At 39.8% G+C, this 115,343-nt stretch carries 109 protein-coding genes and 10 pseudogenes (2 of these 119 cut by a window edge); 80 read left to right on the forward strand and 39 right to left on the reverse strand.

From position 1 onward, the window contains the following. Both PluTT01m_RS24485 and metB read right to left on the reverse strand, forming a co-directional pair. On the reverse strand, positions 1-999 hold the beginning of the coding sequence (locus tag PluTT01m_RS24485) for a bifunctional aspartate kinase/homoserine dehydrogenase II (protein WP_011148820.1). Its footprint begins 1,437 nt before the window's first position; 999 of the gene's 2,436 nt are visible here — the first part of the coding sequence; the start codon lies at positions 997-999; the stop codon falls past the left edge of the window. Between the two features lie 2 nt (positions 1,000-1,001). Beyond that, positions 1,002-2,162 (reverse strand): cystathionine gamma-synthase, encoded by a 1,161-nt coding sequence (gene metB / locus PluTT01m_RS24490; protein ID WP_041380429.1) that lies wholly within the window; start codon positions 2,160-2,162, stop codon positions 1,002-1,004. Between the two features lie 287 nt (positions 2,163-2,449). Here metB and metJ point away from each other — a divergent pair, with 287 nt between their 5' ends. Further along, the gene (metJ, locus tag PluTT01m_RS24495) at positions 2,450-2,767 is read left to right on the forward strand and encodes a met regulon transcriptional regulator MetJ (RefSeq protein ID WP_011148822.1); all 318 of its coding nucleotides are present in this window, start codon (positions 2,450-2,452) and stop codon (positions 2,765-2,767) included. A 127-nt stretch (positions 2,768-2,894) separates the two neighbouring features. Here the strand turns inward: metJ and rpmE are convergent, their stop codons facing one another. Further along, positions 2,895-3,110, reverse strand: a complete 216-nt coding sequence (rpmE, locus tag PluTT01m_RS24500; RefSeq protein WP_011148823.1) for a 50S ribosomal protein L31 — start codon at positions 3,108-3,110, stop codon at positions 2,895-2,897. A gap of 209 nt (positions 3,111-3,319) precedes the next feature. On the opposite strand from rpmE, the gene priA reads away from it, so the two are divergent. From priA to rraA, 7 genes are all read left to right on the forward strand, one after another. Next, on the forward strand, positions 3,320-5,518 hold the full coding sequence (gene priA / locus PluTT01m_RS24505) for a primosomal protein N' (RefSeq protein ID WP_041380430.1): 2,199 nt from the start codon (positions 3,320-3,322) through the stop codon (positions 5,516-5,518). Positions 5,519-5,844: 326 nt separating this feature from the next. Then, entirely contained in the window at positions 5,845-6,873 is a 1,029-nt protein-coding gene (cytR, locus tag PluTT01m_RS24510; protein ID WP_011148825.1) for a DNA-binding transcriptional regulator CytR, read from the forward strand. A 69-nt stretch (positions 6,874-6,942) separates the two neighbouring features. After that, positions 6,943-7,770: a cell division protein FtsN gene (ftsN, locus tag PluTT01m_RS24515; RefSeq protein ID WP_011148826.1), complete on the forward strand. Its 828-nt coding sequence runs from the start codon at positions 6,943-6,945 to the stop codon at positions 7,768-7,770. A 123-nt stretch (positions 7,771-7,893) separates the two neighbouring features. After that, entirely contained in the window at positions 7,894-8,424 is a 531-nt protein-coding gene (gene hslV / locus PluTT01m_RS24520) for an ATP-dependent protease subunit HslV (protein WP_011148827.1), read from the forward strand. A gap of 11 nt (positions 8,425-8,435) precedes the next feature. Continuing rightward, complete coding sequence (gene hslU, locus PluTT01m_RS24525) at positions 8,436-9,767, forward strand: ATP-dependent protease ATPase subunit HslU (RefSeq protein ID WP_011148828.1); 1,332 nt, start codon at positions 8,436-8,438, stop codon at positions 9,765-9,767. Positions 9,768-9,862: 95 nt separating this feature from the next. Then, positions 9,863-10,780, forward strand: a complete 918-nt coding sequence (locus PluTT01m_RS24530; protein ID WP_011148829.1) for a 1,4-dihydroxy-2-naphthoate polyprenyltransferase — start codon at positions 9,863-9,865, stop codon at positions 10,778-10,780. Positions 10,781-10,929: 149 nt separating this feature from the next. Next, positions 10,930-11,439 (forward strand): ribonuclease E activity regulator RraA, encoded by a 510-nt coding sequence (gene rraA, locus PluTT01m_RS24535; RefSeq protein ID WP_011148830.1) that lies wholly within the window; start codon positions 10,930-10,932, stop codon positions 11,437-11,439. Positions 11,440-11,499: 60 nt separating this feature from the next. On the opposite strand, the gene zapB is transcribed toward rraA, so the two are convergent. Continuing rightward, positions 11,500-11,742, reverse strand: coding sequence for a septal ring assembly protein ZapB (gene zapB / locus PluTT01m_RS24540; RefSeq protein ID WP_011148831.1), 243 nt, complete (start codon positions 11,740-11,742; stop codon positions 11,500-11,502). A gap of 305 nt (positions 11,743-12,047) precedes the next feature. On the opposite strand from zapB, the gene PluTT01m_RS24545 reads away from it, so the two are divergent. The 3 genes from PluTT01m_RS24545 (at position 12,048) to fpr (ending at position 15,587) form a co-directional block, all read left to right on the forward strand. Continuing rightward, positions 12,048-12,878, forward strand: a complete 831-nt coding sequence (locus tag PluTT01m_RS24545) for an MIP/aquaporin family protein (protein ID WP_011148832.1) — start codon at positions 12,048-12,050, stop codon at positions 12,876-12,878. A gap of 30 nt (positions 12,879-12,908) precedes the next feature. Beyond that, positions 12,909-14,432: a glycerol kinase GlpK gene (gene glpK / locus PluTT01m_RS24550; RefSeq protein WP_011148833.1), complete on the forward strand. Its 1,524-nt coding sequence runs from the start codon at positions 12,909-12,911 to the stop codon at positions 14,430-14,432. A gap of 408 nt (positions 14,433-14,840) precedes the next feature. Continuing rightward, on the forward strand, positions 14,841-15,587 hold the full coding sequence (gene fpr, locus PluTT01m_RS24555) for a ferredoxin--NADP(+) reductase (protein ID WP_011148834.1): 747 nt from the start codon (positions 14,841-14,843) through the stop codon (positions 15,585-15,587). A 2-nt stretch (positions 15,588-15,589) separates the two neighbouring features. Here the strand turns inward: fpr and PluTT01m_RS24560 are convergent, their stop codons facing one another. Further along, positions 15,590-16,024, reverse strand: a complete 435-nt coding sequence (locus PluTT01m_RS24560; protein ID WP_011148835.1) for a DUF805 domain-containing protein — start codon at positions 16,022-16,024, stop codon at positions 15,590-15,592. A gap of 67 nt (positions 16,025-16,091) precedes the next feature. On the opposite strand from PluTT01m_RS24560, the gene PluTT01m_RS24565 reads away from it, so the two are divergent. Beyond that, positions 16,092-16,694, forward strand: a complete 603-nt coding sequence (locus tag PluTT01m_RS24565) for a YiiQ family protein (RefSeq protein ID WP_011148836.1) — start codon at positions 16,092-16,094, stop codon at positions 16,692-16,694. A 134-nt stretch (positions 16,695-16,828) separates the two neighbouring features. Continuing rightward, positions 16,829-17,596, forward strand: coding sequence for a triose-phosphate isomerase (gene tpiA / locus PluTT01m_RS24570; protein ID WP_011148837.1), 768 nt, complete (start codon positions 16,829-16,831; stop codon positions 17,594-17,596). A gap of 52 nt (positions 17,597-17,648) precedes the next feature. On the opposite strand, the gene PluTT01m_RS24575 is transcribed toward tpiA, so the two are convergent. The 5 genes from PluTT01m_RS24575 to PluTT01m_RS24600 all read right to left on the reverse strand — a co-directional run bounded on the left by PluTT01m_RS24575 (position 17,649) and on the right by PluTT01m_RS24600 (position 22,418). Next, a complete protein-coding gene (locus tag PluTT01m_RS24575) occupies positions 17,649-18,644 on the reverse strand; it encodes a sulfate ABC transporter substrate-binding protein (protein ID WP_011148838.1) in 996 nt (331 codons plus the stop codon). Positions 18,645-18,815: 171 nt separating this feature from the next. Then, on the reverse strand, positions 18,816-19,787 hold the full coding sequence (pfkA, locus tag PluTT01m_RS24580; protein WP_011148839.1) for a 6-phosphofructokinase: 972 nt from the start codon (positions 19,785-19,787) through the stop codon (positions 18,816-18,818). A gap of 381 nt (positions 19,788-20,168) precedes the next feature. Next, the gene (locus PluTT01m_RS24590) at positions 20,169-21,113 is read right to left on the reverse strand and encodes a phosphatidate cytidylyltransferase (protein ID WP_011148840.1); all 945 of its coding nucleotides are present in this window, start codon (positions 21,111-21,113) and stop codon (positions 20,169-20,171) included. Continuing rightward, on the reverse strand, positions 21,110-21,751 hold the full coding sequence (locus PluTT01m_RS24595) for a lysophospholipid acyltransferase family protein (protein ID WP_011148841.1): 642 nt from the start codon (positions 21,749-21,751) through the stop codon (positions 21,110-21,112). Before PluTT01m_RS24595 ends, PluTT01m_RS24590 begins: the two co-directional genes overlap by 4 nt. Further along, positions 21,744-22,418, reverse strand: a complete 675-nt coding sequence (locus tag PluTT01m_RS24600) for a CDP-alcohol phosphatidyltransferase family protein (RefSeq protein ID WP_011148842.1) — start codon at positions 22,416-22,418, stop codon at positions 21,744-21,746. Before PluTT01m_RS24600 ends, PluTT01m_RS24595 begins: the two co-directional genes overlap by 8 nt. Positions 22,419-22,902: 484 nt before the next feature. Here PluTT01m_RS24600 and PluTT01m_RS24605 point away from each other — a divergent pair, with 484 nt between their 5' ends. The 3 genes and pseudogenes from PluTT01m_RS24605 to PluTT01m_RS27300 all read left to right on the forward strand — a co-directional run. Then, positions 22,903-23,253 carry a type II toxin-antitoxin system RelE/ParE family toxin gene (locus tag PluTT01m_RS24605; RefSeq protein ID WP_011148843.1) on the forward strand — a complete coding sequence of 117 codons (351 nt, stop codon included), beginning with the start codon at positions 22,903-22,905 and terminating at the stop codon, positions 23,251-23,253. Positions 23,254-23,261: 8 nt separating this feature from the next. Next, positions 23,262-23,555 carry a helix-turn-helix domain-containing protein gene (locus PluTT01m_RS24610; protein ID WP_011148844.1) on the forward strand — a complete coding sequence of 98 codons (294 nt, stop codon included), beginning with the start codon at positions 23,262-23,264 and terminating at the stop codon, positions 23,553-23,555. Between the two features lie 52 nt (positions 23,556-23,607). Further along, a pseudogene (locus PluTT01m_RS27300) lies at positions 23,608-23,739 on the forward strand (type II toxin-antitoxin system ParD family antitoxin); the annotation flags it as partial. 33 nt (positions 23,740-23,772) lie between these two features. Here PluTT01m_RS27300 and PluTT01m_RS27305 read toward each other — a convergent pair. Continuing rightward, positions 23,773-24,162 (reverse strand): annotated as a pseudogene (locus PluTT01m_RS27305) (phage tail sheath protein); the annotation flags it as partial. A 270-nt stretch (positions 24,163-24,432) separates the two neighbouring features. On the opposite strand from PluTT01m_RS27305, the gene PluTT01m_RS24620 reads away from it, so the two are divergent. The 7 genes and pseudogenes from PluTT01m_RS24620 to PluTT01m_RS24655 form a co-directional block, all read left to right on the forward strand. Further along, complete coding sequence (locus PluTT01m_RS24620) at positions 24,433-24,759, forward strand: type II toxin-antitoxin system RelE/ParE family toxin (RefSeq protein WP_011148846.1); 327 nt, start codon at positions 24,433-24,435, stop codon at positions 24,757-24,759. After that, positions 24,756-25,094, forward strand: coding sequence for a helix-turn-helix domain-containing protein (locus tag PluTT01m_RS24625; protein ID WP_011148847.1), 339 nt, complete (start codon positions 24,756-24,758; stop codon positions 25,092-25,094). The genes PluTT01m_RS24620 and PluTT01m_RS24625 overlap by 4 nt, the downstream gene beginning before the upstream one ends. Positions 25,095-25,619: 525 nt before the next feature. Then, positions 25,620-25,862 carry a type II toxin-antitoxin system ParD family antitoxin gene (locus PluTT01m_RS24630; protein ID WP_011148849.1) on the forward strand — a complete coding sequence of 81 codons (243 nt, stop codon included), beginning with the start codon at positions 25,620-25,622 and terminating at the stop codon, positions 25,860-25,862. Then, positions 25,855-26,157: a type II toxin-antitoxin system RelE/ParE family toxin gene (locus tag PluTT01m_RS24635; protein WP_011148850.1), complete on the forward strand. Its 303-nt coding sequence runs from the start codon at positions 25,855-25,857 to the stop codon at positions 26,155-26,157. Before PluTT01m_RS24630 ends, PluTT01m_RS24635 begins: the two co-directional genes overlap by 8 nt. Positions 26,158-26,941: 784 nt before the next feature. Further along, a pseudogene (locus PluTT01m_RS24640) lies at positions 26,942-27,221 on the forward strand (type II toxin-antitoxin system RelE/ParE family toxin). Then, positions 27,221-27,535 carry a HigA family addiction module antitoxin gene (locus PluTT01m_RS24645; RefSeq protein ID WP_011148851.1) on the forward strand — a complete coding sequence of 105 codons (315 nt, stop codon included), beginning with the start codon at positions 27,221-27,223 and terminating at the stop codon, positions 27,533-27,535. Before PluTT01m_RS24640 ends, PluTT01m_RS24645 begins: the two are co-directional and overlap by 1 nt. 234 nt (positions 27,536-27,769) lie before the next feature. Further along, positions 27,770-28,192, forward strand: a pseudogene (locus tag PluTT01m_RS24655) (tyrosine-type recombinase/integrase); the annotation flags it as partial. Positions 28,193-28,679: 487 nt separating this feature from the next. Here PluTT01m_RS24655 and PluTT01m_RS24660 read toward each other — a convergent pair. Both PluTT01m_RS24660 and PluTT01m_RS27805 read right to left on the reverse strand, forming a co-directional pair. Next, complete coding sequence (locus PluTT01m_RS24660) at positions 28,680-29,027, reverse strand: type II toxin-antitoxin system HicB family antitoxin (RefSeq protein ID WP_011148854.1); 348 nt, start codon at positions 29,025-29,027, stop codon at positions 28,680-28,682. Beyond that, positions 29,020-29,196, reverse strand: coding sequence for a type II toxin-antitoxin system HicA family toxin (locus PluTT01m_RS27805; RefSeq protein WP_109791912.1), 177 nt, complete (start codon positions 29,194-29,196; stop codon positions 29,020-29,022). Before PluTT01m_RS27805 ends, PluTT01m_RS24660 begins: the two co-directional genes overlap by 8 nt. Before the next feature lie 81 nt (positions 29,197-29,277). Between PluTT01m_RS27805 and PluTT01m_RS24670 the strand changes: the two are divergent. Further along, a pseudogene (locus PluTT01m_RS24670) lies at positions 29,278-29,643 on the forward strand (tyrosine-type recombinase/integrase); the annotation flags it as partial. A 242-nt stretch (positions 29,644-29,885) separates the two neighbouring features. On the opposite strand, the gene cpxP reads toward PluTT01m_RS24670, so the two are convergent. Further along, on the reverse strand, positions 29,886-30,380 hold the full coding sequence (cpxP, locus tag PluTT01m_RS24675) for a cell-envelope stress modulator CpxP (RefSeq protein ID WP_011148856.1): 495 nt from the start codon (positions 30,378-30,380) through the stop codon (positions 29,886-29,888). 157 nt (positions 30,381-30,537) lie between these two features. Between cpxP and cpxR the strand changes: the two genes are divergently transcribed. The 39 genes and pseudogenes from cpxR to PluTT01m_RS24890 all read left to right on the forward strand — a co-directional run bounded on the left by cpxR (position 30,538) and on the right by PluTT01m_RS24890 (position 73,542). Then, positions 30,538-31,233 carry an envelope stress response regulator transcription factor CpxR gene (cpxR, locus tag PluTT01m_RS24680; RefSeq protein ID WP_011148857.1) on the forward strand — a complete coding sequence of 232 codons (696 nt, stop codon included), beginning with the start codon at positions 30,538-30,540 and terminating at the stop codon, positions 31,231-31,233. Continuing rightward, positions 31,230-32,600 (forward strand): envelope stress sensor histidine kinase CpxA, encoded by a 1,371-nt coding sequence (gene cpxA / locus PluTT01m_RS24685; RefSeq protein WP_011148858.1) that lies wholly within the window; start codon positions 31,230-31,232, stop codon positions 32,598-32,600. Before cpxR ends, cpxA begins: the two co-directional genes overlap by 4 nt. 401 nt (positions 32,601-33,001) lie before the next feature. Then, positions 33,002-34,312 carry a nucleotide sugar dehydrogenase gene (locus PluTT01m_RS24690; protein WP_011148859.1) on the forward strand — a complete coding sequence of 437 codons (1,311 nt, stop codon included), beginning with the start codon at positions 33,002-33,004 and terminating at the stop codon, positions 34,310-34,312. A 14-nt stretch (positions 34,313-34,326) separates the two neighbouring features. Further along, positions 34,327-35,376: a Gfo/Idh/MocA family protein gene (locus tag PluTT01m_RS24695; RefSeq protein ID WP_011148860.1), complete on the forward strand. Its 1,050-nt coding sequence runs from the start codon at positions 34,327-34,329 to the stop codon at positions 35,374-35,376. 18 nt (positions 35,377-35,394) lie between these two features. Further along, positions 35,395-35,982 carry an acyltransferase gene (locus PluTT01m_RS24700; RefSeq protein ID WP_011148861.1) on the forward strand — a complete coding sequence of 196 codons (588 nt, stop codon included), beginning with the start codon at positions 35,395-35,397 and terminating at the stop codon, positions 35,980-35,982. Positions 35,983-35,996: 14 nt separating this feature from the next. Then, positions 35,997-37,067 (forward strand): DegT/DnrJ/EryC1/StrS family aminotransferase, encoded by a 1,071-nt coding sequence (locus PluTT01m_RS24705; RefSeq protein ID WP_011148862.1) that lies wholly within the window; start codon positions 35,997-35,999, stop codon positions 37,065-37,067. A gap of 5 nt (positions 37,068-37,072) precedes the next feature. Then, complete coding sequence (locus PluTT01m_RS24710) at positions 37,073-38,290, forward strand: lipopolysaccharide biosynthesis protein (protein WP_011148863.1); 1,218 nt, start codon at positions 37,073-37,075, stop codon at positions 38,288-38,290. A 7-nt stretch (positions 38,291-38,297) separates the two neighbouring features. Then, positions 38,298-39,404, forward strand: a complete 1,107-nt coding sequence (locus PluTT01m_RS24715) for a D-glucuronyl C5-epimerase family protein (protein WP_011148864.1) — start codon at positions 38,298-38,300, stop codon at positions 39,402-39,404. Positions 39,405-40,140: 736 nt separating this feature from the next. Next, complete coding sequence (locus PluTT01m_RS27810) at positions 40,141-40,623, forward strand: hypothetical protein (RefSeq protein ID WP_228985241.1); 483 nt, start codon at positions 40,141-40,143, stop codon at positions 40,621-40,623. Then, positions 40,620-41,723, forward strand: coding sequence for a glycosyltransferase family 4 protein (locus PluTT01m_RS24725; protein WP_011148866.1), 1,104 nt, complete (start codon positions 40,620-40,622; stop codon positions 41,721-41,723). The genes PluTT01m_RS27810 and PluTT01m_RS24725 overlap by 4 nt, the downstream gene beginning before the upstream one ends. Before the next feature lie 5 nt (positions 41,724-41,728). Beyond that, positions 41,729-42,799 carry a non-hydrolyzing UDP-N-acetylglucosamine 2-epimerase gene (gene wecB / locus PluTT01m_RS24730; protein ID WP_011148867.1) on the forward strand — a complete coding sequence of 357 codons (1,071 nt, stop codon included), beginning with the start codon at positions 41,729-41,731 and terminating at the stop codon, positions 42,797-42,799. Positions 42,800-42,843: 44 nt separating this feature from the next. Beyond that, positions 42,844-44,034, forward strand: a complete 1,191-nt coding sequence (locus tag PluTT01m_RS24735) for a glycosyltransferase family 4 protein (RefSeq protein ID WP_228957091.1) — start codon at positions 42,844-42,846, stop codon at positions 44,032-44,034. Between the two features lie 169 nt (positions 44,035-44,203). Then, a complete protein-coding gene (locus PluTT01m_RS24745) occupies positions 44,204-45,214 on the forward strand; it encodes a glycosyltransferase family 2 protein (RefSeq protein ID WP_011148869.1) in 1,011 nt (336 codons plus the stop codon). Positions 45,215-45,224: 10 nt separating this feature from the next. Beyond that, positions 45,225-46,382, forward strand: a complete 1,158-nt coding sequence (locus tag PluTT01m_RS24750) for a DegT/DnrJ/EryC1/StrS family aminotransferase (protein ID WP_011148870.1) — start codon at positions 45,225-45,227, stop codon at positions 46,380-46,382. Beyond that, positions 46,383-46,994 carry a sugar transferase gene (locus tag PluTT01m_RS24755; RefSeq protein ID WP_011148871.1) on the forward strand — a complete coding sequence of 204 codons (612 nt, stop codon included), beginning with the start codon at positions 46,383-46,385 and terminating at the stop codon, positions 46,992-46,994. Positions 46,995-47,003: 9 nt separating this feature from the next. Continuing rightward, positions 47,004-48,878 (forward strand): polysaccharide biosynthesis protein, encoded by a 1,875-nt coding sequence (locus PluTT01m_RS24760; protein WP_011148872.1) that lies wholly within the window; start codon positions 47,004-47,006, stop codon positions 48,876-48,878. Positions 48,879-49,287: 409 nt separating this feature from the next. Next, positions 49,288-50,247 carry a DMT family transporter gene (locus PluTT01m_RS24765; protein ID WP_011148873.1) on the forward strand — a complete coding sequence of 320 codons (960 nt, stop codon included), beginning with the start codon at positions 49,288-49,290 and terminating at the stop codon, positions 50,245-50,247. 775 nt (positions 50,248-51,022) lie between these two features. Beyond that, positions 51,023-51,895: a glucose-1-phosphate thymidylyltransferase RfbA gene (gene rfbA, locus PluTT01m_RS24770; protein WP_011148874.1), complete on the forward strand. Its 873-nt coding sequence runs from the start codon at positions 51,023-51,025 to the stop codon at positions 51,893-51,895. Further along, positions 51,892-52,299, forward strand: a complete 408-nt coding sequence (locus PluTT01m_RS24775; protein WP_011148875.1) for a sugar 3,4-ketoisomerase — start codon at positions 51,892-51,894, stop codon at positions 52,297-52,299. The genes rfbA and PluTT01m_RS24775 overlap by 4 nt, the downstream gene beginning before the upstream one ends. Positions 52,300-52,359: 60 nt before the next feature. Next, positions 52,360-53,478 carry a DegT/DnrJ/EryC1/StrS family aminotransferase gene (locus tag PluTT01m_RS24780; protein WP_041380434.1) on the forward strand — a complete coding sequence of 373 codons (1,119 nt, stop codon included), beginning with the start codon at positions 52,360-52,362 and terminating at the stop codon, positions 53,476-53,478. A 23-nt stretch (positions 53,479-53,501) separates the two neighbouring features. Next, positions 53,502-54,728: an O-antigen translocase gene (locus tag PluTT01m_RS24785; protein WP_324251485.1), complete on the forward strand. Its 1,227-nt coding sequence runs from the start codon at positions 53,502-53,504 to the stop codon at positions 54,726-54,728. Positions 54,729-55,041: 313 nt separating this feature from the next. Further along, on the forward strand, positions 55,042-56,067 hold the full coding sequence (locus PluTT01m_RS24790; protein WP_011148878.1) for an IS630 family transposase: 1,026 nt from the start codon (positions 55,042-55,044) through the stop codon (positions 56,065-56,067). A 141-nt stretch (positions 56,068-56,208) separates the two neighbouring features. After that, complete coding sequence (locus PluTT01m_RS24795; RefSeq protein ID WP_011148879.1) at positions 56,209-57,489, forward strand: hypothetical protein; 1,281 nt, start codon at positions 56,209-56,211, stop codon at positions 57,487-57,489. Continuing rightward, positions 57,467-58,495 carry a Wzy protein gene (locus PluTT01m_RS24800; protein WP_011148880.1) on the forward strand — a complete coding sequence of 343 codons (1,029 nt, stop codon included), beginning with the start codon at positions 57,467-57,469 and terminating at the stop codon, positions 58,493-58,495. Before PluTT01m_RS24795 ends, PluTT01m_RS24800 begins: the two co-directional genes overlap by 23 nt. Further along, positions 58,492-59,493, forward strand: a complete 1,002-nt coding sequence (locus PluTT01m_RS24805; protein ID WP_011148881.1) for a WblS protein — start codon at positions 58,492-58,494, stop codon at positions 59,491-59,493. Before PluTT01m_RS24800 ends, PluTT01m_RS24805 begins: the two co-directional genes overlap by 4 nt. A 453-nt stretch (positions 59,494-59,946) precedes the next feature. Beyond that, positions 59,947-60,795, forward strand: coding sequence for a glycosyltransferase (locus PluTT01m_RS24810; protein WP_229008971.1), 849 nt, complete (start codon positions 59,947-59,949; stop codon positions 60,793-60,795). A gap of 9 nt (positions 60,796-60,804) precedes the next feature. Further along, entirely contained in the window at positions 60,805-61,914 is a 1,110-nt protein-coding gene (locus tag PluTT01m_RS24815) for a glycosyltransferase (protein ID WP_011148883.1), read from the forward strand. A gap of 7 nt (positions 61,915-61,921) precedes the next feature. Continuing rightward, positions 61,922-62,548, forward strand: a pseudogene (locus tag PluTT01m_RS24825) (IS30 family transposase). A gap of 242 nt (positions 62,549-62,790) precedes the next feature. Beyond that, complete coding sequence (locus PluTT01m_RS24830; protein WP_011148885.1) at positions 62,791-63,819, forward strand: GHMP family kinase ATP-binding protein; 1,029 nt, start codon at positions 62,791-62,793, stop codon at positions 63,817-63,819. Beyond that, a complete protein-coding gene (locus tag PluTT01m_RS24835) occupies positions 63,807-64,397 on the forward strand; it encodes a D-sedoheptulose-7-phosphate isomerase (protein WP_011148886.1) in 591 nt (196 codons plus the stop codon). The genes PluTT01m_RS24830 and PluTT01m_RS24835 overlap by 13 nt, the downstream gene beginning before the upstream one ends. 3 nt (positions 64,398-64,400) lie before the next feature. Beyond that, entirely contained in the window at positions 64,401-65,078 is a 678-nt protein-coding gene (locus PluTT01m_RS24840; protein WP_011148887.1) for a nucleotidyltransferase family protein, read from the forward strand. Further along, the gene (locus tag PluTT01m_RS24845; protein ID WP_011148888.1) at positions 65,060-65,611 is read left to right on the forward strand and encodes a D-glycero-alpha-D-manno-heptose-1,7-bisphosphate 7-phosphatase; all 552 of its coding nucleotides are present in this window, start codon (positions 65,060-65,062) and stop codon (positions 65,609-65,611) included. Before PluTT01m_RS24840 ends, PluTT01m_RS24845 begins: the two co-directional genes overlap by 19 nt. Before the next feature lie 51 nt (positions 65,612-65,662). Continuing rightward, positions 65,663-66,603, forward strand: a pseudogene (locus tag PluTT01m_RS24850) (IS110 family RNA-guided transposase). A 281-nt stretch (positions 66,604-66,884) separates the two neighbouring features. After that, positions 66,885-67,845 (forward strand): annotated as a pseudogene (locus PluTT01m_RS24860) (IS30 family transposase). A gap of 37 nt (positions 67,846-67,882) precedes the next feature. After that, positions 67,883-69,055 carry a formyltransferase family protein gene (locus PluTT01m_RS24865; protein ID WP_011148889.1) on the forward strand — a complete coding sequence of 391 codons (1,173 nt, stop codon included), beginning with the start codon at positions 67,883-67,885 and terminating at the stop codon, positions 69,053-69,055. A gap of 200 nt (positions 69,056-69,255) precedes the next feature. Next, positions 69,256-70,278: a UDP-glucose 4-epimerase GalE gene (gene galE / locus PluTT01m_RS24870; protein ID WP_011148890.1), complete on the forward strand. Its 1,023-nt coding sequence runs from the start codon at positions 69,256-69,258 to the stop codon at positions 70,276-70,278. 612 nt (positions 70,279-70,890) lie between these two features. Then, the gene (locus tag PluTT01m_RS24880) at positions 70,891-71,589 is read left to right on the forward strand and encodes a class I SAM-dependent methyltransferase (protein ID WP_011148892.1); all 699 of its coding nucleotides are present in this window, start codon (positions 70,891-70,893) and stop codon (positions 71,587-71,589) included. A gap of 198 nt (positions 71,590-71,787) precedes the next feature. Beyond that, entirely contained in the window at positions 71,788-72,276 is a 489-nt protein-coding gene (trmL, locus tag PluTT01m_RS24885; RefSeq protein WP_011148893.1) for a tRNA (uridine(34)/cytosine(34)/5-carboxymethylaminomethyluridine(34)-2'-O)-methyltransferase TrmL, read from the forward strand. 567 nt (positions 72,277-72,843) lie between these two features. Beyond that, entirely contained in the window at positions 72,844-73,542 is a 699-nt protein-coding gene (locus tag PluTT01m_RS24890) for a class I SAM-dependent methyltransferase (protein WP_041380442.1), read from the forward strand. A gap of 224 nt (positions 73,543-73,766) precedes the next feature. Here the strand turns inward: PluTT01m_RS24890 and cysE are convergent, their stop codons facing one another. From cysE to PluTT01m_RS24910, 4 genes are all read right to left on the reverse strand, one after another. Next, complete coding sequence (cysE, locus tag PluTT01m_RS24895; protein ID WP_011148896.1) at positions 73,767-74,588, reverse strand: serine O-acetyltransferase; 822 nt, start codon at positions 74,586-74,588, stop codon at positions 73,767-73,769. Between the two features lie 43 nt (positions 74,589-74,631). After that, entirely contained in the window at positions 74,632-75,654 is a 1,023-nt protein-coding gene (gene gpsA, locus PluTT01m_RS24900) for an NAD(P)H-dependent glycerol-3-phosphate dehydrogenase (RefSeq protein ID WP_011148897.1), read from the reverse strand. Then, on the reverse strand, positions 75,654-76,130 hold the full coding sequence (gene secB, locus PluTT01m_RS24905; protein ID WP_011148898.1) for a protein-export chaperone SecB: 477 nt from the start codon (positions 76,128-76,130) through the stop codon (positions 75,654-75,656). Before secB ends, gpsA begins: the two co-directional genes overlap by 1 nt. Positions 76,131-76,199: 69 nt before the next feature. Then, a complete protein-coding gene (locus PluTT01m_RS24910; protein ID WP_011148899.1) occupies positions 76,200-76,637 on the reverse strand; it encodes a rhodanese-like domain-containing protein in 438 nt (145 codons plus the stop codon). A 548-nt stretch (positions 76,638-77,185) separates the two neighbouring features. Between PluTT01m_RS24910 and envC the strand changes: the two genes are divergently transcribed. Further along, entirely contained in the window at positions 77,186-78,493 is a 1,308-nt protein-coding gene (gene envC, locus PluTT01m_RS24915; RefSeq protein WP_011148900.1) for a murein hydrolase activator EnvC, read from the forward strand. Positions 78,494-78,524: 31 nt separating this feature from the next. Next, positions 78,525-79,238, forward strand: a pseudogene (locus PluTT01m_RS24920) (divergent polysaccharide deacetylase family protein); the annotation flags it as partial. A 106-nt stretch (positions 79,239-79,344) separates the two neighbouring features. Here PluTT01m_RS24920 and tnpA read toward each other — a convergent pair. Further along, positions 79,345-79,773 carry an IS200/IS605-like element ISPlu2 family transposase gene (gene tnpA, locus PluTT01m_RS24925; RefSeq protein ID WP_011145659.1) on the reverse strand — a complete coding sequence of 143 codons (429 nt, stop codon included), beginning with the start codon at positions 79,771-79,773 and terminating at the stop codon, positions 79,345-79,347. Positions 79,774-80,660: 887 nt separating this feature from the next. Here tnpA and PluTT01m_RS24930 point away from each other — a divergent pair. Beyond that, on the forward strand, positions 80,661-81,707 hold the full coding sequence (locus PluTT01m_RS24930; protein ID WP_041380444.1) for a 3-oxoacyl-[acyl-carrier-protein] synthase III C-terminal domain-containing protein: 1,047 nt from the start codon (positions 80,661-80,663) through the stop codon (positions 81,705-81,707). Between the two features lie 288 nt (positions 81,708-81,995). Here the strand turns inward: PluTT01m_RS24930 and tdh are convergent, their stop codons facing one another. Then, the gene (gene tdh / locus PluTT01m_RS24935; RefSeq protein ID WP_011148903.1) at positions 81,996-83,021 is read right to left on the reverse strand and encodes an L-threonine 3-dehydrogenase; all 1,026 of its coding nucleotides are present in this window, start codon (positions 83,019-83,021) and stop codon (positions 81,996-81,998) included. A 9-nt stretch (positions 83,022-83,030) separates the two neighbouring features. Next, positions 83,031-84,227: a glycine C-acetyltransferase gene (gene kbl / locus PluTT01m_RS24940; protein ID WP_011148904.1), complete on the reverse strand. Its 1,197-nt coding sequence runs from the start codon at positions 84,225-84,227 to the stop codon at positions 83,031-83,033. A 234-nt stretch (positions 84,228-84,461) separates the two neighbouring features. On the opposite strand from kbl, the gene rfaD reads away from it, so the two are divergent. Genes rfaD through rfaC form a run of 3 tightly spaced genes read left to right on the forward strand, consistent with a single transcriptional unit; the run spans position 84,462 to position 87,425 of the window. Next, on the forward strand, positions 84,462-85,400 hold the full coding sequence (gene rfaD / locus PluTT01m_RS24945) for an ADP-glyceromanno-heptose 6-epimerase (protein ID WP_011148905.1): 939 nt from the start codon (positions 84,462-84,464) through the stop codon (positions 85,398-85,400). Positions 85,401-85,410: 10 nt separating this feature from the next. Beyond that, complete coding sequence (gene rfaF, locus PluTT01m_RS24950; RefSeq protein ID WP_011148906.1) at positions 85,411-86,460, forward strand: ADP-heptose--LPS heptosyltransferase RfaF; 1,050 nt, start codon at positions 85,411-85,413, stop codon at positions 86,458-86,460. Further along, a complete protein-coding gene (gene rfaC, locus PluTT01m_RS24955; protein WP_011148907.1) occupies positions 86,460-87,425 on the forward strand; it encodes a lipopolysaccharide heptosyltransferase RfaC in 966 nt (321 codons plus the stop codon). The genes rfaF and rfaC overlap by 1 nt, the downstream gene beginning before the upstream one ends. A 124-nt stretch (positions 87,426-87,549) precedes the next feature. Here rfaC and PluTT01m_RS24960 read toward each other — a convergent pair whose 3' ends face one another. The 4 genes from PluTT01m_RS24960 to rfaQ all read right to left on the reverse strand — a co-directional run bounded on the left by PluTT01m_RS24960 (position 87,550) and on the right by rfaQ (position 92,068). Beyond that, positions 87,550-88,509: a polysaccharide deacetylase family protein gene (locus PluTT01m_RS24960; protein WP_011148908.1), complete on the reverse strand. Its 960-nt coding sequence runs from the start codon at positions 88,507-88,509 to the stop codon at positions 87,550-87,552. Between the two features lie 267 nt (positions 88,510-88,776). Further along, a complete protein-coding gene (locus tag PluTT01m_RS24965) occupies positions 88,777-89,880 on the reverse strand; it encodes a glycosyltransferase (protein ID WP_011148909.1) in 1,104 nt (367 codons plus the stop codon). Further along, positions 89,877-91,007 carry a glycosyltransferase family 4 protein gene (locus PluTT01m_RS24970; RefSeq protein WP_011148910.1) on the reverse strand — a complete coding sequence of 377 codons (1,131 nt, stop codon included), beginning with the start codon at positions 91,005-91,007 and terminating at the stop codon, positions 89,877-89,879. Before PluTT01m_RS24970 ends, PluTT01m_RS24965 begins: the two co-directional genes overlap by 4 nt. After that, positions 91,004-92,068 carry a putative lipopolysaccharide heptosyltransferase III gene (gene rfaQ / locus PluTT01m_RS24975; protein ID WP_011148911.1) on the reverse strand — a complete coding sequence of 355 codons (1,065 nt, stop codon included), beginning with the start codon at positions 92,066-92,068 and terminating at the stop codon, positions 91,004-91,006. Before rfaQ ends, PluTT01m_RS24970 begins: the two co-directional genes overlap by 4 nt. A 228-nt stretch (positions 92,069-92,296) precedes the next feature. On the opposite strand from rfaQ, the gene waaA reads away from it, so the two are divergent. From waaA to coaD, 3 genes are read left to right on the forward strand one after another with little or no spacing between them, the layout of a single operon-like run. After that, complete coding sequence (gene waaA / locus PluTT01m_RS24980; RefSeq protein ID WP_011148912.1) at positions 92,297-93,574, forward strand: lipid IV(A) 3-deoxy-D-manno-octulosonic acid transferase; 1,278 nt, start codon at positions 92,297-92,299, stop codon at positions 93,572-93,574. Then, positions 93,575-94,348 carry a glycosyltransferase family 2 protein gene (locus PluTT01m_RS24985; protein WP_011148913.1) on the forward strand — a complete coding sequence of 258 codons (774 nt, stop codon included), beginning with the start codon at positions 93,575-93,577 and terminating at the stop codon, positions 94,346-94,348. Continuing rightward, entirely contained in the window at positions 94,348-94,830 is a 483-nt protein-coding gene (coaD, locus tag PluTT01m_RS24990; RefSeq protein WP_041380446.1) for a pantetheine-phosphate adenylyltransferase, read from the forward strand. Before PluTT01m_RS24985 ends, coaD begins: the two co-directional genes overlap by 1 nt. Before the next feature lie 78 nt (positions 94,831-94,908). Here coaD and mutM read toward each other — a convergent pair whose 3' ends face one another. Further along, positions 94,909-95,718: a bifunctional DNA-formamidopyrimidine glycosylase/DNA-(apurinic or apyrimidinic site) lyase gene (gene mutM / locus PluTT01m_RS24995; protein ID WP_011148915.1), complete on the reverse strand. Its 810-nt coding sequence runs from the start codon at positions 95,716-95,718 to the stop codon at positions 94,909-94,911. Positions 95,719-95,837: 119 nt separating this feature from the next. Between mutM and rfaL the strand changes: the two genes are divergently transcribed. Continuing rightward, positions 95,838-97,055 carry an O-antigen ligase RfaL gene (gene rfaL / locus PluTT01m_RS25000; protein ID WP_041381251.1) on the forward strand — a complete coding sequence of 406 codons (1,218 nt, stop codon included), beginning with the start codon at positions 95,838-95,840 and terminating at the stop codon, positions 97,053-97,055. 33 nt (positions 97,056-97,088) lie between these two features. Here the strand turns inward: rfaL and PluTT01m_RS25005 are convergent, their stop codons facing one another. The 7 genes from PluTT01m_RS25005 to radC all read right to left on the reverse strand — a co-directional run bounded on the left by PluTT01m_RS25005 (position 97,089) and on the right by radC (position 103,193). Next, on the reverse strand, positions 97,089-98,264 hold the full coding sequence (locus PluTT01m_RS25005) for a glycosyltransferase family 4 protein (RefSeq protein ID WP_011148917.1): 1,176 nt from the start codon (positions 98,262-98,264) through the stop codon (positions 97,089-97,091). Next, positions 98,245-99,363 carry a glycosyltransferase family 4 protein gene (locus tag PluTT01m_RS25010; RefSeq protein WP_011148918.1) on the reverse strand — a complete coding sequence of 373 codons (1,119 nt, stop codon included), beginning with the start codon at positions 99,361-99,363 and terminating at the stop codon, positions 98,245-98,247. The genes PluTT01m_RS25005 and PluTT01m_RS25010 overlap by 20 nt, the downstream gene beginning before the upstream one ends. After that, positions 99,344-100,366, reverse strand: a complete 1,023-nt coding sequence (locus tag PluTT01m_RS25015) for a glycosyltransferase family 9 protein (protein WP_011148919.1) — start codon at positions 100,364-100,366, stop codon at positions 99,344-99,346. Before PluTT01m_RS25015 ends, PluTT01m_RS25010 begins: the two co-directional genes overlap by 20 nt. Positions 100,367-100,553: 187 nt before the next feature. Further along, complete coding sequence (locus PluTT01m_RS25020; protein WP_011148920.1) at positions 100,554-101,675, reverse strand: glycosyltransferase family 4 protein; 1,122 nt, start codon at positions 101,673-101,675, stop codon at positions 100,554-100,556. 170 nt (positions 101,676-101,845) lie between these two features. Beyond that, the gene (rpmG, locus tag PluTT01m_RS25025; protein WP_010847629.1) at positions 101,846-102,013 is read right to left on the reverse strand and encodes a 50S ribosomal protein L33; all 168 of its coding nucleotides are present in this window, start codon (positions 102,011-102,013) and stop codon (positions 101,846-101,848) included. Between the two features lie 11 nt (positions 102,014-102,024). Then, positions 102,025-102,261 (reverse strand): 50S ribosomal protein L28, encoded by a 237-nt coding sequence (gene rpmB, locus PluTT01m_RS25030; protein WP_011148921.1) that lies wholly within the window; start codon positions 102,259-102,261, stop codon positions 102,025-102,027. A gap of 239 nt (positions 102,262-102,500) precedes the next feature. Further along, on the reverse strand, positions 102,501-103,193 hold the full coding sequence (radC, locus tag PluTT01m_RS25040; RefSeq protein WP_011148922.1) for a RadC family protein: 693 nt from the start codon (positions 103,191-103,193) through the stop codon (positions 102,501-102,503). A 198-nt stretch (positions 103,194-103,391) separates the two neighbouring features. Here radC and coaBC point away from each other — a divergent pair, with 198 nt between their 5' ends. The 3 genes from coaBC (at position 103,392) to slmA (ending at position 105,885) form a co-directional block, all read left to right on the forward strand. Continuing rightward, positions 103,392-104,609: a bifunctional phosphopantothenoylcysteine decarboxylase/phosphopantothenate--cysteine ligase CoaBC gene (gene coaBC, locus PluTT01m_RS25045; RefSeq protein ID WP_041380449.1), complete on the forward strand. Its 1,218-nt coding sequence runs from the start codon at positions 103,392-103,394 to the stop codon at positions 104,607-104,609. Then, the gene (dut, locus tag PluTT01m_RS25050; RefSeq protein ID WP_011148924.1) at positions 104,587-105,045 is read left to right on the forward strand and encodes a dUTP diphosphatase; all 459 of its coding nucleotides are present in this window, start codon (positions 104,587-104,589) and stop codon (positions 105,043-105,045) included. Before coaBC ends, dut begins: the two co-directional genes overlap by 23 nt. 240 nt (positions 105,046-105,285) lie before the next feature. Continuing rightward, positions 105,286-105,885: a nucleoid occlusion factor SlmA gene (slmA, locus tag PluTT01m_RS25055; RefSeq protein ID WP_011148925.1), complete on the forward strand. Its 600-nt coding sequence runs from the start codon at positions 105,286-105,288 to the stop codon at positions 105,883-105,885. 59 nt (positions 105,886-105,944) lie between these two features. Here slmA and pyrE read toward each other — a convergent pair whose 3' ends face one another. After that, entirely contained in the window at positions 105,945-106,586 is a 642-nt protein-coding gene (pyrE, locus tag PluTT01m_RS25060) for an orotate phosphoribosyltransferase (RefSeq protein WP_011148926.1), read from the reverse strand. A gap of 84 nt (positions 106,587-106,670) precedes the next feature. Next, positions 106,671-107,399, reverse strand: a complete 729-nt coding sequence (gene rph, locus PluTT01m_RS25065; protein WP_011148927.1) for a ribonuclease PH — start codon at positions 107,397-107,399, stop codon at positions 106,671-106,673. Positions 107,400-107,525: 126 nt separating this feature from the next. On the opposite strand from rph, the gene PluTT01m_RS25070 reads away from it, so the two are divergent. Continuing rightward, complete coding sequence (locus PluTT01m_RS25070) at positions 107,526-108,389, forward strand: YicC/YloC family endoribonuclease (protein ID WP_011148928.1); 864 nt, start codon at positions 107,526-107,528, stop codon at positions 108,387-108,389. Between the two features lie 701 nt (positions 108,390-109,090). Here the strand turns inward: PluTT01m_RS25070 and tenpIN are convergent. Both tenpIN and PluTT01m_RS25080 read right to left on the reverse strand, forming a co-directional pair. Next, positions 109,091-109,522: a type III toxin-antitoxin system TenpIN family toxin gene (tenpIN, locus tag PluTT01m_RS25075; RefSeq protein WP_011148929.1), complete on the reverse strand. Its 432-nt coding sequence runs from the start codon at positions 109,520-109,522 to the stop codon at positions 109,091-109,093. Positions 109,523-109,749: 227 nt separating this feature from the next. Then, complete coding sequence (locus PluTT01m_RS25080; protein WP_011148930.1) at positions 109,750-109,944, reverse strand: hypothetical protein; 195 nt, start codon at positions 109,942-109,944, stop codon at positions 109,750-109,752. 488 nt (positions 109,945-110,432) lie between these two features. Here PluTT01m_RS25080 and PluTT01m_RS25085 point away from each other — a divergent pair, with 488 nt between their 5' ends. After that, complete coding sequence (locus tag PluTT01m_RS25085; protein ID WP_011148932.1) at positions 110,433-111,614, forward strand: reverse transcriptase family protein; 1,182 nt, start codon at positions 110,433-110,435, stop codon at positions 111,612-111,614. A gap of 64 nt (positions 111,615-111,678) precedes the next feature. After that, positions 111,679-112,131 carry a retron Ec48 family effector membrane protein gene (locus PluTT01m_RS25090; RefSeq protein ID WP_228956865.1) on the forward strand — a complete coding sequence of 151 codons (453 nt, stop codon included), beginning with the start codon at positions 111,679-111,681 and terminating at the stop codon, positions 112,129-112,131. Positions 112,132-112,842: 711 nt separating this feature from the next. Here PluTT01m_RS25090 and PluTT01m_RS25105 read toward each other — a convergent pair. Then, positions 112,843-113,793: a hypothetical protein gene (locus PluTT01m_RS25105; protein WP_011148935.1), complete on the reverse strand. Its 951-nt coding sequence runs from the start codon at positions 113,791-113,793 to the stop codon at positions 112,843-112,845. A 252-nt stretch (positions 113,794-114,045) separates the two neighbouring features. On the opposite strand from PluTT01m_RS25105, the pseudogene PluTT01m_RS28370 reads away from it, so the two are divergent. Beyond that, a pseudogene (locus tag PluTT01m_RS28370) lies at positions 114,046-114,153 on the forward strand (DNA translocase FtsK); the annotation flags it as partial. Positions 114,154-114,319: 166 nt separating this feature from the next. Here PluTT01m_RS28370 and fic read toward each other — a convergent pair. Next, a protein-coding gene (fic, locus tag PluTT01m_RS25115; protein WP_011148936.1) for a protein adenylyltransferase Fic crosses the window boundary here: on the reverse strand, positions 114,320-115,343 show its 3' portion. 86 nt of this gene lie beyond the right edge of the window; the window shows 1,024 of its 1,110 coding nt (coding positions 87-1,110); its start codon lies beyond the right edge, outside the window; it ends in the stop codon at positions 114,320-114,322.

Consider the following 115,343-nt stretch of genomic DNA (forward strand, 5'->3'; position numbering starts at 1 on the left):
CTGTTTAAAATTATGATGAGCGGCCACATGCAACTCAATCAGGCAAACATCATCGTGACTAGTAACAATTTTTGCGCCAGTTCCAGAAGCCAAAACTCTTTCAATACGCGTTGATCCTTGCTCCGGCTGGTAACTGCAACGTAATAGCAAATCAATATCACTAAAGGAAACAGGCTGTAAGGTACGAGCATGCAACACGGGTGCGGCAAGACGAGCAAGCTCGCTGGCTTCATCCAAACGTAATAGTGGTAACAAACAGGCATCTTTGACTTTTCTCGGATCAGCACTGTAAACACCAGCAACATCACTCCAGATGGTTACCCGCCTCGCCCCTGCCAAAGCCCCAACCTGAGTTGCAGAGTAGTCACTGCCATTTCGCCCCAATAACACTGTTTCTCCATCATGATTACTGGAGATAAAACCGGTCACCACCAGTCGTTTATTTAGATTTTGTGTTAGCAACTGATTTAGCAATGGTTGGGAAAGGGTAACATCAATTTGCGGCTGAGCCGCCCGTTCCGCGCGTAAAAACTGGCGGGCATCCACCCAAGCGCTAGGAATACCCTGAGCTTCAAGCACAGCCGACATCAAACGCGCAGACCAGATCTCTCCGTGCCCCACCACTTCTGCATAAGTCACATCACTAACTGGTTTATCCAGTAATGCACTTAGCTTTTCAAGATCGGCAATAAAACGCTTCACCAACTCTTCAGCAACAGTCTCAGGTAGCAAACCTCTAATCAGATCCTGCTGATAACGGCGCAGAACCTGCTGTACCTGATGAGCAGAAATACGGTCGCTCTGGCTAAGTTTAAGCCAATTAATTAACTGGTTAGTCGTGCTGCCTGCCGCGGATACCACCATTAAATCACCGGGTTGGCTGTAATTAGCCATAATCTTGGCTACCCGTTGATAACATTTCACATCCGCGAGACTACTTCCACCAAACTTATGTAATTGGCGGTCATTTTCCGCCGTTGCAACTACCAGTGCACCCATGGTCACTCCTTTACTACTGCCTGAAATGCATTTTCCAAATCAGCGATTAAATCCTGACTATCTTCAATACCCACAGAAACACGCAATAGTGAATCCGTAATCCCCGCTTCCGCCCTTGCCTGTGCTGACATTCCAGCGTGAGTCATGGTAGCCGTATGAGAAATTAAGGTTTCCACACCGCCCAGTGATTCCGCCAAAGTAAATAACTTCAACTCAGACAGAAAACGGCGTATCGCCTGTTCACCACCATCGAACTCAAAGCTTATCATTGCGCCAAAACCAAATTGTTGCTTACAAGCAATTTCATGCCCAGGATGATCTTTCAAAGCAGGATAAAAAAGTTTTTTCACTAACGGTTGCTGTTGAAGATAATTGACGAGTTCCAATGCATTCTTTTGCTGTAACAGGACCCGTGGCGATAAAGTGCGCATGCCACGCAACAGCAGGTAGCTATCAAACGCCGCACCGGTTACACCAATATTATTCGCCCACCAAGCGAGCTCCGTTGCAACCTCTTCATCCTTTGCAATAATAGCTCCGGCAATCACATCAGAATGTCCATTAAGATATTTAGTACAGGAATGCACAACCAGATCTGCCCCCAACGCCAAAGGCTTCTGTAGTACAGGACTCAGGAAAGTGTTATCAACAATGACTGTCGCACCTACCTCATGGGAAAGCTGGCATATATGAGCAATATCGACAATACGCAATAAAGGATTACTGGGTGTTTCAATCAATACCAACTTTGGTTTTTTGGACAAGACTTGCTTTAATGCCTGTTCATCACTCTGATCGACAAAGGCCACTTCATAAGCACCGCGTTTAGTCTGGCTGTCAAATAAACGGTAACTGCCACCATAACAGTCATGAGGCGCAACCAACAGATCGCCAGGTTGAAGGAAAACCATGCATAACAGGTGAATAGCTGACATTCCACTGCTGGTCATGATAGCACCCGCTCCCCCCTCCAGCTCAGCTAATGCCTGTTGCACCATATCGCGGCCCGGATTACTCCTGCGGGAATAATCATGTGTCCTTGGCTGATTAAAATCAGTAAAGTTATATGTGCTGGAAAGATATATAGGCGGAACAACACAACCATACTGTTCATCATTATTCAGCCCATTGCGAACTGCTATTGTTGCCGGCTTGCGTGTCATATCAGCTACCACTATCTGTCATAAATTAAGTCAGAGAAGAATATCCGCTACCAAAGTAGACGTCAACACATCTAGACATCTAAACCTCTTTACGGTTAGATTAGACAATGGGATAATTATTCATCATAACTAATGCTGCTTTATTTATTAGTAGCCATTAGTTTATCGCATATACTATAACTGTATAATTGATAAGGAAATCACGATAAAATGGCAATATGTCACAACGAAAGCTGGTGCTGTTATCTGGCTTAATTTTATGATTTTACGACTATTTAAGGTACCCCATGGCTGAGTGGAACGGTGAATATGTCAGCCCTTATGCTGAACATGGCAAAAAAAGCGAACAAGTGAAGAAAATCACAGTCTCAATTCCGTTGAAAGTGTTGAGAATCCTCACTGATGAACGCACTCGTCGCCAGGTCAATAACCTGCGTCATGCAACTAATAGTGAATTGTTGTGTGAAGCATTCCTGCATGCATTTACTGGGCAGCCGCTGCCCGATGATGCTGATTTACGTAAAGAGCGTAATGATGAAATCCCAGAGGAAGCCAAAAAAATCATGCGGGAATTAGGTATTGATCCTGATACTTGGGAATATTGATAGTAGCGAAAAAACTCCTGTAAAAATTCAGGGGTTTTTTATATGGCTACAATGCAAAACGCCCGATGTAAAACACCGGGCGTTAGTATCAGTTGGCCTGTTATTACAGACAGGCGCAATTCTGCAATTACTTGCTGACACCTGGAACGTTGAAACGTTTCTTGAAGCGATCAACACGACCACCAGTAGCAACATCACGTTGTTTACCCGTATAGAATGGGTGGCATTGGCCGCATACGTCCAGGTTCAGAGCGTGACCAGCGGTAGATCTGACTTGTATTACACTACCGCAAGAGCAGGTTGCAGTAATTTCTTCATATTTAGGATGAATACCTTTTTTCATGGGATAACCTCTGTTAAGGCCGTGTCGCTATCCAGCCCTGTTGCCGCCAGACACCACACGTCGTGTTGATAAAATGAGTTTGGTATCTTCCGTACCAAAGGCGGCGGATCATACAGAATATCTACCTATCTCGCAATGAAATCCGTATATTGTCTATGATACCCTATAGCCAATTTTTACTTTATTTATTGATCGTTCGGAATAATTTTATGGCTGTTGTTCAGGTTGCTTTACCTGTCCCTCTTACCCGCTCTTTTGACTATCTGCTACCCGCAGAGAGTCAATTACCCGTTGTAGGAGTGCGGGTAATCGTCCCTTTTGGCAAACGTAAAGCGATTGGTATCGTCACTGGGATAACTGACCACAGTGATATTCCGATAGAACAACTGAAAACCATAGAATCCATTCTCGATACTCACTCCTTATTTCCAGAAAATCTTTGGCAATTATTGCTCTGGGCATCCGACTATTACCATTACCCCATCGGTGAAGTCCTGTTCCATGCATTACCGGTGCTGCTTCGTCAGGGAAAACCCGCGGAATCAACTCCACTATGGCAATGGCAAGTCACGCCAACAGGCGCTGAATTACCGCTGGCGCAACTGAAACGCTCGCCAAAACAGCAGCAAGTACTGGCAACCCTGCGCCGTAAAGCAATATATCGCCATCAGATTACAGAACTGGAACTGAGCGAAAGTGCTTTCCAATCGCTCAAAAAGAAGTCACTTATCGGTTTATACCCTGTGCAACCTGAATCTGAGAACTGGCAAAATCACTTCCAAATCACCGGCGAACGCCTGAAATTGAATACCGAACAAGCCACAGCAGTTGGTGCTATCCGTGCAGAAGACCAGCAATTCTCTCCCTGGTTACTGGCGGGCATCACCGGATCAGGTAAAACAGAAGTTTATCTCAGTGTGTTGGAAAATATTCTGGAACAAGGTAAACAAGCGCTGATACTTGTACCGGAAATTGGCCTGACACCACAGACCATCCGTCGCTTCCGTGAACGTTTCAACGCACCGGTTGATGTTCTTCATTCAGCCCTGAATGACAGTGAACGTCTCGCTGTATGGCTACGAGCGCGACAAGGTGAGAACGCAATTGTCATCGGTACACGCTCAGCCCTATTTACCCCTTTCGCCTGCCTTGGCATTATCATTATTGATGAAGAACATGACAGCTCTTATAAGCAACAGGAGGGCTGGCGTTATCATGCCCGCGATTTAGCGGTATTCAGAGCAAAAAAAGAGAATATCCCAGTGATAATGGGCTCTGCGACTCCAGCACTGGAAACACTTTACAATGTGCAACAAGGCAAATACCGCCCGCTAACATTGTCCAAACGGGCAGGTTATGCTCAGCCAGCGACTCAGCATCTGTTGGACTTAAAAGGCTTACCACTCAAAATCGGGTTATCTCAACCACTAATAAAACGTATTGAAGAACATCTACAAGCCAATAATCAGGTCATACTTTTCCTTAACCGCCGCGGTTACTCACCTGCCCTACTCTGCCATGAATGTGGCTGGATTGCAGAATGCCAACGCTGTGACCATTATTACACGCTGCATCAATACCATCGCCAGTTACGTTGCCATCATTGTGATAGCCTGCGCCCCGTTCCCCGTCAGTGCCCGCAATGCGGTTCTACTCATCTTCAACCTGTTGGCCTTGGCACAGAACAGCTTGAAGACGGTATTTCAGCCCTATTCCCTAATGTACCCGTTACCCGCATTGACAGGGATACCACCAGCCGCAAAGGAACACTAGAACAACAACTGGCTGACATTCATGCCGGAAATGCCCGTATACTGATTGGCACCCAAATGCTGGCAAAAGGTCACCATTTTCCTGATGTCACACTGGTCGCGTTACTCGATGTTGATGGTGCCTTGTTTTCAGCAGATTTTCGGGCAGCAGAACGTTTCGCACAACTTTATACACAGGTTTCTGGTCGGGCTGGTCGGGCTGGTAAACGAGGAGAAGTGGTTCTTCAGACTCATCATCCTGACCATCCATTACTGCAAATTTTGCTCAATAAAGGCTACGATGCTTTCGCTATTCAAGCTATGGATGAACGCAAAAGTGTATTTTTGCCGCCATTTACCAGCCATATTATCTTGCGGTCAGAAGATCACGATAATCAGCAAGCACCTGCTTTTTTACAACAACTACGCCTACTTTTTGAACACCACCCTTTGCGAGATGATAACTTATGGATCATGGGCCCGGTTCCTGCATTACAGTCAAAAAGAAGTGGTCGTTATCGTTGGCAACTATTAATTCAACATCCATCCAGAACTGTTTTACAAAAAATCATGGCACTGGTTTATCCACAGATAACAGCCTTACCGCAAACCCGAAAAGTGAAATGGAATATCGATGTTGATCCAACAGACAGTTAGTAATTAATCGCCTCTATTTTAAAACACATAACCTGAGCAGATTAAACATACTCTTATTTACTATTTAAAAAATCACACCCGACAATCCGTAATCAATGAAAAATTACTCACTAATTTGCGAGCCATATCGAATAAATGATTTATATCACACTTTTTTACAAACTAAGGAATAAATGAATTTGCCAAACTGTTTAGAATGATCTCTTAATAACATTGTCATAACCTTAAACCGCATGTCGTTACTTTCCTTAAAGTCACTGACGGTTTCCCGGCAACCAGAAAATGACAATCATTTAACTAATCAGTCAGGAAATGAGGAGTGAGTTTTGGAGCAGAAAAAGAATGGCACCTCCGCAACAATGAAAGATGTCGCTGAAGTGGCTGGCGTTTCTACCGCAACAGTATCGAGAACACTCATGAATCCAGAAAAGGTTTCTTCCCAGACCCGACAAAAAGTGGAACAAGCTGTACTGGCTGTGGGTTATTATCCAAATAATTTATCCCGTAATCTTAAACGCGGTGAGTCAAAAACTATTTTAGTGATAGTGCCAAATATCAGCGATCCCTTTTTCACTGATGTGATTTGCGGCATTGAGGAGACAGCGGAACAACATGGCTATCTGGTTTTAATCGGTGATTGCCAACATCAGCAAAAACAGGAACACGCGTTTCTCAACCTGATTGCCACCAAACAAATTGATGGTCTGTTACTACTGGGTTCGAATATCCCGTTTGATGCCAGCAAAGAAGAACAAAAAAACCTGCCACCAATGGTAATGGCAAACGAATTTTCACCAGAGCTAGAGCTGCCGACTATTCACATTGATAACCTGACCGCGGCATTCAATGCGACTCATTATCTACAAACATTGGGGCATAAACGCATTGCCTGCCTCTCCGGCCCGGAAAATATACCGATTTGCCGCTATCGCCGTCAGGGATATATCCAAGCATTGCGTCGCTCTGGTGGGACAATTCGTGAAGATTATATTGTCCAAGGTAACTTTACCCATGAAAGCGGGGCAAAGCTGACTGAACAGTTGCTCTCTCTGCTGGATCCTCCTACAGCCATCTTCTGCCACAGCGATGTCATGGCGATTGGCGTAATGTGGCAGGCTAAAAGAATGGGCTTAAAAATACCGGAAGATTTATCAATCATTGGTTTTGATAACTTAAGTCTCGCCATGTACAGCGATCCGCCGTTGACAACCGTTGGACAGCCCAGTTATCAAATTGGTCACAAGGCCATGTTACTGTTGCTAGATCAAATCCAGGGTCACACAACTTCTGGCGGGTCTCAGTTACTGGAATCGGAATTAATTATTCGGCAAAGCACCTGTTCGCCTAAAAGCTAGTCAAATAACCGCAGGTTAAGTAACATATCGTTTATTTTCTTTTACTTAAATTACTCAGCGAATTAGACAGTGGCACAACGAGATTATGTGAGTCGCGGGCGTTCAAACACCCGCCGTAAAAATACCGATAAGAAAAAATACCAAGCCCAAGGGCTGCCAAAAGCAACGCTGGCCGTCGCGGTAGCCTTAGTCGCTATCTTTATTGGTGGCCTTTACTTTATTACCCACAATAAACAGAAAAGCGAACCAGAAATACTGCCAAAACATTCTCAACAAAACAATGGGTTACCGCCAAAACCAGAAGAACGCTGGCGCTATATCAAAGAATTGGAAAATCGCCCCGTTGGCGTTGAGACACCACGTGATCCCTCATCCGGGGGGCAAATCAATTCACAAACCCAGTTGACCGCCGAGCAACGGCAGTTACTTGAACAAATGCAGGCGGATATGCGCCAACCGACGACTTCGCTGCCAGAAGTGCCATACAATGGCGTTCAAGTGCCGCGTTCACAAGTAATCATCAAGCCATCAGCGGAGACACAAAAACCGCTGGAAGCAAGACCACAACCCCAGCCTCAACAAACGTTACCACAACAACCAATGCAGACTCAGCCAGTTCAGCCACAAACTCTACCACCGGCTGAAACCAGTAAACCTAAGCCCGTAGAAAAGGCACAGCGTATGATTTTACAATGTGGTTCATTCCGCAATATGGATCAAGCTGAATCAGTACGTGCCAATCTGGCATTTGCGGGTATTGAAAGCCAGATCACAACGGGAGACGGCTGGCATCGTGTTGTTCTTGGTCCCTACAGTAAAAACACCGCAGAAAAAATGCGGGAACGTCTGAAAGGCGCTGGCGTATCAGGTTGCATTCTCCGTGTTACAGGGGGTTGAAAAATGATAATTCTCCCCCATCTATACTGCTAACACCGTGCACACGGTATTTTCGATAGCCGTATACCCTGTCGAAAGTACCGTGCGTCACATTTATCTATTTTTGTAACCAAGGGCTTACTCGTGACTACAATCGTAAGTGTTCGCCGTAATGGCCAAGTCGTAATCGGTGGTGATGGACAGGCAACGATGGGTAATACCGTCATGAAAGGCAATGTCCGTAAAGTTCGCCGCCTCTATAATGACAAAGTAATCGCGGGTTTTGCCGGCGGTACAGCAGACGCTTTTACTCTGTTTGAACTGTTTGAACGTAAACTTGAAATGCACCAAGGGCATCTGACCAAAGCAGCGGTTGAACTTGCTAAAGACTGGCGCACTGATCGCATGTTACGCAAACTGGAAGCTCTGCTGGCAGTCGCAGATGAAAATACCTCCCTAATCATTACAGGTAACGGCGATGTCATTCAGCCAGAAAATGACCTAATTGCCATTGGTTCCGGTGGCCCATTCGCCCAATCTGCCGCACGGGCAATGCTGGAGAATACCGATCTCGGCGCCAGACAAATTGCAGAGAAAGCGTTAACCATTGCCGGTGATATCTGCATTTATACCAACCATAATCACAACTTCGAAGAACTTCCTTCAAAAGCGTAAGGGTAGATAGTATGTCTGAAATGACTCCACGCGAAATTGTCAGCGAACTTGACAAACACATTATTGGTCAGGATAAAGCGAAACGCGCTGTAGCTATCGCACTCCGTAACCGCTGGCGTCGTATGCAGCTAGATGAAACGCTGCGCTACGAAGTAACGCCTAAAAATATCCTAATGATTGGCCCGACTGGGGTAGGTAAAACCGAAATCGCCCGTCGCCTGGCAAAACTGGCAAATGCGCCGTTTATCAAAGTCGAAGCGACCAAATTCACCGAAGTTGGCTATGTTGGTAAAGAAGTCGACTCTATCATCCGTGATCTGACCGATGCCGCGGTTAAAATGGTCCGCCTGCAATCCATCGAACAAAACCGTTATCGAGCAGAAGAACTGGCAGAAGAGCGTATTCTGGATGTCTTGATCCCACCAGCAAAAAATAACTGGGGACAAACGGAGACACAAGTTGAGCCATCAGCCGCACGCCAGGCATTCCGTAAGAAACTACGTGAAGGTCAACTTGATGATAAAGAAATCGAAATTGATGTTGCTACCACACCTGTGGGCGTCGAGATCATGGCACCTCCGGGTATGGAAGAGATGACAAATCAGTTGCAATCTATGTTCCAGAACCTTGCCGGTCAGAAACACAAATCTCGTAAGCTAAAAATCAAAGATGCTTTCAAGCTACTGATCGAAGAAGAAGCCTCTAAACTGGTTAACCCGGAAGAATTAAAACAACAGGCTATTGATTCCGTTGAACAACACGGCATTGTCTTCATTGATGAAATCGACAAAATCTGCAAACGAGGTCAGACTTCAGGCCCTGATGTTTCCCGTGAAGGTGTTCAGCGTGACCTGTTACCATTGGTGGAAGGTTGTACGGTATCCACTAAACACGGCATGGTAAAAACAGACCACATCCTGTTTATCGCCTCAGGTGCATTCCAGGTTGCCAGTCCTTCCGATCTGATCCCTGAATTACAAGGGCGTCTGCCGATCCGAGTGGAGTTACAGGCACTCACTACAAAAGATTTTGAGCGTATTCTGACTGAACCGAGTGCATCCCTGACGGAACAGTACAAAGCATTGATGGAAACGGAAGGTATGATCATCAGTTTCACGGATGATGGCATTAGCAAAATTGCAGAATCCGCATGGCAGGTAAATGAATCAACCGAAAATATCGGGGCCCGTCGCCTACATACTGTGCTTGAGCGGCTGATAGAAGATATCTCTTTCGAAGCCAGCGAACGTCGTGGTCAATCAGTTGATATTGATGCCGACTATGTTAAAAAGCATCTAGATGAATTGGTTGCAGATGAAGATCTGAGCCGCTTTATCCTATAATCGGTATATACGATTTCTGATCCGCTATAATTAATGATGGGAGGCTTGCCTCCCATTCGTTTTTTATAAGCCTACAGGAGTAAGTGAACGCAGAAATGAACTCATCAACTTCTATCAGTCAAACTCAAGCATGGCTGGAAAGTTTGCGTCCTAAAACGCTACCACTCGCCCTTGCTGCCATTATTACTGGCTCAGCCCTTGCTGCCTGGACAGGGCATTTCAAGCTACCGGTTGCCTTACTGGCTCTATTAACAGCAGCCATATTGCAAATCCTGTCCAATCTCGCCAATGATTACGGTGATGTTATCAAAGGCAGTGATACTGAAAAGCGTATCGGGCCACTACGTGGTATGCAAAAAGGCATTATTACCCCCTCACAGATGAAAAAAGCGCTGAAGATTATTGTCCTGCTAACTTGCCTGTCTGGTAGCGCCTTGATTGCTGTTGCCTGTGAAGAACCTAGCGATATATTCGGTTTTTTGGCACTTGGCCTGCTAGCAATTATTGCCGCAATTACCTATACAGTCGGTGCAAAACCTTATGGCTATATGGGACTTGGCGATATTTCAGTACTGATTTTCTTTGGCTGGTTAAGTGTTGCCGGTACTTATTATCTTCAAGCAGGTTTTTTTGACTCAGTTGTCATACTCCCGGCGACAGCCTGTGGTCTTCTCTCTGCTGCTGTTTTAAATATCAATAACCTGCGTGATATTGAAGATGACAGACGGCATGGCAAAAACACCCTAGCTGTCCGTCTCGGCCCTAAAAAAGCCCGTTATTATCACGGATGTTTAATAATTACAGCAATACTCTGCTTGGTATTATTCACCATACAAAACCCGTCTGGCTGGTCAAGCTGGTTGTTCCTGCTCGCTCTGCCTTGGTTGTTCAAACATATGTGGTATGTACTTAATGAACCCACACCAGAGGGAATGCGGCCAATGCTGGGACAGATGGTTAAGGCGGCATTATTGACTAATATTCTATTTTCAGTTGGTCTTATTTTTAATTAGACAGTATTTGCGCTGTTTTTCCGAAGGTGTTGTAACTTAATCATTCTGGGTACCTGTTAACAATATCAATTTAATAATTGATGATTTTGCTAACATTGGCCTGAAAGGGATATACTTACCGTTCCATACCTTAACCAGACGTAAATCCTATGAAATATGATACTTCCGAGCTTTGTGACATCTATCAAGAAGAAGTAAATGTGGTAGAGCCTATGTTCTCCAATTTTGGCGGGCGTACTTCATTTGGTGGTCAAATCATCACGGTTAAATGCTTTGAAGACAACGGGCTACTTTACGACCTGCTTGAAGACAACGGTCATGGACGCATTTTACTGGTAGATGGTGGTGGTTCTGTACGCCAAGCATTAATTAACGCTGAGCTGGCACAACTCGCTGTGCAAAATGGATGGGAGGGCATTGTTGTTTACGGTGCTGTACGTCAGGTTGACCAATTAGCAGAGTTCGACCTCGGCATTCAAGCTATAGCCGCTATTCCGGCTGGCTGTCGTGATGAAGGAACCGGCGCAAGCGATATCCGGGTGAATTTTGGTGGTGTCACCTTCTTCTCTGGCGATTATTTGTATGCCGATAACACCGGTATCATTTTGTCTGAAGAACCGTTGGAACTTGATGACAACGAAGAAGATGAGATCATCTGATGATATAAAACTAAGGGCGATTTTTCAGATCGCCCTTCTTTTGTCTGCTGGAAATTTCAATTACTGAACATCTTCCATTTTGCCTAACAAGGCACGCAAACGTTCTTGCCATACTTGTTGCTCTTGTTTTAATTGCTCATTTTCATGAGCCAGAGACTCACGGCCGCTGGTTGCATTCTGAATTTCCTGAGACAAAGATCGATTTTTTTCTTTTAATTCTTCAATTTCCATTTGTAGCAGGGTAATAGTATCAATCGCCTGCTGAACCTTGGCTTCCAGCTTTTCAAAAACTTCAAATGACATTCTCGGTTCCCCCTTGTAAGCAATTGTCTGATTGTATGTAGCCAAAGCGCCCCTGTCTAGCAACATCCCCAACACATGAAAAATAACTACCAAATAAAAAGCTCAATAGTGTCTCACACTTTAATTTTTAGCAAAATAGCGGATAAATGCGGATTCGCTCATTTTGTTGACACAACACACACATTTCAATTTCGCTATTTCTCGTTTCCGCGCATTAACGATAAATTTACATAATCCCCTTTTCAATTTCTGAAAGGTGACAATAATAATTACGCCTCTAAAATCTTCTTTGTAGGATAGAACATATGAGCCAAACCACTAGCACGACATTAACCGGACAATGTATCTCTGAGTTTCTTGGTACCGCACTATTGGTTTTCCTTGGAGTAGGCTGTGTTGCCGCAGCACGTATTGCCGGCGCACAATTAGGCTTATGGGAAATCAGTATTATTTGGGGTATGAGCGTTGCGTTGGCTGTTTATCTCACCGCAGGTGTTTCCGGTGCTCACCTTAACCCGGCAGTGACGATTGCCCTATGGTTGTTTGCCCGCTTTGATGGCAAAAAGGTTATCCCTTTCATTATTGCCCAAATGATTGGTGGCTTCATCGCTGCCGCTCTCATTTACATGATGTACTACAGCGTATTCCTTGATTACGAACAGGTACACAATATCGTTCGTGGTACGCCAGAAAGCCTGTTTACCGCAGGTGTATTCTCTACTTACCCAATGGCGTCACTGTCCATTTCTCAGGCTTTTATGATAGAAGTTATCATTGCCGCCATTCTGCTCTGTTTGATTCTGTCGCTGACTGACGATGGCAATGGTATTCCCCGCGGTCCTCTGGCCCCGTTACTGATTGGTATTGTGATTGCCGTTATCGGCGGTGCATTTGGCCCATTAACCGGTTTCGCGCTGAACCCAGCCCGTGACTTTGGTCCCAAATTAATTGCTTATCTGGCCGGTTGGGGAGATATTGCCCTGACGGGTGGGCGTGAAATCCCTTACTGTCTGGTTACTCTGACCGCCCCCATTATCGGCGGTATTGTGGGAGCATTTGGCTACCGCAAACTTATTGGTCGCAATTTACCATCTGATGTTCACAAGACTGAAGATCAGAAGAAAAAGAAAGCCTAAAGTAGAGCATTACCAGAACAGGTTATTATCATGACAACAGAAAATATGATTGAGAAAAAGTATATTGTCGCCCTTGATCAGGGAACCACCAGTTCCCGAGCAATAATTCTTGATCACGACGCCAATATTATCTCAATTTCCCAAAGAGAGTTTACGCAAATTTATCCTAAACCGGGTTGGGTAGAACACGATCCAATGGAAATCTGGGCAACCCAAAGCTCAACGCTGGTAGAAGTATTGGCGAAAGCGGATATTAGTTCTGATCAGATTGCCGGTATTGGTATTACCAACCAACGTGAAACAACGATTATTTGGGAAAAAGAGACCGGTAAACCTATCTACAATGCCATCGTTTGGCAATGTCGCCGTACCGCGGACGCGTGTACTAAACTAAAACAAAAAGAGGGATTGGAAGAATATATTCGCCAGAATACAGGGCTGGTAGTAGACCCTTATTTCTCCGGCACCAAAGTAAAATGGATCTTAGATAACGTCGCAGGTGCCCGTGAACGGGCTGAAAAAGGTGAGCTCCTATTCGGTACTGTGGATACTTGGCTGGTATGGAAAATGACTCAAGGCCGAGTCCACGTTACCGATTTCACAAACGCCTCCCGAACGATGCTGTTCAATATTCACAATCTGGAGTGGGATCAGCATATTCTTGATGAATTACAAATCCCTCGTTCCCTACTGCCTAGCGTTCATTCATCTTCTGAGATTTATGGTCAGACCAACATCGGCGGTAAAGGCGGCACTCGGATCCCTATCTCAGGTATCGCAGGTGATCAACAAGCTGCTCTATATGGTCAACTTTGTGTCCAACCGGGTATGGCGAAAAACACCTACGGGACAGGCTGTTTCCTGCTGATGAACACGGGTACAGATGCCGTACGCTCCAATCACGGCCTACTGACAACCATTGCCTGTGGTCCTCGCGGCGAAGTGAACTATGCGCTTGAAGGTGCGGTTTTCGTTGGTGGTGCCTCTATTCAGTGGTTGCGTGATGAACTGAAACTTATTGCAGATGCGGCTGACTCCGAATATTTTGCCACTAAAGTTAAAAATAGTAACGGCGTGTATGTGGTCCCTGCTTTTACCGGCCTTGGTGCCCCCTATTGGGACCCCTACGCCCGAGGGTCAATTTTCGGCCTAACCCGCGGTACCAACAGTAATCACATCATTCGTGCGACGCTGGAATCTATCGCCTATCAGACCCGTGATGTACTGGATGCTATGCAAGCTGATGCAGGCACCCGGCTGCAAGCACTACGGGTAGATGGCGGAGCCGTTGCCAATAACTTCCTGATGCAATTCCAATCAGATATTCTTGGCACCCGGGTAGAACGCCCTGTGGTGCGTGAAAGCACAGCATTGGGCGCAGCATTCCTCGCAGGATTGGCAGTTGGCTACTGGAAAGACCTGGATGAAGTGAAAAGTAAAGCCACCATTGAGAAAGAATTCCGTCCGGGTATTGAAACCACCGAGCGTAATTACAAATACAATGGCTGGAAAAAAGCAGTTGCCCGTGCGCAGGATTGGGAAGATAAAGGCTAACGCATTCTAATATAAAGAAAGGGTGAAATTACCACCCTTTCTTTACTATACCCAATGGATTTCAAGATGCATCGCGACGGCAAGGGAGCGAATCTCCGGGAGCATAGATAATGATGTGACCGGGGTGAGTGAGTGCAGCCAACAAAGCAAGATCAAAACTGACGTAAAGAACATCAGCATTCCTGTACCAAAGAAAAAAATAGTGCACAATTTTATTTTTAGAAAAAATTACAGTCAATTACGCCATATCTGGCAACAAATATGTACATATAAACCAAGCATTAATAAACTAATGGTTAATTTTTCTATGACACAGAATCGATAATGGTATTTATCTCTATAGGACTAAAATAGCGACGTAAAAACGAACTGTTCGGAGATTTCTTTCGGGATAGGAGATAAGTTCCAATGGCAAACTGGGTTACAGGAAAAGTTACACAAGTTATTCACTGGACGAATACCTTATTCAGCATCAGGATACATGCACCGGTTGAAAAATTTACTGCGGGCCAGTTTGCAAAACTGGCGATGGAAATAGATGATGAACGGGTACAACGGGCCTACTCTTATGTTAATGCCCCGATAGATAATAATCTTGAATTCTACTTAGTGACGGTTCCTGAAGGCAAACTCAGCCCACAATTAGCAGCTCTGCAACCGGGTGATGATCTCTTAGTAACAGAACAAGCCGCAGGCTTTTTTATTCTTGATGAAATACCTGATTGTGAAACATTATGGATGCTTTCAACAGGGACCGCCATTGGCCCTTATCTGTCAATCCTCCAGCAAGGAGATCATCTGGATAGATTCAAAAACATCGTATTGGTGCATGCCGTCAGACTAACACAAGATTTAAGCTATCTGCCCTTAATGCAGCAATTAGTTGAACGTCTCAATGGCAAGTTACGAATTCAGACTATCGTCAGCCGTGAACAAAACCTCGGCTCATTGACTGGCCGTATCCCGACATTGATCGAGAATGGCGAACTTGAGTCCGCTGTCGGACTTACGATGAGCAGTGACAACAGCCATATTATGTTATGTGGTAACCCTCAAATGGTGAAAGATACCCAGCAACTGCTAAAAGAGCAGCGTGGAATGGCAAAACACTTACGCCGCAAACCGGGGCATATCACCAGTGAACAATATTGGTAATTTCAATCATCTTTGACAGAAATAAAATCCACTTTCTCTGTCGCCTCACCAAATCGGTTTGGCCCATCCGTACCACGGAATACACCGCAATCAAGCACCATCATTACAATGATCAATGTGGGGATAAAACGGCCGATCCCCCATTGCCAGAACGGAGCCAGGCCACCCCAGTCAACAGCAACCAACAACCCTGCCAGTAATAAAAGCAGCGACCAACCTCCCCGCTTATTTCGATCATGCAGACGCTTAACCATCATTGCCGCTACGGGATACATCACCAAGACAAGTGCAAAAACAGCATAGTGCATGGTCAAAGAACTCATACCCTGAATAGTCAAGATAACAAACATCAAGGCCAGGCAAACACCAATGCCAATCCAGAATTCACGCCGCCCAATTCGTCCTTTGAATGAAAAACCCCATTGTTGTAATGTCATCTATTCTTTTCCAATCGTGTATTCTGTTTTCCAGCGCAGTTTAACCTAAGCGAGCGGCAACATGAAAATGGACGTTAATAAATTTCTAGCCATAATATTAGCGGCAAGCAGTGTCGGTTTGCCATTGGTAGCCAATGCTGATAAATCCACAACCACAGAACCCACAGTACAAGCGACCTATCTTCTGCCTAATGCCCCCTCTTTCGATGAAACTATCCCGCGATTTCGCGAAAAATATAATCGCTGCAACCCGACATTGCCACTACGCGAATATCGGGTAATCATAAGTAAAAACATTTATCCGCCACTGACACGAGCTGCCAGCAAAATCAATGAAAAACTCTATTCTTCCGCCGTACTTGAGCGAGGAAGCGAAAAAATCAAAAGCCTGCAACTGACATTACTACCATCAGAAAATACCGCTGAAACTCAGCAAAACCAAATGCTGGCAGAGCAGTACATGACCGCCCTAATGCGCCACTTTAACCCAACGCTTTCACAGGAACAAAGCAAAGAGAATATTGATAACTTACTCATAAACAGCAAAAAATCGCCATTTTACAGCCACAACATCGGCGCTATTCGCTATATTGTAGTAAATAGTAGTGAAAAAACGCTTACTTTCGCTATTGAACCGATTAAGCTATGGTTATTTGAACCCGATAACTAATCAAACTTAGCAATAAAAAAAAGCTATTGTTGGCAATGATCACTATACTGTGGAGCGCCGAACTACCGAATCAATCTTAAGAATGAATTTCATTCAACTCACTACTTAAACATTCTCTGATTGGAGGAAAAAACATGCGACATCCATTAGTTATGGGTAACTGGAAATTGAATGGCAGCACCCATATGGTTAACGAACTCATCACTGGCCTGCGTCAAGAATTAAGCAGTGTTACCGGCTGTGACGTCGCTATCGCGCCACCAGCGCTTTATCTCTCTCAGGCTAAACAAGCACTGGCTGGCAGCCGCATTGCTCTAGGTGCACAGGACGTTGACGTTAACCTGTCTGGTGCATTTACCGGTGAAACTTCCGCCACAATGTTGAAAGACATTGGCGCAGAATACATTATTATCGGCCACTCTGAACGCCGTACTTACCACCAAGAAAGTGACGAATTCATTGCGAAAAAATTTGCCATTCTTAAACAACAAGGTCTAATCCCTGTTTTGTGCATCGGCGAAACTGAACAGGAAAATGAAGCCGGCCAAACTGAAAGTGTATGTGCAAGGCAAATTGATGCAGTTCTGAACACATTGGGAGTAGCAGCCTTCCAAGGTGCGGTCATCGCTTACGAACCTGTTTGGGCAATTGGTACAGGCAAATCAGCAACACCGGCACAAGCTCAAGCTGTGCATAAATTCATCCGTGATCATATTGCGCAGAAAGATGCAGCAATCGCACAACAAATCATTATCCAGTACGGTGGCTCTGTGAACGCAGATAATGCCGCTGAGCTATTCTCTCAGCCAGACATTGACGGTGCATTAGTCGGCGGTGCATCTCTAAAAGCTAACGCTTTCGCTGTTATCGTAAAAGCCGCAGCCGCTGCGAAAAAAGCCTAATTCATATTTCAACGATAATTGACCGCCGTACATCTACGGCGGTTACTCATTTTTATCGCTGAATAATCTCATCGAACACACCGCCAGTCGCAAAATGCACTTTTTGAGCTTCACCCCAACCGCCGAATATCTTATCGACAGTAAATAATTCCAACGCAGGAAAAGAAGAGCGGTACTTATCGGCAACCACTTTATCACGTGGTCGATAATAGTTTTTAGCCGCTATCTCCTGCCCAACGGGTGAGTAAAGGTATTGCAGATATTCTGTTGCTAACTCACGGCTATGACGTTTATCAACAACCTTATCAACAACAGAAACCGTCGGCTCAGCCAGAATTGAAAGACTAGGTGTCACAATTTCAAATTTATCTTTATCAAGCGCATTAATCGCTAATAATGCCTCATTCTCCCAGGCAATTAATACATCACCGATGCCACGCTCGACAAAAGTGCTGGTCGCTCCTCTTGCGCCAGAATCGAGCACTTCAACATTCTGGTAAAGGGCTTTAACAAATGCTTTCGCTTTGTCCTGTTCCTGATTGTTATGAATCAACCCATAACCCCATGCAGCCAGATAATTCCAGCGTGCACCGCCCGATGTTTTTGGATTAGGTGTCACAACAGATACTCCTGGACGAACTAAATCTGACCAGTCTTTAATTTGCTTTGGATTACCTTTCCGCACTAAAAAAACAATAGTTGAAGTATAGGGAGCAGAATTCTCTGGCAAACGCTTAATCCATGCTTTCGCTATCCGGCCACGTTCCGCAATGGCATCCACATCATAGGCCAAAGCCAGTGTCACCACATCCGCCTCAAGGCCGTTGATAACAGAAGTTGCCTGTTTACCCGAACCACCATGAGATTGCCGGATTATCACTTTATCCCCTGTCTTCTGCTGCCAATAATCGCTAAAAGCCCGATTATACTGCTGATATAACTCACGGGTTGGATCATAGGAAACATTAAGAAGTTGAAGATCTTTTGCCCAGACGCTGCTATTGGTAATCAATAGTAACGCCAATGCCACACGCCATCTGACTTTCATTTGAATCTCTCCACAAGCTGTTTTAACTGTTATGAAATTCAAGGCTGACAGAAAGCGTTATCACTCAGAAATAATTAAAAGCATTTATTTATATGTGAAAGGAATATCTAAAGATAAATTACAGCCTCCAACGAGGCTGCAACAGATTTAGATTTGCCAGTATTGACGTGATCAATACAACTTTTTCGCGGTTTCCAACCAATCCTGTTTAAACACACGTTTCATATTTTGCACTGCATCAATGATGTCATGATGAACAAGTTTCTCGTTCTGAATACCAACACAACGACCACCATAACCTTCCAACAGTAATTGAATGGAATATGCCCCCATACGGGAAGCCAGAATACGATCATAGGCAACTGGGGAACCACCACGCTGAACATGGCCTAAGACTGTGGCACGGGTTTCATGATGCGTCTCTTTTTCGATATGTTTCGCAAGTTCATAAACATCACAAACATGTTCGGTAATTGCAACGATGGCGTGGCGTTTGCCTTTATCGATACCCGCTTTAATTTCAGCTACGAGCTCATCACAACTAAATGAGACTTCCGGTAAAACAATAAACTCACAACCGCCTGCAATAGCGGCTGACAAAGTGAGATCACCACAATAACGTCCCATTACTTCAACAATGGAAATACGTTTGTGGGAAGTCGAGGTATCACGCAGACGGTCAATCGCTTCAACCACAGTTTCCAGCGCAGTGAAATAGCCGATGGTATAGTCGGTACCCGCCACATCATTATCAATAGTGCCCGGCAGGCCAATGCAGGGGAAACCCGCTTCTGTCAGTTTTTTCGCGCCAAGATAGGAACCGTCACCGCCGATAACGACCAGAGCATCAAGACCATTTTTTCTCATGTTCTCAATAGCGACAGTACGAACCTTCTCATCCCTGAACTCAGGGAAACGGGCTGAACCTAGAAAAGTACCACCACGGTTAATCATGTCGGATACACTAAAACGGTCAAGTTTCTTCATACGGTTTTCATACAAGCCAAGATAGCCATCATAAATACCGAAAACTTCCAACCCTTCGGTTAATCCCGCACGAACCACACCACGAATAGCTGCATTCATACCCGGCGCATCACCGCCACTCGTTAAGACACCGATTCTTTTGATCTCATTGCTCATGATGACCTCTGACTTGTAGATGTAATTAATTGCAAACCCGCTAACGGCGGACTCCGTATGCGATCACTTTGCCTGAGAAATCTGCCTTTTTAACCTGTTACCATCCGACGTACTGAAACAATCAAGCTGAATTGATTCAACTTTTCATATAATACGGTAAAAACCAAGTCTGTATTAACAATAAGTCCCTTTTTTGAGATCAAGTTAGCTAAAAAACCATTTAATATCCCCGCTCACACTGGACAAGGGGTTACGTTTTAGATCGGTAATACTCGCCACTGTATTTGTTAAGATTTGATATGCCATACACCACCTCATACAATTATATAATTCAACATTAGATCATTTAAGAGCACCCTTAAATGATCTTTTATTTAATCTTTATGTATAAAAATAACGTGTCAGATGGAAAAAGACTGGGGCGGCAAAACATAACGAATCGATCCTATCTAACATGCCACCATGACCTTCAATCATTTCACCGAAATCTTTAATGCCACTATCACGTTTTATCGCCGACATACACAAGCCACCAATAAAGCCCATCAGCGTAATCGCTAATGACATCAAACCTGCCTCCCACGGAGAAAATGGCGTTACCCAATAAAGTGACATTCCTAATAACACTGAAACCAAAATGCCACCAACAAAACCTTCAACTGTTTTATTCGGACTCAATTTAGGCACAATAGGATGTTTACCAAATAATTTACCAAACACATATTGCAAGACATCTGACATCTGCACCACAATCATTAAAAACAACAATAATTCGACATTCTCCCCTTCATAACCAGGAATATCTAACATCAATAAAGCGGGGGCATGGCTAATACAGAATACAGCAACTAACATTCCCCACTGTATTTTAGCTGTCCGTTCCAGAAAGTTCGTTGTATCCCCTGCTAATGCAATACGAGCAGGTAAAAACAGGAACACATAAACAGGAATGAAAATAGAAAACACGCCATACCACTCAATACCAACGGCAATGTATTGCAATGGCATGAAAATAAAGAAACACCAGAACATCGCCTCATGGTCACTTCGTCGTGTTGGTGTCAAAGTGAAAAATTCCCGTAAAGCGAAAAATGACATACTCGCAAATAATAACACTGAACCAATTGGCCCAATAATCACCGACAACACACAAATAATACACATCCCCCACCAGCCACGGATGCGGGCATTCAGATTATCGATTGTCGCATTACTGTTATCCATTGAATATTTGGAGGAGAGTATTGCACCAACAATACTGGCAATAATTAACGGCACGAACATTCCCCCCAACAACAGGATTAGTTTATTATTAAGCATAGTCATAATATTAACGCCTCCAATGCCTGACGAGCTCTCTGTAAAAAGTCAGCTTTTTCCTCTTTTGCACCTAACTTTTCCAAAGGTTGCCCAAATGTTGCCGAGCAAATAACAGGAACAACAAGTGCCGAGCCTTTTGGCAAAACCTTGTTTAAATTTTCCAGATAAACTGGAATAAGCTCAATATCAGGATATTTCTTCGCTAAATAATATAGCCCCCCTTTAAACTTATTAATTTGCTCCCCACTCCCTCGCGTTCCTTCCGGGAACAAAATTAAAGATTCGCCTCGTTTTAATACATCCTCCATTGGTGTCAGGGTATTTCCCTTTAAACAATCTTCTCCTTTACGATCAATAAGCACAGCCCGAAAAACTTTATTAATAAAATATCTGCGCAGATAAGTTTTACTCCAATAATCACGCGCAGCAACTGGATGCACCCGAGAACGTAACACCCGAGGAAACCCAGCCCAAATAACTAACCCATCCAGATGACTGCTATGATTAGCATAATAAATTCGGGAAACTACCGATGGCTTACACCCAATCCAACGAATTCTCACTCCTGTTAACAAACGGCAAAGCCCAGACAGAAACGAACCCATACCTTTACTTACCAGTGTCACTTCTTGTGGTTTATTCATTACAAGCATCCTTCTCCTGTAATTCATTCAATATGACTCTGGTTCGCCGAATACATGTCCAGAGACAACCCAACGTGATAACGACTAATACCGCCAATAAAAGATACTGGCTCCATAACTGAGGTAAAAAAGCGGCAACAATTGAACTAACGGTAATTAATGCCATCCGATGCTGTTTCGCCATCGGCCCCAGGAAACGCTGAGGTAAACCACAAGTCCCACCTAACAAGCGAATATAAGCAGTCAAAACAGCGAATAATGCAGCAATACAGCCAAGAGAAATCGCAAATGGAAAAAGTGTTAAACCATACCCCACCCCAATCAGAATAAAAGAATCAGCAATACGATCAGGAAGATCATTAAAAACAGTACCGGCAGCCGTCTTCAATCCCCCTTCAACAGCAACCATGCCATCCAATAAATTACACATTAGTCGGCCTTGAATAAGCAAGGCACCAATAATCAATAAAATTGAAGTCAACCAAAAAGACTCGACTAAAAAACACACGGCAAAACACACGCCAGCGAATACAGCAAAAACAACGCTGGCAACAGATATGCCATTTGGTGTCGCCCCTTTATATTGCAACCACTTAGCCATCTTACTGGCCCACACGGCATTGCGTGTTTTGATCGGACGCCGATCTTTTACCTCGTTACCAGACATACCTTTTCCCTTTTTGAGCACAAATGAACAATCAAATCTACTTAAGTTAAATGAAATAAGATAAACAGGATTGGTTAGAATAACAACAATAAAAAAACCTGCCGATAGGAGGAGCGAGAAACGGAGGTGACATCAATCTCTCCTTGTTGATTAATTTGAAATAACAGAATTTATTTCAACAAGTGCCCACTCATTGACCACTAGAAGGCAGAGGGAAAGACAGAGATAGCGTTCGTTTTCACAACACAACACTATGTAATAAAAGGATTTATTTAAAGGAATGCTCAACTTTTTGGGTATAGTTCAATTGGGACTTATCAATTCAGAGCGTCATAAAAAATCTTAATCAAAATTAACTATCACTACAACAAGTACACTAATCTCCCGATCTTACAACTGCCTTTAAATTGCATTACATACAAAATTACCTCTTGATCTATATTACCCTAAAGGCTAATATTTGCTGTGAAATGGGAGATTAACCATGATAGAAATTTTTTTCCATCCATCCGCAAACTCTGAAATAGATGGATTATCAGAAGAATTACAAGGTAAGTTTTATGCGTTGATAGACACTTTATCTGATAAACCGCATGATTTACGAGAACCACACTGCAAACTACTTGAAAAAAGAAACAAAATTTTTGAATTAAGAACAAGTAACGGAGACAACATAGCACGGGGTACATGGTGCTACGGGGAAGAAAAGAACACTATTTACATGCTTAGTTTCTTTATTAAAAAATCACAAAAAACAGACGTAAGAGACAAACAAACAGCTATAAATAGAAAAAAAGACATGATTAAAATGCATAAAAGAGAGGATCTAAGATGAGTAAAGTAATGACTTTCCGCGAAAAATTGGAAGCAAAGAAAAGAGAGAAAAACCCTGAATTTATCAAAGCATTTGAAGAAACAAAACAGACTTTAGACCTACATATTCAACTGCAAGAGGAAATGAGATCATGGAGAGAACAGGCGGGGTTAACAAGTGCACAAGTAGCCGAAAGAATGGGAGTTAAGCCTCCCACAATTTCAAGACTTGAAAAAAACGCAGATAGGGCAAGCATTGAGAGAATTTTAAAATATGCTAGCGTTTGTGGAATAAAAGAAATCAAACTTACTATTGCATCGTAAAAAGCCACCTCTAAATGAGGTAATGCTGCTCAGTTAAGGTTTGAACTACTACATGGGTGAACAGCTTGACCGGTTCGTACAGCACATGATTGAAAGTGGCCGTTATGGAAATGCCAGTGAAGTTATACGTTCGGCGCTGCGTTTGCTGGAGCAACAAGAAGCTTACGCCCTTTGCGGGAGAAATTTTTTAACAAAGCCCTCATGGGGAATAATCATACAAAATACGCGGTCTGATGCCGAGCTGACCTTGTGCCGCAAGCAGCGCCTGCATTCCCGTTTTTTTGCCCTCGTCGGTAACGCCGCCAATGATATTCGACGTGGTTTCTGCTTCAGTTTTCCCCTGAGCCACACGCACAACAACAGTCACGGGTTTGGACTGGTCGGCAATCGCTCGCAGAGCATGGAACAATGTGCCCGTTTTACCGGCCTTACTACTGGCAGTCAGAACATCGGTTAACAAGACTGGCATGTTTAAGGAAAAAGGTTTGGTGTCAGCATCATCCGCTGTGCAGACTAGCCCGACAATAGCGGTGCTGACAGTGGTAATAGTGCGCGTGCCCTCGTTGATTTCCTGCACGCAGACACCATGATGATAATCTTGTGCCATAGCGAAAGACTCCCGTAATGATGATTTCGCCATGGTGATCACTGTGACAATAAAATTCAGTTGATTGGGTAAGTATCAGGGATAGCACAAAGTGGAGGATATAAAAAGAGTATTAGAGATGTTCATCCTTGAGTAATCAAAAGACTCATGCCGCGCACGATAAATGAAGCGACAATTCTTGTAACTTTGCACAGAATTGTATAAAATTTTATACAATCAGGTAAGGAAGGAAAACTATGACGAAAATCAGGAGCGGTACAGGGAAAGAAATTGCCTGGATTGGCTCTTCTTATTGAAGATTTGTTAGCCTTCCCTACAGATGCACGTAAAGACGCAGGCTATCAGCTTCATAGAATACAGCATGGAATAGATCCTGAAGATTGGAAACCCTTTTCTGACATCGGTTCTGGCGTAAAAGAAATACGGCTAAGAGACAATACAGGTATTTATCGTATTATGTATGTTGCTAAATTCGATGAAGCTATTTATGTATTGCATAGTTTTCAGAAAAAAACTCAACAAACGAGTAAACATGATAAGGATATCGCTAAAGTACGATACAACGCAGTTATCCAGCAACGGAGAAATATCAAATGACCACTAAAATTGACACTGAAATTCGTAGGGTAACTCCAGCCGGACATAATATATTTTCTGAGTTAGGTTTTACTGAGCAAGAGGCTCAGCAACTTCATGCAACCTCTTTACGAGAAATAGAAAATACATTGCAAATCAAAGAACAGCTAATGGAAGAAATTACTTTATGGATTGCAGATAAAAAAATGAAACAAACTGAAGTAGCAACGGTGTTGCACATTTCTCGTCCAAGAGTATCTGACGTTGTGAATAAAAAGGTAAATAAATTCACCATTGACGCATTAGTTAATATGTTAACCCGTATAGGAAAACCTGTTCAAATTACGGTAGGCTAAGACCCACATATAAAGGTGTTAGAGCAATTCAAAACAAGAGGCACCTAGAATGGGTGCCTCTTGGCATTTCACAAGATTCAACCTTTCGGTTCAATACCTCGTTCCCGTAGTTCTTTACGCAAAATCCGCTTGATCCATGTTACAAGAGAAAAATCACCGTCTCTACACGCTTGTTCTTCTAATTGCTCGCGAAATTTTTCTGGAAGGCGCATCTGATATTGTGGCGAGCATCCACACTCAAAAACTTTCGTATACTTTCTAACCCCTTCATACTTTTTTATGTTTTTGTTTTACAAAGAAATACGTTGTAAATGACTGAAAAAAAGTTCTAAAAAGGGCCTGAAAGACAGGATGGTGTTTGCTTTTAAAGCATAACATATTGTAATAAAAGGATTTATTAAAATAAGTGTCCAGACCTTGACCACATCGACATAAGCCCCGATTTTTTCGGGGCTTCAGAACGTTGGTAATGCGGCCTGATTTACTGCATACTTGATGTATTAACTATTAATACATTGGTGAGATATGAGAAAAATTACTACTGTCAGTATGGGTGAACAGCTTGACCGGTTCGTACAGCACATGATTGAAAGTGGCCGTTATGGAAATGCCAGTGAAGTTATACGTTCGGCGCTGCGTTTGCTGGAGCAACAAGAAGCTTACGATGAGATTGTACGCAAGGCGGTTATTACTGGCTTGGAAAGTGGGGAAAGCTCGCTGACCCTACGGGATATAGCGGAACAACGGAAACACAGACATCATGTATAAGCTCACGGATCAGGCTGCTGAAGATTTTGCTGGGATTTATGATTATACATTTTTGCAGTTCGGTGAAACTCAGGCTGACCATTATACGGAGGCACTGGAAGCATTTTTTGACACACTAGCTGAGATGCCACATATAGGGAGGGAATACCCATCTGTCCCAGGTGTCATGCTGGTTGAGTTTCACCGTCACACGGTTTTCTATACTATCCGGGATACCGATATTCTGATTGCGAGTATCCTTCATCAACAGATGAATCACCCCCGTTATTTTCAACGAAGTTTGTCAGCGATCTGAAATCCCCTCATACTATGTATGAGGGGTTATAAGCCCTTTGCGGGAGAAATTTTTAACAAAGCCCTCACGGGGAATAATCATACTCTAGTTGATAAAATCCAAAAGTCAACTTTCAGATTTACCGATAAGATTTGATGCGCCGATGATTTTGATTGTTGCACGTTGTATCTTTTCAATATCTTCACACGTCAAATATTGCTGAAATCGTTCATAGCTAAAATAACGTGCTCAAGCACCAAAAATATTCGTTTTTAGTAACTGATATTCATGTCACTTCACCTTGCCAAAAAATTTATACCCGTCATCTTTCAAGCTGCCTCTTTGTTGGCTGCACTCACTCACCCCGGTCACATAGTTATCTATGCTCCCGGGGATTCGCTCCCTTGCCGTCGCGATGCAACTTGAAATCCATAGGGTATATACACAAGCCATCTTTGTATAAATCAACCAGATCAAATAAAACATATAGCAACTAAATCTTTAATTATCATTAAAATAGGTAGCTGCCGGGTAGTTACGATAACTGCCAACTTTTCTCTACACCAACCATAAGAACAAAAACATTCGTTTGTACAATTCCATTCTTCTAACCGTATAGATCCGTGGTTTATCCATTGCAAAAAGCTATTGCCAAATCTCCTCAAATGGCAATGAGTTAAACAACCATTGCCTGCAAAATTTTTTGAGATTTGGGGTTAAGGCCCTTGGTTATTTATTGTTGGCGTTGCATGGCGTGTAACAACGGCGTATAGTGTTACGCATGGTGTAACAAGGACGGGAGCAAATGATTAAGTCATTTAAACACAAAGAGCTGAAACAACTTTTTGAAAAAGGAGTTATTTCAGGCATCCCGGCGCAGGATGCTGTCCGAATCAATGACCGCTTACAGGCCATCGACACGGCTAGCATGATTAGAAGATTTAAATATTCATGCCTACAAGTTACACCCCTTGAAAGGGGATCGGGCTGACATATGGTCAATTACTGTCAGAGCTAACTGGCGCATCACATTCGAATTTAAAAATGGTGATGCTTACATTTTAAACCTAGAGGATTATCACTAATGATACAGGCTATTGTTTCTCATCCGGGCGTTATGGTATCCAACATGCTGGAGGATTTAGGGGTTGGCGTTCGCCAGTTTGCTAAAAACATCGGCGTAACTCCAGCGACGGTTTCCCGCTTTCTTTCGGGCAAAACGGCGTTAACCCCGGCACTTGCCATCCGACTGTCTGCTGCGCTGGGGAGTAATCCGGCGTTTTGGATGCGCTTACAGACGAACTACGACTTGCGCCAACTGGAAGATGAGATCGACACGTCAGGGATCATTCTATACGGCGACAATGACAAAACGCCGCAGCTCACTTCAAAGCATTAAGCAATAGTAATAAAGCTAACAAATGTGGAGGCCAGTGTAGCCCGCATTTGTTGGCAGTTATCGCAGCTACCCGATAACCCCAAATTTGAAAAATACACACTCTGGCTAATGACGGGAAAGATTGCCCCAGAATCTGGGCAAATTAGCCCAACTCTCTCCCCTGATGGTGTAGACATCAAAACGTCACACCACTCAGACCGGAAAACTGGCTAACGCTACATGAGGAATTAAAAGCTGCTATGTCTCAGCACGGGTGCCAGATGGGGAGAAGCATCAACCTTAAAAAGCGCCCAAGTAAAGAGTTACCGAGTGACATTTTTAAAAACCAAAAATGGCAAGCAAAGGGCTATTCCGATATCAAAAGAGTTAGAAAAGGAAATCAAACAGAAGTCAGGGGAATTATTTGACGTTGATTACGAAAGCTTTCGTACAAAGTTAAAATCAATAAAACCTGATTTACCAGAAGGACAAGCAACGCACGTTCTACGCCACACATTCGCGAGTCATTTTGTGATGAAAGGTGGAAACATTGTTGCACTGCAACAAATACTCGGTCATGCCAATATACAACAAACTATGGCGTATGCTCATCTGGCACCCGACTATTTGCAATTTGCAATCATGTTAAACCCACTGAATGGCGGCATGGAAATTTAGCAATCATAAGCAACCGTAGCACTCAAAAGTGTCCACACTTGAAAATTTCCACGCTACTTACAGTTGCTTGTAAAAATTTTATCTGGTTGATTTTAAAGTGAATTAATCTTAGCCAGATAAAAAAATCCCGCCATAAGGCGGGGGAAAAGACAAGGATGGTGTCTACATACAACTCATAACATATTGAAAATAAATATACTTTTTCTATCATCGTCCACCCAATGTCCATATTGACGACAAAGCCCCTTAAACGGGGCTTTCACCACAAATTACTTTCATAAGAAATACTTAATTAAAAGTTAACCATCACCTTAACAGATCTATCAATCCCACATACTGTAGGCTTTTTCATTTATCAAGGCCGAACAGGAAAGTATCCTCGATAAGTCACTATTGCAGTATCTGTTATCGCTGGGGTGGTTGAGTAGACCTCAAAACCCCAAACAGCAATAAAAACAAGTTTTGTCACTGTCCGACGTTATCTATTTTATTGAAGTTCTCGCTCAAGCAGCTGAACTATGAATTGGTTCTTTGAGACTGCGTGTGATATTGCCGCCGCAGTCAAGCGAGCTTCCAGCCAGCCAGGATAACGAAGAGTAAAAGATTTTAGCTTGTCCTCTTCTTTGAATGGGTTAATTCCCTCTTCCTCGCACGTTTCTATATATTCAGCCAGTGAGATTTGTCCCTCTTTTTCAAGCCCGTCAATACTGTTTGATACGAAATCACAATATCCGGTGACATCCAGAAACTTGCCGCGAAAGGCCCCAATTTCTGCTTCGTAGGTAACAGAAGCGGGATGGCCGTCGATAGTCATAATGTTGTTGCTTTTAATCATGTTCGACCCCTATTACATTTTCGAACCACTCACGAAGGCCATTTACTGCGCCTTTATCCATTACGTTACCAGGATGAGGTTGATGAGTCTGATAGACTGAGCCCATGAGGATAAACTTCCGGCGTGATCCGTTGCCGTTCTTGATCTTCCCCCCTAGTTTGTTAATCAGGGTTTGGCGAGAGTGTCACAGTATGAAAATGGAACTCATCAGCCAACCTTTGAAACAATGTGTGCGTTCTCCAAGATATTAAAAGGCCGTGTAATTTTTCTAAATACCAAAAATGGAGATCAACGCATTGTTCCCATTTCTGACAAATTAGAGAAAGAAATTCGTGGTAAAAAGAAAATGGGCAAGCTGTTCAATGTTGACTACATAAATTTCTGTAAGATCTTACATGTAGTAAAGCCCGACTTACCTAAAGGACAAGCAACTCATGTCCTCAGGCACACTTTTGCCAGCCACTTCATGATGAATGGAGGGAATATAATTGCATTACAACAGATATTAGGGCACGCCAGCATAATCCAAACAATGGTCTATGCACACCTTGCCCCGGACTATCTGCAACATGCCATTACATTAAACCCTCTTAAGGGTGGGATAGAAGTAGAATAAAGCTAGAGAGTGTGGCGAGCGTCCACCAAGCGTCCACACTCAAAAACTTTCGTATACTTTCTAACCCCTTCATACTTTTTTATGTTGTTGTTTTACAAAGAAATGTGTTGTAAGTGACTGAAAAAAAAGGCCCTAAAAAGGGCCTGAAAGACAGGGATGGTGTCTATGGCAAGGAAAAATTCTCGTTTGCTACTACTTTGCTACTACTTTGCTACTACATTTGCTGCTATGGGTATTACAAATCAGTTCGGTAACTGAGACATACGCTGCCGATAATGTTGTTCCAATTGTGCTTGTTGCTCAGGCGTCAACAGTTGGTACATCTGGTGATGGATACGTGCCATTTCTACCTGATGCTCCACATTACATCTGATCATCCTTTCAATCAGAGCCTTTACTGCCACGCCATCAAAATCCTTCGCAGTGACCAGCTTACGCATCTCTTCTCGCTCTGTGGGACTCATTGACATCGATGAACGCGGTTGATGTTTCTGCCCTACCAAATCACGCATCTGTTGACGCTGCTGCTCAGTTAAAGTGATACCGTTAAACATATGGTCATTATCACCAATATCGTTATTATTACGATAATGATAACTTCCTACATTTTTATATTCACAAGGTGCACAATTACCAGGTACCGTAGCAGCGTGCATTGTACTTGCTGTTCCAGCTAAAGATGCCGTCGAGCTAAGAACAAACATTGACGCTAAAACTAACGCTGCTATGTTACGCATTAAACAACTCCTCGTTTCCCCGAACGATGCTATTAGGTTCAATGTGGACAACTATACTTACTCGGCTGCAAACTAGCGTCAGAGGCTTGTAAAAGAACGTAAAGTCGTGGAATAGCAAAGTTTGTTATCGTATTTTTGCTCTTGGAGGAAGTAATCAATGCATAAAATCCTATTAGTTGATGATGACCGTGAACTGACATCACTATTAAAAGAATTACTTGAAATGGAAGGATTTAACGTTGTTATCGCTCATGACGGAGAGCAGGCATTAAAATTCCTTGACGATTCGATCGACTTATTACTACTTGATATTATGATGCCGCGTAAAAATGGCATTACGACGTTAAAGGAGCTTCGTCTACACCATCAAACGCCAGTTATTATGCTGACAGCGCGAGGAAGTGATTTGGATCGTGTTCTGGGGCTAGAATTAGGGGCAGATGACTATCTTGCCAAACCATTTAATGATCGTGAGCTAGTGGCACGTATACGTGCTATTCTTCGCCGCTCAAACTGGAGTGAACAACAGCAAACAGACAATGGCCCACCCACGCTTCAGGTCGATAACCTACAATTGAACCCTGGCCGACAGGAAGCCAACTTTGCTAATCAAATTCTCGATTTAACCGGTACCGAATTTACTTTGCTCTATCTATTAGCTCAACATTTAGGTCAAGTTGTCTCCCGTGAACATTTGAGCCAAGAAGTATTAGGTAAGCGACTCACGCCATTTGACCGCGCAATTGATATGCATATTTCTAACCTACGCCGTAAATTACCTGAGCGGGAAGATGGGCTCCCTTGGTTTAAGACCTTACGTGGCCGAGGATATTTAATGGTTTCTGCGACATGATAAACAGTTTGACGGCACGCATCTTCGCAATTTTCTGGTTTACTCTGGCATTAGTCCTAATGTTGGTATTAATGGTGCCGAAACTGGATTCCAGACAATTGACCTCTCTGCTGGAAAATGAATACCGGCAGGGAGTCATGCTGGAACAACATATCGAAGCTGAATTAGCTCAAGATCCCGCTAACGATTTACTTTGGTGGCGTCGTTTATTTCGCGCGGTTGAAAAATGGGCCCCTCCGGGTCAGCGCCTAATACTGGTCACCAGCGAAGGGCGCGTTATTGGCGCACAAAGAAGTGAAATGCAAGTTGTCCGTAACTTTATTGGACAATCAGATAACGCAGATCATCCTAAAAAGAAAAAATATGGCCGCTCTGAAATGCTAGGGCCCTTTTCCATTCGAGATGGAGAAGATCATTATCAACTTTATTTAGTTCGTCCCGCGAATAGCCCACAATCGGATTTTATTAATCTGATGTTTGACCGGCCACTATTATTATTAACTGCTACCATGTTAATCAGTGCGCCACTCCTATTATGGCTGGCATGGAGTTTGGCTAAGCCTGCCCGTAAATTAAAAAATGCCGCAGACGATGTTGCTAAAGGTAACTTACGCCAACATCCAGAACTGGAAGCCGGCCCACAAGAATTTCTGGCCGCCGGTAACAGCTTCAACCAGATGATCAGTGTATTGGAAAGAATGGTTATCGCACAACAACGGTTAATTTCCGATATCTCCCATGAACTACGCACGCCTCTCACCCGCTTACAGCTTGCAACAGCATTACTTCGCCGCCGTCATGGTGAAAATAAAGAGCTAGAAAGAATAGAGACAGAAGCCCAACGGCTAGACAGCATGATTAACGATCTGTTAGTACTCTCCCGCAGTCAGCATAAAAATGAACTGTTGAGAGAAAACATTAAAATGACAGATTTATGGAACGATATTCTTGACAATGCTCGCTTCGAAGCTGAACAGATGGATAAAACCCTTGAAGCAACCTTACCACCGAGTTCTTGGGCAATTTACTGCAACCCATTAGCACTTGGCAGTGCTTTTGAAAATATCGTGCGTAATGCCTTACGCTACTCCCACCACCATATTGCGGTCGCATTTCACGCCGATAATCAAGGGATCACTATTACCGTTGATGATGACGGCCCGGGCGTCAACCCGGAAGACCGTGAACACATATTCCGCCCTTTCTACCGTACAGACGAAGCCCGCGATCGGGAATCCGGCGGCACTGGCCTTGGCTTAGCCATTGTTGAAACCGCGATTAACCAACACCGCGGTTGGGTTCGTGCTGAAGACAGCCCACTCGGCGGCTTACGCTTGGTTATTTGGCTACCACTTCATGGCCGGTAATACAGATTTCTGCTAAGCTTATTCTACAAATTCATTAAACAAATAAATTTTATTTATACTTGACCCGGCGAGTCTGACGGTTTAACCTCCCCTGTTATTCATTAAAAAACCTTATATTTTATTGCTTTTTTATTACAGCAGACAAAAGCATTGAAAAATCAAAACAGTAGATAAAATTATAACATTCTATGGAGTTCTGGGAGCCAATAACCTAGTGCGGTAGCTTTGTTATTACCTTATTTATTATTTCAGCAATATATCTTACACAACCTATTTAAAAAGCTTGTTAAATTTTCACCTGCCAAATAAAACTTATGGAAATAGATAGCACCCTATTAAAAACCAAATGTAATTTATTTTCATAAGTTTTATTTTTAAGTCATCATCTTAAAAGGCAAAATATGTCCTCACTCAACATTCTCACCGAGAAATTTGATAATAAAACCGCCACCATTGCCATTGTTGGCCTGGGTTATGTTGGCTTACCGCTCATGCTCAGATATAACGATATTGGTTTTAAAGTGATGGGTTTCGATATCGATAAAGAAAAAACAGATAAACTCAATCAAGGTCAAAGTTACATTGAACATATTCCCTCCGCCAAAATCAGTCACGCGATAAAGACCGGTTTTGAAGCCACGACGGATTTCACCAACATCGCGCAATGCGATGCCATTATTCTTTGCGTCCCAACGCCGTTAAATAAATACCGTGAACCTGATATTAGTTTCGTGATTAACACCACCGACAGGGTAAAACCGTATTTAAGGGCCGGGCAAGTCCTCTCCTTAGAAAGTACAACTTATCCGGGCACCACCGAAGAAGAGTTACTCCCCCGGGTTGAAGAAAGCGGGTTAACCGTCGGTGAAGATATCTTTCTGGTCTATTCACCTGAACGAGAAGACCCGGGTAACCCCGATTTCGAAACCCGCACCATTCCTAAAGTCATAGGCGGCCACACAGAAAACTGCTTAAAAGCGGGGATCGCCGTTTATCAACACGCGATTGATCAGGTTGTTCCGGTCAGCTCAACCAAAGCGGCAGAGATGACAAAACTGCTGGAGAATATCCATCGGGCGGTCAATATCGGCTTAGTCAACGAAATGAAACTGGTTGCCGATAAAATGGGCATTGATATTCACGAAGTGATTAGAGCCGCAGCAACCAAACCTTTCGGCTTTGTTCCCTATTATCCCGGCCCCGGATTAGGCGGGCACTGTATTCCCATTGATCCTTTCTATTTAACCTGGAAAGCCCGAGAATATGGTATCAATACCCGCTTTATTGAACTCTCCGGTGAAGTCAATTCCTCCATGCCCGATTATGTGGTCACTAAAACCGTATTAGCCCTGAACAAAGCGAATAAATCCATTAATGGCAGCCACATATTAATCCTCGGCATCGCCTATAAAAAGAATGTGGATGATATGCGAGAAAGCCCCTCAGTACATATTATGGAAAAATTAAGCGAATTAGGGGCCAATATTGAATATGCCGATCCGCATGTCCCGGTCTTTCCGAAGATGCGGGAACATCATTTTAATTTAATCAGCCAGCCCATCACGGAAAATAGTCTCAAAACCTTCGACTGCGTTATTTTAGCCACCGATCACGACAAATTTGATTATGAATTAATTATCAATCACGCCAAATTAGTTGTCGATACTCGTGGCAAATACTCTCCCAATCACAAAAACATTATCAAAGCTTAACTTAGGATAAGATTATGCTGAGCACTATCAACGACAGAAAGATAAAATTTGCTTTAGTCGGTTGTGGACGGATCGCTAAAAATCATTTCAATTCTCTGGAAGTACATCAAGAAGCAGCCGAATTAGTCGCCGTCTGTGATAACGATCAAGAAGCATTAAACGCAGCAGTAGAAAAAACCGGCGTCCCGGGTTTCAGCGACTTCAATACAATGTTGGATAACATCACCGCGGATATCATTATCCTGACCACTCCCTCTGGCCTTCATCCAGCACAGGCGATGACCTGCTTTGATAAAGGCTTTCACGTCGTCACCGAAAAGCCAATGGCAACCCGGCTGGCTGAGGGGGAAAACATGGTCAAAGCGGCAGATAAAGCCGGAAAACACCTGTTTGTCGTCAAACAAAACCGCTTAAATGCCACCTTACAATTGCTGAAACGGGCGGTCAGTGAAAAACGGTTTGGCAAAATCCACCTGGTCCACCTGAATGTTTTCTGGACCCGTCCCCAGGCTTATTACGATCAAGCCGCCTGGCGGGGCACCTGGGAATTTGATGGCGGTGCCTTCATGAATCAGGCGAGCCACTATGTTGATTTAATTGAATGGCTAATCGGCCCGGTCAAAGATGTTCAGGCCATGACATCAACCCACTTAGATATCGAAACAGAAGATACCGGGGTACTCAATATCCGCTGGCGGGATGGCACATTAGGCTCAATGGCTGTCACCATGTGCACTTATCCGCAAAATCTCGAAGGTTCCATCACCATCTTGGGGGAAAAAGGCACGGTCAGAGTGGGGGGTTTAGCCGTCAATGAAATCCAGGAATGGCATTTCGCTGACGAAAAAGAGTATGACCAACAAGTCAAAACCGCCAATTACGAAACCACTTCTGTTTATGGCTTTGGCCATCCGCTTTATTACAAAAATGTCATTGAGGTGATGAAAGGCGAAGCCCAACCCATCACTGATGGCCGGGAAGGCTTAAAATCCTTAGAGCTGCTTATCGCCGCCTACCTGTCAGCCAGAGATAACAAAACCATTTCTTTGCCTTTAACCTATTAAATCAATGGAACCGGTCTCATGTCAGCAGAACACATAATGATACATCCCAGTGCCATCGTTGATGAAGGGGCTCAAATCGGCAAAAACAGCCGTATCTGGCATTTCACCCACGTCTGCTCAGGTGCTCAAATTGGCGAAGGCTGTTCTCTGGGCCAAAATGTCTTTATTGGCAATCAAGTCACTATCGGCAATCACTGCAAAATACAAAATAATGTTTCTGTTTATGACAATGTTCATCTGGAAGATGGGGTATTTTGTGGCCCAAGCATGGTGTTCACCAATGTTTATAATCCGCGTTCATTGATTGAAAGAAAAAGTGAATATCAAAACACCTGGGTAAAAAAAGGCGCCACCTTAGGTGCCAACTGTACCATTGTTTGTGGCACCACCATTGGCGCTTATGCTTTTATTGGTGCCGGCGCGGTGGTGAATAAAGATGTTCCTGATTATGCCCTGATGGTGGGTGTGCCGGCTAAACACATTGGCTGGATGAGTGAATTTGGTGAACAATTAGATTTACCGCTACACGGACAAGCCACCGCCACCTGTCCTCACACTCAGCATATTTATCAACTCAATAACCATATTGTCGTGCGAATTAAATAATCAAGGATAAAGGCATGCAATTTACCGATCTGGCAGCACAGCAACTTAAAATTAAAGATAAAATTGACGCGAATATCCAGAAAGTCCTCGCACATGGAAAATATATTTTAGGGCCTGAAGTCGACGAATTAGAAGCAAAGCTGATTGCCTACACCGGCGCGCCATATTGCATTACCTGCGCCAATGGCACCGATGCCTTGCAAATTGCCTTAATGGCGATTGGCATTAAACCCGGCGACGAAGTGATTACCGCCGGCTTTACCTACATTGCCACCGCTGAAACCGTTGCGCTACTGGGCGGGGTTCCAGTTTATGTTGACGTCAAACCCACCACGTATAACTTAGATCCAACGCAACTCGAAGCGGCGATTACCCCAAAAACCAAAGCGATCATTCCGGTTTCCTTATTTGGTCAATGTGCCGATTTTGACGAAATTAATGCCATCGCAGCAAAACATAACCTGATCGTAATAGAAGACGCGGCCCAAAGTTTTGGCGCGACTTATAAAGGCAAACGTTCCTGTAACTTAACGACCATCTCATGTACCAGTTTCTTCCCTAGCAAACCGTTGGGATGTTACGGCGATGGCGGCGCTATTTTCACCCGTGATGAAGAACTGGCGAAAATTATTCGTCAAATTGCCCGTCATGGACAAGACCGACGATACCACCATATCCGGATCGGAATTAATAGCCGCTTAGATACCCTGCAAGCAGCTATCCTGTTACCCAAACTGGAGATATTCGATGAAGAAATGGCATTACGTCAGCAGGTGGCAGAAAACTACAATAACGCATTGAACGGCATCGGTATCACGACCACGCCCTATATTGAGCCACACAATCTTTCGGCCTATGCGCAATATACTCTCCGCATTAAAAACCGTGATGAATTACAACGCAGATTAAAAGAACAGGGTATTCCCACCGCCATTCATTACCCGATCCCGCTAAATAAACAACCCGCGGTGGCCAGCAATATTGCTCTGCCTATAGGAGACGAAATCGCACAAGAAGTCATTAGCTTGCCGATGCATCCTTATTTATCCATAGATATAATTAATAAAATTGCCAGTTCAATTTAAAATCCATGAATCATAAATTATTGAGGAATATATCTGGCTTATTACTCTCATCATTATTCAGCCAGATATTATTATTACTATCAACACCCGTATTAACAAGACTATTTTCACCGGAAGAATTAGGTATTTACGCTTCATTTTCATCGCTTTTAAGTGTTTTTGCCGTAGGTGCTTGTCTTCGATATGAATTTTCAATAAGTTCATCAGGGAAAAGTCGTGAAATTAACTCATTAGTCACATTATCTTGCATTATTCCAATAACCATTAGCCTAATCGTTATCACTGTTTTTGCAATATCTAACACACCAGAAAAAATAATTATAGGAAACTATATATACTATATCCCGCTAGGTATTATCACTTATGGATTTTATCGAGCAGTGAGTTTCAATAGTATAAGAGAAAAACAATACCATGCACTCTCTATCACTAAAATAACGCAAACCGTTGCCATGATTAGCACCCAAATCATTGGCGGCATTGCCCATTTAGGCGCAAGCAGTCTCATCTTAGGCCAAATATTAGGCCAATCATTAGGTGTTCTATTTTTAAGTAAAAGATCCAAATATCGTTTAATTATCAGCAAACATGAACTTAGAAAAATAAGACTACTGGCTAAGAAATATTATCGATTTCCCGTTTATGATTTTCCTGCGGCTTCAATTAACACATTGAGTAATGAACTGCCCCAATTATTTATCATGTCCACCTATGGGCTAAAATCGGCAGGATTTTATTTAATTGCATCCAGAATATCAGGAGCCCCAATTACACTATTATCCCAAACCGTTTCATCTATATTACAAGGATATTTAAAAGACACGCTTATATCACCTTTCTTAAAGATAAAAAAAACATTTTATTGCCTAACACTGATTGCTATTTTATTTGCTATAGTGACATACTTCACGGGCATACCCATCATAACCTTTATCTTCGGTGAAGAGTGGCGAGAATCAGGTAAATATCTATTATGCTTAATACCACACTTATGCGGGCAAATAATATACTCATCGTTATCGGTATATTTATCAATTTATGAACATCAGAAAAGCAATTTATTTATTCAGACAACATCGATTATATTAAGATTAATCGCCCTCCTTACTGGATATCTATTAGGCGATATTTACCTTACCCTATTATTATTTTCACTCACAAGTTTTGTTCTCTATATGACAAGTACGGCTTATATTTTAAAATTATCTTTCATGCGTCAATAAGGTTAACATGAAGAAAATCATAATAAAAATAATTCCCTATATCATTATCGTGATGATTGTCAGCTATACATTCAATAAATATGCTTATGAGCTAGATGAATTCAATGGCAATGTGAGAAACTTAGTCATGAAAGGGAAATTCACGCAACGCGAATTTAATAGCAATGGCTTTCCTTTATCTCACTCACCTCATATTCCAGAGCCATTCTTATCCCCATTTTATGTTGTTCACTATGGCCTGATATACTCTTCTTTAGGCTTAAATCAAGATAACGCCAATATATTATGGCGAACCGATTCATCCTTACCCGGATGGAATGTACCGCCACCTCAATTCAATCAAAACGAATTGATTGCTAATTTTAAATTTTCAGCCGATTGGTTATTAAATAATATAAAATCATTTCATGGTGAAAGTCATTACTTATATGATTTTGATTGGTCATATAAAGGCTACAAAAATAATAAACTCTCTGCCCCCTGGTGGTCTGGACTAACCGATGCCTATGCCATTATTCTCTTATTAAGAGCTTATGACCATTTTGACGATGATAAATATCTACTCACGTCGAAACGACTATACCAATCATCACTCGCACCTATCCATAAAGGCGGCAGTTTAACAACATTAGATAATATGCCTTGGATTGAAGAGTACGTTGATCCTCAAGCCAATTCAGACCAATTGGCTTTTGTATTAAACGGCATGATCTATTCTACTTATGGTATTGAGTCATTTGAAACTTATTTAAATACAGATGAAAACACCAGAATATCCGATAAATTATATCAATCAATCAGCCATAATATATTTAAGTTCGACATAAAAAATGAATGGTCCAGCTATGATTTAATTGGCAACCCAAGCAATATTAAATATCACAAAATACATACTCTTCTTTTAAAAGATCTGATAGCTAGAAATCAAAATTTTAAAAATAAAGAAATAATAGATTTATATAATAATTGGAATAAATCCGCCGCTAATAGCGGATATTATTACATAAAACATGGCCCTACGAGTTGGGCATACTATCAATTTATCACTATGTATTTCCTGTCTATCTTAGTATTATCATTCATTTACTTCTTTATCCGCAAAAATGCAAAATAATATTAAAATAATCCTGAAAATATTTATCTATCAGGTTATTATCTACCTGAATTCAATACTTATATTAGATACATTCCATGAGGTAAGAGGCTATAATATTACCCCACAAGGTTACTTAAGTATTATTTTCTGTTGGATATCATTTTTACCACTCATTTTACTCAACAACCAAAAAAATCCCGTGATGGTTTTTTTATGGTTAATCTATATCACTTACATTATACCGGTATCAATTATATTCCCACTGATTAATTCAGCTTCTGTCTATTCAATCATTTTCGTCTGCACAATAAACATATTATTTTTCTCATCTATATTATTCTTTCGGATAATAGATAGAATAACAATACCGAAACTAAAAATCCCGTGGGATTTATATAAAATACTGATAATAGGATGTGGTATTATTGTCCTCTTATTCGTCATTAGCAATCCTGGATTAAGTTTAATACCCCCTAATATATTTAAAGTTTATTCCGTGAGACAGCACTTTAAAGACAACACACCGCTACTCACGATGTACATCATCACCAATGGGGGATATGTTATCTCGCCATTGCTATTACTAGCTTCACTCTATATTAGAGGTCCGATAAAATATCTGCTCATTACAATAAGTATTTTGATTTCCTATTTAATCTACAGCTCCTCAGGATTAAAAAGCATCGCATTCATGAATCTCGCGGTTATCATTCTATACTTCTATATAAAAGGAACAAAATCGATAAGTAACTCGGTGATAAATATCATCCTCTATTTATTCCTGACCGCCGGGATATTATATTTAATTTTCGATTTTTATGACCCACTGATCCATTGGCTACGCAGAGTATTCTTCACACCGACATTAAATACCTATTATTTTTATGATTATATCTACAACAACAATAGTGAATTTACGACAGAAGCGCCGCAAATAGTTTCTCAAATCTATTATGGCACCTCAGGTTCGGCTAATACTGGCTTTATTGGAGACGGTATCGCCAGATACGGTACACTGGGTTTAATAATAAACTTTTTTATATTTAATATATTAATCTTTGCAATGAACCTGAGCTCAAAAAAGGTTCCATTTGAACTTTCAACGACACTCTATTTACCCTTCGTATACACAATATCAAACTCAGCGATTACAGCACTACTACTGACCTATGGGCTGCTGGCATTAAGCATATTATTATTTTTATTCCCAACGAAAACTAACAAAATACCCTTATGAAAATCACACATATGACCTCGGTACATCCACGTTTCGACACCCGTATTTTCCTAAAAGAATGTTCTGCCTTACAAAAAGAACATGAGGTCTCACTTATTGTTGCAGATGGTAAAGGTAATGAAGTCAAGAATAACATTGCTATCATTGATGTCGGTATATTGCCCGGTCGATTAAATAGAATTTTTAAAACAACCGATAAAGTTTATAAAAAAGCATTAGAATTAGACGCCGACTTATATCATTTTCATGATCCAGAACTCATCCCTATCGGGCTAAAACTGAAAAGGAAAGGTAAAATAGTCATTTTTGATTCCCATGAAGATGTCCCTAAACAAATTTTTAGCAAACCTTACTTAAATAAATTTACCCGGGTTATTATCTCTAAACTATTCGCCCTCTACGAGAAGTATTCTACACCTAAATTTGATGGCATTATTACAGCCACACCCTCAATAAGAGACAAATTCTTAAAACTCAATAACAACACCATAGATATTAATAACTATCCTATATTAGGTGAGTTGCATAATAAACATGCCAACTGGCATGAAAAAGAAAAACAAGTCTGCTATGTCGGCGGTATTTCCGACATTAGAGGTATAGCCGAAATGGTTGAGTCCCTCTCTCACCTCACAACAAATACAACAATGAAACTCGCGGGCAATTTTTCAGATACAGAACTCGAGAACAAAATAAAAAATATGAAAAATTGGCACAAAATAGATGCACTGGGATTTTTAAATCGCATAGAAACCAAAGAGCTTTTATCTAAATCTATTGCAGGTATTGTTCTATATCACCCACTTCCCAATCATATCGATGCCCAACCCAATAAAATATTCGAATATATGAGTGCGGGTATCCCGGTCATCGCTTCAAATTTCACATTATGGAAAGATATAGTTGTAAAAAACCATTGTGGCATTTGTGTTGACCCATTAAACCCTAAGCAAATAGCTGATGCAATAGATTACCTATCAAATAACCCTGATATAGCAGAAGAAATGGGTAACAATGGGCTTCTGGCAGTCAATGAAAAATACAATTGGGATATTGAACAAAATAAACTAACCAAATTTTATCAACACATTGGACGTTAATCGATATGAAAAAAATCATCACCGTATTAGGTGCCAGACCACAATTCATTAAAGCAAGCCCAGTCTCTCGCGCTTTAAAAAATAATAACAAATTTAAAGAAATTATCATTCATACCGGTCAACATTTTGATACTAATATGTCTGATGTCTTCTTCAATGATTTAGCCATTCCCAAACCGGATTACACACTCAATATTCACGGTGGTTCACACGGTGACATGACAGGTAGAATGCTCATCGAAATTGAAAAAGTACTCATCACAGAAAAACCGGATGCCGTCATGGTATATGGCGACACAAACTCGACTTTAGCTGGTGCATTAGCCGCATCTAAATTACATATTCCGATTATCCATGTTGAAGCCGGTTTACGTAGCTTTAATATGCAGATGCCAGAAGAGATAAACAGAATATTAACCGATAATGTGAGTTCAATTCTTTTCTGTCCAACAGACACTGCCATCAATAACCTACAAAAAGAAGGCTTCGGTTCAAAGCCCGTTAATATCAAACAAGTCGGTGATGTGATGGAAGACGCCGCTTTATATTTTAGCCAAATGGCGAAAAAACCTGATGGGCTGGATGCGATACCAAACTTTATATTAACCACGCTCCATCGTGCTGAAAATACCGATAATCAGGAACGTCTAACTGAAATAGTAAACGCCTTAAATAATATACATAAAAGAACTGCTATTGTTGTTATGCCAATTCACCCAAGAACTAAAAAAATGTTAGCACAATACGACTTACATTTAGATGTTCATTTAATTGAGCCAGTAGGATATTTAGAGATGATCTGGCTACTCAAAAACACCGCCCTGATTATTACCGATAGCGGTGGACTGCAAAAAGAGGCTTTTTTCTTCAAGAAACCTTGTGTGACTGTGAGGGATCAAACTGAATGGGTAGAATTAATTGCCGCGGGCGTAAACAAACTCTCGGAGGCTGACAGTAACAAAATAACCCAAGCCGTTCATGACATGATTGGAATTGACATGGACTCGATTCAATCCATGTATGGTGGTGGTATCGCTGCGACAAGAATTGCTGACGAACTAGAAAAATCACTATGAATATCGTCTATATAAACCACTATGCCGGCTCACCGGATCTTGGGATGGAATTTCGTCCATATCATTTAGGACAAGAATGGATTAAATCGGGACATAATATTACCCTACTTGCAGCCTCTTATTCTCATGTACGGACCAAACAACCCAAACTGATAGAGAATAAAAAAACCACCGAAAATATTAACGGATTAGAATATATCTGGTATCCAACCCCGAGTTATAATGGAAATGGATTATCCAGAGTCAAAAATATTTTCTCTTTTTTACGGCAAATTTGGCTTGATAGCCATAACTTAGTCAAAAAATATCGACCTGATGTTGTTATTGCTTCAAGTACATATCCAATGGATATCTGGATTGCCAAACGTCTTGCCAAAAAAGCCAATGCCAAACTGGTTTTTGAACTGCATGATTTATGGCCGCTTTCACCCATAGAATTAGGTGGAATGTCACCTAAACATCCATTTATTCAATTATGCCAACTTGCTGAAAACACAGCTTATAAACATGCTGATGTGGTTATTTCCATGCTTCCTAAAGTACAAGAACATACGAAAGCACATGGATTAGATCTCAATAAACTACATATTATCCCTAATGGCGTGGTTATAAAGGATTGGATAAATCAACTTACTCCATTAAACCGTTCACTAGAAAAACTTATTATAACTGAAAAAAATAAAGGGCATAAAATTGTATGCTATAGCGGTGCCCATGGCCGCCCAAATGCGCTAGAAAAACTACTCAAAACGGCTTCACTGCTTCATGATAAACCGATAACCTTCTTATTAGTCGGCACGGGCCTTGAAAAAGATAACTTAATAAAGGAGTCTCAATCACTGAGAACAAATAACGTTATATTCTTTGATCCGATCCCCAAAACTCAAATCCCAACACTACTCAATAAAATTGACATTGCCTATATAGGGTTACAAAAGCAATCATTATTCAGATTTGGCATCAGCCCCAATAAACTCATTGATTACATGATGGCGGGCAAACCCATTTTATGTGCGATTGATGCCGGTAATGATCCTGTTTCTGACGTGAATTGCGGTATCACCGTTAAATCAGGCAAGCCAGAAGAGATTGCTCGGGCCTTATTAAAACTCAGTGAATTATCAACTGACGAATTAAACCAAATGGGGAAAAAAGGTAAAATTTACGCTTTAGAAAATCACGCTTATTCCGTATTAGCAGACAATTTCATCAAGGCCATCATCAATCATGAATAATAAATTCCTTCCTTTTGCATTACCTGAAATTGGACAATCCGAAATTGATGAAATCATTGACTTACTTAAAACAGTGATGGATAACCACCCGACCTAAAACCAGAAGATTTAAATAAAACATAGGAATTAATAACTATCATTACACTCTAAATAAAGTGACTATTCAACCATGATAAATATATCAGTTATTTGCCCTATATTAAATGAAGAAAAATATATAAAAGGGTGTATTGAATCACTGCTAAAACAAGATTACCCTACCGGGCAATTAGAGATTATTTTTATAGATGGTTGTAGTTCAGATAGTACTTTAAAAGTAATTCAGAGTTATACTGAAAAATATGAGTTCATAAAATTACTATATAACCCTGCAAAACATGTTCCTACTGCTCTGAATATTGGTATAAAAAACTCATTAGGGGAATATATAGCCAGAATCGATGCTCACTCCAGCTATCCCAGTAGCTACTTATCCAAACTATATAACTTATCAAAAAAACTTGATGCTGATAATATAGGTGGGATTGTTAATACAAAACCATGTAATTCTACAACCATTTCCCACAATATTGCATATGCCTTAAGTAGTCGCTTTGGAATGGGTAATTCCTATTTTCGAATTGGCATTAATAATATAAAAAAAGTTGATACAGTACCTTTCGGCTTTTTCAAAAGAACACTATTCGATAAAATAGGGCTATTTGATGAAGATTTAATTAGAAACCAAGATGATGAGTTTAACAACAGAATTATAAAGCATGGAGGTAATATATACCTTTCCCCAGATATTATTATTGATTATTACCCCAGAGATTCAATTAAAAAAATCTGTTCTATGTTCTACCAATACGGTTTATTTAAACCATTAGTCAATGCCAAATTGAAAAAAATAACATCATTCTGGCAATTAATACCACCAATTTTTGTCTTAGGGTTAATCCTAGGATTAATCCTCTCATTCACTAGCTCAATATTTTTATATCTATATATAGGTTGTATTTTTATCTATTTCTTCTTAACTTTACTGGTATCAATAAGAGCCCATTTAAAAAATAAAAAAAACTATATTTTCTTACCATTAATATTTCTGTACATACATTTATCTTATGGATCAGGGTATCTCATTGGAATAATGAAAATTATATTCAATAAGAAATTCCACGTAAAAAACAAAAGATAAGGATTATATCATGAACTCTTCTTTTCTCCCTTTCGCACTCCCAGAAATCAGCCAAGAAGAAATTGATGAAGTCATTGACTCACTTAAAACAGGCTGGATAACCACCGGACCTAAAACCAGAAGATTTGAACAAGATTTTGCGCAATATTTAGGTTCCGATGTTGAAGCCATAGCGGTAAATTCAGCCACGGCAGGGTTGCATTTAGCATTAGAAGCCATTGGTATTCAGCCGGGTGATGAAGTCATCGTTCCGACCTATACCTTTACGGCAACCGCAGAAGTTGTCCGTTATTTGGGAGCTCACCCTATTTTTGTTGATTCTTTACCTGACAGCCTGAATATTGACCCAATAGCAATAGAAAAAGCCATAACCGCCAAAACTAAAGCAATTATGCCGGTACACTTTGCAGGTTTATCCTGTGATATGGATGCCATTATTGCAATAGCTAAAAAATTCAATCTACGAATCATTGAAGATGCCGCCCATTCATTTCCGACTTTATATAAGGGAAAGAAAATTGGCACGCTAGATACCGATGTCACCGTATTCAGCTTTTACGCGAATAAAACCATGACGACAGCGGAAGGTGGCATGCTAGTCTCCAGACATCCAGATATCATAAAAAGAGCAAAAATAATGCGCCTCCACGGCATTAGCAAAGACGCCTTTGATCGATATCAATCTAAAATACCTGCCTGGTATTATGAAGTGATTGAACCAGGCTATAAATATAACATGCCCGATATTTGTGCATCTATCGGCATCCATCAATTACAGAAAATAGACACTTTCCACAAGAAAAGAGAGGCAATGGCTAAACTCTATGATGATGAATTAAAAGATCTACCGATTATCTTACCCACTAAACCTCAAGAATCTAATAGCCAACACGCCTGGCATCTATATACCATTAGATTAAATGATCAAGTCAAAATATCCAGAGATGACTTTATTATAAAAATGGCAGAAAAAAATATCGGCTGCTCTGTCCATTTTATTCCACTACACAAACAACCCATCTGGAAAAATACCTATTCTCTTAACGAAAACAACTTCCCAGTCGCAGAAGAAAACTTTAAAAGAATTGTATCCATCCCTTTATATACAAAAATGACCAAAGAAGACCAAATATACGTTATCAAAACAATTAAAGAGATCTTGGCATAAATGATGACATATTATTTAGCTATAAAAAGGCTTTTTGATTTTACTTCTTCTCTCATTGGAATCATCCTACTATTCCCTATTTTAATCACGATTGCTATCTGGATAAAAATCGATTCGAAAGGACCTATTTTTTTCCGACAAAAACGAGTAGGCCAATATAATCAAGATTTTTATATTCATAAATTTAGGAGCATGACGACGGGATCAGAGCAAAAAGGACAACTCACTATTGGTCATGATCTCCGTATTACCCACTCTGGAAAATTTATACGCAAATATAAAATTGATGAATTAGCTCAACTGATTGACGTTGTCCGAGGAAAAATGAGCTTAGTCGGGCCAAGACCGGAAGTACCACAATTTATGGACAAATACCCGGATGATGTCAGAAACAAAATATTATCGGTAAAACCCGGCATCACAGATTTGGCTTCTATAGAAATGATCGATGAAAACCAGATATTAAGCCAATATCAAGATCCTCATCAAGCCTATATCGATATTATTATGCCGATAAAAGCCAAGTACTACTTAGAATACATAGATAAAAAGTCATTTTTCTATGACCTGAAGATTATTTTCAAAACAATTTACAAAGTAGTTTTTAGGTAATTAACCATTATGAACAAGAGAATATTTTTCAACCAAGACAGATTAATTAAAACCATCGTCCTTCTGATTGTAGATATATTTATCATTATTATTTCATACTGGCTGAGCATGTGGCTACGCCTTGATAGAGAAGTGCCCATTTACAGTTTACAGCATTGGTTAACCATTATATTCACCATACCTTTCACGCTATTTATTTTCTTAAGAATTGGCTTTTATAGATCGATATTAAAATATGTCAACATGAGTATATTGAAATGGGCCATTATTGGTTCATTTCTATCTACTCTACTATTGACTGCAATTTCCTTATACCAACAAGCCTTTTTACCCAGAACTGTACCGATTATCTACTTCTCTTTTCTGGTTATCTCACTCTGCGGTACAAGATTTATCTATAGAACGCTACGTAATTTACTAAAATATAAAGGTGCTCCGGTTATCATATACGGAGCAGGAGAATCTGGCCGGCAACTGTTACCCATATTAAGAGAACATAGAGAATTCAACCCGATTGCTTTTGTTGATGACAATGCTAAATTACACAATTTATCTATTCATGGAGTTTATGTCTTCTCTTCAGAGAAGATAACCATCTTAGTAGAAAAATATAATATAAAGAAAATATTATTAGCCATACCCAGTGCATCAATATCTAATAGAAAAAAAATACTAGAAAGACTCCAAAAAGAACATTGTGAAATCCTCACCATTCCAAGTTTCAATGATCTGGTTGAAGGCAAAGCGCAAATAAACTCACTGAAGCGCGTTTCCATTAACGATCTGTTAGGAAGAGAACAAGTTGATCCACTACAAAGTCTACTCAGTAAAAACATCAAAAACAAAAATGTGCTTATTACCGGTGCCGGTGGTTCAATCGGATCAGAATTATGCAGGCAAATCATTACTCAATCTCCCTCTCAGATAGTCCTATTTGAATTAACCGAATATTGTCTCTATTCAATAGAAAAAGAGTTACAAAAGATAAACTCAGATAGAGATTTGAATATAACGATTACTGCAATTTTAGGAGATATAAAAGATTCAGAAAAGATAGCTAGAATAATCAATAAATTTAACATTAACACCATATACCACGCAGCGGCATATAAACATGTTCCACTGGTAGAAATGAATACCATAGAGGGCATTAATAACAATATCTTTGGCACCCTCTCACTGGCTCAAGCAGCAATTAACCAAAAAGTTGAAAAATTTGTATTAATCTCTACCGACAAAGCCGTCCGCCCGACGAATACCATGGGCGCAACAAAAAGATTTGCCGAGCTTATACTACAAGCTTTTGCTAAAGAGCACAGTTATACAAAATTCTCAATGGTTCGCTTTGGCAACGTCCTTGGCTCATCCGGTTCCGTTGTCCCCCTATTCGAAAAACAGATAAAAAGTGGTGGACCGATAACCCTCACTCACAAAGACATTACCCGTTACTTCATGACAATCCCAGAAGCGGCTCAATTAGTCATCCAGGCAGGAGCACTGGGCAATAATGGCGACGTCTTTGTTCTGGATATGGGAGAATCAGTAAAAATTTATGATCTCGCCCGGAAAATGATCCATCTTTCCGGCCTGACAGTGAAAGATGAAACCAATCCTCATGGTGATATCGAAATCAAAATTACCGGATTAAGACCCGGTGAAAAACTTTATGAAGAACTCTTAATTGGTGATAACGTCTCTGGCACTAATCACCCAAGAATCATGACAGCCAATGAAGTTTTTCTGACCTGGGATAAATTAAACCCATTATTAAATGACTTAAAAACATCTTGTGAAAATTACGATTTTGAAAATATTAGGCAGATCCTGATTAATGCTCCTATTGATTTTCATCCTAAAGATTATATTTACGATCTTTTAAAATAATACTTACAAATACACTCATGTCATGAAACTGGCTGAAAATCATATTACCGACATTAGCCTTCTAGACAAATAATAATCCTATGAAATTTTTAACACACGAGAAATTAAAAATCAAATAATTCGAAAATTAAAATAACAAGCTAACAAAAACCTCATTATTAGATATACCCTATGGATTTCAAGATGGATCGCGGCGGCAAGGGAGCGAATCCCCGGGAGCATAGGTAACTATGTGACCGGGGTGAGCGAATGCAGCCAACAAAGAGGCAACTTGAAAGATGACGGGTATATATCATATGCATTATACTTCCTTCATTTCCTCCTTAAACAAAGGAGAATGATTAAACATCTGGAAATTATAAAGCTAGCCTCTTAGCACGAGTCTATAAATTTATGAAACAGTACCCAAATGGCTATATTCATCAACCGTAAAGTAACAGCCAATGCCTACGGACTCTCCTCTGGTGTCTTCTGGGGGCTAAGTGGCGTACTTTTCGCATTATTACTAAAAAACACCGCACTTTCCTGTTGTTTCTTCATTCCCATCATACTCGCATTCCTAAATGATACGATTTCATGCGGATATATGTTTATATATCTTGTAGTGAAAGGAAAATACCGAGCGATACGCCTTATCCCCAAAAACAAGAAAAATGGCATAATTGTATTGGCGGCTATATTTGGTGGCCCAATGGGCATGTCTTGTTATATCTTAGCTATTCAATACATTGGCATTAGCTACACAGCAACTATTTCAGCAACCTACCCGGCTATTGGCGCACTCATTTCTTTTTTCCTACTTAAAGATCGCATTCACCTTATCGGCATATTGGGATTAATATTGGCCGTTGTATGTACTATGATACTCGGTTATTCAGCATCAACTCAGACAACATCTGGCTGGATAGGCTTTTTCTTTGCTTTTATATGCGCACTAGGCTGGAGTTCCGAAGTTGTTATCAGCTCTTACGGCATGAACAAAGATATACCTGCTGATATTGCTTATTTCATCAGGCAATTATCATCCTCTGTGGGCTATTTAATCATGATCATATTATTCATTCACTCCTTTCCTGGAGTTACACATATTTTTTCAAATATAGAATTATACTCCTTATTATTTTTCACCTCTCTGGTCGCCACACTATCGTACCTCTTCTACTACAAAGCAATCTGCATGCTTCAACCTATCCGTGCGATGAGTTTAAACATCACCTATGCTATCTGGGCAGTCATCTTTGCTTATTTGCTGGTAGATGAACCCATTTCTATAAAACTAATACTCCTATGCGTAGGCGTCTCTGCCGGTTCATTGCTAACTGCCGTAAATCCACTTAATATCAAAAAATTGATTCTGACGCTTAAATGAGTGTGATTCTATTCACAACAAGTTTAAATTCGTTTTACGGCTATAGTTAAAGAAAACTACTAAAACTCTACTGAGCATCAATAATATATTACCAAATATCCCCGAACCTACGCTAACCACTCTCCCCCTCTTCTCTGACCTTTTAGATAACCATCACTACTGAATTTACCTATACCGCTAAAGATTACAGATTGCAGAATTAGGAATATCGTTACCTCACCAATCACAATGCTAAATAAACATAAAGTCACAATTAAGCTTTACTACCAGATGGATATCACGGCAATACTGCCACATCCTGAGGCGAATGGAACATAAGGAAACCTGTTGAAAAACAAAGCACATAGTACGTTGTTGGTAAGAGCTAACCGCCATTCCGTGAGCAGCAATACAGATTTCAGCTAACTCTATTCTACCAATTAGTTAAACAAGTAGTTTGTTAAACTTGACCCAGAAGAGTTTACAGTCTAATCTCCCCCCAACTAGTTACAAAATCTTATCCCCCATTACTTTTTGTTAAGACAGACAAAAGTATTGGAAAATCAGTGCAATAGATAAGATTTCCGAATATTACAGGCACTCTGGGAGCCAAAAACCTAGTGCGGTAGCTTTATCTAATGACTCTTAAATATGTTGATTTAGATTTTTCATCTCTATAAATACGTATGCAAGAAAATTTCCACGTGTTAGGCAAAAGCTATTAAATAATTTCATTTAGTGGTTCTCGTGAAATTACCCCAGACTTAAAAACAATATATTATTTGGTCAAATTCATATGAAAGGCATCATCTTAGCCGGTGGTTCCGGCACCAGATTATACCCTATAACAATAGGTGTATCTAAACAGCTCCTCCCGGTATACGATAAGCCAATGATCTATTATCCATTATCAGTACTGATGCTAGCAGGGATAAAAGACATTCTTATTATTACAACCCCTGAAGATCAAATAAACTTCAAACGCCTTTTGAACGACGGAAATAGCTTAGGAATAAAGATTAGTTACGCAACTCAGGATAAACCTGAAGGACTGGCCCAAGCATTCATTATCGGTGAAGATTTCATTGGTGATGACTCAGTTTGTTTAGTTCTAGGAGATAATATCTTTTGGGGACAAGCTTTCTCACCAAAACTACAAAAAGCATCTTCCCAAAAAACTGGAGCTACCATCTTTGGTTATCAAGTAAAAGATCCTGAACGTTTTGGAATTGTTGAATTCGATGACCAGATGAAAGCGATTTCTATTGAAGAAAAACCTAAAAAACCCAAGTCTGACTATGCTGTCACAGGTCTTTACTTCTATGACAATCGGGTTATTAATTTCGCTAAGAAAGTCACTCCATCAGATCGTGGTGAATTAGAAATCACATCAATTAACCAGATGTATCTTAATGATAATTCTTTAAATGTAGAACTCCTTGGCCGCGGTTTTGCATGGCTAGATACAGGCACCCATGACAGCTTACTAGAAGCCGCCACCTTTGTTGAAACTATTGAAAAGCGCCAAGGCTTTAAAATTGCTTGCTTAGAAGAGATTGCATGGCGTAACGGCTGGCTGAATGAAAATGATATAGCCAAAGCTGCTAACTCTATGTCAAAAAACGGATATGGAAAGTATTTACAATCTCTTATTCAGAGGAAGATATGAGTTTAATAAAACTAATTGATTTTAAAATTCTTGGTGATGAGAGAGGACAGCTAATTTCATTAGAAGGAAACAAAAATATCCCTTTTGAAATAAAGAGAGTTTATTACATATTTAATACTAAATCCGGTGTATCAAGAGGTTTCCATGCACATAAGGAGCTCAAACAAATTTTATTTGCTGTAAAAGGAAGTTGCAGAATACGACTCGACAATGGAAAAATAACAGAAGATATCATCCTAAATCAACCTCAAAAAGGTATATTGATAGACTCATTTATATGGAGAGAAATGCATGATTTTTCAGAAGATTGTGTTTTAATAGTTTTAGCAAGCCAGCATTATGATGAATCCGATTATATAAGAGATTACAAAGTTTTTTCTGATATATATAAAAACACTCATTAGAATAGAATCTCGATTTTTAATTAATTATATTTAATAACATATTATTTTTGGCTGATAAAGATGATCAATTTTCTTGATTTAAAAGCAATAAATAAAAAATACGAAAACGAATTAAAAGAAGCTAGTTCAAGAGTAATAGATTCAGGCTGGTACATAATGGGGAAAGAGTTAGAATCTTTTGAAAAAGAATTTGCAGAGTATTGTGGCACAAAACATTCGATCGGTGTCGCTAATGGCTTAGATGCTTTAATACTAGTCCTCAGAGCATGGAAAGAATTAGGTAAAATAAAAGATGGTGATGAAGTTATTGTACCTGCAAATACTTATATCGCATCAGTATTAGCGATTACAGCAAATAATTTGAAGCCCGTTCTCATTGAGCCAGATCAAAATACATATAACTTAAGCCCTAATAATATAATATCCGCAATCACAGAAAAAACAAAAGTTATTTTGCCCATACATTTGTATGGTCAAATCTCACCAATGCCTGAAATCATGAAGATTGCCAATGAATACAATCTATTAGTACTAGAAGATAGCGCACAAGCGCATGGAGCTGAAATAGTGGGTAAAAAAGCCGGTAGCTGGGGTAATGCATCAGGATTTAGTTTTTATCCAGGAAAAAACCTTGGTGCTTTGGGTGATGCAGGTGCAATTACAACAAACGATGAAGAATTAACAACCACTATAAAAGCATTACGTAATTATGGCTCACATGAAAAATATAAAAATATTTATCAAGGCATTAACAGTCGATTAGATGAGCTTCAAGCTGCATTTCTCTCTGTAAAATTAAAATACCTAAATATCGAAACAGAATATCGACGTAGCATTGCAAAGCATTATTTAGAGAATATTAATAATCCATACATAAAATTACCTATCACCATTGAACAAAATGCACTCCATCCAGAAAACCATGTTTGGCATTTGTTTGTAATTAATTGTTCACATAGGGAAAAACTCCAACAATATCTTTTTGAAAAAGGTATCCAAACGTTGATTCATTATCCTATCCCTCCTCATAAACAAACAGCGTATTCAGAATGGAATACATTAAATTTCCCTATTACTGAAAAAATTCATCAGCAGGTACTTTCACTCCCCCTTGACCCTACTATGAACATTGAAGCAATCGAATATGTTATCGATATAGTTAATGGTTTCAAGCCATGAAACGGCTCTTAAAAGTTTCTGTAATGACAGGACTTCAAACTCTATTGCGTATGGCGATGGGGTTTGTTATTGCAAAAGTTGTAGCTATTTATACTGGACCTACAGGAATGGCGATGTTGGGTCAAGTACAAAGTATGGTCGGCAGCCTAAATGGTGTGATTAACGCTCCGGTGAATAGTGGTATTGTACGCTTTACTGCGGAGTACCACACAAAAGGATTTAAAGCCTGCTCTCCATGGTGGAAAGCCTCACTTTACTGGGTTATTGTTATTACCGCTTTTACGATACCCATAGGATTGATATTCTCATCATATATTGCAAGCTGGCTTTTACATGACTCTTCACTGGCTTGGGTAGTTATTGTAACTGTATTTGTGCTACCTTTTTCGGCATTAGGCACGTTATGCAATTCAGTTATTAATGGTCAGCAACACTATCGCCGTTTTGTCGGTTTAGGGATGCTATCAACTCTGATTTCTTCTGCTGTTATGATTGGTTTAATTATTGCTGCAAATATTCAAGGTGCATTACTTGCAGCTACAATACAGTCAGCGCTAATAGGTATAGTAATGCTACTAGCAAATTTACGTCAACCTTGGATGAAACTTCGCTATTGGTGGGGAAAACAAGATACTCAGGCACGTAAAGATATAGCTAGTTACATGCTGATGGCTTTAACAAGTGCTTTGACCATTCCTATTTCCTTGATATTAGTAAGGAATATTCTAATATCCCATGTTGGTTGGAATGTCACCGGTTACTGGCAAGCTGTATGGAAAATTTCTGAAGTATATTTATCGGTGATTACATTATCTCTAAGCACATATTACCTACCCAAATTATCATCATTAAATACATATGTCGAAATTAGGAAAGAAATAAACCATACCGCTAAATTTATCATGCCCATTGTTATGATATTGGCATTTGGAGTCTACTTTTTTCGAGATACTGCTATAAGAATTTTATTTACTCCAGAGTTCATTGAAGCCAGAAATTTATTTGCTGTTCAATTATGTGGTGATGTTATCAAAATTTTATCTTGGTTATATGCTTACCCTATGTTATCCCGTGGTTCAACCAAGTGGTTTATTTCAACAGAAATCATCTTTTCAGTATCACTTGTATTATTAAGCTATTTATTCATACAACAGTTTGGAGTTAAAGGCGCTAATATTGCCTATTTAGTAAGTTACTTAGCATATTTCATATTTATTTATGTAAATCTAAAAAGAATCGCGAGGTTCTGATTATAGTAGCCCACATAAAATTATTTACTAAGAAGTTCATATTAAAATTCATTTATATATTTTTATCCATATAGACAACCACTATAATTACTATAAATAGCTATCACCTTTAGTGTAAAATAAACTATCTTTTATAGATAAAATTACCATAAAAACGATAGATTACTTATTTTTCATAAAGTATAAAGAAAATCAAGAAGCCATATTTAATGCTTATTTTCACCTATAAATAGATGATGAGATCATAAAGGTATATACCCGTAATCATTGAAGATGCTTGATTTTATCCGAAATGGAGATCATTATCCTCGCTATGAAAATATTTATTACATCAGAACAAAAAATCAAACTTGAACGCCTTCACGACACCACTCGCGATGGTCAGGTACGAGACAGAATAAAAGCTATCCTTCTGGCTTCTGAAGGGTGGAGTTCTATGATGATAGCCCAGGCATTGCGACTCCATCAGACCACTGTTGACCGCCATATCAGTGATTACCTTAATCACGGTAAACTTAAATCGGGTAATGGGGGCTCTGACAGTTTGCTTTCCCGAGAACAAACTGATTTTTTAATCAACCACTTATCTCAACATCTTTTCCATCACACCCATGAAATCGTGGCCTATGTTGCTCAGCTCTGGAAGATTACCTTTAGCATTCCCGGCATGAATAAATGGCTACACCGTCAGGGGTTTTCTTATAAAAAACCTTGTGGTGTCCCTCATAAATTCGATGTAGAAAAACAGCAACAATTTATTGAATACTATGAAAATCTTAAAGTTGCCGCGAAAGATGAACCCATCCTTTTCCTTGACGCTGTTCACCCGACTCAAGGCACCAAACTCGGTTATGGCTGGATGCGGAAAGGCGAGAAAAAAACAGTCAAAACAACAGGAAGCCGGACTCGCCTGAATATATTGGGCGCGCTCAACCTGAATGCCATTGGTCGTACCGTGTTCCAGGAATATCAGACCATCAATGACTACAACATTTGCTGTTTTTTCAATGAAATAAGAAAGTCTTATCCTGACTACCATCAAAAAATTCACCTTATTGTGGATGGAGCGGGTTACAACAAAGCTCATCTTGTTAAGGAGTGGGCTTATGTTAGCAATATTGAGTTACATTACCTTCCTCCCTATAGCCCAAATTTAAACCCAATAGAGCGATTATGGAAGGTCATGAATGAACAGGTTCGAAATAACCGTTATTTCGCGGATAAACATGAATTTCGAGACAAAGTCTTCAAATTTTTCACCACAACGCTACCGGATATAGCGGACTCGCTGATGTCTAGAATTAACGACCATTTTCAGGTGCTAAAAACTGCATCTTGAAGTTTCTTGGGTATAAGCTATCTAGACTAAGTAGGGGAAATTATCACAATAATAACATATAATTTCATTAAATTAGCTCACATTAGAATGTTAGGTATAATGTAACTTATACTATATAGTCGGGTATATCAGGATTCACAAATGAAGCATTGTCTATTTTATATGCCGTCAGATATTTATGGCGGGACCGAGTTACTATTTACTAGATTAGCTAATAAACTAACTAATAACTACATTGTCACGTTGTTAGTCAAAAATAGTGATTTGGTAAAATTATTTACATTAGATGACCGTATTAATATAACTTTAATATCGGATATTAATGACTTTAAATTTGACCACGTTGTTATTAGCGCACAAGATATGCGCGGATTTTATGAATATAATGTACGTTTTGATAATATACTTATTTGGCAATTGCAACCAGATGAATTATGTGCTCCAATATTAAAATATATAAACAGGTTAAGAATATTAAATATTAACATAGGGAGTTTATCTACTTTTTTAATAAACATCTTATACTATAAAAGAAAAAAAAATCTAATCCAGTTTGCTAATAAACTAATAGAGAATTTTAGTTTGGTATTCATGGATAAACCTAATTATGATACAACATGTCAATGGCTAAATTTAAATTTATGTGATATCTATTATTTACCAATAACTTCAGAAACTAGACGAAAACGAATCACTGAACCTAAAGTAATAAATACTAAATTAGTTATTTCTATTATCTCAAGAATTTCTTTTGATTTTAAATATTATCCTATTTACTGTTTTATCGAAAACTTATTTAAAACAAATTACGAGATTGAATTAAATATTGTTGGGGATGGAGCAGCATTAAATAAATTAAAAAATAAAGTAAAGAAACTTAAAAATGAAAAATCTAATATAGACATTATTTATCATGGCTTTATGAAAAATGAGGCTGTATTTAATGAGATTTACCCCAAAACAGATCTAGTTGTAGGAATGGGAACCTCAATATTAGACTCTTCATCTATAGGAATACCATCACTAATAATGAATCTCCACTCCTCCTACATAAAGGCAAGTAAAATAAAATATAATTGGAGTTATGAACAAGAAGGATTTTCTGTTGGTGAATATATAACAAGTTCAAACTCGAAAAATAATGGATATGATTTAAATGAGATAATAGAAAAACTGTATAAAAATAACACTATCATAGCCAACAAAACATATAACTACTACATTCATCATCATTCGAGTAACGCTACATTATCCCGCTTTTTACTTGCCCTAGAAAATAATAAAAAAATAGATGATAATTTATTTAAAAATCATATGAAAAATATTATTTCATCTAATTATTCATCAGAAAAATTTATTGACGTTTTCTTTTCTACGATTAGGTTTTTTAAAAAGCATTATGAATTCTATCTACGTAAGTGATTATATTTTAATTAAGCAAGAGACTATACCAAAAGACTTTTTTATCTTATTTATTTTTGTTTATACATTCCTGTTATTAGTAATAAACACATACAACCGAATAGCAGCGTCATTTCTTTTCTTCTGTTTTCTTATATTTTTATCTATATATTTTCCATTAAATGGCCCAGACAAAGGATCGTATCAAGAAATTTTTGGACATCTGAAATCTTTTTCTGATGTTTTTCAATATTTTAATACTGTCGACTCCCCTGTTTATTATTTCTTTAATATTCTCACACAAAAAATAGGGATAAATACTTATCTTTTTTTTGCCATTCAAAATATTTTAATAACAATATCTTTAGCATATATAGCAATAAAATTAAGAAACGGAATCTATATATCTTTATCTTTATTTTTCACTCACTTATTGGTTCCATTTTCAACAAGAATTCATTTACTCACTTTACTATGTATTTTTATTTTCATTTCTTATAAAAACATCACACGCTATTTCGCATCAATTCTTTTATTTGGTATTCATCCTATGGGTTCTATTTTACCCTTACTAGTTTTTAACTCCGAAGATATTAGATTTAAAATCAAGCTAAAAAATATCATTATCTTTTTTGTCATTTTTTCTACGGCGTTATGGGGATATGATTTTCTTTACTTTAAATTTGAACAATATGTATACAACAGTTCAGTGTATACAAATGAATCTTCAGGATTAGGTATTTCGTTTGTCATTAATATATATTTAGCAGTCGTTTGCTATCTCACGCTCGGTAATTACTTAAAAGGTATCGACAAAATAGTTATATTATTACCTCCATTTCTTTCTCTTTTAACTGTTTTTAGCCCAATGTTTAATCGGTTTTTATTTCCGTCTGATTTAATGATTGTACTCTTGTTTCTTAAATATCAGAAAGAACCCAAACTATTATTTCTAATAATTTGGATATTATTATCATCACTTAGATTTTATAAGAATTTTTTAGGTAATGGAGATTATATTTTATGAAATTTGTTTTTGAAAAACCCAATAATCAAAGTAATACCGGAATATTTTTTTTAAAACGCTCACTTTATCATTACTCCGATAATGTACAGTATAAAAAGTTTTCTTTCATTCATTTTTTCCGTCGAAAAATTTCAAAAAAAAATGATACAAAATATATCTTTTTTCCTTTAGATTATAAATCTTTTTTTTCTAAACGTATTGATCTTATTATTTTCCCTGACGACCCACTTAGGGCGATAAAAAGCATATCAAAGGTTAGATGGAGAAACAAAAATTATCTAAAATATTTATATCAAATTTTTAGATATTATTATATATTTTGTTTGATTTATTCTTTAAAAAACAATTTAATTTTAATAGTTTCAGATGATGATGTAAAAAGTCTTAAAAAGCGCTTTCCAAAACATAACATACAATACTTTCATCACCCTATACAAAATCAATTAATGAAAGTCGAGCCATGTATTTTTTCACACGTCATAAAGAAAGTCGCTTTTCTAAATTTACAAGATCACTATTGTAATGATCCGAAACATTTCTTTAAAGGCTTTAATAATGTGATTCTAACAAAAGAACTCAATGATATTCAGTTTTATTTTCATGGTTCTGGTCGGAAGCCTTGGATTAATACTGCATTAAATTTTTTAAATTCATCCAACTGTTTTAATGTTGATTATATTGAAGATTTTATAACCTTTAATAAAAATATTGATATTGTAATTATGCCATTATCTGCCGGTGCTGGAGTGAAAAATATTTTATTGAATTCTATTTACTTAAATAAGGTTGTTTTTGGTAGTGAAGAGGCTTTTTCTGGTATACCATCTAAATTAGCTAATAATTTTATAATTTCAAGTGCTAATGAATTAATGAATAAGCTACAATATCTTAATGATATTAAGAAAGACTATTTAGAATTGAGAAATTATGTACTTGAGCATCATGATATCTCAATGTTTAAATCTGATTTAAACCGTTTTTTTAATGAGTGTAATTGACGGTGGTTTGGGAAATCAACTCTTTCAATTAGCTTGAACTATTTATTTAAAAATAAAATATAACATTGATACAAAAATAGAATTATCTTTTTTAAAGATAAAAAAACAGCATAATAATGTAGATTACAGAAAAATATTCAGGGAAGAAAATTTGCCAACTTCTAAATATGAGAAAAACTTGCTTCTATTATTTGACAGATATCAAGGAAAGGTATTCAAAACTTTGATTCGCTCATTTAACATAATAAGTTTCCGAGACTATTTACTATATAATTATAACGCTGATATGGATTTTAACTTTAACATAGTTGAATCACTTAAAAAATGTAAATATTAGATTGGCTATTTTCAAAATGGGGTACTTCATAAAATAAATAGCTTTGATTTTTATCTTAAAAAGATTGGAGTTCATATATATTATCCAGAAGTATCTTTGGCTGGAGGGTTGCATTCTTGAGTGATAATTTTTGTAATAAAAAAATTGTATTGCCCAGGCATAATGCCCAGTTTATGTCAAAAAAAGTAACGATAAAATTAGGTGGTTTTACCAGTATGTCTAGATTTTTTACTATATTAATGTGTGTGAATCGTGATGATGGTTTCCTAGATGAAGCAATTAATAGTATTCTGAATCAGACATATCACAACTTTGAATTTATTATCGTAGCTAATAATTGTACTGATAAACTTTGGAATAGTTTGCAAGACTATAATGATGATAGAATTAAATGTTATAGAACAAATATAGGACAGCTTTCTTTTAATTTAAATTATGGTTTAAATATATCTACTGGTGAATATATAGTTAGAATGGACGCTGACGATATATCATTATCTGATAGGTTAGAAAATTTAAATTTACAAATAGATAAAAATAATAAACCGGATGTTATAGGAACTTCAGTTTTATTTATTGATGAAAACTCTACCGTTTTAAATAAATACACACCACCAATGAAAAAATTTATCCAAACAATTCCATTTAAAAATATTTTTGTTCACCCTACAGTAGCAATTAAAAGAGCTACTTTAATTAAAGAAAAAGGATACTTAGGAGGATTTCAATCTGAAGATTATGATCTCTGGATAAGACTATTACGGAATAAGAAATATCACCTATGCAATGTGGATATTGTCACATTGAAATATAGAATATCTGTTAATCAATCAAGAGGCTCTAGATTACCATATGCAGAAAGTGCTTCATATTGTTTACGGGAGTTTCTTTTAAGACCAAGGCTTATCTGGTTACTGGGGTTCATGATTAGCTCATTGAAAGTTTTTATTCTACCAAAAAAGTGATTTATCTTAATGAATGTTATACATACTGTTGTAAATACATTTACTGCAAAAAGATTTATTGAGCCATTAATTTTATCTGAAATTGAATATGGATTAAAAAGCTCACTTTTAGTTGATCCGTTAAATGGCTCTTCCAAATTCTTGGATGCTTTGCGCTGTAAATATATTAAATCTAAATTTTGTTTTTCCTTAAATCCATTCCTATTGATTGTTAATTTAATTAGATTGATTTGTTTTTTTAAGAAAAACCATACGGATATTATCATATGCCATATGACTAAAGGTGCATTTCTACCATTATTAGCATCTTTTATATTTGGAATTAAAAGACGTGTTTATTATAATCATGGTGTCCCTTACATAGGATATTCTGGTTTATTAAAATATGCATTAAAATCCATTGAAAAAATAAACTGTTTTTTTGCCACGGATATCTTGACAGTAAATAAAGAACTGGTTCCCTATTTAAGCTGCCTAACATATAAAAATGTATCGGTGATTGGTTCAGGTTCTATTTCTGGACTACCTAATGAATTTTATGACAATAAATTATCCTTGTCATATATAGATGACCTTAAAGAGAAACATGGCATAGACAAAAATATGAAGGTTTTTATTTATGTTGGTCGCCCTCATAAACGAAAAGGATTTAATCTTCTATTAAAAAGCTTTGAAAAAACTTTTTCACACACAAATACAAAGCCCCTTCTCTTAATCGTTGGCTGTACATCTAAAGATGTAAAAACAGTTTTAGGCTATATTCCTGATAGTTTTAAAATTTATGATTCGGTGCTAGATATACACGAATTATATAAATGCTCTGACTTTGCTGTTTTACCTAGCTATCATGAAGGTTTAGGATATGCTTTATTAGAAGGTGCCGCAGCTTCCTGCATATTGCTAGGTAGCGATATTATTGGATTAAATGTATTATGTAGAAAGGAAAATTCAATAAAATTCACATTACAGATTGATGGTTTATCTACAGCATTACTCAAGGCTTTTCTAATGGATGAAAAAGAAAAAATGAAGATGGCATCTAGTTCTTTTACCATAGCAAATGAATTCCGTCAAAAAAGCGTAACTCAAAACTATATATCCTATCTATATTCAAAATAAGGTTATCATGAAAGCGTTAATTACAGGTATTACTGGTCAGGATGGTTCATACCTGACTAATTTTTTATTAGAAAAAGAACAGAGAGAAGGGATGATTTATGGCAACATCTCAGAATTACCAGAAAACCCTATCGCAAACGCTATAGTCGCTATGAAAGAAGAGGCAAAATTAAAGACCGGGTCAATATTGATGAACGCCCTGAATTCGTTGATAAAAAATAACATATTAGTGACCGGAAAGAGAATACGATAATAAGAAAAGATAAAAAAATGTATTATTAACACTCATTGACTGCAAAACGCTGTATACAATTATCGTTAAACTTGATAGCAAGTGAGCATCAGAAGTAGTAAAAATGGTAGTGAAAGTATTATACCCGTTAAAATCAGGGAGTAAGACCATCGCATTCGATAACGGTTTGGAGTTCGAAGACCATGAAATCATCAGTGAAAAAAATTAGAAACACAAATTTACCTTGCTCACCCTTACTCACCTTGGGAAAAAGGGATCAATGAGAATATTAATGTGTTAATTAGACAATACTTTCCAAAGGAAACCGATTTTAATAAAGTCTCTGATCAGGAAATAAACTTTGTGGCAAACTGATTAAATTATCGCCCCCAAAAAACTTAAGGAGGGAAAACACCGAATAAATTATTTGAGGGAATACGAACATGTTTACCTCCAGATTAACGATATTGCACTTATTTTATGTGAATCTACTGGTTATTATTATTGGAATCGCGGGATATTCATGTGTAAATCATCTCGCTTTTAAGAAAAATTATCATATCATTGGCGTGATGAAATTGCTAAAGAGCGAATCCTGCTAAATCGATAATAAATACTTTTCAAAAAATTTAAAAAGGTTTATCGTGAAAATTAGAAGTAGAGCGCCGCTAAGGTTAGGTATTGCCGGGGGAGGTACGGATGTTTCACCATATAGTGATGAGTTTGGCGGCTGTGTACTGAATGCCACAATCAACATGTATGCACATGCGTTTATAGATGATGATATCAAAGGCAACCAAGTTATTTTTGAAGCGAAAGATCTTGGAATAATAGATATCATTGAGTTAGATAATGACGTCTCTTTAGATGGAAATTTGGTACTTCATCGAGCTGTATATAAGCGCATTATGGAACAATATAACAAGGGCAAGTATATACCTCTAAGACTGACTACACAGTCGGATGCACCTCCAGGCAGTGGCTTGGGTTCTTCATCCACCATGGTAGTTGCTATGCTTGAAGGATTCCGTCAACTGCTTTCCCTACCACTGGGGGAATATGATATCGCTCAACTTGCATACGAAATAGAAAGACGAGACTGTAAACTATCTGGTGGTAAGCAAGACCAGTATGCAGCTACTTTTGGTGGCTTTAACTTTATAGAATTTTATGCAAATGATCGCGTTATCGTAAACCCTCTGAGAATGCGTCGCTATATTATTAGTGAGCTAGAATCTTCATTAATTTTGTTTTTTACTGGCACTTCAAGAGATTCTGCAAAGATAATCGACGACCAGATCAAATCTATTAAGAAAGATAACGGAGCTCGATTAGATGCAATGCACAAAGTGAAAGAATCTGCATACAAAATTAAAGAACTACTTTTTAAAGCAGATATCCTTGGTGTAGCGCAGGAGTTTCGCAATGCGTGGGAGTCAAAGAAAGCGACATCCCCATCAATTTCTAATGCTTTAATCGATGCTGTTGAATCCTCAATTCTTAATGCAGGAGCCATCTCAATGAAGATCTCTGGCGCGGGCGGTGGTGGATTTATGATGATATTTGTTGAGCCCGAAAATAAACTCGATGTCATTAAAGCATTGGAGCAATTTGACGGACATGTGCATAAATTCCAATTTACTAATGAAGGAGCCTACTCATGGACAATTTAGATTACATTAATACTTACCTATTAAATTCGATTAAAGTAAAACAAAAGTTAGCTGATGATATAGTAACCTTAAAAGCCATTTCTGATGTTGCTAATCTAATAGTTGATGCTTACACAAAAAATAATAAAGTTTTACTCGCAGGAAATGGTGGTAGTGCTGCCGACTCTCAGCATATTGCCGCAGAATTTGTGAGTCGCTTCTTTTATGATCGACCAGGATTACCTGCAATTGCAATGACTACCGACTCATCCATGTTAACTGCTATCGGCAACGATTATGGATTTGATAAACTGTTTGCCCGCCAACTACAGGCTCAAAGCAGACTAGGTGATATTTTTATTGGCATTAGTACTTCGGGCAACTCTCTGAATATAATAAAAGCTATTGAAGTTGCAAAAGAAGAAGGTGTTACTTCTGTAGTCTTATGTGGCTCAGGCGGAAAACTAAAAGATTTGGCAGATATAGCAATTTGCGTACCTGATTCTGTAACACCATATATTCAAGAATGCCATATTTGTATTGGTCATATGATTTGCGCCATTGTAGAAGCAAAAATTTTTCCTAAAGAGAAATTATAAATTATGTTTGAGGCGATAATTTTAGCCGGTGGGCAAGGGGCTCGATTAAAAGCCGTAACTGGTGATTTACCTAAGCCTATGGTAGATATAAATGGTAAACCTTTCCTTTATCGCTTAATGAAAAGGCTTGAAGAGCAAGGTTGTTCAAAAATAGTTCTTTCTCTCTGCTATCAAGCTGATTACATTATTGGATGCATACAAAAAGACCAACCAGTATCATGTGAAGTTGATTTCGTCATAGAAGAAACTCCTTTAGGTACTGGAGGAGCAATTAAGCTTGCTAGCTCAAAAATAAATTCATCCAAATTTTTAGTTTTGAATGGCGATACCATGTCAGAAATTAATTATAATTCAATAATTAATTTTTCGAATGATGCAGATTTAGTTATAAGTGGTGTATATATAGACGATGTTTCACGTTATGGAACTTTGAAATTAGATGAATACAATAATGTTTTAGCTATGCTAGAAAAAGGACTAACTGGTAAAGGTATTATAAATAGTGGTATCTATTTAATTAAAAAAGATTTAATAAGAAATTTTCCTTTAGAAAAATTTTCTTTCGAAAATGATTTCATCAAAAACTTTAACGGTATTTTTAAGGCATTTGTGTCTAATGGTTACTTTATTGATATAGGAATTCCAGAGGATTATTATAAAGCATGCAACACAATAAAATAAAAGTTGCTTTTTTAGATAGAGATGGAGTTATTAATAAGGAGGTCAACTATCTGCATAAGATTGAAGATTTTGAATATACTTCTAAATGTATAGTTGGGCTAAAAAAAATTCGTGATTTAGGATATGAAATTATCATCATTACTAATCAGGCTGGAATTGCTCGCGGCTATTATTCTGAGAAACAATATCAATTATTAACTGATTGGTATAGAAATGATTTAAAAGAAAAAGGAGTTGATATTTTAGATATATTCCATTGTCCTCATTACCCTGATGGTATTGTCCCAGAGTTATCAAAGGATTGTTATTGTAGAAAACCTTCACCTGGTATGATAGAGCAAGCTAGAAAAAAATATTCCATCGATATCAAAAGCTCTATATTAGTAGGTGATAAAAACTCTGATATACATGCTGGAGAACGTGCCGGAATTCCTCGATGTTTTTTAGTAAAAACTGGACATCCAACATCTGAGCCGACTGAGAATGCAATCCTTTCAAACAATTTGTTTACGATATCTAAATTAATTGAGTAAGGCAGCAATACGGGGTGCATAAAGCTCCCTGCTGACTAGGGAAACCACAAGATGGAATATACTCCTGTAGGCATCGATATTGCAAAACATCTTATACAGGCGCACTTCATTGATGAGAACACCGGTGAAATTGTTGACAAGCAAATTAGACGGGAGGCATTCCTGATCTATTTCAGGTCATCGGAAACCCTGTCTTATCGGCTGGAAGCGTGCGGAGGTGCTCAGCACTGAGCGCGTGAGCTTCAGAAGCTGGGACATCAAGTCAGATTGCTCAAGGGAAAATTCGTTAAGACATTTGTGATGGGCAACAAGAATGATGTGATGGATGCCCGGGCTATCTAGATGTCAGTTCAGCAACCCGTAAAATCCGTTGCCGTCAAAACAGAAGAACAGCAATCCATACTGACGCTTCATCGGATGCGCCAGCAACTGGTGAAGTTCAGAACCGCACAGATAAATGCACTACACAGCATGTTGCCTGAATTTGGCGAAACTCTCCATAAGGGCAGAGCCGCTCTAGCTAAGGAACTCCCAGACACTCTGGAACGTTTGGGAACATGGTTACCTACGTACCTGATAAGCCTGCTTGATGAGCAGTACCAGCGTCTTGCTGATCTGGATGCTCATATTGACGATGATATTGAAAAACAACTGTCGGCTGTGGCGAAGCAGAATAAAACCTGTCAGCGATTACTGGCAATCCCCGGGATTAACCCCCTCATTGCCACCGCTGCCGTCGCTACGATGGACGAAGCGTCAGCGTTTAAATCCGGCCGTGAGTTCGCTGCTTTTATCGGCCTAGTCTCGAAATAAACTGGGTCTGGCGATGAAATTCACCTACTCGGGATAAATACACCTACCTGCGAACGCTGTTTATCCACGGGGCAAGAGCAGCCTCACTGGTGGCAAACAAATTAGCCCGAACAGTCTGGGCAATGACAGCTCATCACAGCAGATATGACAAAAATTACGTCAGTGTCAGGCCGTATTAGCGGCTACAACTGACAAACATTCACGCTTAAGAATCAGAGTGAATGAGGAAAGGTTGCTCTGGCGGCCATAGCGATGACAAAGACAGGTAAGACCGTGACTTACTAAACATGAATAGTGCTATGGGCTTAAAGCCCGCAGGAAAATGAGATGTGAGTCAGCGAATGACATAGAGGCTCGCTAGCTATCAAGCAGCAATAAAGCCGGATATAAAGCTGCAACCTACCGTCGAAGTCAGAATCACGGATGCCCTTGCAAACAGGATGCGTTCATATAATACACTATGGCCTATAAAAAACTGGTCAAAGCAGGAAGATACCAGATTTCCAGTTAAAAAAACGGTTTTTCACGACGTTTCACTGCTCAATCACTCAATCGAAGCCTATCAACCATTAGCAGGGAGTTGAAAAGAAATCAAGAAATAAAAGAATATTGCCCGGAGCAAGCCCATCTTCAGGGGCTTTCTCGCCGTCATTCTACCAAGAAATCCACAAAAATGATCAAAGAAATAAAAAAATGGATAAAGCGGCTAATCTTGCAAGATTTCAATTCTGAACAGGCGGTTGACTATTTCAGAAAGTATAAAGGGACATCCTTATATCATGAGACCATTTATAGATTGACTTATAAAGACAAAATGGATGGAGGTGACTTATGGCAGCATCTCAGAATTACCATTAAATCGTATCGTAAACGATACGGCCGTTATGAAAGAAGAGGAAAAATTAAAAAAAGTCAGTATTAATGAACCCCCAGAAGTCGTTGATAAACAAGCTCGGATTGGTGACTGGGAAGGTGATACAATAATTAGAAAAGATAAAAAAGTGTATTATTAACGCTGATTGAACGTAAAACGCTCTATATAATCATTTTCAAACTGAATAAAAAACAAGCATCAAAAGTAACGGAAGCCACCGTGAAAGCTTTATAGCCATTTAAAGCAAAGGGTTAAAACAATGATGTTTGATAACGGTTTAGAATTTGGGAGTCATAAAATGATTAGTGAATAGTTAGATACAACGATTTACTTTTCCAATCTTTATACTCCTCGGGAGAAAGAGAAATAAATGAAAATATAAATAAGCTAATTCAGACAATATTTTCCAAAAGGGATAAACTTTAATAAAATCTCTGAACGAGAGATAAGATTTATCATAAACAGATCAAATAATCACTCCCGAAAGACTAGTGGTGGCAAAACTCCAAATAAACTATTTAAAGGGATACGAACTTATTTAATCTAAACTTAATTATTTCACACTTAATTTATAGGTAGCACAAGTGATTGTTATTGCTGGGAAAAATAACATTGCAGTTCATGTTCTAAATTTATTAAAAATTAAATATAATATAAAAAACTTAGCAGTTGTAATTAATAAGACAGACTCAGGCAATAATACCTGGCAATATTCTCTTAAAAAAAGAGCAAATGAAATCAATGTACCTATTATTTCACTAGAAGAAGCAGAAAGAAATGCTTCTATCTTCTTATCTCTAGAATTTGATCAACTTATTAAAATTGGAAGATTCAGAACTAAGAAGATATTTAATATTCATTTTTCTCTACTGCCAAAATACAAAGGGATGTATACATCCATATGGCCAATATTGAATAATGAGATTTCTACTGGCGTTAGTTTACATTATATAGACAATGGAATAGATACAGGTGAAATAATTGACCAAACAACTATTAATATAGATGAAAGGTATACATCAAAGGATATTTATTTAAACTATATTTCTCATTCCTGCACTTTAATTGAAGATTATATAGAAAAAATAATAAAAAATAATAATATTTTTAGCAACCCTCAAAAATCAAAGCATTCATCTTACTATTCTAAAAATACAATTTCTTTTTCATCAGAAAGCATTAATTTACATAAAACAGCATGGGAAATAGGTAGATATATAAGAGCATTCTCTTTTAGAGAATATCAATTACCTCACTATCAAAATACTAATTACTGCAATTATGAAATAACATCAATACGTTCTTCTGGTAGACCAGGAGCTCTCATTAAAGATAATGAAAATTTTTCTGAATTCTCAACTATTGATTATAATATAATACTATATAAGGATAAGATTGATTTATTATTTGATTTTTGTAAAAAAAACAATCTTTCTGAAATAAAGAAATATATTAAAAACATATCTGGAATTGATGAACGTAACCAGCATACTTGGTCATTGTTGATGGTAGCCTCTTATCATGGTTATTTAGGCATAGTAAAATATCTGATAGATTCTGGCGCTAATGTTAATGCTACTAACTATAAAGGAACTTCAGTTCTAATGTATGCAAAAGAATATGCTTTAAAAAATGGGGATACTAGAATAATAAAGCTATTGATAGAAAAAGGTGCAAATATATTAACAAAAGACATGCATTATAAATGTCTTGTTGAATACTTGACTGAAGACGAAAGATTAAAAGTTGGTATATAATATACTATGCTAAGCACAGTCTTATTTGAACCTGAAATCCTCCCTAACACCAGTAATATTATTCTCCTTTGTGATAATACTAGATTTCGGCTATATCTGTTTTAACGCTAAATTTTACTTGGGATGATAAGAGACTATATTGGATAGGTTAGATTATCATGAACTTACAAATAACTAATAAAGTGCACAAGAATATTTAAATGCCAATCCTAATCACCGGCGGAGCCGGCTACATCGGTTCACACACAGTATTAACGCTTCTGGAACGAGGAGCTGATGTTGTTGTTATTGATAACCTTTGCAATTCATCACCAGAATCTCTTCGTAGAGTTGAGAAACTTACTGGTAAATCAGTGAAGTTTTATCAAGGTGATATCCTCAATTTGGATTTATTGCATAAAATTTTCCAGGAAAATAAAATTGAAACCGTTATTCATTTTGCCGGATTAAAAGCAGTCGGCGAATCCACTAGAAAACCACTTGAATATTATCAGAACAATGTTACTGGCACCCTAGTTCTGTTGCAGGCTATGCGTGCCAACAGTGTACATCAACTGATTTTCAGTTCATCCGCAACGGTTTATGGTGATCCTGAATTTGTACCACTTACTGAAAATGCTAAAGTTGGTGGTACAACTAACCCTTATGGCACTTCTAAACTGATGGTTGAGCAAATTCTAAAAGATTTTGCCGCTGCCGAGCCAAGTTTCAAAATCACCAGCCTGAGATATTTCAATCCTGTTGGTGCACACTCATCAGGTATGATTGGCGAAGATCCTAATGGTATTCCCAATAACCTGTTACCTTATATCACTCAGGTTGCTATTGGTCGTCTGGAATGTTTATCAGTGTATGGCAATGATTATCCAACCAAAGACGGCACCGGTATTCGTGACTATATTCATGTGATGGATTTGGCTGAAGGCCATATTGCTGCAATTGACTATCTGGATAAACAACAATCCTATGAAGTTTTTAATTTAGGAACAGGTGCTGGTTATTCTGTACTCGAACTACTTCATGCTTTTGAAAAGGCGTCAGGTAAAGATATTCCATATAAAATTACAGATAGACGTCCTGGGGATATTGCTGAGTGTTGGTCTGATCCATCCAGAGCTCGGAATATCCTTGGTTGGCAAGCAACACGCAATATTGACGATATGATGCGTGATAGTTGGAATTGGCAAAAGAATAACCCTCATGGTTTTCGCTCAGGGAAATAACGCTAAAAGCCTTTTTACGATTGACTTAGCAACTACTCGATTACTCACAATCCTAGTCAGAATAGCAAATAACTATGAGCTGGCAGATATTCTGCCGTTAACAATTGTGACGTTATTGTGGCACCAAAGGCTGGGAAGAAATTGAAGGTTTTGGTGTTGAGCAGTCGAGGATTGTTAAAGCAATACGGTAAATTTGAACAGGGTATTACAACCCATGACACCATAGTCCATATGGTTAGCTGTATCAGCACCAAGCTGTTTCAAAAGTATTTCATTAAATGGATGAATATTTGCCGTGAACTGATGAAAAGCTCAGGGAGTGCCACAGATGGAAAAACCGTCAGGCGCTCCCAATTCGGCGCAACAATTCAGCGGAATTACTATCTCGGATAAAACATATTGCAGTGAATATACTGAATAATACAAAAATATTTAAGATAAGATAGACACGAAAGCAACGATGAGTACAGCCTATCTATCTGAAATTCTTGCTAAGCAAGCCCTCCCGTAATCTTTTCCTAAAATACCATCATTAAAAAATAATCTATCACTAGACCATAATAATTCACTATAAAAGTATTATTAAAATAATTAGTCTATTGGTCCTTTTTTATGAAAACAGAGAACTCAAGAGAGCTACTCAATGATGTAATAGAGTGGGATATAGGTAATTGGAGTCATGCGTTAAAATATTGGCAGGACCATTCTAATCTAGAATTAAAGTCAGCTAATATTCTAGAACTAGGAAGCCGAAATGGTGGATTATCACTGTGGGCAGCATTAAATGGAGGTAATGTTTTATGTACGGATCTAAATGGCCCTACTTCAAAGGCTCAGGAGAAACATAAGCGCTATAATATAGAAAGCAGTATTCGATATGGTAAATTAAGTGCATTAGACATTAAATATAAGAACCATTTTGATATCGTTATGTTTAAATCAGTATTAGGCGGTATCGGTTATAATTCAAATAAATCTGCACAAAAAAAGGCAATTAATCAGATTTTTCATTCATTAAAAAAAGGGGGGGAGTTTTGGTTTGCAGAAAATTTGGTTGCATCGCCATTGCATCAGTTTCTCAGAAAAAATTATGTTAATTGGGGAAATGCCTGGGGCTATGTTACCGTCAATGAAATGGTCGAGTATCTGTCTGCATTTTCAAATATTAATTATACAACTTTAGGTTTCCTTGCTACGTTTGGCAGGAATGAATCTCAAAGAAAATTTTTAGGAATGTTAGATAATAAAGTTCTAAATAAGGTCGTTCCTAAACATTGGCACTATATTATCATCGGTGTGGCAAAAAAGTAATCCAGAGAGTCTCTAAAAAATTTAGTCTGTTAGGTTATATCCAGTGATGTTTTTTCATTTTTAAGTTTACTGACAATACAAGCGAGTCCCCCCAACAAGGAAAGATCTTCTAATAGATAAATAAGAATATCGATGAAGATCCCCCTGCATCCCCTCCTGATTTCTGCTAATCTGTGCCCCTTGTTTCTGGGGGGCTTTATGCTAAACATCGTCTTATTTGAACCTGAAATCCCACCGAATACCGGTAATATTATTCGCCTTTGTGCTAATACCGGATTTCAATTGCATCTGATTCAGCCCCTAGGTTTTACCTGGGATGACAAAAGGCTACGTCGAGCCGGGCTGGATTACCATGAGTTTGCCAATATTAAGCAACATCATGATTATTTTGCTTTTTTAGAGAATGAAGGATTAACAGGAGCATCTTCTGCTCGTTTGTTTGCTCTCACAACAAAAGGAACTCCGGCACATAGTGCTGTAAGTTATCAAGCAGGCGATTATTTGATGTTTGGGCCGGAAACCAGAGGGTTACCACCTTATGTATTGGATAATATGCCACCACAACAAAAAATTCGTATCCCAATGCTAGCAAACAGTCGCAGTATGAATCTTTCCAATTCAGTGGCTGTTGTTGTTTTTGAAGCCTGGCGGCAACTAGATTATCAGGGCGCTATCATCAGAGAATAGTGTGCCAATAATGCCTAATATCGCTACACATTCCTGCAATGGTTCAATGTGTTATTGACCATATCACGGTAATTTTTTCTTCTTTGCGTGGGTCACAGCAATGCAGTTTAGGAACCGCTCTGCACCAGACCCACGATGAGAATCAGATAACCATTTTGTCATGTTCTCGGATGAAGCATGGTACGGCCACGATGGTTATCAGCTCTGTACTCCCATATCGCATTCGACCAAAGATGGGCAAAAGCAACAGGTTTTGGCAATGTAAGTGACCGAATGTCCATGATGTGTCGTTAGGAAAACAGTAAGACATCAAGGGCATAGTTTTTTCCTGGATTTTCTGAATAAGTTTTGCGCTAAATCATCATTCATTACAGGACGTAGGTGCTATGATTAGTATAACCTAACCCTATTGGGGAATTTTTTCTCTTTGAAAATTGATTCATATAACTTATATCGGGGTTGATTCCCTCAAATGATCTACTATTTGATAAAACTATTTAGATCATAATAATTTAATAAAGTTAGTATTAAAATAACTCATTTTCATTGATATATATTGGTTACACTATGAAAGCAAAAAATTCAAAAGAATTTCTCCATGATGTCATAGAATGGGATATATATAATTGGAGTCATTCGTTAAAATATTGGCAAGATCATTCTGGATTAGAATTAAAGTCAGCTAATATTCTAGAGCTAGGTAGTCGAAATGGTGGGTTATCATTATGGGCAGCATTGAATGGAGCAAATGTCTTATGTACTGATTTAGATGGCCCTACGCCAAAAGCACTGGAGAAACATAAGCGTTATAATATAGAAAAGAGCATTCAGTATGATAAATTAAACGCATCGGATATTAAATATAAGAACCATTTTGATATTGTTATGTTTAAATCAGTATTAGGTGCTGTCGGTTATAATTTCAATAAAACAGCACAAAAAGAGGCTATTAATCAAATCTTTTATTCATTAAAGGAAGGAGGTGAACTTTGGTTTGCAGAAAATCTGGTTGCATCACCATTGCATAAATTCCTCAGGAAAAATTATGTTAATTGGGGAAATACTTGGGGCTATGTTACCACCAAGGAAATGACAGAGTATTTATCAGCATTTTCAGATGTTAATTATACAACATTAGGCTTCCTTGCTACGCTTGGTAGGAATGAATTTCAAAGAAAATTTTTAGGGGTGTTAGATAATAAAGTTCTAAATAAAGTCATTCCTAAGCATTGGCACTATATTATAATAGGTGTAGCAAAAAAATAATTTATATACCCGTCATCTTTCAAGTTGCCTCCTTGTTGGCTGCACTCACTCACCCCAGTCACATAGTTATCTATGCTCCCGGGGATTCGCTCCCTTGCCGCCGCGATGCATCTTGAAATCCATAGGGTATAGAAGATTTCACACGTTAAGCATGCCAGATCATATTTCCACATTCAGCATGTGAAAATATGATAGCGTTCACTAATTATCCAGATTTCGATAAATTAAATCCCATCCCCATACTCAAAGCCATGGTTGATACCATTAAAATGCTGGTTCATATCCAATGATGGCTTTTCGCTTTCAGGTTTACCGACAATACGGGCAGGCACTCCAGCGGCTGTTGTGTGCGGTGGAACAGAGCGAAGGACAACTGAACCTGCGCCAATTTTAGCCCCACGACCAATTTCAATATTACCCAATATTTTCGAACCTGCACCAATCATCACCCCTTCCCTGACTTTCGGATGACGATCACCCCCGGTTTTACCCGTACCACCAAGGGTGACGGATTGCAGGATAGAAACGTCATTTTCCACTACCGCCGTTTCGCCAATCACAATGCCAGTGGCGTGGTCAAGCATAATGCCACAACCAATCTTTGCTGCCGGGTGAATATCAACGCCAAAAGACATCGAGATTTGGTTTTGCAGATAAATAGCCAATGCTTTACGGTCTTCTCCCCAGATCCAATGGGCAATACGATAGGCTTGGAGAGCATGAAACCCTTTGAGGTACAGCAGAGGTGTTGAGTATTTATCTACGGCGGGATCGCGTAGACGTACCGCTATGATGTCGCGGGCAGCAGAGACAATCATTTTTTGATCCGAGCCATAAGCCTCTTCTACGATCTCTCTAACAGCAATAGCCGGCATAATCGGCGTAGCCAGCTTATTCGCCAGCATATAACTTAAAGCACTACCAAGATTTTCATGCTTGAGTAATGTTGCATGAAAAAAACTGGCCAACATCGGTTCACATTCAGCCAGTGCTCTCGCTTCTGTTTTTATGTTCTTCCAAACTTCGTCCAATTCTTCTAGCGACATATTTTTTACTCTCACATTAGAACCTATCTCATTAGATTTTTATTTAAGAGCGCACATTATCGCTCTCATCCTTTCTGGCTCTTCCTAATAATGCCTGAGCAGCTTCTATCACATTTTTATTGCAATAGAGTATCTGGTAGATTTGTTCTGCAATCGGCATTTCTACATTGGCGCGATTAGCCAATGCACGTACTTCTTTGGTATTGCGATAACCTTCAACAACCTGCCCAATCTGATACTGCGCTTCTTCAACACTGATTCCCTGCCCCAGCATCATGCCAAAACGACGGTTACGTGATTGGTTATCAGTACAAGTTAAGACCAAATCGCCCAATCCCGCCATGCCCATAAAGGTAGAAGGATCAGCACCAAGCGCTGCACCAAGGCGACTCATTTCCGCCAATCCACGAGTAATCAATGCGGTACGAGCATTAGCACCAAATCCCATGCCATCAGATATTCCCGCGCCAATGGCGATCACGTTTTTTACGGCACCACCGAGTTGAACACCAATAAAATCAGGATTTTTATAAACCCGGAAACTTTTGCCACAGTGGAATAATTGTTGAAGTCCATCGCCAAAAGCAGATTCCGTCGCGGAAATAGCAATCGCGGTAGGCAAACCAGCCGCTAACTCTTTAGCAAATGTTGGCCCAGAGAGCACCGCTAGCGGTATTTCATTGCCTAATATCTCACGGGCCACATCCTGCAATAACCGACCGGTATCCGCTTCCAAGCCTTTAGTTGCCCATACGATACGTGAATCAGGCCGTAAATGTGGTTTTATCTGCTTTAACACTTCACCAAACACATGGCTAGGTACCACAACAAGAATATCGCGGCTCGCTGTTAGTGCTTTTATTAGGTCCGTTTCAAGCAATAAACTATCAGGAAAGGAAACATCCGGCAGAAATTTTTGATTACAACGCACCCGTTGCAATGCCCCAACATGCTCTGGATTATGCCCCCAAAGTACAACATTATGACCATTACGAGCCAGCGTAATGGCTAATGAGGTGCCGTATGAGCCGGCACCAATCACTGTCATAGAAACAGTACTATTCATTAAGCTTCCTGTTCAGTTTGTTCACCACCCTGAGACTGTTCTGCCTGCTGTTGCAGGTAGTTCATGAATAGGGCGTCAAAGTTTACTGGAGCCAGATTCAGCTGTGGGAAGGTACCACGGCTGACCAAGCTAGTGATGCACTCACGAGCATACGGGAACAGGATATTCGGACAATATGCCCCCAAGCAGTGAGCTAACTGAGTTCCTTCAATACCGTCAATAGAGAAAATACCCCCTTGCTGTACTTCACACAGGAATGCCGTCTCTTCTCCCAAAGCTGCGGTCACAGTCACACGCAGAACAACTTCATAAACCCCTTGAGCCAACTCACTGGAAGCGGTATCCAGATCCAGTTTTACTTCCGGCTGCCATTCCTGCTGAAACACTTGCGGTGCGTTCGGTGCTTCAAAAGAGATATCTTTGGTGTAGATACGTTGGATCTGGAAAGCCATTTCTGTATTGCTTTGTTCTGACATAATAATTGTTACCTTTAGATGTCCTTATTAAATTTTTCATGTGAATGTCGCCATTCACGCCCAAAATGATTACTTTTTACCACGTGCCAATGGCAAATTTTCGCCTGTCCAACCAACCAAACCTTCTTTCAAGGAACATACGCGTTCAAAACCAGCACGAAGAAGATTCTCTGCCGGAGTACGAGATTCAGTGCCATTCGCAGAAACAACAATTACAGGCTGCTTTTTATGTTTTTCCAACTCAGCAAAATTGTTGTCTTTAATTTCAGAGGGAGTCAGGTTTACTGCACCAATAATATGCCCTTTGCGGAAATCTTCACGGGAACGTAAATCCACGACGATGGCTTCTTCTTTATTGATCAGATTAATAGCTTGAGCACGAGTTATCTCTTTGGTTTTAGAGAAGAAACCTCTCGTTGTCGTCACAATAACAGCAACCAGCAGCGCAATCCAAATGAGGCTTAAGGTCATATGCTGGTTAATAAATTGCATGATTTCTTGCAGCATGGGGGCAACAACTCCCGTTGGTTAATAACAAATATCTAAGATTCCAGAGTATACCTTTGTGTTGCGTCAATTACAGCCAAATAGCATAAGCTCAATGCAAATTTTGCGGAGAGTTTCGAGAAAAAATAAAAATATCCTGAAAATGAAGCATCTTAAGTACATTACCAGCATATGTTCTGTCACACTGGATGCATGCAGGAATTTCAACGGTAAGTAGGCTAATATGTTTATATTTATACCCTATGGATTTCAAGATGCATCGCGGCGGCAAGGGAGCGAATCCCCGGGAGCATAGATAACGATGTGACCGGGGTGAGTGAGTGCAGCCAACAAAGAAGCAACTTGAAAGATGACGGGTATAGATAACTATGTGACCGGGGTGAGCGAGTGCAGCCAACAAAAAGGCAACTTGAAAGATAACGGGTATATTCGATTTCGATGTTAAGACAGCATTATCTGAAAGTGTAAAAAATCAGCGTAGCATCTGGTAACTCTTTGTTCATCATGAAATAATCTAACGCACATAGTAGCAAGGTATATTTACAGAAATGGCTGACGACAAGGAAATGCATAGCCGTAATTATCGGCGCAATCAGAACTCACGGCGGAATGATATCTTTGCCTTATTGTTCTATGTTTTCCTATTGGTTATTTTTAGCTTTAATACCTTTGCGAATCAAATTATCGACAATAAAAATCAGTTGAAAGATCTCCAACAAAACATCGCGGAGAAAGAGAAGAGCGTGCAACAACAACAGCAAAAACGTAGTTCTTTGCTAAATCAACTGAAAGATCAGGAAAATACCATTTCCAAAATTGGGCAATCTCTACACAACGCCCAAACTCAACTCAGTAAGCTGAATAAAGAGATTACCTTTCTAGTCTCCAACATTAAAAAACTGGAAAAACAACAAAAAGCGCAACGAGATATGCTGGCACGCCAATTAGATGCAGCATTTCGTCAAGGGCAATATCAAGGGCTCGAACTCATGTTCAGAGGAGAGGAGGGTAAGAGAGGAGAACGTATACTCGCTTACTATAGCTACCTTAATCAAGCCCGCCAGGACACCATTGTTAAACTTGAACAAACAGCGGTTGATTTAACTGAACAGAAAAAGCTTGAGCAGCAGAAACAGGAAGAGCAGAAACAAGTGCTGACTGAACAGCAGCAGCAGAAACAGCAGATGGAAGTGGCCCGCAACGCTCGGCAAAAAACGTTGTCTGAACTGGAATCTTCCTTAAAGAAAGATCAGAAAAATCTCGCTGAACTAAAACAAAATGAAACCCGTCTGCGAGATAAAATTGCCAAGGCAGAACGGGAAGCGAAAGCACGTGCTGAACGAGAAGCCAGAGAAGCAGCCCGCGTCCGTGCCCAGATTGCCGCAAAACAGAAGCAAGCACAGCAAAAAGGTTCAAGCTACAAGCCAACTGAGGATGAGCGCGCATTGATGGCGCGTACCGGTGGCCTTGGCCGTCCGGCTGGTCAGGCAATCTGGCCGGTCCACGGTAAGGTGATACATCAGTTTGGTGAAGCGCTGCAAGGCGAATTACGCTGGAAAGGCATGGTGATTTCAGCCACAGAAGGTACGGAAGTCAAAGCGATATCTGATGGTCGGGTTTTACTGGCTGACTGGTTGCAAGGCTATGGGCTGGTTGTCGTTATCGAGCACGGTAAAGGTGATATGAGTCTCTATGGCTATAATCAGAGTGCTCTGGTCAGTGTCGGCCAGCAAGTTCGTGCCGGACAACCTATTGCATTGGTCGGTAACAGTGGCGGTCAGCAACAACCCGCACTCTATTTTGAAATCCGCCGTCAGGGAAGAGCAGTAAACCCACAACCGTGGCTTGGGAGATAATCAGGTGAGACAACGCAAACTCGCAAAACTCATTGGTACTACCGCCCTGTTACTTTTGAGCCTACAAACCGGTGCTGCCCGTTTGGCTATTGTTATCGATGATTTTGGCTACCGTCCTCATAATGAAAACAAAATATTGCAGATGCCTGTTGCAATCTCTATCGCCATTCTGCCGGATTCACCGCATGGCAGGGAGATGGCTGAAAAAGCCTATAAACAAGGGCGGGAGATCTTAATCCACCTGCCAATGGCACCTTTAAGTAAGCAACTGCTAGAACCGGATACTCTCCAGCCAACCATGAGCAGTGAAGATATTGACCGCATCATCCAGCGTGCAATACAAAAAGTTCCTTATGCTGTAGGAATCAATAACCATATGGGCAGCGCTATGACTTCGAGCTTGCCGGGAATGCAGAAAGTGATGCGTTCACTGTCTGGTTATAACCTCTATTTTCTCGACAGCGTGACGATTGGCAATACTCAAGCAACAAAGGCAGCACAAGGCACACCTGTTCGCGTTATCCGCCGTAATGTTTTCCTAGATGATGTGCAATCAGAAGCGGAAACTCGTCATCAGTTAAACCGTGCGATTTCCATTGCCCGTAAGAATGGTTCCGCTATTGCTATCGGTCATCCTCATTCAACAACCATTCGTGCATTACAACAGATGCTGCCAACGCTTCCCGCTGATATTGAGTTAGTCAGCCCAAGTAGGTTGTTAAGTGGCAAACCTGTTGGTGATAACCCACATAAATGGGGCAAGCTGTGTGAACTCAACAACCACCGACTAAAGTCGGTGGGTTAGTGATTAACGGACTGAAAGTCCGGATACGCGTCGGCTAAACGACGCGTCAATTATCCATCCTGAAATTATCATTCGGATTGGGTTCAAAATGATGTTCTAAATAGCTTTTGATCATTTCCTCCGTTAACTGCCCCACCGTTGCACAAAAATAGCCTCGCCCCCAAAAATGTTGGCCCCAGTACCGCTTTTTCAAATGCGAAAATTCTTCAAACAGCTTACTGGCCGTTCTCCCCTTCAGCCTTCTCATGATTTCACTTGGCGCTAATGTTGGGGGACTGCTGACGAGTATATGCACGTGATCTTGACTCACAACTCCCTTTAATATTCTGATTTCAAAGGAGCCGCATGTCTGACGGATTAATTCTCGCACTCGACTTGCCACTTCTCCTGTCAGCACTTTGTATCTGTATTTCGTTACCCACACAAAATGGTATTCAATCTGAAATACCGTGTGGCTGCCATATCTGTAATCCATGTTGCACCTCCGGTACAACACAGTATCGCAGCTAAAGCTGACCGGCTAAAGCCGGTGGTTTTAACCTTTCATTTGGAAGAATAAAAGAGGCACCCGCTACAGTTACCAGCCAAGATTATTTGACAGTTATCGGCGATACTCTGGTTGATAATCCCATTGTGAACACGGTGAGCCAATATATCCAGAAACTGACCGGCGATAAACCTCAGGATAAAACAGAATAGAAATTCATATTAAAAGGTGGGTTAATACACGTTATTTTTATTTATGTGTCGACAGCATTCAAATCTGTTTTTTCTTAATAATTATTCAGAAAAATAAATTTTATTTATACTTCAGGTATTTTAGTTCCATTCTTAAGAGATGATTTGGTTATATAAATATTTCATCATTGATAGTAAGATTAAATACACGAAATGAATTATACACTATTTATTTCTTCCGGATGCATTGTAACAAAAAAAATTGTAACTAATTTAAACAACTTCATGTCATTAATAATTAAGAATGTGATCAGTTGTATGTTTTTACATTTCCACCATACCTAAAAATATTCAATTTTAACTATCTCACTTTGGTTTGAATTGATTTTTACCCAGATAAATGGTTAATTTAATAGTGTACACTTTTCACAATCAATATTTTTACTTAGAATAAATCAACACATATTGTAATTAATGTATCATTAAGTGTATTTAATATTTCAACATTAAATAATTAATCTAAATTTTTCCCATGGTGATGTTTAACTTTCACCCCATTAATGTCGTCAAGAAATAAATTATATATTTTCATGAGCAATATACATAAATGATAAATTAAGTTCAGAGTTTATAATACCTCTAAGTAGGTTTTAAAAATATTATATTCATTTGAGAGAGCATTTTATGAAAATAACAGGCATAGCCGGATTACTTCCTTCCCGATTCGTCTCTAATCAAGAGGTTATTGATTTAGTTGAATATTATTCAAAAGAAATTTTCCATGGTGATTTGCCCAAGACATTGAAGCTAATCGGAAAAATGCTTAATAAAGCAGGTATAAATTCCCGGTATTGGTTGGCAGATAACGAGAAACCTATGGAACTCATTGAGGCCGCATTTAATCATGCCTTAGCACAAGCCAATATCATTAAGGAAGATATCGATTTACTGATCTATTCCAGTGTTGCCCGCGGCTTCATAGAACCAGCTAACAGTACTTTTGTCTCAAAGGCACTAGGGCTAACTTGTAGGAACTACGATGTTGTAGACGCCTGTAACGGTTGGGTGGCAGCTATGGATATTATCAATAGCAAAATGAAAGCTGGTGAAATACGCCATGCCGCTATTGTTAATATGGAGTTTATTATGTCCCAAAATGGACCAATTTTTCCAAAGACTTTTTCCCTAAACTCCTTGTCAGAAGTAGCTTATAAATTCATAGGTTGCACAGTCGGAGAGGCAGCAACCGTCACTATTATTAGTAATGAATCGCCTGAAAACTTCAAATTTAATTATATCAATCGCCCAGACTTAAGCGACTTATCAACAATTTCACTGCCAGACTGGAGGCTATTCTGCAATGATACAGACGTTGAACGTATTGGGCCTACAGGCGGGAAATATCAAGTGAACTCCCACTCGGCACTACTGCACGATCATGGAGAGAAAGAGACTATTAATCTATTTAATCATCACAAAATATCTGACGATATCGAACATATTTTTATTCATACAGGTTCACCAAAAACGTGGGCACGCCTTGGTCAGAAGATGGGTATTGACGACAAGATACATCATGTTGGCCAACGGGTAGGTAATATTGCTACAGCATCTATCCCGTTCGGAATATTCGATGCCATTAATCAAGGTATATTGGAAAAAAATCAACTTTGTATGGGATGGGCTGGTAGTGGTGGAATGGTCTTTGCCGCAATGACGTTTAAATTTTAATTTCTTCAGGTTGGTTAAAGAGAAATAAAATTTGCTTATAATCTGCCATCCACTCAAAGTCAGATTAGTGAATACTTATTTACACAGGATATATACCCTATGGATTTCAAGATGCATCGCGGCGGCAAAGGAGTGAATCCCCGGGAGCATAGATAACTATGTGACCGGGGTGAGCGAGTGCAGCCAACAAAGAGGCAACTTGAAAGATGACGGGTATAGTGTCATAGAATTAGACAGGCGCTCAAGAAAACTGAAAACGCCTGTCAATCTTAGTAGTAACTTTACTGATTAATCCCAGTTCAGAATAACTTTACCAGACTGCCCTGAACGCATGATGTCAAAGCCTTTCTGGAAATCATCGATAGAGAACCGGTGGGTGATAATGGGTGTCAGATCCAAACCAGACTGGATTAATGTAGCCATTTTGTACCAGGTTTCAAACATCTCACGGCCATAAATACCTTTGATAAACAATCCCTTAAAAATCACCTGATTCCAATCAATTGCCATATCTGATGGAGGAATGCCCAACAATGCAACACGGCCGCCGTGATTCATGGTATTTAATAAGGTACGAAACGCCGCCGGGGCACCAGACATTTCCAAACCAACATCAAAACCTTCCGTCATGCCCAATTCCGCCATGACATCGGTCAGATTTTCCTGACTAACGTTCACCGCACGGGTGACACCCATTTTACGTGCCAACTCAAGGCGATATTCGTTAACGTCGGTGATGACAACATGACGCGCGCCAACATGTTTACATACTGCCGCCGCCATAATACCAATTGGGCCAGCACCAGAAACCAGCACATCTTCACCAACCAGATCAAACGAAAGCGCGGTATGAACAGCATTGCCAAATGGGTCAAAAATAGCAGCCAGTTCATCAGAGATGTTATCTGGAATTTTGAACGCATTAAATGCAGGAATAACCAGATATTGTGCAAAACAACCAGCGCGGTTTACCCCTACGCCAATGGTATTACGGCATAAGTGAGTACGGCCACCACGACAGTTACGGCAGTAACCACAAGTAATATGCCCTTCGCCAGACACCCGATCACCAATTTTAAAACCTTTTACTTCCTGACCAATGGCAACAACTTCACCAACATATTCATGACCGACAACCATCGGTACAGGAATGGTTTTTTGTGACCAATCATCCCAGTTATAGATGTGCACATCCGTACCACAAATCGCTGTTTTACGGATTTTGATCATCACATCATTGTGCCCCAGCTCTGGCTCGGGCACATCGATCATCCAGATGCCTTCTTCTGCTTTTAACTTTGACAATGCTTTCATAGAGATGCCTTATGCAATTACATTTAATTGCTTACCAATTCGCGTGAACGCTGCAACTGCACGTTCAATTTGCTCTTCCGTATGCGCTGCTGACATTTGCGTGCGGATACGGGCCTGATTTTTAGGGACTACCGGATAGAAGAAACCAGTAACATAAATGCCTTCTTTCAGTAATTCTGCGGCAAACTCCTGTGCCAATTTCGCATCACCTAACATGACCGGAATAATCGCATGGTCAGCCCCCGCCAAAGTGAAACCTGCGGCTGTCATTTTTTCACGGAACAGGTTAGCGTTCTTCCACAGACGATCACGCAATGCATCTCCCTCTTTCAGCATATCCAACACCTTAATGGATGCCGCGACAATCGCCGGAGCCAGTGAGTTAGAGAACAGATATGGGCGTGAGCGCTGGCGCAGCCACTCAACAACTTCTTTACGTGCCGCGGTATAGCCACCGGAAGCACCACCCAACGCTTTACCTAATGTGCCGGTAATGATGTCAATGCGATCCATGACGTCACAATATTCGTGAGTACCACGGCCATGAGCACCAACAAAACCAACAGCATGGGAGTCATCCACCATGACCATTGCATCAAATTCATCAGCCAGATCACAGATAGACTTCAAATCAGCAATCACACCATCCATCGAGAACACACCATCGGTTGCAATCACAATATGGCGTGCATTATCTGCTTTCGCTTTCTCTAATTGTGCTCTCAGTTCCTGCATATCATTATTAGCATAGCGATAACGCTTCGCTTTGCATAAACGGACACCATCAATAATAGAAGCATGATTCAACGCATCAGAGATAATGGCATCTTCCGGCCCAAATAGCGTTTCAAATAAACCACCATTAGCATCAAAACAAGAAGAATAAAGAATAGCATCTTCCATACCCAAAAATTCTGCCAGTTTTCTCTCCAGCGCTTTATGAGTATCCTGAGTTCCACAAATAAAACGAACAGATGCCATACCAAAACCGTGGCTATCCATTCCTGCTTTAGCCGCGGCAATAAGCTCAGGGTGATTAGCCAAACCTAAGTAGTTATTTGCGCAGAAGTTAATAACGTGGCTGCCATCGGCTACAGCAATGTCAGCATTTTGTGCAGAGGTGATGATACGTTCATTTTTGAACAATCCTTCAGAATGGGCTTGTTCTAATTGTTCATTAATTTGCTGATAAAATGACGCTGACATTTATTTTTCTCCTGATTTATAAATGAAGGGTTGTGAGATATTTTACTCATTGATCAAGCTACTGACGACACTATCAGGCAGATAATATTAACTTTGCTGTATCCGTCACGTCATGCAATCTGAATTACCATAATATTTCAGTATATTCCCCTGCTTAAGCTGCTGTCGTCACGGATGTTAGATGTTATTATAGAAGCAATTTGCTTCATTAACCCGATTGTAGAGGTGAGTCGGATGATTATTGTCACTGGCGGTGCTGGATTTATTGGTAGCAATATTGTCAAAGCACTAAATGACGAAGGATATAAAGATATTCTGGTCGTAGATAATCTAAAAGATGGTACTAAGTTCATCAATCTGGCTGACTTGGATATTGCTGATTACATGGACAAGGAAGAGTTTATTGCCAGTATTCTGGCCGGTGATGACTTCGGTGATATTGACGCTATTTTCCATGAAGGCGCTTGTTCATCCACAACCGAGTGGGATGGCAAATATATGATGGATAATAACTATCAATATTCCAAAGAATTGCTGCACTATTGCCTTGAACGCCGCACTCCTTTCCTGTACGCCTCCTCAGCAGCAACCTATGGCGGCCGCACGGATAATTTTATCGAAGAGCGTCAATATGAGAAGCCACTCAATGTTTATGGTTACTCTAAGTTTCTGTTCGACCAATATGTCCGGGAAATCTTGCCTCAAGCTGATTCACAAATTTGTGGTTTCCGTTATTTCAATGTGTATGGACCACGTGAAGGGCACAAAGGGAGTATGGCTAGCGTTGCCTTTCATTTGAATAATCAAATCAATCAGAGACAAAACCCCAAATTATTCGCCGGCAGTGAAGGCTTTCAACGTGATTTTATCTATGTTGGTGATGCCGCTGCGGTTAATCTTTGGTTCTGGAAAAATGGCGTTTCCGGTATTTATAACTGTGGAACGGGTCGTGCTGAATCTTTCCAAGCGGTTGCAGATGCAGTTGTTGAATGCCATAAAGATAAATCACTCACTGTTGAACATATTGATTTCCCTGAACATCTGAAAGGTCGTTATCAGCGCTTCACGCAAGCAGATCTGACCAAACTTCGCGCGGCGGGTTATGATAAGCCATTCAAAACCGTTGCCGAAGGGGTAACGGAATATATGCATTGGCTCAATCAGGATAAGTAATCTACTCACTATGAAAATATTGGTGATCGGCCCTTCGTGGGTGGGTGACATGATGATGTCGCAGAGCCTTTACCGGACATTAAAGGCTTTGCATCCTAATGCAGAAATTGATGTGATGGCCCCCGCCTGGTGCCGCCCACTGCTGGATAAAATGCCGGAGGTCAATCAAGCATTAGCTATGCCATTAGGACATGGCGCACTGGCATTGGGCGAACGCCGCCGTTTGGGGGTCGCCCTGCGTGAACGTAAATATCATCGCGCTTATGTGCTACCAAATTCTTTTAAATCTGCCTTGGTGCCTTTCTTCGCCAATATTCCTCTGCGCACTGGCTGGCGCGGTGAAATGAGATATGGATTGCTTAATGATATTCGTACATTGAATAAAGAAGCCTTCCCATTAATGGTTCAACGCTATGCCGCATTGGCTTACGATGCAAAACCCAGTAGTGCGGCAGATCTGCCTCAACCATTACTTTGGCCTCAACTGGATGTCAGTGATGAAGATATTGCTGAATCCACCGCAGCATTCAATATTTCTGATCATCGGCCTATCATCGGTTTCTGCCCCGGCGCAGAATTTGGCCCGGCAAAACGCTGGCCGCATTATCACTATGCCGCATTAGCTCAGCAGCTTATTACTCAAAAGGGATATCAAATTCTGCTATTTGGCTCTGCCAAAGATCACGAAGGTGGAGAGGATATCCGCAACTCACTGACGGGAGAAGCTCGTGAACACTGTATCAATCTTGCCGGACAAACTTCTCTTGAACAGGCAGTCAATATTATCGCGGCCTGTGATGCTATTGTGACCAACGATTCCGGTTTGATGCATGTTGCCGCAGCACTTAATCGCCCTCTGGTTGCACTTTACGGCCCAAGTAGCCCAGATTTTACTCCACCATTATCCGATAAAGCGGAAGTTATCCGTCTTATTACTGGTTATCACAAAGTCAGAAAAGGTGACAGTTCACATGGCTATCATCAGAGCCTGATCGATATTCAACCAGAACAAGTTATCACTTCTCTAGAAAAATTATTACAAGCGGAGAACCAGAGTTAATGCGGGTTTTATTGGTCAAAACTTCTTCTATGGGCGATGTCCTCCACTCGCTCCCTGCACTGACTGATGCAGAAAGAAACTTACCTGATGTCCGTTTTGATTGGGTAGTAGAGGAAGGTTTTGCTCAAATCCCCGGTTGGCACAATGCGGTTGATCAAATTATTCCTGTTGCTATTCGCCGCTGGCGTAAAAACTGGTTTAGCCCAGAAATTCGTGCAGAACGTCGTTTATTCAAAGAAAAATTAAAATTACATCAATATGATGCCATCATCGATGCTCAAGGGTTATTAAAAAGCGCATTTCTGGTAACCCGACTCGCTTATGGTCCTAAACATGGTTACGACCGCAAAAGTATCCGTGAGCCATTAGCGAGTTTTTTTTATGATTGCCGTCATACGGTCAGCAAGCAACAGCACGCTGTAGAGCGCATCCGAGAACTGTTTGCTGTCAGCTTGGGTTATACCAAACTGGCAGCACAGGGTGATTATGGGATTGCCCGTCACTTTTTAAAGCAGAAACTAGAAAATCAGGGTGATTATCTGGTTTTTCTCCATGCCACCACGCGCGATGAAAAACATTGGCCGGAAAGCCATTGGCGACAACTTATTGCTGAAATTCAGCCAACAGGTATGAAAATTAAGCTCCCTTGGGGCGCAGAACATGAATACCAACGTGCGCTGAGATTAGCGGAAAATTTCCCTCATGTGGAAGTATTACCAAAGCTGACTTTGGCACAAGTCGCCCAAGAGCTGGCCGGAGCAAAAGCCGTTGTTTCTGTTGATACTGGCTTGAGCCATCTCACTGCCGCACTGGATCGCCCTAATATCACGTTGTTTGGTCCGACAGATCCAGGACTCATTGGTGGCTATGGCAAAGAACAAATATCGTTAAAAGCGGCGGATGGGAATATCAAAAGTATTACACCATCGAAAGTATTAGCTCATCTTCAAGAAAATATTGGCTGATTAATTATTAAATCTGAGGCGTTTCTGGTAAGCGCCTACTTCACCTAATTTAGGCAGTATTATCTGCCCAAAATTAAGTGAATCTCTATTAATGTCCTTGATCATGTTAATTTTATTTTCTTAACTATGATAATCGCTTCCATTGATAATATTCAGCCAATGTCATTCCTCGAACCTGTGGCTGTAAATAGTTAAATAATGCTTCAAGATCCTGATAAAGTAATTCAATCTGTTGTTCATTTTTAAATGTCGGACTACCACCAGGCATAAATTCAGATGAATGCAGCATAAATTCAATATAATCACTGCCTTCTGCTAATGTCTGTTGGACAACTTTTTTCATTTGTTCCAAATTGCCCCCTTTTGGTCTTAACCAGTTAACAGATGGAGAACGCGGTTTCCCACGTAAACTATCATATTTTTGTTTAAGGAAATTCATCAATGGAGGGTGTTTATATTGAATACTCATCGGAACTTCCAGCAAAGGAGAGTCACCTTCTTTAGCAATATTCTGCAAATCCATAAAATAGGCATAAGATGGAAAGTGACGATAATCAGTTCCACCGTTGCCATTAGGATCGCCTTTGGTAAAACGCCAATTAACCCGTGGTGTTACTGAACAATCGACTTGATAACCATATTCCACCAGCAATTCAGCATAATATTCATTAAATGCCCAACGACCTGCCCGATGGCTTAACATTTTAATCTGTAGTTTGTCTTCCAATAACTTAGTCATCAGATCAATTTTGGCTCTAATTTGTTCTTTTGGAAATTCAATCAGATAAGGTTTATAACGCATGTCATCGTCGGTAAGAGGAACAAGTGGTGGGTTATTCCAGGCATGTAAATGCATACCAATTTCCCCCTGTCCTCTGGCAATAACATCTTTAGCAAATTCAATGTATAAATCATCCATTGCCATTTCATAGTTCGTCAACCAAACTGGCTTAAAACCAAAACGTTCACATAAATGCTGAAATCTCGGTAAATAATGAGTATTTTTTGTCGAGATCTGACCGTGATTTTGCCACAGGTCATCACCCTCAGTATCAATAGTGATAATAAATGCAGGTCGAGTCATCAGAATATGCCCACAATAGAATAAAATAATGGCTTTTATAGTACGCAGATCTATAAAATAGTGCAATTATCTTATCATATATATAGCAGTTCTATATCTCATTAAATCCTATATTTCGTATCTAATCTTATCAATAAAAAACACTATGAAATATTAGATCTTTCGGAAATTTGATTTTTCTTCTATTCAGTTCTCTTAATTTTTGGGACTTTTTTTATTCATTAACTTATCTCAACAACTAAACTTAAAAAGCACATATCACCATTCTTACCGCTTCATTAAGGATAGATATTTTGCCAAAATAATATCTAAATCAAACTTCTTATACATATCCTCTGTAATCACCGGCGGTTCATGGTAGATAAACTTCATTTTTTCTGCCAGTGAATCAGTTGTTAGCTCTGATTTATATTTTTCTAGCTCACCAACCATAATTTCATTAACACCGCCGGGACACATCGTGCTAACAATGGGAGTATCACAAATCAACGATTCAATTAACACATTCCCTAATCCTTCACTGTCAGAACTCAAAACAACCGCTTTAGCTCCACGGATAACCGGTAATGGATTTTCAAGGAATCCCGTTAAAACAACTTTAGACTGTAAGTTTAAATCCACAATCTTCTGTTTTATTTGTTGAGTGATAGCTTCATCTCCATGGCCAACAATCAATAACTTACACGGAATATCTGCTTTCGCAAATGCTTCTAATAAACGATCATGCCGCTTAACCCGGTGGAATCTACCTATATGCAATAAATAAGTCTCATCCGAATAAGGGTTATTTTGCAGCGATTTTTCTTTAATATCTGGGATGTTGAAAGGATTATAAATCGTCACCATTTCATTAGGCGTAAGTAACAAATTATTCTTTAAATCTTTCCCTACAGCATCAGATACACAAATTAAATTCCGATTATTATATGTCCATTTGATTTTTTGTTTCTTGATCCAGCGGGATAATCCCGTCTTATTACCAAGATATGAGTTTGAAAATACGCCATGAATACAAAACCATACATTTAACCCCGCTAACACTTTTGATTGCACGACGATGCGATCAGTTTTATGCAAGTTTGAGACAATCAAGGTAGGAATTCCCTTGCGAAGAAAAACTTTTTCTAAAACCTTATCCATAGATTTAGCCCTACGGCAAATCTCAGTCTGTCTTCTAAAAGGTCCTCTGTATCCATCAACATCAATGATCAGTTCAATACCACTCGGTATTGAATATTCACATTTCTCTGCCAAAGAGAGCAGCGTAACATCATATCCTCTCTGTTGCAGACCATCACAAAGCCGGATAGTGACATTTTCCGCCCCCCCTCCAGGTAATCCATCAATGATAAATAATACATGTCCCTTCATGATGAGAGCACCCTTTCGTATAATCCAATGAGCTGTTGTGATAAATGTTCCGGTGTATAACCGAGTATTCCTGTTCTCGCTAATTCTGACATTTTATTATTCAAATGATCCGAAGGCGTATTCTGAATAGCTTCCGTAATATCTGAAACAGCCAAAGCATCACATACAAACCCGTTATTCCCAGAGGTAATAAATTCAGCGCCTCCACATGTCATGCTGGTTATTACCGGAAGCCCGCAGGCCATTGCCTCCAGTATCACATTTGGAAACGGATCATATAAGGTCGGTAGCAACAAGCCATCTGCAAGCTGATAAAAAGGCAATGTCCTTTTCTGGACTCCCATAAACCTGATGCGCTCATTACATCCCAGTGAATTAGCTAACTGCTTATATTTCTTCTCTTCTTTATCCTGCCCCACAACTATTAAATAAGCATCAGTCGCACTCACCGCCTGAATTGCGGCTTTTAATCCCTTTCGCTCAAACCCCGAACCAACATAAACTAAACATTTAGCTTGCAAGGGAAGGTTATGCGCTTTCCTTAATTGTGTTCTCTGAGATTCCGTTGCCGGGAAAAATTGTTTATTGTCTATCGAATTATAAATAACCGATATTTTTTCCTCAGAAAGCCCAAAATCCGTCATGACCTCCCTTTTTACCATTTCCGAGTTACAAATAACCATTTTTAATTCCGGTGCCGAATACATCTTTTGCTCAGCATCCATCACATAACGATGGTAACGACTCGTAAAAAGTAATTTACTCCGCCAAGGAGATAAAACACGCGCACGCTGCTGTAACCAGCGCTGATGAACGCCGTCACCCGCACGATAAATATCACAACCGGCAATACGTTCATGACTTTGAACAAGATCAAATTGCTCTTGTTGCCATATTGTTTTGGCAGCTTTGGCAAATCCTCTTTCACGGCTGATGCGCCCCCATTTATGAGGATTTGTTAAATGAACATGCCAATCAGGATTAACGTCTCCCTGCCAGGAACGCGTGATAACGTTAAGCTCCAAATTTTCATTCCCTAAAGCCTCTAAGGCGCGGGAGACAAAACGTTCTGCACCACCATCCGGGCGATATTTCTGCCGGACAATCGCAAGACGTACTAATTTCATAATAAATTTCTCCGGGCGGCGGCAATAACCATCTCACTGGGAATGACATTCAGATAACGTATATCCGTTTTAGTATCAACATCATCAGGATCAGGTAAATCACCATAATCACCAGCCCAAATAACTTCACCTTTCGCTTCCCACGGACGCCAGAATACTAATTTTGATGGCCCAAATAAAGCGATACCCGGTGTTTTTAACGCAGCGGCCATATGCATAGCAACAGAATCCATCCCGATGAATAAATTGGCCCCATCAATCAGCGCTGCAAGTTGAGGCAAAGTTAATTGGCCGGCAAAAGAAATCACTCTCTCTTTTAGGCAATTTGATAAAATCTTCGCCACCATCTCTTCCTCCTTACGATCTGGCCCGGAGGTAACAACAATTGTCCAACCATCAGACTGTAATGCATTAATCGTTTTGCTCATCTTTTTTTCATCCCAACATTTAAAAAACCAGCGGGATGTCGGTTGCACAACAATATATTTTTGATCTACACCATGCTTATCAAGAAGCATCAAAACAGCCTCTTTATCCTGCTGGCGGTAACTCATCGTCACTGTAGTGTTGATTAACGGAAGATTTAACAGCGAAAGAGCTGACAAATTCTGCTCAACAATATGCAAAAACTGACTATGCTCTGTCGGCACAAAATTTGTGAAACATTTTTTCCAAAATAGGCTGCGTCGTTTTGCTAAATCAAACCCAATACGCACTTTTGCGCCAGTAAATCGTGTCACAAATGCACTATACCATTGATCAGTAAGATTAATAACTAGGTCGTATTGACGATGCCTTAATCGTTTAAGCAATCTCCATTCATGACCAAGATGTGTTTTAACTCCCTGTTTCTTCCATTGTCTATCTATAGAAAATAGATTAGCCACAGCAGGAAAATCAGCCAATATTGGTTCGGTTTCTTTGTAGAGTAAAACATCAATTTCCACCGCCGGATAATTATCCTTAAGGGTATTAATAACCGGTGTAATTAATAATACATCACCATGATGTCGTAACTTTATTATCAGAATACGGTCAAATTGAGCTTGTAATTTACTCATTGCATTCCCAGTATAAAGATACAGATAAAAGAAAAAACTGCCGCAACATGTGCAGAAGCTACAGAAAATCCGCTTTACCTTCATATATAATAGAAGCACGATCTTACGCAAAAATCCTAATTTACCTTTCTAATTCTGTTCAGATCCTAGAAGCCATACGCATTTTCATACTTTCTTTGCCGCAATGTGATACTATTGACGCTAATTTATATAAGTGAATTTGATAGAATGTTACTGCGTTTATATCAGGTACTTCTCTACCTTATCCAGCCTCTGATTTGGTTGCGTTTATTGCTCCGCAGCCGCCAAGCCCCTGCTTACCGTCAGCGCTGGGGTGAACGCTACGGTTTCTGTGCCGGTAAAGTTGCCTCTGGAGGCATCCTGCTCCATTCCGTTTCCGTTGGTGAAACGTTGGCCGCCATCCCTTTAGTCAGAGCCTTGCGCCATCACTATCCTTTTTTACCGATTACCGTGACCACGATGACGCCAACCGGCTCAGAAAGAGTGCTTTCCGCTCTGGGAAATGATGTTAATCACGTCTATTTGCCATACGATCTCCCCGGTTCTATGGAGCGCTTTCTCAATCAAGTTAATCCAAAGTTAGTCATTATTATGGAAACAGAACTTTGGCCTAATCTGATTTTCCAACTTCACCAACGTAACATTCCTCTGGTCATTGCTAATGCCCGTTTGTCTGCCCGTTCCGCTGAGGGATATCAAAAAGTAGGGAGTTTCGTAAAAACAATTTTGCGCAGCATTACCTTAATTGCCGCCCAGAATCCGGAAGATGGTGAACGTTTTATTGAGCTGGGTCTAAAACGCTCTCAACTGACTATCACGGGTAGTTTGAAATTCGATATCTCAGTAACACCGGAATTGGCAGCCAAGGCAGTGACATTACGGCGCCAATGGGCGGCTCACCGTCCTGTCTGGATAGCCACCAGCACCCATGATGGAGAAGAGAGTATTATTCTTGATGCTCATTGCAAGTTACTGAAACAATGCCCAAGCCTGCTGCTGATCCTGGTACCACGCCACCCTGAACGTTTTATTAAAGCTGAAGAATTAACAAAGAAAGCCGGACTCAGCTATATTCTTCGCAGTTCTGATAAAATCCCTGACGCCAATATTCAGGTCGTTATCGGCGATACGATGGGGGAACTGATGCTGCTCTATGGTATTGCCGATCTGGCTTTTGTTGGTGGCAGTCTGGTTGAACGTGGCGGCCACAACCCGCTAGAAGCGGCAGCCCATGCTATTCCGGTGCTGATGGGCCCTCATACCTTTAACTTTAAGGATATCTGCACCAAGCTGAATCAGGCTAATGGTCTGATTACCGTGATGGACAGCCACTCTTTATTCACCGAGATCAACAGTTTACTGACTGACGAAGATTATCGTCTGTATTATGGTCGCCACGCAGCAGAAGTACTGCATGAAAATCAGGGGGCTCTTCAACGTCTACTTAAACTGCTGGAACCCTATCTCCCACCTCGGAGCCACTGAATGAGTGACAAAAAACGTCTTTCTGTTGTCATGATCGCTAAGAATTCAGCGGATCTGATAGCAGATTGTCTGACCTCAGTCCGTTGGGCTGATGAAATCATCGTGCTCGATTCGGGTAGCTCAGACGATACCTGCCAGATAGCACGGGCAATGGGCGCAAAAGTATTCTCCAATACTCACTGGCCGGGATTTGGTCGTCAGCGTCAGCTAGCTCAGCAATACGCTTCTGGCGATTATATTTTTATGATCGATACTGATGAACGCGTAACATCAGAACTCAGAGCATCCATAGAACAGACTCTGGCACATATTGATAACAATAAAGTCTACAGTTGTGCCCGCCGGAACTTGTTCCTTGGCCGCTTTATGAAACACAGCGGCTGGTACCCAGATAGGGTCATTCGTCTCTACGCCCGTGATCGTTATCAATACAATGATAATCAAGTGCATGAATCCCTTGAAACTCATGGCGCTCCAGTCGTTATTTTGCAAGGGGATTTACTTCATCTTACTTGCCGTGATTTGATGGAATTTCAGAGAAAACAGCTAAATTATGCTAAAGCCTGGGCAGAACAGCGCGATGAACAAGGTAAACAGTGCAGTTATTTCTCAATTTTCAGTCACACTTTTGGGGCTTTCTTTAAAACCTGGCTGTTGCGAGCTGGCTTTCTTGATGGTAAACAAGGGTTAGTGTTGGCTATTGTCAATGCTCAATATACGTTTAATAAGTACGTTGCATTGTGGGAAAAGAGACAACAAAAGGGCAAAAATTGATGAAAACCAAAGCCATTTATCCCGGAACATTTGATCCTGTTACCTACGGTCATATCGATATCGTCACCCGCGCCGCAGATATGTTTGACCATGTTCTATTTGCGATCGCCAACAGTGCCAGAAAGAATCCTATGTTTACTCTGGATGAACGCATTACCCTGGCAAAAGAGGTAACTTCACATCTGGATAATGTGGAGGTGATAGGTTTCTGTGAATTAATGGCTAATTTTGCAAAAAAACAACAAGCAAATATTCTTATCCGTGGTCTTCGTTCAGTATCTGATTTTGAGTATGAATGGCAGCTTGCCAATATGAACCGCCACTTTATGCCCGAATTAGAGAGCGTTTTTCTGCTGCCATCACAAAATCTCTCGTTTTTATCTTCATCCTTGATTAAAGATGTCGCTCTCCACGATGGCGATATCTCATCATTCTTGCCAGAACCTATCGCCCAAGCCATGCTAAAAAAACTGGGCAAGTAATTTACTCCGTTCACTGGAGGCGGCACAAAAAAGTAGAATATTCCCTATGAAACGCCTCCCCGAACTATCCGATATCAACTAATATTGACAGTGACGGCAAAAGAAAGTACTGCGCTGTCCAAGCTTAATACTCTCTATTTGTTCACCACAAATTCGACATGGCTCTCCTGCTCTGCCATAGACAAACAATTCCTGAGCAAAATAGCCCGGTTTACCATCAGATTGCAGAAAATCTCTGAGTGTCGTACCACCCCGCTCAATAGAGCGTTGTAGAACCTTCTTAATCGTTTCCGCCAGTAAATGAGCTTCACGCTCAGTTAAAGTCTGCGCGGGACGATCCGGCTGAATATGGGCAGTAAACAACGCTTCATTCGCATAGATATTACCAACGCCAACAACCAGTTTGTTATCCATGAGCCAAGGTTTAATCAAGGTTTTTTTATTACTTGATCGGGTGTAGAGATAAAAACCATTAAAATCATCAGAAAGTGGCTCAGGCCCTAAATGAGCCAATACCGAGCACCGTTCGAGATCATCACTCCACAACCATGCACCAAATCGTCTGGGATCGGTATAACGCAAAACCTTACCATCTGCCATCACTAAATCCACATGATCGTGTTTCTCCGCGGGGCGCTCTTCTGGCAAAATACGCAAGCTGCCCGACATCCCCAAATGGACAATAATCCAACCATTTGCCAATTCAATCAGCAAATATTTGGCCCGGCGTTGAATGCTAAGCACAAGCTGGTCACTCAACTTCATAATTTCTTCCGCCACCGGCCAACGTAACCGACCATTCCTGACTACCGCATACTGGATCACATTCCCTACCAGATGTGGCTCTATTCCCCTCCGGCTGGTTTCTACTTCTGGTAGTTCTGGCATGGTAATAACTCCTAATTATAGATACTGTTTCAACTCTATTGCATCCGAGCAGATTAAGATAATCTTTTCATGTATTATTTCCAACCAAACTCAACAGAAATGAAAGCAGATTGATGAATATGTTTAACATTAAAAGTCGTGATAAAAGATCATTATGGAATTTATCCATCATTGGGATTTATATAGCCCTTGTTTATCTGCCTGATATAACGAGATATAAAAATCTGGTTATCGTGCTTATTGGCATTACAGCACTAACCTATCTAGTGACAGATTTTCGCCAAGTGATGCACTCCATGCGTAATTCACTTTTTCTGTCCATTATGTTATTCATCGTAGCAATGTTCTATTCAGTAGCGATTTCCGTCGATCCCGCATTGAGTTTTCAAGAGATGAATAAGCCCATCTTAAATGGGCTATTATTGTTCAGTTTTACTTTTCCTGTGGTACTGTACAAAGAAAATAAAGAAAGTATTGCCAAGATGATTCTGTACTCATTTGCCATTGGTATGCTGGCAATATGCCTAACTGATGTTGGTAAATACATTATTAACTACAATAAAGGTGAAATGCCTTTTACCAACTTCAACCATCGAGAATTTTCTTACGGTTTTATTTTCTATTTTCCGATCTTACTTTGTACTTGGGCATTGTGGAAGAAACATACCTTAGTGAGTTGGCTGATACTGGCTGCTGCTTCCGCTATCAGTCTGTTTTTGTTATTAGGTACCTTAGCTCGTGGCGCTTGGGTCGCCATTGCCGTCATCACGGCTTTTATCATCATCATTAATCGGGAATGGAAGCTGACCATAATAGTGGGTTTAATCCTTAGTTTTTCAGTTGTGCTTTCTCACACTACAATAATCGCTAATGAAAATACTAAGTTATTATTTTGGAAACTGACTCAAACTGATAGCAGCCATCGTTATAAAAATGGCACACAAGGAACTGCTTTTGAGTTGATTCTAGAGAACCCCATTAAAGGCTACGGTTATGGCAATAAAGTCTATCATAAAGTCTACAACGAACGAGTTGCTGACTATCCAGACTGGATATATCGCACATCCATCGGCCCCCACAATATCTTGCTGGCACTCTGGTTTGCCGGTGGAATCATTGGTTTGATTACCACTTTGCTGATGACCTTCTCAGCGCTGTATACAAGTAGCTACATTATTAGCCGTAACAATGGCGTAATAAAGCAGGCCAGTATTATTCTATTGACGGGATTCATCGGATTATTTATCGTTCGAGGAGCCTTTGAAAATACCTATATCAATGAAATAGGTATTCTATTCGGCCTGATGATTGCGCTATATCAGCAGAAAAACGATTAACCAGATATCTCGGCTATATTATTAAACCGATTATTATGCAGAAATATCCTTTGATATTGTCTGCATAATCAGCTTCGCTCGCTGTTCCCAATTAAAACGTTCTGTCACCAACATTTTTGCATAACTGACTTGTGATTTAACTTTTTCTGGATTATCCCTCAGTAACTGAATCTGTTGAGCAAAACTTTCTGCATTCTCACTGTCAGCAAAACTGACCGCATTTTCATCAGCCACGTCACGAATAGAAAGAAAATCAGAGATAACCACCGGCTTATCCATCGCCATATATTCAAATAATTTCAGTGGCGAAGTATAGCGACTGCCGATGCTGGTTTTCGTTAATGGCAACAAACAAATATCATTATCTGCAATTATCTGAAAACGTAATTTAGGTTGAATAAAACCAAGAAAATTGATTTTATCGCCAACCCCCATTTGCTGAGCAATCTGCCGCAATTGCTGAATTTGCCCTGGTTCACCACCAGCAATATTCAATACTGCATTTTCAAGGTAAGCCATCGCTTTGATCGCCGTCGGAACACCTTTCCAACGATGCAAACTGCCCAAATAAAGGATCTGGGTTGGTAATTCACCATCGTCTGATACACGTTTATCTAACGACATCGACTCGACTGCCAACATATCCACGCCATCTGGCGCAACAACTATTGGCGTGCTGACATTATATTCACTAATAATATCATCACGGAGTAACGACGTCAGAACGAAAGTAATCCTGGACCGACGATAAACAAAGTGTTCAATTTCTCTCAGCTTCTGATATTTACGCTGATTTTTATTTTTACTTAAATCATGCGATTCTTTAAATGACTGGGCAAAAATCTCATGACTTTCAAAAAATAGCGGAATTTCTGGATGTTCACATAATAAATACTTTGCCATTTTCAGATTGCGGGTAAAAACGGCATCGACCTCATTTCTCTTCAACCAATGGGAAACCTGGAAATAGAACATTTTTTGGGTATTAAACGGAAAATACCATTTACGCCGAATATTGCGTAAAGATATCAGTCTCGCTGATGGTGACAATGAACGCCCCAGTACCTCTTCTGCGGTATTTTTACCTTCCGGTGTAACCAGATATACGCAGGCTCCCTGGCGAGCAAACGCATCAACATTCTGCAAAATTTGCAATGATGCTACCCGATAATCAGGAACCGGATAGGGATCAATATAGGCAATCTTCATTATTTATCGCTTTCAGTAAACGATTTGCCGAATGCTCCCAGGTATACATTGTTTCAATCCGTTGACGAGCTGCTTTTCCCATTTTTTGCCCCCTGTCCGGTTGAGACAATAAAAAATTAACCGCATCGGCAATTGCTGAAGCATCGCCTGGCGTGACTAAAATACCCGAATTATTTTCGTTGCCGACAACTTCAGGTATGCCTCCAATATAACTCGCAATTACCGGTCGGCCACACGCCATCGCTTCCGCAATTGTGATCCCAAATGCTTCATCACCAATACTTGGGAAAATCCCGGCATCACCAGCAGCATAATATTCAGGCAACTGATCATGTCCTACCGGTGGATGAAAAATTATCTGTTTTTTCAGCCGTAATACCGCAACCCGCTTTTCTAAGTGTTTCAGATCTTCACCTGACCCGATAATCAGCAATTTAACATCTTTATCCTGTAGCTGAGCCATTGCATCAATAGCCACATGCATGCCTTTCCAGCCAACCAACCGGCCGGCAAAGGTCAGCAAAAATGTTTTATCACTGATCCCAAGACGAGTTCTGACAGAAGAGTCTATCGGCCTGAATTTATTAATATCAACACCATTGTAAATCACCTTCGGGAATTGTTTAAAATGGTGCTGAATCTGCCAGGCATTAAAATGGCTGCATGCCACCCAAGCTGAAATTCGCTTACTCAGCTTTCTGTCACCCTTGAAAAAACTGGTGCCACCGCTCATATAGCAAAATTTAGTGCGGCTCTCTTTTGGCATCATTCGAGGCCAGAAAAAATCAAATGGCTTCGTCAGAATAACCCAGTCAAAATCCTCAGTAACAACTGTATCGCGAGCATGGCGAGCAAATGAGTAACGTTCAATAATACGTTGAAAACGTCGACCAATATTAATGACTTTCTCTCTGGGAATGAATGGAAAAGTGTGAACCTGGATTGCTCTCCCATTGAGTTCTGGTTGAATATCACCCTTTCCACCAAAAATATGGATCTCATGACCGGCATCAGTCAACGCTTTCGCCAGTTCCCAGACTGCCGTCTGAATACCACCGTAAGACATAGTTACCGTGACATCAACCAAACCTATTTTCATCTTTTCTTCCTGACAACTGAGTTTCTAGTAACTTTTGCGTTGCCTGCCAGACTTGTTCAACAGATATTGCAGACATCGAGTCTTTGCGGGTGGCTTGCATATAGTGAACCGGGTGTTCAATAACTACCAAATGCGAATGCTGTTGAGGTGCCAAAAAACGGCCTGGGTGGAAACTATGATACATAGCAACCATCGGGATACCTAATGCGCCAGCTAAATGTGTCGGCCCGGTATCAACACCAACATACAAATCAAGTTGACTCATTATTGCTGCATTCTGCCGCATTGTTAGTCTACCAACCAATGAAGTGCACTTTTCAGCCCCTAATCTTTTTGCCAGTGACTGTGCAGCAATTTTACCGTCAGCACTGCCTAGTAACATAATATGCGACTGGGGATAACGGCCACAAATGTGTTGCGCTAATTGGTAAAAATGTTCAACCGGCCAATCACGATAAGCTTTTGCCGGGAAACTTTGTAACTGAAAACCAATCAGGAGCTTGTTCTCTAAATGATACTGCCGTATAAAACCCTCGGCAAAGTGTAACTCCTTTTCACTCACACAATAATTCAACCGCCAATCATTGACCTCAACATCTACCGCACTAGCAAGCATGGCCCGTTCCTGCTGAGCTGGCATCAACCCCTTTGGCTTTTCCACTGTCAGCCAACCAGATTGCAACGCGGACTTATCTGAAAATGAAACCGTTAAGTGTGATTTACGTTTCGCATACTGTAATAAAGGTTTATCGTCACTGTATACTAAAGCCAGATCATAATGCTTACGGGTAAACCAACCACACCATTTTGCCTTACCTTTCGAAAAAGCAGTCAATTTATTGATATCGCTTATATTTTCAAGGATCTGTTTAGTCCTTTTATGAGCCATAACATCAATATTTGCACCAGGCCACTTCTGTTTTAAAGCACGGATCACTGGCGTTACCAATAAGGTATCACCGAAACGTGCTATAACAATGACCAGAATATTCTTGATCTGCATAAGACAATTATCTAATTAATCTGCCATAAAATTCAACAAAATATATAAAAAAACCATTTTGTATACGATTGACCACAACAGTGTGATTTAACTAATAATCAACTTTAAAGTAATTTAATATCAATAAGTTGAACATTACCCAAAACCATAAACCAAAGAATAAGACCAGAATAAATCCTAAATAATGTTAACGTTTTTTACCTTTAATGCTGTGAAAAAAGATATTTTCCATTTTATCCAACATATTATCCATGCCAAATAAAGCCATTGCCCGCTCTAATGAAGAATGACTGAATTGCAAACGCAGTTCATTATTATGAATCAACAACTCTAAACTTTTCGTCAATAACTCTGTATTTCTGGGTTCCACGATATAACCCGTTTCACCATCAACTACCGCTTCGGTAATTGCACCAACGGAGGTTGATACAACAGGTATCCCACACGCCATTGCTTGCATAATGCCTTGTGGCACGCCTTCATTACCAAAAGAAGGTAATGCAAATAAATCCATCGCATTCAAACAATCAGGAACATCCTGACGGTTACCTAAAAAAATGACACTGTTTGACAAACCTTCTCGCTTTACTAAAGGTTCCAATGACTTACGTTGTGGACCATCACCAACAAACAAAAGTTGCCAATCAGGATATTTCTGATGCAGAACTTTCCAGCTTTCCAACAGATAGCGATGCCCTTTCCAGGTTCTCATGGTCGCAACGACACCTAATGTCGGTTTATTTTGAATCCCAATCCGTTGACGGCAAACTTTCTTATCTTCCGGTCGGAAACGATCTAAATCGATGCCGGTAGGCACTGATGTCATATGCTGTAATGGATAACGATTATTAGCATGCAGATGTTGGCGTAGTTTTTCACCGGTAGTCGCAATATGCCAGCACGCTTTCAGATACAACCAACGAGTTGATATTGAATTAGAAACATGAGTAGAAACATGCCTGGTTCTAACCATTGGCGGCATATGCCTTAACGTTGCACAAGCTACAGCAACCAACCATGCATCCGTCGAGCTATGTGTATTAATAACGTCAAATTGACGGCCTTCTTTTTTCAACCAACGACGCATAGCAAGCAAGCAGGACAGCCGCTTTTTTTCAATAGGCAGAGCTACGGCCGGCACACCATAAGATTTTGCTTCACGGTAGATATTAGAACTGGGACAACAGACAATAACCACCTTGTGTCCACGTTTTATCATTCCTTGGGATTCCGTCAGGATACGGATTTCCTGACCACCCCAACCACAAGATGATTCTGTATGTAAAATATTTAGTTTTTCTTTAGCCATTTTGTTTCTATATTCCGCCTACCGGAAGGCATTAGTATAGCTAAACAGCATCTTACGTCTACGAATAACAAAATTTCTATGAAATAGAAAGAAGAATCAGTGAATATCTGTTTAATATTCTTACAATAAAAAACCCGACCTAAGTCGGGTTTTTTTCAAATCAACCAAAATTATTTAATCTTGGCTTCTTTATACATAACATGCTGACGAACAACTGGATCAAATTTTTTCATTTCCAGTTTCTCTGGCATAGTACGCTTGTTCTTCGTAGTGGTATAGAAGTGACCAGTACCAGCCGAAGAAACTAGCTTAATTTTATCGCGAATACCTTTAGCCATTTTTCAGCTCCTTAGTACTTCTCACCGCGGGTACGAAGCTCAGCCAAAACTGCATCGATACCCTTCTTATCAATCACACGCATACCTTTAACAGATACACGTAGAGTCACAAAACGCTTCTCGGACTCAACCCAGAAACGGTGGGAATGCAGGTTAGGCAGAAAACGACGCTTAGTCGCATTCAATGCATGAGAGCGGTTATTACCACTCATCGGGCGTTTGCCAGTAACTTGGCAGACTCGGGACATGTCTATTCTCCAAAAATCAAATCAGCTCGAGCTTTGTATTGGGTATGGCCGCCTCGTCAGGCTTAGGAGCCCATCTCAGCAAATTCCACTGAAAAGACTCACATTTACTCAGAAAATGTGCTGAGATAGGCTCTTCTCGCCAAACCAAAGATCCTCAAAGGTGGCGTAGTATACGCCCTCAATCGCTGACGCTCAAGTCCCGCACAACCAAAGATCCATAAGGATCTTGAAAAAGTTAGCTAAATCCATCCTCGCTCAGCAAATGAAACACAACATTGCCGACCAATAACCAGATGATCCAGCACTTTTACACCAACCAAATTACAGGCATCAATCACTTTATCTGTAACAATCTTATCTGCCAAACTTGGTTCTGCATGACCTGATGGATGATTATGAGCCAAAATAACGGATGAAGCATTCACCTTTATCGCCGATCGGACAATTTCACGAGGATGAACTTCAACTTTATTAATGGTGCCTTTAAACATCTCCTCATGACAGATGACTCTATTTTGATTATTGAGAAACAACACAACAAATATTTCCCTATCGCGCCCTGATAATAGGTTTTGCAAGTACTCTTGAGTCACACTTGGACTACTCATAATATCCTCATGCATAAACTGGCTGGAAAAAAAACGCTTTGCCAGTTCTGCAATGGCTTGTAATTGTGCATACTTAGCCAATCCCATCCCTTTATGAGAACAAAAAGTGTCATAATCAGCAGAGAGTAAATGGTACAAAGATCCAAATTCTTTCAGTAGAAATTCAGCCATTCGTAAAACAGGAAGTCCTCTGGTCCCGGTACGTAAAAAAATAGCCAGTAACTCAGCATCTGTTAGAGAAACAGAACCATAAGCCAACAATTTTTCTCTGGGAGCTAAATTTGAATATATTTCTCCTGTATTTTCAGCGACATCAATTCCCATATATTCATCTCCCTGCTCTGTTTCACCTGATACAAACAGTATTCCACGCCTTAAATATAAGGGCGAATATCATATTCCGGAGCTGCGTAGCCGCTCGCAAACTTATTCTTTTTTACAATCAAAGCTCAGACTCTGCTCAACTCTGTAATCTCTTGTGATAAAATCTTGGCCCCTTGCAACTTATATATTCGGACAATCATGATGGCAGGACTTTCCGGCAAACAGATTGTGCTCGGTATCAGCGGAGGAATAGCCGCTTACAAAACTCCCGAGCTAGTACGTCGCCTGCGTGATCGCGGCGCACAAGTACGTGTAGTGATGACACCAGCAGCAGAATCGTTTATTACACCAATGACGTTGCAGGCGGTTTCTGGTTATCCCGTTTCCGATGACTTGTTAGATCCAGCAGCAGAAGCTGCTATGGGGCATATTGAACTTGGTAAATGGGCTGATCTGATTATTCTCGCCCCGGCTACTGCTGATTTACTGGCACGCCTGGTCGTCGGTATGGCAAATGATCTCGTAACAACTCTTTGTTTGGCCTCCCCAGCCCCAATTGCCGCCGTACCCGCAATGAATCAACAAATGTTTCGAGCTCAAGCAACGCAACATAATCTCAAGCATCTTGAAGAACGAGGCGTTCTCCTGTGGGGACCGGACAACGGCAGCCAAGCTTGTGGTGACGTTGGTCCCGGCAGGATGCTAAATCCCATGGCGATTGTCGAACTCGCTGAACAACATTTTCAAGCAAGCCAAGACTTAGCTCACCTAAAACTTGCTATTACCGCCGGACCAACCCGTGAAGCATTGGACCCAGTCCGCTTTATCAGCAATCACAGCTCCGGCAAAATGGGGTTTGCTATCGCCCAGGCTGCGGCAACACGTGGTGCAGAAGTCACCCTGATCACTGGCCCCGTTAATTTACCGACACCACCGGGAGTCAAACGAATCAACGTCACCAGCGCTCTGGAAATGAATGAACAAGCACAGGCAGTAGCGGGTTCACAGAATATCTTCATTGGTTGTGCTGCGGTTGCAGACTATCGCGCTAAACAGATTGCCGAAGAAAAAATTAAAAAACAGGGTGATGAGATCACTTTTACCCTGATCAAAAACCCGGATATTGTTGCCAATGTAGCAGCAATGCAAGAAAACCGCCCCTTTGTGGTTGGATTTGCGGCTGAAACCCAGAATGTGGAAGAATACGCACGAAAAAAACTGAACCAAAAACATTTGGATCTGATTTGTGCAAATGATGTATCCCTTACTGGCCACGGCTTTAACAGTGATACTAATGCATTACATTTGTTCTGGCATGAGGGAGAAATCCGCTTACCTCATAGTAATAAGTTATTACTTAGCCACCATTTATTAGACGAGATAGTCAGACGCTATGATGAAAAAAATCGACGTTAAAATCCTTGACCCACGTATCGGGGAAGAATTTCCTTTACCAACGTACGCCACACCGGGTTCCGCAGGTTTAGATTTGCGGGCTTGCCTGGACAATGCGGTAGAACTGGCTCCAGGCCAAACAGAACTGCTTCCAACCGGGCTTGCTATTCATATTGGTGATGAACAACTGGCCGCCGTTATTCTGCCCCGTTCGGGCCTTGGACATAAACATGGCGTCGTTCTGGGGAATCTGGTGGGTTTGATCGATTCTGATTACCAAGGTCAGCTCATGGTTTCAGTCTGGAATCGTGGTGATAAAGCTTTCACTATCCAACCAGGCGAACGTATCGCTCAGATAGTTTTTGTACCCGTCGTCCAGGCTGAATTCAATCTGGTAGAAGATTTTGAAACCAGCGAAAGAGGCAGCGGTGGTTTCGGTCATTCCGGTCGCCAATAAATCTCTGTAAGACCATACCGTTTATACCCTATGGATTTCAAGATGCATCGCGGCGGCAAGGGAGTGAATCCCCGGGAGCATAGATAACTATGTGACCGGGGTGAGCGAGTGCAGCCAACAAAGAGGCAACTTGAAAGATGACGGGTATAACCCATTATCATATTCTTTGCTCAAAATACCCTTGAGCAAAGAATTACTGATTTGTTTGTTTTGCTGTTCTTAACAAAGGTCTTGTCAGACATGGCAGAAAACGAAAATACAAAGAAAAGAAACAGACGCGAGGAGATCTTGCAGGCGCTGGCGCATATGTTGCAATCCAGTGACGGTAGCCATCGCATCACTACTGCTAAACTGGCCGCCAACGTGGGTGTTTCCGAAGCTGCCCTATATCGGCATTTTCCTAGTAAAACCCGGATGTTTGACAGCTTGATCGAGTTCATTGAAGACTCATTAATTTCACGGATTAACCTGATTCTGCAAGATGAAAAAGATACCATAACTCGTATTCGCCTGATATTGGTCCTGATCTTGGGTTTTTCAGAAAAAAATCCCGGTCTGACCCGCATCATGACAGGTCATGCTCTAATGTTTGAACAAAACCGGCTGCAAGGGCGCATAAATCAGTTATTTGAACGAATTGAAGTACAGATCCGCCAAGTTTTAAAAGAGAAAAAATTACGTGATGGACAAGGTTTCAGTTATGATGAGTCGTTATTAGCATCTCAGTTACTCGCATTTTGTGAAGGGATGCTTTCACGTTTTGTACGCTCTGAGTTCCACTATCGTCCAACGCAGGAATTTGAAGCACGCTGGCCATTATTACTGGCTCAGTTACAATAAGTTATTCTACTACTCACCCCGCCCGTTATTGGGCGAGGGCTTTTTTTGAAGCTTATCTATCAGATACCGTACTGCGCACGATAGGCTTTTACTGCATCCAGATGATCTTTCATCTCTGGCTGACCACTCAAATAATTAATCAAATCATTCAAAGTAATGATAGAAAACACTTTGCAACCATAATCCCTTTCCACTTCCTGAATTGCCGAGATTTCACCGTTCCCACGTTCCTGACGATCAAGACAAATCATCACGCCGGCAAGCGTCGCATTATGCTGCTTGATAATCTCCATCGATTCACGGATAGCTGTACCTGCGGTAATAACATCATCAACCAGAACAACATTGCCTTTAAGTGGGCTACCAACCAAAGTACCACCTTCGCCATGATCTTTAGCTTCCTTACGGTTAAAACAATATGGCATATCAATATCATGATGTTCTGCCAGTGCCACTGCCGTTGTTGTTGCAATTGGAATACCCTTGTAAGCGGGTCCGAATAACAAATCGCACTGAATACCGCTATCCAACAATGCTGCTGCATAAAAACGCCCGATTAACGCCAAATCACGCCCAGTATTAAATAGCCCGGCATTAAAAAAATACGGGCTTTTACGTCCTGATTTCAGGGTAAATTCCCCAAATTTCAGTACCTGTTTTTTTAGCGCAAGCTCGATAAATTCGCGCTGATAGGCTTTCATTGGTGTCTCTCCTCTTTTTGAGTCATAGTTATCGTCATACAACAGGCATAAAAAAGGCGACTATCATGTCGCCTGATCAACTTATTATTTTAATGCATTTTGTTTTAACGCATTTCTCTGCGCATCAAAAATATCCTCTAATCCTCCCTTGGCAAGAGCCAATAAGGATAACAACTCATCATGACTAAATGGCTCGCCTTCCGCAGTGCCTTGCACTTCAATCATCCGGCCATCTTCCATCATCACGACGTTCATATCAGTTTCAGCGGCGGAATCTTCCACATATTCCAGATCACAACGACCTTCACCATCCACAATGCCAACAGAGACCGCAGCAACCATTGATTTCAGAGGACTCTCTTTCAGCTTGCCTGCTTCAACTATTTTATTCAACGCATCAACTAGCGCGACACAAGCACCAGTAATAGAAGCGGTACGGGTACCGCCATCAGCCTGAATAACATCACAATCCAGTGTAATGGTGTATTCACCCAGTTTTTTTAAATCAACAGCGGCGCGCAGCGAACGGGCAATTAAACGCTGGATTTCCATCGTACGCCCGCCCTGTTTGCCTCTAGCTGCTTCACGAGCATTTCGGGTATGAGTAGACCGCGGTAACATGCCATATTCCGCCGTCACCCAGCCCTGCCCCTGACCTTTCAAGAAACGAGGAACCCCTTCTTCAACGGAGGCATTACATAACACTTTAGTATCGCCAAACTCTACTAGAACCGAACCTTCCGCGTGCTTAGTATAATGACGGGTTATCGTGATAGGACGCACTTGTTCTGCCGCTCTTCCTGTTGGGCGCATAGTGTTATCTCCGTTGTTAAATCATTATTGGGGGCGCATTATACGGCCTAACAGGGCTAATTCCTATCCTGCATCTACAACGAGCGTTATAATCTCTTAATCTTTTGTTTAAATTGGGAACGAATCATGATCCGTAGTATGACTGCTTTTGCACGGCGAGATATCAAAAGTGAATGGGGAAATGCGGCTTGGGAACTACGCTCCGTTAATCAGCGTTATTTAGAAACTTATATCCGCCTACCAGAACAATTCAGAAGCTTGGAACCGGTGATCCGTGAGCGCATTCGTTCCCGTCTGACTCGCGGAAAAGTTGAGTGCAACTTACGTTTTGAACTGGATTCACGCTCTCAAGGCGAACTTATCCTGAATGAAACTTTAGCAAAACAGCTAGTCAATGCGGCGAACTGGGTCAAACAACAGAGCAACGAAGGTGAAATCAACCCTGTTGATATTCTGCGTTGGCCTGGCGTTATGGCCGCAGAAGAGCAAGACCTGGATGCTATCAACACTCAATTGTTGCAAGAACTGGATACAACACTGGATGCCTTTATTCAAAGCCGTGAAGCCGAAGGCAACGCACTTAAAATTATGATTGAACAACGTTTGGACGCAGTAACCGAAGAAGTCGGTAAAGTTCGCCAACAAATGCCTGAAATCATGCAATGGCAGCGGGAACGCCTGCAAACCAAATTGGAAGAAGCGCAGGTACAGCTTGAAAATAACCGTCTTGAGCAAGAGTTAGTTTTACTGGCTCAACGCCTCGATGTGGCAGAAGAGTTAGATCGCCTTGATGCCCACACCAAAGAAACCCGTAATATTCTAAAGAAAAAAGAAGCCGTCGGCCGCCGACTGGATTTTATGATGCAGGAATTCAATCGCGAATCTAATACGCTTGCCTCCAAATCTATCAACGCCGATATCACTAACTCCGCTATTGAATTGAAAGTGCTAATCGAACAGATGAGGGAGCAGATTCAGAATATTGAGTAAAGTCCACTCAATTCTATCAATTACTATACAAGAAGCTGATACAAAAATAATTTTTACCGTGTTTTTGCGTCCAGGTTGCCTCGGTATCTTTTTGACAGCGCTTGTGCGCGCTCCAGTCATTAAGGGGTGACCTTTGCGTATCCGCTGATTTTCGTCGCGGGTATTATGTTGCTTACGCGTTGAGATCAACGTGGCATCAATAACCTGCCCGCGACAGGCAATAAATCCCTGAGCGGATAATTGGCGGTTAGCGTCTTCAAATAAAGCCTGAGCGCCATCTTTCCCGATACGCTGTTCAAAATGTCAAATGGTATTTCGGTCAGGAATATTATTGATGACATCGGCCAGACGACAGAAATGCTGCCAGCTAAGGCGATCACGATCAAGCAACTGATATTCCATCATTTCATCGGACAGATTTTAGAGGTTCTCTGTTCATGATTTAAGACGAGCTTGCCGTAGTCTACCTGCCTCTCTTTCGTTCCTTTTCATATGCCTTAATCACAAGCTCAAAGGTGTTGAAAGCATTTATGGCCAAATATGATTATTTTGAAGAAAGGAAAGAAGCTCATTTGAAAGTTGCTAAATTACTTGAATCCATTATTTAACCACTCGCATATAAAGCTGACTAGCTGAATTTACAGATAGCTTTGATTCAGCTAGAAATATGGGCAACTTAGCAATATTAATATAATTAGTGGCTATAAGCCCAAATCTCTATGGAAATACTGGAGTGTAGTAAATTTATAACAACGATCATCACCCTCACCAGTATTTATGTATTCAATGTATCCTTGAACATAAGCCCCAAATTCCACCTCGATCTTTTTTTCGTTTGCTTTTAACTTTTCATACTCTTTTTCCATTTTTAGCTTAAAAGCTTGTGGTTCTAGATCATCAACATCAATGAGTAAAGCTTTTGAGTAATCTAAGCCACTCCAGCATTTTTTTTCCTTTATGAAGATAGTCTTGAACCCATTAGGATGATTTAGATTACTTCGTAAAGGGACTGCGAATGTAAGTCCGTTTAAAGTAATCGATATAACGCCATACCCCCTATTTTTTTCTAAAACTTGCGGTCTATTTTCACAAAGCCTGTTGTAGACATCTTGTTTGATCTGGCGCAATATCATATTCTTATTCTCTATGCAAAAAAGCCCTCCAATGGAGGGCTTTCCGTGTAGATTAATCCAATGAGGTTGTTCTATTTAACGTGGGGATGCCTCTACCGCCACATAATCCAATGAGGTTGTTCTATTTAACGTGGGGATGCCTCTACCGCCACATAATCTACATAGTGGATTTTAATACAACTGATATACAATGTCAAGGGAGATTTAAATAGCAAACAGTAGCCCGTTCACCCCTTCGGCTCAATCCCTTGCTTACGAAGCTCTTTACGGGCGAGTTCTTTGAACCAGTTGCCCAAGCTGACACCTTCTTTTACCACAACTTCATCAAGCTGTTCACGTAGCTCAGGTGATATCCGTATCTGGAAAGTCGGAGATTTGCCTGCCGATGAAGATTTTTTCGTATCGCGTTTTATCGCTGACATGTACGTACCTTTTTGACTATGATGGCTTTTATAGGTACGTACCCTACCACAAAAGTATCTCATCACCAATCTCTCCCCTGAAAGGTATTAGCAGTACCAGACAGGGGCTAACTACACCGTTAGAGGACTAACGACATGGCTATTAGCAAATCTAGCAATTCCCGTCTTGAAGATCAGTTATTAGATACTGAATAAAAAAACTTTAAGAGCAATCCGATTTCTGGTAAAAGACTTTCGTGGGACTAAGACCTCACTTGATGAAAAAGGAAGCGTTAAAGCAAAAAGATCTGTCCTTAAGTCTAGGACGACCGAAAGGTCTTTCTGGGTGCACTCTGGCGAGCCATGCAAAAGCTAGACCACGGAGTACAGTACACAGTTGGAAAAAGTTAGTGAAGGTAGGGTGGATTTTATACTTTTGTGTTGCTTCCTTCGGATTCAACTGCCCTTCTTGGCCGTGAGGACGCTAACTTTTATCTAAGAAGGATTACATGCCAAAGGGTTTCTCGTTTAAGGATACTTTTACTCCCATTCAAAGAAAAGAAAGCTTAATCGGCTTGCTGGGGATAAAAGATATTGAAAAATTTGAAAGTCTGCTTAGAGATGGTGTTGAAAACGCATATTATATTAAGCCACCGATTAAGAAAAAAAACGGTGGTGAACGAATTGTTTATGCACCAAATCGAATGCTTAAATCAATTCTTCGAAAAATAAACAATAGAATATTTAATCAAATTAATTTCCCTGATTATTTGTATGGTTCAATACCAGACAAAGAAAACCCTCGCGATTACATTTTATGTGCTCATCAACATTGTAAAGCAAAAATTCTTATCAAACTTGATATTGAAAATTTTTTCCCTACAATGAAAACAAAATTTGTTTTCAATATATTCAAAGACTTATTTAAGTTTTCTGATGAAGTATCAAACATTTTAACAAAGCTTACTACGTATGATGGTTTTGTTCCACAAGGTGCCCCAACAAGTACTTATTTAGCAAACTTATATTTTTATGATTGTGAGCCAAATAAGGTAAATTACCTACGTAGTCTCGGTTTCAGATACACTCGTTTAATTGACGATATAACAGTATCTCGCTTAAAAAAAGAAGGTGATTGGAAATTTGTTGAAACTATCATTTCAGAATTTATAACGCAGAAAGAATTATCAGTGAATAAAGATAAGACTCAATTATTATCAGCTAATTCACCACAATCGTTTAAAGTACATGGACTATGTATAGAAGAAACAACTCCACGATTTACAAAGAATGAAAGAATAAATATAAAAACACAAGTAAAGCGAGTTGTAAAAACAGGATATAATCGTGATAATATCAGAATGCAGAAGAATTATCATGACGTCTATTTTTCTGTCAAAGGGAAAATCACTAAATTAAAACGAGTTAATTGTCCTGATTATCCTCTTCTAAAAAAATTGCTGGCAAAACATTGCGATCCCCTCCCAGAACATAAAGAAATAAAAAGAATTAATAGGGTGATATCTAACCTATCAAAAGATCATGCTACTTTTGGTAGCACTGAAAGATATAGAAGCCGTTATTTTCAAGTCATATTTCGCTTAGAAATTTTGAAGAAACTGTATCCTGTAGAGGCAAATGAGTTCAAAGCTCGTCTAAAATTAATAAGTCCAATTAAAAATGAAAATTAAAGCATCACTAACCAGCATAATATCATACATAATAATTTCACTTATTACAGTTTGCTTTTTCTCGATGATTTCTACGGCAATCATGGTTTTTTTGGATATTATCATCAAACGAGATTGGACATTTTGTTTCTCTGAAGAGTGTATTTTAACGGCAGAACAAATTTTCAAAACACCAATTTCTCTCTTGAAACAATCGCTGATATTTATACCTGTATTTGTTTTTTTTATAGGTCTATACAACTATAAACTTGCGATTATAAATACAAAAAATGATAACATATTAAACAAAGAACGAGATTTCTACGCCTATTTAAAAGAAAACCCAAGCGATAAAGAAGATCTATTGAAGGCATTAAACAAAAAGAAACTTTTTAATGCTCTATTCGATGATGAATTGAATTTTAATACCGGTGCAAAGGAAAAAATAGAATTATACATTAAAAATAGAAAATCTCATGGAGTAATAACCTTACTTGATGAAAATAAAAAAGAAGCCTATAAAAAAATATACTTATAATTCCATTATCCTTTGGCTTTACAATTGATGATGAATTAGATATAGAGCGTATGGATGAGATCGTTAACTCCATATGTGTAGAAGTAATCGAAATTATAGAAATTTGGTTCAGTATTACAATTAAAAAAGAATAGTAGTTTCAAAGCAAGGACTAACTTTCAGCATCTCCTTCGGAGATACTTTAAACTCTCCATTGTTTTTTCGCCCTTCGGTTGGAAAAATTAAAAGCAAAATCAACACCATGCATTGACATTATTTTACTCTGCCATATATACCCTATGGATTTCAAGTGCATCGCGACGGCAAGGGAACGAATCCCCGGGAACATGGACAACTATGTGATCGGGGTGAGTAAATGCAACCAACAAAGAGGTGACTTAAAAGATAACGGATATAAATGAAATGAGAATTATCGAAATGCTAAACTGGATGCCGAGTTTGTTCACATTATGCAGCGCCACAGATATACTGTAGAGACGTTGACTTACCGATGATTTGGGTGAATGCGCAGGAAATTATCGCATTCCACGATTGTATACTGCATCGTAATGGCATACATATCCTTAAATAACGACAATACACTGGAAAATCTGGCTGTAGATACCGCTACTAGTGAGAAAAGTGTTAGCCCGCTGGCACAGAATTTACGGAACGTTGGTAAAAAATACTAGCTCACTCAGCTAAGAACCCTGTTTTTCCCCATACTTAAATTTAAACTTTTCTTTTAGGAAGAGGATTATCTACATTAATATCAATGTAGTCTAAGTTATCAACATAGAAATTAACATACTCTTTATTATTGATTTTCGATCTAATTATTTCAGGCCGCCCATAAATGAAGACAAATGCTGTAGATTTTTGTGTCTGTATTATTTTTGACAACCTCTTGATGACAAGTTTTTTTACATGATATTTATCTATTAGCTTTTTGGATATAAAACAAGTTGTTTGTAGCAATTCACCATGTGAGTTTTTTATCTTTTTTTTAAATTTAATACGATATCCTTTACCTTCATACTTATCTATATAAGCCCAACCATAATATATAATCCCATACTCTGGCAACGAATCTATTTTCTGCTCCCAAATACATTTAAACACCCCAGAATATGGTATATCCATTCCAGATATATTCAATTTCCTATTTATTAACGTGTTATCCTTAATATACCTTATATAACGACTTACGATAGTTCTAACCGAGTAGACTTTCCCTATATTGCCGATTTCTTTCAGATTAAGAGCATGTGACTTTGATAGATATTTATTCCGCTTATTTCCATGATTTTTATTATCATCCTTCTTCTTAGATTCATAATAACTATCCGGGCGATGAAGTATAAAAGAATCAACTATCGACTGATCAAGTGTCTTTTTCTCTCCTTGCTTAGCATTTTCAATGACACTTAATATCTTAAGCGGAATTTTTCTCTCTATTTCACAATTAGGATGATGTTTACCATAAATGCGATAATGAGGAACTACACGCATGTTCTGCATATCTTCATCAAGATTCGCACAAGTAACCTGTGCAGAACAATCTTCGCCAGGACATATAAATAATTTTTTATTAGTAATTAATCCAGACCAATACAAATCATAAGCTCGATCAGGGTCGATATACTCATTTAATTCAATGCTATAAGCTACATCCAAAGACATATTTCATCACCATCGCACTATAATCATTCTGATAAGTTACCCCCAATAAGTTAAAAAAGCTATAGTGTTTCTCTTATCTGAAAAAGCTCCCCCCCCCCACTTCCCTAAGTACAAAAATAATGAATAATTAATAAATATCAATTAGTTATGCTATTAAAATTTACTATTGTCGCAGTAACTACTTATTTTTAAGGTCATGCCAGCGAAGTGGATATATGTATTGTAAGAAATTTTTAAGCGACACATTATTTTGTTGGCTATAACAGAGCCTTACGTATCATTGAACAGATGGAAACTGCTGATATCATCAGTATGCCGGAGAATAATGGCAACCGGAGAGTATTAGCCTCTCCATCATAAAAAAACAAAGAATAAGTCACTTCTGCAAATTACGTTTAGCTCTTTATCGTTGTATAGCCAGCAGTACTGCAACAATGAAAGCTAGCGGTTTTTACTACATCATGTTCGGCTTCAATTTTTACCAGTTATTCACAAAGATTTTTAATAAATTTGATGTAGACACTTTTCAAACTGTGTAATAACTCAATGTATTACTATCCTTAGTCATTAACTGTACCAGTTTAGGGTGAGCAAATAGCTTTTCTTTCCCAGCCTGAATTTCTCGTAATACTCCAATATCACACAACTGTTTTAAATAAACCGAAGCAGTTTGACGCTTAGCAATATCACTCTCAACCAAATTACTAATACGGCAATAAGGTTGTTCAAATATCACCTGCACCAGCTCATGGCTGTAAATTTTAGGCAAACCTTGTTTTATATACTCACTGGTATGTTCAATCAATTCTCTTACCGCAGCAATTTTATCCGTAGTCCATTTAGCAGTTTGCTCTACTGCGGTTAACATATAGATAATCCACTCTTCCCATTTGCCAGCAGCAGTAACTTGGGAAAGCAACCGATAATAATCACTCTTATGTTGTACAATGTAGCAAGTTAAATAAAGAATTGGTAATGTCAAAAGCTGCTGTTCAATAAGATAGAGAATATTAATGATACGACCAGTACGTCCATTGCCATCAGTAAATGGATGAATAGCCTCAAACTGGTAGTGAGCAATAGCCATTTTGATTAATGGGTCGATTCCATCTTCTGCATGAAGAAATTGCTCCCAATTGCTGAGTAAATCACGTATCTGAGATTCTCCCTCTGGCGGCGTATAAATAATCTCACCCGTTGCCTGATTACTCAGCGTTGTACCAGGAACTTTGCGAATATTCATATCAACAGCTTTTAGTCGGCTACAAACTTCAATCGCTGTATTCGTGCATAGTGGCCGCCGAGTTAATTGTATGAACCCTTCATAAAGTGCAGTGCGGTAGCGTAGTGCTTCTTTCGTTGCAGGATCAGCCAGACTGTCTTCTTGTGCATATTGGAACAGTTTGTCTGAAGTAGTAACAATATTTTCGATTTCTGAGCTGTCTTTTGCTTCCAGCAGCGGCAACAAGTTAATGAGTAACCCCTGATTAGGCGACAATTCACCAGCTTGCTTAAGCTCAGCCAGTGCAGCTCTGGCAGGTATACAGGCT

The organism is Photorhabdus laumondii subsp. laumondii (genome assembly GCF_003343245.1).
Lineage (GTDB): Bacteria > Pseudomonadota > Gammaproteobacteria > Enterobacterales > Enterobacteriaceae > Photorhabdus > Photorhabdus laumondii.

Bases quoted from the DNA above. Each gene is read 5' to 3' on its own strand.
- coaBC (WP_041380449.1), top strand. From the start codon at position 103,392: ATGATGGCAGGACTTTCCGGCAAACAGATTGTGCTCGGTATCAGCGGA.
- PluTT01m_RS24840 (WP_011148887.1), top strand. From the start codon at position 64,401: ATGTTTGAGGCGATAATTTTAGCCGGTGGGCAAGGGGCTCGATTAAAA.
- PluTT01m_RS24745 (WP_011148869.1), top strand. From the start codon at position 44,204: ATGATAAATATATCAGTTATTTGCCCTATATTAAATGAAGAAAAATAT.
- PluTT01m_RS25005 (WP_011148917.1), bottom strand. From the start codon at position 98,264: ATGAAGATTGCCTATATTGATCCCTATCCGGTTCCTGATTATCGGGTA.
- PluTT01m_RS25020 (WP_011148920.1), bottom strand. From the start codon at position 101,675: ATGGCTAAAGAAAAACTAAATATTTTACATACAGAATCATCTTGTGGT.
- rraA (WP_011148830.1), top strand. From the start codon at position 10,930: ATGAAATATGATACTTCCGAGCTTTGTGACATCTATCAAGAAGAAGTA.
- trmL (WP_011148893.1), top strand. From the start codon at position 71,788: ATGCTAAACATCGTCTTATTTGAACCTGAAATCCCACCGAATACCGGT.
- cpxA (WP_011148858.1), top strand. From the start codon at position 31,230: ATGATAAACAGTTTGACGGCACGCATCTTCGCAATTTTCTGGTTTACT.
- PluTT01m_RS24610 (WP_011148844.1), top strand. From the start codon at position 23,262: ATGACTTTCCGCGAAAAATTGGAAGCAAAGAAAAGAGAGAAAAACCCT.
- mutM (WP_011148915.1), bottom strand. From the start codon at position 95,718: ATGCCAGAACTACCAGAAGTAGAAACCAGCCGGAGGGGAATAGAGCCA.
- tenpIN (WP_011148929.1), bottom strand. From the start codon at position 109,522: ATGATATTGCGCCAGATCAAACAAGATGTCTACAACAGGCTTTGTGAA.
- PluTT01m_RS24835 (WP_011148886.1), top strand. From the start codon at position 63,807: ATGGACAATTTAGATTACATTAATACTTACCTATTAAATTCGATTAAA.
- PluTT01m_RS24735 (WP_228957091.1), top strand. From the start codon at position 42,844: ATGGAATTTCGTCCATATCATTTAGGACAAGAATGGATTAAATCGGGA.
- PluTT01m_RS24715 (WP_011148864.1), top strand. From the start codon at position 38,298: ATGAAGAAAATCATAATAAAAATAATTCCCTATATCATTATCGTGATG.
- pyrE (WP_011148926.1), bottom strand. From the start codon at position 106,586: ATGAAAGCCTATCAGCGCGAATTTATCGAGCTTGCGCTAAAAAAACAG.
- gpsA (WP_011148897.1), bottom strand. From the start codon at position 75,654: ATGAATAGTACTGTTTCTATGACAGTGATTGGTGCCGGCTCATACGGC.
- PluTT01m_RS24815 (WP_011148883.1), top strand. From the start codon at position 60,805: ATGAATGTTATACATACTGTTGTAAATACATTTACTGCAAAAAGATTT.
- PluTT01m_RS24625 (WP_011148847.1), top strand. From the start codon at position 24,756: ATGACCACTAAAATTGACACTGAAATTCGTAGGGTAACTCCAGCCGGA.
- tpiA (WP_011148837.1), top strand. From the start codon at position 16,829: ATGCGACATCCATTAGTTATGGGTAACTGGAAATTGAATGGCAGCACC.
- envC (WP_011148900.1), top strand. From the start codon at position 77,186: ATGGCTGACGACAAGGAAATGCATAGCCGTAATTATCGGCGCAATCAG.
- PluTT01m_RS24790 (WP_011148878.1), top strand. From the start codon at position 55,042: ATGAAAATATTTATTACATCAGAACAAAAAATCAAACTTGAACGCCTT.
- rpmG (WP_010847629.1), bottom strand. From the start codon at position 102,013: ATGGCTAAAGGTATTCGCGATAAAATTAAGCTAGTTTCTTCGGCTGGT.
- PluTT01m_RS24755 (WP_011148871.1), top strand. From the start codon at position 46,383: ATGATGACATATTATTTAGCTATAAAAAGGCTTTTTGATTTTACTTCT.
- wecB (WP_011148867.1), top strand. From the start codon at position 41,729: ATGAAAAAAATCATCACCGTATTAGGTGCCAGACCACAATTCATTAAA.
- rfaC (WP_011148907.1), top strand. From the start codon at position 86,460: ATGCGGGTTTTATTGGTCAAAACTTCTTCTATGGGCGATGTCCTCCAC.
- PluTT01m_RS24960 (WP_011148908.1), bottom strand. From the start codon at position 88,509: ATGACTCGACCTGCATTTATTATCACTATTGATACTGAGGGTGATGAC.
- PluTT01m_RS24700 (WP_011148861.1), top strand. From the start codon at position 35,395: ATGTCAGCAGAACACATAATGATACATCCCAGTGCCATCGTTGATGAA.
- PluTT01m_RS24985 (WP_011148913.1), top strand. From the start codon at position 93,575: ATGAGTGACAAAAAACGTCTTTCTGTTGTCATGATCGCTAAGAATTCA.
- fpr (WP_011148834.1), top strand. From the start codon at position 14,841: ATGGCAAACTGGGTTACAGGAAAAGTTACACAAGTTATTCACTGGACG.
- PluTT01m_RS25010 (WP_011148918.1), bottom strand. From the start codon at position 99,363: ATGAAAATAGGTTTGGTTGATGTCACGGTAACTATGTCTTACGGTGGT.
- PluTT01m_RS24660 (WP_011148854.1), bottom strand. From the start codon at position 29,027: ATGATTAAAAGCAACAACATTATGACTATCGACGGCCATCCCGCTTCT.
- coaD (WP_041380446.1), top strand. From the start codon at position 94,348: ATGAAAACCAAAGCCATTTATCCCGGAACATTTGATCCTGTTACCTAC.
- PluTT01m_RS24530 (WP_011148829.1), top strand. From the start codon at position 9,863: ATGAACTCATCAACTTCTATCAGTCAAACTCAAGCATGGCTGGAAAGT.
- PluTT01m_RS24785 (WP_324251485.1), top strand. From the start codon at position 53,502: ATGACAGGACTTCAAACTCTATTGCGTATGGCGATGGGGTTTGTTATT.
- radC (WP_011148922.1), bottom strand. From the start codon at position 103,193: ATGGGAATTGATGTCGCTGAAAATACAGGAGAAATATATTCAAATTTA.
- PluTT01m_RS24800 (WP_011148880.1), top strand. From the start codon at position 57,467: ATGAATTCTATCTACGTAAGTGATTATATTTTAATTAAGCAAGAGACT.
- PluTT01m_RS24635 (WP_011148850.1), top strand. From the start codon at position 25,855: ATGTATAAGCTCACGGATCAGGCTGCTGAAGATTTTGCTGGGATTTAT.
- PluTT01m_RS24605 (WP_011148843.1), top strand. From the start codon at position 22,903: ATGATAGAAATTTTTTTCCATCCATCCGCAAACTCTGAAATAGATGGA.
- rfaQ (WP_011148911.1), bottom strand. From the start codon at position 92,068: ATGAGTAAATTACAAGCTCAATTTGACCGTATTCTGATAATAAAGTTA.
- PluTT01m_RS24630 (WP_011148849.1), top strand. From the start codon at position 25,620: ATGAGAAAAATTACTACTGTCAGTATGGGTGAACAGCTTGACCGGTTC.
- PluTT01m_RS24690 (WP_011148859.1), top strand. From the start codon at position 33,002: ATGTCCTCACTCAACATTCTCACCGAGAAATTTGATAATAAAACCGCC.
- zapB (WP_011148831.1), bottom strand. From the start codon at position 11,742: ATGTCATTTGAAGTTTTTGAAAAGCTGGAAGCCAAGGTTCAGCAGGCG.
- PluTT01m_RS25085 (WP_011148932.1), top strand. From the start codon at position 110,433: ATGCCAAAGGGTTTCTCGTTTAAGGATACTTTTACTCCCATTCAAAGA.
- PluTT01m_RS25070 (WP_011148928.1), top strand. From the start codon at position 107,526: ATGATCCGTAGTATGACTGCTTTTGCACGGCGAGATATCAAAAGTGAA.
- PluTT01m_RS24780 (WP_041380434.1), top strand. From the start codon at position 52,360: ATGATCAATTTTCTTGATTTAAAAGCAATAAATAAAAAATACGAAAAC.
- rpmE (WP_011148823.1), bottom strand. From the start codon at position 3,110: ATGAAAAAAGGTATTCATCCTAAATATGAAGAAATTACTGCAACCTGC.
- PluTT01m_RS25015 (WP_011148919.1), bottom strand. From the start codon at position 100,366: ATGCAGATCAAGAATATTCTGGTCATTGTTATAGCACGTTTCGGTGAT.
- rfbA (WP_011148874.1), top strand. From the start codon at position 51,023: ATGAAAGGCATCATCTTAGCCGGTGGTTCCGGCACCAGATTATACCCT.
- pfkA (WP_011148839.1), bottom strand. From the start codon at position 19,787: ATGAGCAATGAGATCAAAAGAATCGGTGTCTTAACGAGTGGCGGTGAT.
- PluTT01m_RS25090 (WP_228956865.1), top strand. From the start codon at position 111,679: ATGATTTCTACGGCAATCATGGTTTTTTTGGATATTATCATCAAACGA.
- rpmB (WP_011148921.1), bottom strand. From the start codon at position 102,261: ATGTCCCGAGTCTGCCAAGTTACTGGCAAACGCCCGATGAGTGGTAAT.
- PluTT01m_RS24595 (WP_011148841.1), bottom strand. From the start codon at position 21,751: ATGAATAAACCACAAGAAGTGACACTGGTAAGTAAAGGTATGGGTTCG.
- PluTT01m_RS24880 (WP_011148892.1), top strand. From the start codon at position 70,891: ATGAAAACAGAGAACTCAAGAGAGCTACTCAATGATGTAATAGAGTGG.
- PluTT01m_RS24600 (WP_011148842.1), bottom strand. From the start codon at position 22,418: ATGTCTGGTAACGAGGTAAAAGATCGGCGTCCGATCAAAACACGCAAT.
- PluTT01m_RS24725 (WP_011148866.1), top strand. From the start codon at position 40,620: ATGAAAATCACACATATGACCTCGGTACATCCACGTTTCGACACCCGT.
- rfaF (WP_011148906.1), top strand. From the start codon at position 85,411: ATGAAAATATTGGTGATCGGCCCTTCGTGGGTGGGTGACATGATGATG.
- cpxP (WP_011148856.1), bottom strand. From the start codon at position 30,380: ATGCGTAACATAGCAGCGTTAGTTTTAGCGTCAATGTTTGTTCTTAGC.
- metB (WP_041380429.1), bottom strand. From the start codon at position 2,162: ATGACACGCAAGCCGGCAACAATAGCAGTTCGCAATGGGCTGAATAAT.
- PluTT01m_RS24970 (WP_011148910.1), bottom strand. From the start codon at position 91,007: ATGAAATTAGTACGTCTTGCGATTGTCCGGCAGAAATATCGCCCGGAT.
- waaA (WP_011148912.1), top strand. From the start codon at position 92,297: ATGTTACTGCGTTTATATCAGGTACTTCTCTACCTTATCCAGCCTCTG.
- PluTT01m_RS24565 (WP_011148836.1), top strand. From the start codon at position 16,092: ATGGACGTTAATAAATTTCTAGCCATAATATTAGCGGCAAGCAGTGTC.
- PluTT01m_RS24560 (WP_011148835.1), bottom strand. From the start codon at position 16,024: ATGACATTACAACAATGGGGTTTTTCATTCAAAGGACGAATTGGGCGG.
- PluTT01m_RS24710 (WP_011148863.1), top strand. From the start codon at position 37,073: ATGAATCATAAATTATTGAGGAATATATCTGGCTTATTACTCTCATCA.
- rph (WP_011148927.1), bottom strand. From the start codon at position 107,399: ATGCGCCCAACAGGAAGAGCGGCAGAACAAGTGCGTCCTATCACGATA.
- glpK (WP_011148833.1), top strand. From the start codon at position 12,909: ATGACAACAGAAAATATGATTGAGAAAAAGTATATTGTCGCCCTTGAT.
- tnpA (WP_011145659.1), bottom strand. From the start codon at position 79,773: ATGGATTACAGATATGGCAGCCACACGGTATTTCAGATTGAATACCAT.
- hslU (WP_011148828.1), top strand. From the start codon at position 8,436: ATGTCTGAAATGACTCCACGCGAAATTGTCAGCGAACTTGACAAACAC.
- kbl (WP_011148904.1), bottom strand. From the start codon at position 84,227: ATGTCAGCGTCATTTTATCAGCAAATTAATGAACAATTAGAACAAGCC.
- PluTT01m_RS24965 (WP_011148909.1), bottom strand. From the start codon at position 89,880: ATGAAGGGACATGTATTATTTATCATTGATGGATTACCTGGAGGGGGG.
- PluTT01m_RS24545 (WP_011148832.1), top strand. From the start codon at position 12,048: ATGAGCCAAACCACTAGCACGACATTAACCGGACAATGTATCTCTGAG.
- PluTT01m_RS25080 (WP_011148930.1), bottom strand. From the start codon at position 109,944: ATGTCAGCGATAAAACGCGATACGAAAAAATCTTCATCGGCAGGCAAA.
- galE (WP_011148890.1), top strand. From the start codon at position 69,256: ATGCCAATCCTAATCACCGGCGGAGCCGGCTACATCGGTTCACACACA.
- PluTT01m_RS24750 (WP_011148870.1), top strand. From the start codon at position 45,225: ATGAACTCTTCTTTTCTCCCTTTCGCACTCCCAGAAATCAGCCAAGAA.
- secB (WP_011148898.1), bottom strand. From the start codon at position 76,130: ATGTCAGAACAAAGCAATACAGAAATGGCTTTCCAGATCCAACGTATC.
- PluTT01m_RS25105 (WP_011148935.1), bottom strand. From the start codon at position 113,793: ATGTCTTTGGATGTAGCTTATAGCATTGAATTAAATGAGTATATCGAC.
- cysE (WP_011148896.1), bottom strand. From the start codon at position 74,588: ATGTCGCTAGAAGAATTGGACGAAGTTTGGAAGAACATAAAAACAGAA.
- PluTT01m_RS24590 (WP_011148840.1), bottom strand. From the start codon at position 21,113: ATGACTATGCTTAATAATAAACTAATCCTGTTGTTGGGGGGAATGTTC.
- PluTT01m_RS24910 (WP_011148899.1), bottom strand. From the start codon at position 76,637: ATGCTGCAAGAAATCATGCAATTTATTAACCAGCATATGACCTTAAGC.
- slmA (WP_011148925.1), top strand. From the start codon at position 105,286: ATGGCAGAAAACGAAAATACAAAGAAAAGAAACAGACGCGAGGAGATC.
- PluTT01m_RS24930 (WP_041380444.1), top strand. From the start codon at position 80,661: ATGAAAATAACAGGCATAGCCGGATTACTTCCTTCCCGATTCGTCTCT.
- tdh (WP_011148903.1), bottom strand. From the start codon at position 83,021: ATGAAAGCATTGTCAAAGTTAAAAGCAGAAGAAGGCATCTGGATGATC.
- metJ (WP_011148822.1), top strand. From the start codon at position 2,450: ATGGCTGAGTGGAACGGTGAATATGTCAGCCCTTATGCTGAACATGGC.
- PluTT01m_RS24795 (WP_011148879.1), top strand. From the start codon at position 56,209: ATGAAGCATTGTCTATTTTATATGCCGTCAGATATTTATGGCGGGACC.
- rfaL (WP_041381251.1), top strand. From the start codon at position 95,838: ATGTTTAACATTAAAAGTCGTGATAAAAGATCATTATGGAATTTATCC.
- PluTT01m_RS24805 (WP_011148881.1), top strand. From the start codon at position 58,492: ATGAAATTTGTTTTTGAAAAACCCAATAATCAAAGTAATACCGGAATA.
- PluTT01m_RS24890 (WP_041380442.1), top strand. From the start codon at position 72,844: ATGAAAGCAAAAAATTCAAAAGAATTTCTCCATGATGTCATAGAATGG.
- PluTT01m_RS24845 (WP_011148888.1), top strand. From the start codon at position 65,060: ATGCAACACAATAAAATAAAAGTTGCTTTTTTAGATAGAGATGGAGTT.
- PluTT01m_RS24760 (WP_011148872.1), top strand. From the start codon at position 47,004: ATGAACAAGAGAATATTTTTCAACCAAGACAGATTAATTAAAACCATC.
- priA (WP_041380430.1), top strand. From the start codon at position 3,320: ATGGCTGTTGTTCAGGTTGCTTTACCTGTCCCTCTTACCCGCTCTTTT.
- cpxR (WP_011148857.1), top strand. From the start codon at position 30,538: ATGCATAAAATCCTATTAGTTGATGATGACCGTGAACTGACATCACTA.
- rfaD (WP_011148905.1), top strand. From the start codon at position 84,462: ATGATTATTGTCACTGGCGGTGCTGGATTTATTGGTAGCAATATTGTC.
- PluTT01m_RS24575 (WP_011148838.1), bottom strand. From the start codon at position 18,644: ATGAAAGTCAGATGGCGTGTGGCATTGGCGTTACTATTGATTACCAAT.
- dut (WP_011148924.1), top strand. From the start codon at position 104,587: ATGATGAAAAAAATCGACGTTAAAATCCTTGACCCACGTATCGGGGAA.
- PluTT01m_RS24695 (WP_011148860.1), top strand. From the start codon at position 34,327: ATGCTGAGCACTATCAACGACAGAAAGATAAAATTTGCTTTAGTCGGT.
- PluTT01m_RS24775 (WP_011148875.1), top strand. From the start codon at position 51,892: ATGAGTTTAATAAAACTAATTGATTTTAAAATTCTTGGTGATGAGAGA.
- PluTT01m_RS24645 (WP_011148851.1), top strand. From the start codon at position 27,221: ATGATACAGGCTATTGTTTCTCATCCGGGCGTTATGGTATCCAACATG.
- PluTT01m_RS24705 (WP_011148862.1), top strand. From the start codon at position 35,997: ATGCAATTTACCGATCTGGCAGCACAGCAACTTAAAATTAAAGATAAA.
- PluTT01m_RS24765 (WP_011148873.1), top strand. From the start codon at position 49,288: ATGGCTATATTCATCAACCGTAAAGTAACAGCCAATGCCTACGGACTC.